The following is a 110,096-nucleotide window of genomic DNA, read 5'->3' as shown; positions in this document are numbered from 1 at the left end:
CCACACCCATTCACCCAAAGCAGGGCAGGGCATGAACGTGTCGATGCAAGACACCTTCAACCTAGGTTGGAAAATGGTGCATGTGCTGCAAGGCCGTGCCAGCCCCAGCCTGCTGCGCAGCTACACCAAAGAGCGATTGACCGAAGCCAAGCGTTTGGTAGAGACCGACCACAAATGGTCACGCGTCATGTCAGCCCCCACCTCGCAGGCCGAGCGCGATGGCACCCAAGAGCCGCGCATCATTCGCCAGTTCAAAGACAACTTAGAGTTCACAGGCGGCACAGCGGTGAAGTACGACACCTCAACGTTGTTTGCAGCCAGCGCACACCAAGCATTGGCCACAGGCGAAGAAATTGGTCGTCGTTTCCACTCAGCCCCCGTGGTGCGCGTGTCAGACGCCAAGCAAATGCAACTGGGCCATGTGGCACAGGCTGATGCACGCTGGCGCATTTATGCATTTGCTGGCAAGGCAGATACCTCTAGCTCAGGCTCAGCCATTCACAAGCTGTCTGACTGGTTAGAGACCAACGTCAATTCACCCATCGTCAAACACACACGCAAGGGCGAAGACATTGATGCGGTGATTGACTGCCGCGCTGTGTTCCAACAAACCTTTGACCAGCTCGCATACGAACACATGCCCTCGTTGCTCAAACCCAAAACAGGCAAGCTGGGTTTGCAAGACCACGCCAAAGTGTTTTGTGTGGACCACAAGGGTCTGGGCGATATTTTTGACATGCGCGGCATCAACCGCGACAAGGGCTGCATGGTGGTGGTGCGCCCAGACCAGTATGTGGCGCATGTGTTGCCACTGGATGGTTATGAGGAATTGACTGCTTATTTCGCTGGGGTGTTGCGCTAACTCATCTCATGGTGAAGCTGATCACCCTCTACCCTGACAAAGGCATGGTTTTGAACCTCGACATTTCGCGCGGGATAATGCGCCTATGACCTTGATTTCAATTCTTGTTGGCACCTTAGTCGCTGGCATGGGCAGTGTGTGGCTGGCGGCATTGTTGGCTTATGCACTGCTGTCGCGTTTCACTCAACATTTGCTGAGTCTTGCAGCCGGCGCTTTGCTAGCTACGGCGTTCACGCGGTTGTTGCCAGAGGCGTTTGAGTTGTCCGTCAGTGCAGGTGTTTCAGCGCAGGCCTTGTTTGGTGCATTGTTGGTCGGTTTGGTGTTTTTCTTTTTGCTCGACAAGGCTGAGCTTTGGCATCACGGGCATGAGCACGGGCATGACCATTCGCATGAAGCGCATAGCCACTCACATGCTCACGACCATCACGCGCACGCGGGGCATGCTCATCATGATCACCACCATCATGGCCACAACCACCACAGTGGTGGTTGGGCAGTGTTGCTGGGCGACAGCGTGCACGCCTTTGGCGATGGCATTTTGATTGCGGCCGCTTTTGTGGCAGACCCTCGTTTGGGTATTGCTGCAGCGTTGGCAGTGATGGCCCACGAAGTACCGCACCATGTGGGCGACTTGGTGGTGTTGCGCCAAACGCTCAGCAACCCACGCGCTGCTTTGTTCAAGCTCACGCTTGCAGGTGGCGTGACCGCGATTGGTGGTTTGGTGGGCTACTTGCTCGTCGGCGCACTGCACGAATACTTGCCGTTCTTTTTGGTGGTGGCAGCCAGCAGCTTTATCTATGTGGCGTTGGCTGATTTGATTCCGCAATTGCAAAAACGTCTCTCACCCAAAGAGACGGCGGCCCAAGTGGCTTGGTTGTTTGCAGGCATTGCCCTCGTCGCCGCTTTGGGCGAGTGGGCGCAGCACTAATCTACATTCAAGATTTTTCGCAGGGCAGGCCGGCCGTGTTGCACCACTCGCTCCAGCTGCCTGCATAGAGAGCTGTGCGGCCTAAGCCCGCCACTTCCATGGCCAACACATTGGGCACCGCGCTCACGCCACTGCCGCAGTGATGCACCACGCTCTCGGGTTTGGCGCTGCCTAGCAGAGCGGTAAATTCAGCACGCAGTTCATCTGCGCTTTTGAAGAAACCATCGGCGTTGAGGTTGGTGTTGAAAGGTCTGTTGAGTGCGCCAGGAATGTGGCCAGCCACTGGGTCGAGTGGTTCCACTTCCCCACGGTAACGGGGTGCACCGCGTGCGTCGACGATGGTTTGTGTGCCGTCGTTCAAATGCTTGGCCACATGGGTGGTGTCGATGAATGTGACCAACGACGCGCGCAAAGAAAAATTGCCACGCTCAGTAGTGCGTTGTTCACCGCTAGCAATCGCACCACCCGAAGTAGTCCAAGCTTGAAGCCCACCATCGAGCACGGCTACTGCTTCGTGTCCACACCACTTCAGCATCCACCACAAGCGGCCGCAGTAGTTCATGCCATTGCGGTCATACACCACCACTTGGGTGTTGTTGTTAAGACCCATGCTTTGCAACCAAGCCGCAAATACTTCGCGTTGTGGCAGGGGGTGGCGGCCGCCATTCACGGCTTTGCCAGCATCGTGTGTGGCGAGATGCTGGTCTAAGTCGGCGTGTTGTGCGCCTGCGATGTGTTGCTCTACAAATTGTGAGTGGCCTGCAGGTGGGTTCATCAAATCGAAGGTGCAATCGAACACAGCCAAAGGTGTACCACTGGTTTGCAAGGCTTTGAGTTGAGCAACAGAAATGAGGGTGGTGTACATAGCGGTTTCCTTTGAGATATCAAAGCTAAGCGGATGACATGTCGCGTCAGTGTTCTTCGGCGGGTGTTTGTGGCGCCGCACGGGCACGCAGCAAAGTCGCTGCCATGCCACTTGCGGTGATCAGGGTCATGCCAACCCAGCCAATCAGCGGGATGTCATCACCAAACAACAGCAAGCTGTATAAGGCTGCAAACACAATGCCTGAGTATTGCAAGTTGGCCACCACCAGTGTGGCTCCCTGGCTGTAGGCGCGGGTCATGCACAGCTGACCCAGTGAAGCAAAAATGCCCACGGGAATGAGCCACACAGCGTGCTCCCATTCCCAAGTGGAGATGCCCATGAAGGCCATGCCTGCCAGTCCTGCCAAGATCGTGCCGATAGCAAAGTAAAACACGGTGCGGGTTTCAGGCTCGCCCATGCGGCCTAGCGCCATGACTTGCATGTAGGCAAAGGCAGCGCAAAAACCAGACATGAGTCCAATAAGGCCAGCATAAATTTGGTCTTGTGCCATGGTGGGGCGCAGCACCATGATGACGCCTGCAAAGCCAGCCATGACCGTGAGTGCTAAGGGGCCTTGAGACCAAGGGCTTTGGTCTTCGCTGGGTTTCCAGTTGATGAGCGAGCCACCCACGATGAAGGCGGCAATCCATACGCTGCTCATGTAGTTGAGCGTCATAGCGGTTGCCAAGGGCAATTTAGCGATGGCGTAAAACCAAGCACTCAACGAGGTTACGCCAATGATGGAGCGCCACACGTGCATGCCCAAGTATTCGGTTCGCAGCGAAATATTTTTTTGTCGCGCAATGACGGCTAAAAAAACAAAACCCACCACACCTCGGTAGAACACCAGTTCAGCCGAGTTGAAGTGCTCCGAACCAAACTTGACGCAAACCCCCATGGTCGCAAAAAAGGCTGCACCCAGCAGCATCCACAGGGCTTGCATGGCGTTGGCTTAGCTTTGCGAAAAGTTGAGTTTGCCGCGGTACCACTCGTGGAAGTGCTGCATGCCGTCTTCCATGGGGCTTTGGTAAGGGCCGACTTCGTTGTCGCCACGGTCCATCAAAGCCTTGCGGCCTGCGTCCATGCGCTCGGCGATTTCGTCGTCCTCGATGCAGGTTTCCATGTAGGCCGCGCGCTGGGCTTCCACGAATTCGCGCTCGAAGGCGACGATTTCTTCTGGGTAATAGAACTCCACCATGTTGAGCGTTTTGGTGGGGCTGACAGGGTGCAGGGTGGACACGGTCAGCACATGTGGGTACCACTCCACCATGATGTGGGGGTAGTAGGTGAGCCATATTGCACCGCGCTCGGGCAGAGCGCCGCTGCGATAGTTCAGCAGCACGTCGTGCCATTTTTTGTACACGTCAGAGCCGGGCTTGCCAAAGGTGTTGGCCACGCCCACGGTTTGCACCGAGTACTCGGGTTTGAATTCCCATTGCAAGTCGTCACACGTCACGAAGTTGCCAAGGCCTGGATGGAAGGGGCCGACGTGGTAGTCCTCTAGGTAGACCTCGATGAAGGTCTTCCAGTTGTAATTGCACTCGTGCAGCTCGACGTGGTCGAGGGCGTAGCCATCAAAGTTCAGATCTTTGGCGGGGCCCATGCCGGCGAGGTCTGCCAAGATGTTGCGGCCGTTGTCTTCGAACAGCATGCCGTTCCACTCACGCAACTTGTAGTTGTTGAGGTTGAGGCAAGGGTCGTGCGAGAAGTGGGGCGCACCCAGCAATTCACCAGAGGGCGCATATGTCCACCGGTGCAAGGGACACACGATATTGCCGCCGGCAGAGCCAGGGGCTTGGTTGTTGAGAGAGCCACGGCCCTTGAGCATCACTGCTTGGCGGTGGCGGCACACGTTGGATACCAGTTCTACGCCGTTGGCCGAGCGCACAAGCGCACGCCCTTCGCCTTCGTGTGGCAAAGCGTAGTAGTCGCCCACATTGGGCACGGCAAGCTGGTGGCCCACATAACGGGGCCCTTGCTGAAAGATGGTCTCCAGTTCGCGCTGAAAAAGCGCCTCGTCGAAATAACTGGTAACTGGTAGTTGGCTATGCGCCTGCTGCAGTTGAAGACTTAAATCAGACATGGGTGACCTGACCTAAAGACTCCCCACAGGGAGAGAAGTGAAAAAAATAAATCGGCCCGAGGGTCGATTGAAGGATGCCCATTGTACCCAAGGGGGCTAACCATGCCCCGCATGAGGCCTAAAATGACGGGCTATTTGACCCATCTCAAACACGGATATCCGCACACCATGCCCAAGGCCAAAACTACCCCCAGCGGCGCAGATACTGCGCCTGCCAGCTATGAGGCTGCTTTGAAAGAGCTAGAGGCCTTGGTGCAACAAATGGAGTCGGGCCAATTGCCTTTGTCCGATTTGTTATCGGGTTATCAGCGTGGTGCCGAACTTTTGGGTTACTGCCGTGCGCAGTTGGACGCGGTGGAGCAGCAAATCAAGGTGCTCGACAACGGCGCATTGAAGACTTGGACACCGACGTGAGCGCTGCGATGACCCATGTCATGACGACGACTGAACTCGACCAATGGAGCAACCATTGGTTGACTGTCGTTGAAGACGCTTTGTCAAGCTGGATCAGTCCACAAGCCCCTGCAGGCTTGGGTGATGCCATGCGGTATGCAGTGCTCGATGGCGGCAAGCGTTTGCGCCCATTGTTGGTGTTGGCCGCGCGTGAGGCCGTGGCCCACGGCACAAAAGACCCTGCGCTGGATGAAGCCGCCTTGCGTGCTGCGTGTGCGGTGGAATTGATTCACGCCTACTCGCTGGTGCACGACGACATGCCGTGCATGGACAACGACGTATTGCGCCGTGGCAAGCCCACCGTGCATGTGCAGTTTGGCGAAGCCCAAGCTTTGTTGGCCGGCGATGCTTTGCAGGCCTTGGCTTTTGAATTTCTCACCCCAGACGCATCGGCCATTCCTGATGGCGTGCAAGCGCGTTTGTGCCGTTTGCTCGCCACCTCAGCAGGTCATGCAGGCATGGCCGGTGGTCAAGCGATTGATTTGGCCAGTGTGGGCGTGGCCCTGAACGAAGATCAACTGCGCCACATGCACCGCTTGAAAACGGGTGCTTTGCTGGAAGGCAGCGTCATGATGGGTGCAGTCTGTGGAGAGACCACACCACAAGCGCTGAATGGCTTGAAGCGCTATGGTCAAGCCTTAGGCTTGGCTTTCCAGGTGGTAGACGATATTTTGGATGTCATCGCCGATTCAGCCACGCTTGGTAAAACCGCAGGCAAAGACGCTGCGAACGACAAACCCACCTACGTGTCGTTACTGGGTTTGGAAGAAGCCAAGTCATATGCGCAGTCGTTGTTGCGCGAGGCCCTCGATGCCTTGCATAGCTCGGGCTTGACGCACACCCACACGCTGGCCGCTTTGGCTGAGCGCGTGGTGAACCGGAACACTTGAAGAAACATGCCTAATTTGTTGCAAACCATCAATTCACCCGCCGATCTGCGGGATCTGCCGCGCCACCAGTTGCCAGCGCTGGCCGATGAGTTGCGTTCGTTCGTGCTTAATAGCGTGGCGAAAACAGGCGGGCATCTCAGCTCTAACCTCGGCACGGTCGAGTTGACCGTGGCTTTGCACTATGTGTTCAACACGCCGCACGACCGCATCGTGTGGGACGTGGGTCATCAAACCTACCCACACAAAATTCTGACGGGCCGCCGCGACCAAATGGGCACGCTGCGCCAACGCCACGGCCTGAGCGGTTTTCCGCGCCGTGACGAAAGCGAGTACGACGCCTTTGGCACGGCTCACTCGTCCACCAGTATTTCGGCCGCTTTGGGTATGGCCATTGCCGCCCAGCAAAAAGGCGAACAACGCCACGCCATCGCCGTCATTGGTGACGGTGCGATGACCGCAGGCATGGCCTTTGAAGCTTTGAACAACGGCGGTGTGTCCACCTCGAAACTGCTGGTCATCTTGAATGACAACGACATGTCGATCAGCCCCCCCGTGGGCGCGCTCAACCGCTATTTGGCGCAGCTGATTAGCGGCAAGTTTTACGCGACTGCCAAAGAGGTGGGTAAGCAAGTGCTCAAAGGCGCGCCGCCTTTGTTCGAGTTAGCTAAACGTTTTGAAGAGCATGCCAAAGGCATGGTGGTGCCTGCCACCTTGTTTGAAAAATTTGGCTTTAACTACATTGGCCCGATCGATGGGCATGACCTTGAGTCACTCATTCCCACGCTGGAAAACATCAAGCACTTAGAAGGTCCACAGTTTTTACATGTGGTGACCAAAAAAGGCCAAGGCTACAAACTGGCTGAGGCCGACCCTGTGGCCTATCACGGACCGGGCAAGTTTGACCCCGCGGTGGGCTTGGTGCCTGCCACCAGTCCCTCTAAAACCACCTTTACCCAAGTGTTTGGCCAATGGCTGTGTGACATGGCCGAGCATGACCCCTTGTTGGTAGGCATCACGCCCGCCATGCGTGAGGGCTCGGGCATGGTGGAGTTCAACAAGCGCTTCCCCGAGCGTTATCACGATGTTGGTATTGCCGAGCAACACGCGGTGACGTTTGGCGCAGGTTTGGCCTGCGAAGGGCTTAAACCGGTGGTGGCGATTTACTCGACCTTCTTGCAGCGCGCGTATGACCAAGTGATTCACGATGTCGCGCTGCAAAAATTACCCATGGTGCTGGCGCTAGACCGCGCAGGCATCGTGGGTGCGGATGGTGCGACGCACGCGGGCTTGTACGACATCCCGTTCATGCGTTGTATTCCTAACGTGAGCATGGCGTGCCCTGCGGACGAAAACGAATGTCGTCAGTTGCTGACCACTGCCTACCAACAAGACCATTGCGTGGCCGTGCGCTACCCACGCGGCGCTGGCGCAGGTGTGCCTGTGCAGCCTGGCTTGAATGCTTTGCCGTTTGGCAAAGGCGAAGTGCGCCGCGAAGGCAAGCGCATTGCCATCCTTGCGTTTGGCACGTTGCTCTACCCTGCGTTGCAAGCGGGTGAAGCACTCAACGCCACCGTGGTGAACATGCGCTGGGCCAAGCCTCTGGACACTGAGTTGCTTTCCAAGATTGCAGCCACCCACGATGCCTTGGTCACGGTGGAAGAGGGCGCTGTAATGGGCGGTGCAGGCTCGGCGGTGCTCGAAGCTTTGCAAGACCTGCAACAACCCAAACCGGTGTTGGTGTTAGGTATCGGCGATGTGTTCACCGAGCATGGTGACCCGGTCAAACTCTTGGCCGAGTTGGGATTGGATGCCGAAGGCATTCAAGCATCCATCGAAAAGCGTTTTGCAACGCTTTTGAATTAACTTTTCATTGAAGTAATTTCACGCCCTCTGAAGTTTTTTGGAACATAAGAACTTCAGGGGAAAACCCGTGGATTGATTGGCTTTGGCAACTGCATACAATGCCCCATCGCTGGGGGTGAATGCTTAGAAAAGTACGCCCTACAGGATTTGTTTTAACAACTCATGGGAGTCTCATATGGACCGTCGTTCCGTCATTAAAAACGCAGGTATTGCAGGTATCTTGGCTGCCGGTGCAGCCCCCGCAGTGCATGCTCAAGCCGCTATTCGTTGGCGCTTGGCCTCGAGCTTTCCTAAGTCGCTCGACACCATCCACGGTGCAGCTGACACCTTCGCCAAGGCTGTCAAAGCCATGTCGGGTGGTAAGTTTGAAATTTCGGTGCATGCTGCTGGCGAAATCATGCCTGCATTCGGCGTGGTCGACGGCGTGCAACAAGGTTCTGTGGAGATGTGCCACACAGCCCCTTATTACTTCTTTGGTAAGGACGAAACATTCGCTTTGGGTTGCGCCATTCCTTTCGGCTTGAACAGCCGTCAAATGACAGCTTGGATGTACGAAGGCAATGGCTTGAAGCTGATGCGCGAGTTCTACGCCAAGTACAACATCGTGAGCTTCCCAGGCGGTAACACTGGCGCTCAAATGGGTGGCTGGTTCCGCAAAGAAATCAAATCGGTGGCTGACCTCAAAGGTTTGAAGTTCCGTATCGGTGGCTTCGGTGGCAAAGTGTTGGAGCGTTTGGGCGTTGTGCCACAAAACATTCCTGGTGGCGACATCTACCCAGCGTTGGAAAAAGGCACGATCGACTCAGCCGAGTGGATTGGCCCTTATGACGATTTGAAATTGGGCTTCAGCAAGGTTGCGCCTTTCTACTACTACCCAGGCTTCTGGGAAGGTGGCCCTCAGCTCGACTTCTTCATCAACGACAAAGCTTTTGCTGCCCTGTCGCCAGAGAATAAGGCCATTGTCGAAGCTGCTGCTGCCATGGCACACACCGACATGCAAGCCAAGTACGACGCTCGCAACCCAGCTGCACTGAAGCAGTTGGTGGGCTCTGGCACCAAGTTGCGCGAGTTCCCGAAAGACGTGATGGCCGCTGCTTTCAAAGAGTCGATGGCTTTCTATGAAGAACTCAACGCTAAGAACGCCAACTGGAAAAAGGTGTACACAGATTACGCCAAGTTCCGTGGTGACTCCAACTTGTGGTTCCAATTTACAGAAATGAAATTCGACCAATTCATGCAAAAGCAAAAGCTGTAATCCAGCTTTTTCTGAACCAACAAAAAACCGCGCCTCGGCGCGGTTTTTTATGGGTCATGCGTGTGAGTTTTAAAACTCGCGAAAGGCAGCCAACTCTTCACTCAGACGTCCGCATTCGGCTTGCACATGCGCGTTGCTGACATAAAACACAGCAAATTTACCCATCAAGGTTCGCACATAAAAGCGAGGGGCCATGAACCACTCCAAGCCACGGATGCGGATGAGCTTGGCATAGGCCAGCTCGTCGTAGCTCATGTGCTTGTCCCAAATCCAGGTTTGGTGAATGCCTGTGGCGTCTAAGCGAGCGCGGCTGTGCATGACATGCCAAGTCGTCCAAGCGAGCAGGGCCCAACCCAACACAAACCAACCTGCAGCACGCAAGCCATTCAAGCCAGTGTCGCCCCCAAACTTGCCCTGTTGCCATAGGCTGAACAGCCAGTAGCCAGAACCCACAAGGGTGGCCCAAGTAATGGCTTGAAACCAGCGTGAAAAAGCGGGCCCTTCAATGCCATCGTCAGCCGATGGGTGAAACACAAAAGGTGCTGGACCTATTGCGGGCGGGGTGAATTGTTTGGTTGTGGTCATGCAGATAAGTGTGTGAGACTGGCAAGAAAAAGCCCCTCTGGCGTACCGGAGGGGCTAGTCATTAGTGAGACTTTATTTTTTGAATAAGTCTTCCATGCGCTTTTGTTCTTCTGCAGCGCTTTCACCTGCAGAGGGCTTGGCGCCGTCGAGCTTGAGCTCGGCTTCGGGGACTTCTTGCTCGGTGGGCATTTCAATGACCACTTTGTCGAGATCGACCTTTTCTTCTTTGTCCAAGAACATGGTCACGGTCTCGGGCACAAAGATCACGATCACGACCAAGATCAGCTGCATGATTACCCAAGGAATGGCGCCCATGTAGATGTCGTTGGACTTGACGGGCTTTTCAATGCGGCCTTCTTTGAACAAGGTATCCGCAATGCCACGCAAATAGAACAGTGCAAAGCCGAAAGGTGGGTGCATGAAGCTGGTTTGCATGTTCACGCACAGCAGCACACCGAACCACACCATGTCGATGCCCATCTTGTCAGCGACGGGCCCGAGCATAGGCAAGATGATGAAGGCGATTTCAAAGAAGTCCAAGAAGAACGCCAAGAAGAAGATGAAGATGTTGACCACTACGAGGAAGCCGACTTGGCCGCCTGGCAAGCCAGTCAGCAAATGCTCGACCCACTTAGCACCGTCCACACCTTGGAACACCATCGAGAACACGCGTGAGCCGATCAAGATGAACACCACCATGGCTGTGAGGCGCATGGTGCTGTGCATGGCTTCCCAAATCAGGTCTTTGTCCAAACGGTTATGAATGGCAGCCAAGATCAAAGCGCCCACGCAACCCATGGCACCGGCTTCGGTAGGGGTGGCAATGGCGGTGTTGATGCCGGGCAAACCGCCCATCGAGCCCAACACAGCAAAAATCAAGAAGGCTGAGGGGATGATGCCGCGCAAGCATTTCATCCATAAGTGGAAACCGTCTGCGGTGCGGGCTTCTTTTGGAATGCCTGGCACATGGTCAGGTTTGATGAGACCGAGACCAAATGTGTAGAGCGCGAAGATGGCCACTTGCAGCATGGATGGGCCCCATGCGCCTTTGTACATGTCGCCCACAGAGCGGCCGAGCTGGTCAGCCATCACCACCAACACGAGTGAGGGTGGCACCAACTGGGTGATGGTGCCTGAGGCAGCCAGCACGCCGGTGGCGTAGCGCATGTTGTAGCCGTAGCGGATCATCACCGGCAATGAAATCAAAGCCATAGCAATCACTTGGCCAGCCACCGTGCCGGTGATCGCGCCCAAGATGAAGCCCACGATGATGACTGAGTAGCCCAAGCCACCGCGCACGGTGCCAAAGAGCTGGCCCATGGAGTCGAGCATGTCTTCGGCGAGGCCACACTTTTCAAGAATGGCACCCATGAAGGTGAAAAACGGAATGGCCAGCAGCAAGTCGTTGCTGAGAATGCCAAAGATGTTCAGCGGCAAGTTGGACATGAAGCTCACAGGGAACCAGTCCATGCTGATGGCGAAGAGGCCACAAGCCAAGCCCAAAAACGCCAGCGAGAACGCGACGGGGAAACCAATGAGCATCGTCAGCACAAGGCCGCCGAACATGATGGGTGCGAAGTTTTGCATTTCCATGGTGCGGGGTCCTTATTGCACTGGCTTTTCGTAGTGCGTGTCCATTTCGAACTTGCCTTGCAAGTACGCCACGCGCTTGATGATTTCGCTCAAACCTTGCAGGAACATCCAGCCAAAGCCCAAGGGGAGAAGCAGCATGGCGGGCCAACGGATCAGACCACCTGCATTGCTAGACATTTCGTTGGTCACCAACATTTTGACGAAGAGCGGAAAGCTCAACCAAGCCAACATGGCCATCACGGGTAACAAGAACAGCACCAAGCCAAACAAGTCCACATACACAGGGCCTTTGTCTTTGAGCTTGCCGTAGAACAAGTCCACGCGAACGTGTTCGTTCAGCTTAAGCACCAAGGGTGCGCCCAACATGACGGTGGCTGCGAACAGGTACCACTGGATTTCGAGCCAGCCGTTGGAGCTGACGTCAAAGCCGTAGCGAATGAACGCATTGCCAGCCGAGATCACGGCAGCAGCCAAAACGCCAAATGCCGCCACGTGGCCAAATTGCTCACTGATGCGGTCGACGCCTAATGCAAATTTAAGAAGTTTTGACACTGCGTGCCTCCGTTTTTTGCCAACGTGTGATGGTAACAAGACAAAGACTTGATCGATCTTGATCTAATTGAAGTTTTCAAACTGTCTTTGAAATTAGTTCAAGCTGAATACAGGGTATCAACTGGAGTTTTTCTTTGCCCGTTTGAAGGTCCACCAAGGTAGACGCTTGCTGAGGGACTGCACCTCCCCGCAGTTCTGGGTTTGGTAGCCCTTTAGCGCGTTCAAGGCGTCTGCCCATGCTTGGTCCTGTAAGAGGTGGCGGAGTGTCAATGTGGCTGGCGTATCTAGAGCAGATTTGAGGCAAACCAAATGGAATTCTTCTTGCACCAATGGCACAAAGCCAAGACCTCGCGCACGGGCAGTGCTTTCAATGCCTAAGCCCACATCGCAGCGGCCCGACGCAATGGCTTCTGACAAAGCGGTGTGCGAGGGTTCTTCATCGGGCCAGTTGTTGAGGTCTTGAGCGCTCAGCTGGGCTTGCGCCAATAAGTCGTCTAGCAGTACCCGTGTGCCCGTGCCGGGGCTGCGCTGCACAAAGCTGGCTTGACGCTTGGCCACATCTGCCAAATTGTGCAACTGCAGTGGGTTGCCAGCAGCGGTGATAAGGCCTTGGCTGCGCGTGGCAAAGCCAATGATTTTGTGCAGGCCCGGCTGTAGCAGATCTTTGTAGGCTCTGGCCGTGTGTGAATTGGCTGCAGGGTTGCTTTGGGTATGGAAGCCGGCCAAGGTGCAGCGCCCTTCATTGAGGGCGCGAATGGCGTCGACGCTGCCGCAAAAGCGGATGTCCAAATGCAGCCCAGCGCTGGCTGAATGTTCACGCAGGCGCGGCAGGGCGTCATCATGGCTGGCATAAAGAGTCAGCACATGGGCATCAGGGTCAAACGCCACAGCAAAGGTGCGCTCTAGGTCGGCGCGCAAAGCTTCGAGTTGCGGGGCTAAACGGGCCTGGGTTTGGCGTTCTGCCCACATGAGTTTGTCGCCAAATTCGGTGAGCTTGGCCGATTGGCCTTTTTCCCACACGATCAGTTCGTGGCCCAGCACTTCTTCCCAGCGTTTGAGTTCGCCCCACACATGGCGGTAGGACAAGTTGAGCTCGCGGGCAGCTGCAGAGATAGATCCTTTTTGTGCCACGGCTTGCAGCAAGTCCATCAAAGGATGGCGCAGCAATGCTGTGTCAGTGCCTGAGGCTGACTCGTTGTCATCTCGATGGCTGAGGGTGTAATGAAGGCTGACGCTATGCACGGACTTACATATGGTGGGGTATTGGGTAGCTCAGTACGATAACTGAAGTTTTGATAGATTTATGACGACTTTGACCGATACCGCCCTGACGGCTTTACAACTACTGACCCAGCTTGATCCTGTGCTTTGGTCCATTGTCGGCCGCTCTCTCTGGGTGAGCGTGCTGGCCACAGCCATGGCGTGTACCCTCGGCGTGGTGTTGGGCGCGTGGTTGGGCGTGGCGCGTTTTGCGGGGCGTGATGCGCTGTTGACGGTGCTCAACACCTTGTTGGCCCTGCCTTCGGTGGTGGTGGGCTTGTTGGTGTATTTAATGTTGTCACGTACGGGGCCGCTGGGATCTTTGGGCTGGTTGTTCAGCCTCAAGGCCATGGTGCTGGCACAAACTATTTTGGTGTTGCCCGTGGTCACGGCATTGACCCGCCAATGCGTGGAAGATTCCGAGCGCAACCATGGCGAGCAGTTGCAGTCTTTGGGCGCCAAGCCTTGGCTGCGCAGTGTGCTGCTGGCTTGGGACGAGCGCTATGCCTTGCTTACAGTGTTGATTGCAGCGTTTGGACGAGCTATTTCAGAGGTCGGCGCGGTGATGGTGGTGGGCGGCAACATCGAAGGTTTCACGCGCGTGATGACCACGGCCATTGCGCTGGAAACCAGCAAGGGTGATTTGCCTTTGGCGCTGGCCCTTGGTTTTGTACTCATGGGCGTGGTACTGCTGCTTAACGTATTGATTTCTGCGCTGCGTCGTTGGCGACAACGCATCGATGGCGCTGGCTCAGACCCTGTGCAGGGGGTGCTGGTATGAGTGCGGTGTTGACCATGCGCGATGTGTCGGTGCAGTTTGATACGCACAAGGCCTTGCAAGACGTGAACTTGCAGATGCAAGCGGGCGAACGCGTGGCATTGGTAGGCGCGAATGGTTGCGGCAAAAGCACTTTGTTGCGCGTGGCGCATGGGTTGCTCAACGTGTCTGCTGGGCGGGTTGAGGTGGTTTCTGAGGTGAACCAAGCCATGGTGTTTCAGCGGCCGCACATGTTGCGCACCTCGGTGCTGCGCTTTGTGGTGTGGGGTTTGTGGTTGCAAGGCACGCCTTGGCGTGAGGCACATGTGCGAGCCTTGCTGGCGCTTGAGCGTGTGGGCTTGCAAGACATGGCCGAGCGTTCGGCACGCACCTTGTCGGGTGGGCAGCAGCAGCGCTTAGCCTTGGCCCGTGCGTGGGCCTTGCAACCTAACTTTGTGTTGTTGGACGAGCCCACCTCAAGCCTTGATCCGCATGCCAAACGCGAGGTGGAGCGCTTGTTAGCCGATTGGGTGGCAGCGTCAAAGGTGAGCTTGCTGTTCAGCAGCCACAACTTGGGTCAAGTTAAACGATTGGCCACACGGGTGATTTATTTGGAGACAGGTCGCGTGTTGGCGGACTTGCCAGTGGATGAGTTTTTCAATCGGCCCTTGGGTGAGAGCCACCCCGAGGCACATTTATTTTTAAAGGGAGAGTTGGGATGACACGTCGTGCACATTTAGTTTCATTGGCCAGTTTCTTTGCTGTGGCATTGACATGGGGCAGCAGCGTCGTGCATGCGCAGGTGCCCAGCATCGTGATGGCGTCGACCACGTCTACTGAGCAGTCTGGTTTGTTTGCACACTTGTTGCCTGCATTCAAACAAGCCACTGGCATTGACGTCAAGGTGGTGGCGTTGGGCACGGGCCAAGCGCTGGACACCGGACGTCGAGGGGATGCCGATGTGTTGTTTGTGCACGACCAAGCAGCCGAAGAAAAGTTTGTGGCCGAAGGTTTCAGCTTGAAACGCTCGCCCGTGATGTACAACGACTTTGTGCTGGTTGGCCCTGCGAATGACTCAGCCAAAACACGCGGCAAAGATATCGTGTCTGCCTTGCAAAAAGTGGCCAATATGCAAGCTGGCTTTGTGTCACGCAGCGACAAAAGCGGCACACACGCGGCTGAATTACGTTTTTGGAAACAAGCGGGCTTAGACAACAAAGGCGCTGGCTACAAAGAGTGCGGTTGCGGTATGGGCCCCGCATTGAACATTGCGTCATCCACTGGCGCGTATGCATTGACGGATCGCGGCACATGGCTGAACTTCAAGAATCGCCAAGACTTACAAATTTTGGTTGAAGGTGATAAGAGCTTGTTTAACCAATACGGCGTCATGGTGGTCAATCCCGCCAAGCACCCCCATGTCAAAGCAGACTTGGCGCAAAAGTTTGTGGATTGGGTGGTTTCACCTGCGGGTCAGGCTTCGATCAACGGCTACAAAATTGGTGGCGAGCAATTGTTCTTCGCCAACGCCAACAAATAAGCATCCGTGATGCGGCTAGGATTCGTGCATGAGCATCGAATCTTTAGCCCGCATGCCTTTGAGCGATGGGCCTTGCGCATTGGCCTTTTTTGCAGAGGCACAAGCATATGCCGCGCAATGCGGTGTTGCGTTGCGTTTACCACCACCTGAACCCACCACCTGCTGCGGGCGTGGCTGCAATGGTTGTGTGTGGGAGGGTTTTTTCGCGGCCGCCATGTTCTGGCGCGAAGATGCGTTGCAAGCTTTGCGATTAGCTAAGGCTTTGTAGCAAACGTTTGACCGTTCACGGTCAATCCTTGTTCTGACAACTGCTGTGCTTTGTTTTGACGAATACCTGAAACACGTTGCATCAAGTCAGACCAGTCTTTGAAGGCTCCAAGCGAACGGGCCTTTAGTACCTTGGCGCTGAGTGCCGGACCCATACCTTTGATGCTGTCTAACTCCGCTTCATTGGCTTGGTTGATGTCAAGCGCCAATGCAGTGTGACAAAACATCAGCGCCACAACGCCACTCAATAAGCTGCGCAGTACATCGCGTCGAACGCATTGATTCATCGCATTGAACACCGAGCAAGAACATGAGTAGTTTTGCAGGGGGCTCATGTGCGAGATGCTTATTTGCTCAAAGTCGCCATGTATTGCGTGACACCGCTTTGCACATCGGCAAATGTGTGGTCGCAGCCGCTTGCGCGCAGGTTGGTGAGGTCGGCTTGTGTGTAGCACTGGTATTTGCCACGCAGTGCGTCGGGGAAGGGCACGTATTCAATCAAACCGGCTTTCGCAGCACCGGCTAAATCAAGTGCTGATTCCCCCTTCTTGGCACGCATGGCGTTGACCACAGACAAGGCCACATCGTTGAAGGGCTGTGCGCGGCCAGAGCCGAGGTTGAAGATGCCAGACTTGTCGGGGTTGTCTAAGAACCACAGGTTCACAGCAACCACGTCGTCAATGAAGACGAAGTCGCGCATTTGCGCGCCTTGGGCGTAGCCGCCGTACTCGCCAAACAATTTCACTTTGCCTTCAGCATTGAATTGGTTGAACTGGTGAAACGCTACGCTGGCCATGCGGCCTTTGTGTTGCTCGCGCGGGCCGTACACGTTGAAGTAACGAAAGCCGACCACTTGGCGCTTGAACTTCTTGAAGTTGTTGTTGCACTCCAAGCGCATGCGTTGGTCAAACAACAATTTGGAGTAGCCGTACACATTGAGAGGCAACTCGTATTCAGGCGCCTCAATGAACGTGTCGCTGCCGCCGTAGGTAGCGGCAGATGACGCGTAGAGCAAACGTGTGCCGCTTTGTTGGCAGGCATTGAACAGACCACACGAGAGTGTGTAGTTGTTGTCCATCATGTATTTGCCGTCGCTCTCCATGGTGTCGCTGCATGCGCCTTCGTGGAACACGGCTTCGACTTTGCCAAAGGCGTTTTCAGCAAAGAGTTCATAGAACACATCTTTGTCGAGGTAGTCGGCGATCTTGAGGTCGGCGATGTTGCGAAACTTATCGCCCTCAGTTAAGTCATCGACCGCGATGATGTTGCTGATGCCGCGAGCGTTCAAGCCCTTGATGATGTTGCTGCCGATAAAACCAGCTGCGCCTGTGACGACGATTTTCATAATTTCTCCAGTGGCACAAAGGCCTTTGTACTTGCCCTGTATTTAGGCCATCAATTCTTCGTAGCTGACGGTGGCTGTGCCAAACTTGCCCACCACCACACCACCGGCTTTGTTGGCCAAAGGCATGGCTTCGCGCAGGCTCAAACCCGCTGCAACCAACGTGGCCAAAGTGGCAATCACGGTGTCGCCAGCCCCTGTCACATCAAACACTTCACGAGCTTGTGCCGACACGCTCAATTCGCCTTGTGCATCAAACAAGGTCATGCCTTCTTCGCTGCGTGTTAGCAACAGGGCGTCGAGTTTGAGCTCTTGACGCAGGACGTGCGCTTTTTGCACCAGTTCAGCTTCGGTGCTCCATTTGCCAATGACTTGTTCTAGTTCTGCACGGTTAGGCGTGATACAGGTCGCACTCGCGTAGCGTGAGTAGTCGCTTCCTTTAGGGTCTATCAACACGGCTTTGCCTGCAGCGCGAGCTGCTGCAATCATTTGGGACACATGGGCCAACCCGCCTTTACCGTAATCAGAGAACAAGACCACATTGTGGTTGGGTAGTAAATGCATGAATTGGTCGGTTTGCGAGGCCAGCACTTCGTTTTGTGGCGTGTTCTCAAAGTCCACGCGAAGCAGCTGCTGCTGACGACCAATCACGCGCAGCTTGACCGTTGTTTTGAGTTGGCTGTCGCGACCTAAGTGAGGTGCAATGCCAGTCTTGGCGACCAAGTCTTCAAGCAGGTGGCTCGCTTCGTCGTCGCCCACCACAGATAAGAGCGATGCTTTGGCGCCCACGCTGACCACGTTGTAGGCCACGTTGGCGCAACCGCCCAAACGGTTTTCTTCACGCGTGATGCGCACCACGGGTACAGGGGCTTCTGGGCTGATGCGGTCGACCGCGCCATACCAATAGCGGTCGAGCATCACATCGCCCACGACCAAGACGTGGGCATGGCTGAGTTGTTGTTGGGTGATCGTCATAGTTCCTCCACGCGTCGTGCGGGGTAGCTGTCCCAAGCTTGGCAGCCTGGGCATTGCCAAAAGTGTTGACTCGCTTCAAAGCCACAAGCGGCGCAGCGGTAGCGTTGCAACGGTTTAGCTGCTCGTTCTAAGGCGCGTTGCACTTGCGGATGAAATTCTTCGTGCTCAAATTTTTCGTTAGCAATCCATTGCGTGGCGGCGACTAAAGAGGGTTCGCGCTCTAAGTGCTTCGCAAACAAGTCCCCCGTATGGGCCTCACCTTGTGCTTTGCGCAAAGTGACGATGGCATTGAGCACATCGAGTGATGCAGTTTTGGCGTAGCTGGTTTCTAGCAAAGTCAGCGCTTTGGGGGCGCAGCTTAAGGTCAGGGCGAGTGCAGCCAACTTAGGCGCGAGCAAAGGCAAAGAGGCGGGTACTTGAGAGGCTAAGTCTTCAAGCGTGGTGTAGGCCTCGCTGGCACGATTGGTTTGCTCATAGGTCTTGGCTAATGCAATACGTGCGCGCGCATTGTTGGGTGCGGCCTTTGTGGCTTGGTTCAGCAAGACCACGACTTGGGCGGCATGCTGTGCCACATCGAGACTTTCGGCTTCTTCGCATAGGTAATGTGCCAAGCGACCCTGGAAACTGCCTTGTTCACTGTTGCCTAGCTTTTGAGCGATGACAGAAGCCTTGGCCCAGTCGCGTGAGCGCTCGTAAATACTCAGCAAGGCCAAGTGCGCTTGCGCTTGGTGGGCCGTGCCTTCGAGTTTGCTGAGCGCTTCTTCGGCGCGGTCGAGTAAGCCAGCTTTGAGGTAATCCAAAGCGAGGGCGTGTTGCGCACGGTCGTGATCGGCTTGGCTCAAGTCGCCACGTGACAGCAGGTGCTGGTGCACACGCACCGCACGTTCGTATTCGCCACGACGGCGAAACAAGTTGCCCAGTGCAAAGTGCAGCTCAGACGTGTCGGGGTCGTGTTGCACGGCCTCGATGAAGGCATCAATGGCTTGGTCTTGCTGCTCGTTGAGCAAGTAGTTCAAACCTTTGAAATACGCTTTGGGGGTTTGGCGGTTTTCAAGACGCAGCTGGCGCAAATCCATGCGCGAGGCGACCCAGCCCAAGATGAAGGCAACGGGCAAGCCCAGCAAAATCCAGCTGAGGTCAAATTCCATGTGTGGGGTCCGCAGAAGAAGAGGCTGACGCTGTGGTTTCAGGCGTTGTTGGGGTCTTGGCTAGTTGGGCCAAGCGGCGATGTTTCCACCAGCGCGGCACCATGCCAATAACGCCTACCGCCACGCCCATGACGAAAACGGTTAGCAGCACCAATACCAACGGCGCGCTCCAAGTGGTGCCAAAAAAGAAATGGACCACGGCATCGTGTTGGTTGTTCAGCGCGAAAGCGAACAGGGTAAAAAAAATGGCTGCCTTCAGTAATAACTGAAGCAGCCACATGAGGTTTTTCAAGTTAGCTCCTCTGTGACGAGGGCCATTTTAGCCTTGCGGCAGCTTGAAAAAACCGTTTCTCAACCTTTGAGCTCAGACCCCGCCAACAATTCCTTGGTGCGCGTGTCCACCGCTTCGCGCAGGGCTTTGCCCGGCTTGAAATGGGGTACGCGCTTTTCAGGAATTGCCACGCTTTCGCCGGAACGCGGGTTGCGTCCCATGCGAGGCGGGCGACGGTTGATCGAAAAACTGCCAAAGCCCCGCAACTCAATGCGGTGCCCGCGCACCAGCGCGTCGCTCATCGCGTCAAGAAGCGTCTTGACAGCGAACTCGGCGTCGCGGTGCGTGAGCTGCCCAAAGCGGGCAGCCAGTTCTTCGACCAGGTCTGAACGGGTCATCAGTTGTTGTCGAGCTTAGCGCGCAACAGAGCGCCCAAGCTGGTCGTACCAGCGTTTTCGCTCTTCGACTGTTGTGACAAGGAAGCCATAGCTTCTTGTTGGTCCACAGCGTCTTTGGCTTTGATCGACAACTGGATGTTGCGGGTCTTGCGATCCACGTTCACCACCACAGCAGTCACTTCGTCGCCGACTTTCAACACGTGGCTTGCATCTTCCACGCGGTCGCGTGAAATTTCGCTGACGCGCAAATAGCCGATGATGTCTTCGCCGAGGTCGATTTCAGCGCCCTTAGCGTCCACAGTCTTGACCTTGCCGGTAACGGTTTGGCCTTTGTCGTTGATCGACACGAAAGTGGTGAATGGGTCTGAGTCGAGTTGTTTGATACCCAAGCTGATGCGCTCGCGGTCCACGTCCACAGCCAAGACCAAAGCCTCAACTTCTTGACCCTTCTTGAATTCGCGCACAGCGTTTTCGCCGGTTTCGTTCCAAGACAAGTCAGACAAGTGAACCAAACCGTCGATGCCGGCAGCCAAACCAACGAACACGCCGAAGTCGGTGATGGACTTGATTGGGCCCTTCACGCGGTCGCCGCGCTTGGTGTTTTGAGCGAAGTCTTGCCAAGGGTTAGCTTTGCATTGCTTCATGCCCAAGCTGATGCGGCGCTTGTCTTCGTCGATCTCGAGGACCATGACTTCGACTTCGTCGCCCAATGACACGATCTTGGAAGGAGCAACGTTCTTGTTGGTCCAGTCCATTTCAGACACGTGCACCAAGCCTTCGATGCCTGGTTCGAGTTCCACAAATGCGCCGTAGTCGGCGATGTTGGTGATCTTGCCGAACAAGCGAGTGCTTTGTGGGTAGCGGCGGTTGACGCCCATCCAAGGATCGTCGCCCATTTGCTTGAGGCCCAAAGACACGCGGTTTTTCTCGGTGTCGAACTTGAGGATCTTGGCAGTGATTTCTTGACCAGCTGTGACCACCTCAGATGGGTGACGCACACGACGCCATGCCATGTCGGTGATGTGCAACAGGCCGTCGATACCGCCCAAGTCCACGAATGCACCGTATTCGGTGATGTTCTTGACCACACCATTGACGATAGAGCCTTCTTTCAAAGTCTCCATCAACTTGGCGCGCTCTTCGCCCATCGAAGCTTCCACCACAGCGCGGCGAGACAACACAACGTTGTTGCGCTTGCGGTCGAGCTTGATGACTTTGAATTCCATGGTCTTGTTCTCATAAGGAGACAAGTCTTTGATCGGACGTGTGTCGATCAATGAACCAGGCAAGAAGGCGCGGATGCCGTTGACCAACACGGTCAAGCCACCCTTGACTTTGCCGCTGGTTGTACCAGTGACAAACTCGCCAGATTCCAGAGCTTTTTCCAAGCTCATCCACGATGCCAAACGCTTGGCAGTGTCGCGGCTCAAAATGGTGTCGCCGTAGCCGTTTTCAACGCTACCGATCGCAACTGACACGAAGTCACCCGCTTGGACTTCGAGCTCGCCCTTGTCGTTCTTGAATTCTTCGATTGGCACGTAGGCTTCAGACTTGAGGCCAGCATTCACCACAACGTGGTTGTGCTCGATGCGGATCACTTCAGCAGTGATCACTTCACCGGTGCGCATTTCGGAGCGCTTCAGAGATTCTTCAAATAGGGCGGCAAAAGATTCAGACATTTATTTCCTTTGTCTCATCACGGGAAAGAGGGCAACACAATTGCTGCACCACATGGGCCTGCGATAAGCGGTGGTTTTGTGGCGTGAGCCACAGGTTAAGTTTTAGATCCGTTGGGCCAGTGCGCCAATGCAGCGCGAGAGGAGCCAAACGGGCCAGGTTTTGCAGCCTATTTCAAAAAATTAAAAAGGCTGCTTTGCTTGCCACCACGTCAACACTTGATCTACCGAGGCTTCGATAGAGAGCGATGAGTTGTCGAGTTGGTAAGCATCTTGTGCCGCTTTCAAGGGCGCCACGCTGCGCGAAGAATCGCGTGCGTCGCGGGCCTCTAAATCGGCGCGAAGACTGTCGAGTGTAGTCGAAATTCCCTTTGAAATCAATTGCTTATGACGACGCTCGGCGCGCTGCGCGGCGCTCGCCGTCAAAAACACCTTCAAAGGCGCATTGGGGAAGATGACAGTACCCATGTCACGACCATCGGCCAAGAGGCCGGGCAGGCGTTGAAAACTGTGCTGTAGCGCTACCAAAGCGGTACGTACGGCAGGTAAAACAGACACTTTAGAAGCATTCATGCCCGCTTGTTCGGTGCGAATGGCGTCGCTGACGTCTTCGCTGCCAAGCCATACGGTGTCGCCTTCAAAGCGCACGGGCAGAGTGCGGGCGAGGTCGGCAATGCGTGCTTCGTCGTTGGCTTCTAGCGACAGGCCTGCTTTCAAAGCGGCATAGGCCGTCACGCGGTACAGCGCACCTGAGTCGAGGTAGTGGTAGCCCAAAGCCTGCGCCACGCGGCTGGCCAAGGTGCCTTTACCCGAGGCGGTGGGGCCATCGATGCAAATGACGGGTATGTCTTGGGTGTTGGCGTGCGCCACAGAGAACAAAGCCTCGAAGTAATCGGGGAATGTTTTGGCCACGCACTTGGGGTCTTCGATGCGAACGGTTACTTTGTCGGCATTGAAAGCTGCCAGCGAGAAACACATGGCCACGCGGTGATCGTCGTAGGTGTGGATGCTGGCGGCTTTCCAGCCATCTTTCGGTAGAGGGTGAACCGTGATCCAGTCTGGGCCTTCTTCAACACTTGCACCGAGCTTGCGGCATTCAGTAGCCATGGCCACGATGCGGTCGGTTTCTTTCACACGCCAGCTGGCGATGTTGCGCAGCGTGGTGGGGCCGTCGGCGTAGAGCGCCATCACGGCCAGGGTCATGGCGGCATCAGGGATGTGGTTGCAGTCGAGGGTGATGCCTTTGAGTGGCCAAGCGCCTTGGTTGATTTCGAGCCAGTTGGGACCGCTGGTGATCTTGGCACCCATTTGCGCAGCGGCATCCATGAAGCGAATGTCACCTTGGATGGAGTCTGCACCTACGCCTTGGATGCGGATGCCTTCGCCTTCAGCAATCGCACCCAGCGCGATGAAGTAGCTGGCAGAAGACGCATCGGCCTCCACGTGAATAGTGCCGGGCGACTGATAGCTGCAGCCCTGTGGAATGGTGAAGCGCTGCCAACCATCGCGCTTGACCGCAATGCCGTAACGCGCCAACAGATTGAGTGTGATGTCGATGTAGGGCTTGCTGATGAGTTCACCCACCACGTCAATCACGATGTCGTGTGTTTTGGCTGCCAAGGGCAAAGCCATCAACAGTGCTGTGAGGAATTGGCTCGATACATCGCCGCGCACTTGAATAGGCGCATCCACTTTGAGTGATGGTTGGCCAATGTGCAGCGGAGGGAAACCATCGTTGCCCAAGTAGTCAATTGAGCAGCCAAGCAAACGCAGTGCATCCACCAAGTCACCAATCGGGCGCTCGTGCATGCGTGGCACGCCCTTGAGCGTGAAATCGCCACCCAACACCGCAAGTGCAGCCGTGAGCGGGCGCATGGCCGTGCCCGCGTTGCCCATGAAGAACTCAATCGCGTCGTGGTGCTTGAGTTGGCCGCCTAAGCCAGTGATGGTGACCGTGGTGCCTTGAACGTCTACACCGCAGCCGAGTTGGCGCAGCGCAGCCAACATCACGCGGGTGTCGTCGGAGTCCAGCAAGTCGTGGACCACGGTGGTGCCTTGGCACAAGGCCGAGAGCAACAACACACGGTTGGAAATGCTTTTGGAGCCAGGTAGGGTAACAGTGCCGGATGCGCCTTGCAGCGGCGGGAGGTCTAGGAAGGCAGTGGAGAACATCTATTAATCTTCAGAAGCTTTGTTGCAAGCGTTGCCCGCTTGCAGTGTCCAAGCCGAGCGCACATCACTGGCTTGTTGAATCAGTTGTTGCAAGGCAGCGGCGTCGCCTTGCTTCAAGGCGGTTTCAAAGTGATCGAGTGCCGTGCGAAAGTGCGCGACTTGTTTAAGCACTTCAGCATGGTTTGCACTCAAGATGTCGCGCCACACCGATGAGTCACTCGCAGCAATGCGTGAGAAGTCTCTGAACCCAGGTCCGGCCATGTCCAAGAAAGCTGCCCCTTGCGGTTGAGCCATGAGCGCGTTGACGGCTGCAAAGGCCAGCATGTGAGGCAAGTGGCTCACGGCAGCAAATGTAGCGTCGTGAGCTTCGGGTGTCATGGTGCTCACATGGCTGCCTACGGCTGTCCAAACTTCGTGTGCCGCTTGTAGGCGGTGGATGCCTGTTTTAGGCAAGGGCGTGAGGATGGTGCGGCGCTCTTGGTAAAGCGAGGCTTCGGCATGTTCGATGCCAGCCACTTCTTTGCCCGCAATCGGGTGGGCGGGAACAAAGCAACTCAGGCGCTCACCCAAGGAAGCAACTGCAGCAGCAATCACATCGCATTTGGTGGAGCCCACATCCATCAGCAAGGTGTTGGGTTGCAACACATCGCGCATGGCAGCAAAGCTGCTGTGCATGGCGCCCACGGGGACAGCGAGCAATACCAAGTCCGCGCCTTGCACAGCTTCGGCCACGCTATTGCAAGCTTGGTTGATGACCTTGAGTTCAACCGCGCGTTGGCGGGTTTTTTCTGAAGCACTGAAGCCGACGATGGTTTGCACCAATCCTGCCTCGCGCAAGGCGAGCGCAAATGAGCCGCCCATCAGGCCACAGCCGATGAGGGCAAGCCGCTGAAATGTCATTCTGAAACTGGGTAAGAACCCAAGACCTTGTAAAAAGCGCACAAGCCTTGCAGCTCTTGCAGCGCTGCAGCCACATGGGGCTGGCTGACGTGGCCTGAGATGTCGATGTAGAAGTAGTACTCCCACTGACCAGATTTGGCAGGGCGCGACTCAAAGCGCGTCATCGACACACCGTTGTTTTTGAGCGGTACGAGCAAGTCGTGCACAGCGCCCGGACGGTTCGGGACTGATACCACCAAGCTGGTGCAGTCGTTACCCGACGCAGGTGGCGTTGCCAAAGTCTGTGGCAAAGCGATGACAGCAAAGCGTGTGCGGTTGTAGGCCTCGTCTTGGATGGCGTGGTGCACGATGTGCAGGCCAAACTGACTGGCTGCGCGTTCGCTGGCCAAGGCCGCCCACTTGGGGTTGGTGGCGGCGAGGCGTGCGCCTTCGGCATTGCTAGACACCGCACGGCGCTCGGCCAACGGCAGGTGTTGGCTGAGCCAACCTTGGCATTGAGCCAATGCTTGGGGGTGAGCCATCACGACTTCGATGTCGGCATCTGAGTTGATTTGACGCATCAAGTTGTGGCGGACTAGTAAGCTAACTTCGCCCACCACATGCACGGGCGAGCGCAAGAACAAATCGAGCGAGCGGGCCACGACACCTTCGGTGGAGTTTTCCATGCCTACCACGCCGTATTGGGCTGTGCCCGCAGCGGTGGCGTGGAAGACTTCGTCAAAGTTGGCGCAGTAAATCAGGTTGGCTGCGCTGCCAAAAAACTCAATTGCTGCTTGTTCGCAAAACGTGCCTTGGGGGCCGAGCACCGCCACGCGTTGTGGCGCTTCGAGTGCCAAACAAGCCGACATGATTTCGCGCCAGATGGAGGCGATGTGTTCGTTCTTGAGCGGACCTGGGTTGGCCTGCGTGATTTTGTCGATGACTTGCGCCACGCGGTCAGGGCGGAAGAACGGCGAGCCTTCGGCGCGTTTGATTTCGCCCACAAGCTCTGCCACTTTGGCACGGTCGTTGACCAGTTGCAGCAGTTGTTTGTCGAGCGCGTCGATTTGCACGCGCAAGGCGGCAAGGGCGTCGGATTGAACGGGTTGTTGGCTCATGGTGTTGTTGCTCGTTCAGATGCTCAATCAAGCCTGTGTTTTTTCAAACGCTTGCATGTAGTTCACCAACGCTTGCACACCTTCAATTGGCATGGCGTTGTAGATGCTGGCGCGCATGCCGCCGACCGATTTGTGGCCTTTGAGCTGCAACAGGCCTGCGGCTTTGGCGCCGGCTAAGAATGCGTCGTTACGTGACTCGTCAGCCAAGAAGAAGGGGACGTTCATGCGTGAACGGCAGTCGTGTGCCACCTTGTTACTGTAGAAACTGGAACTGTCTAAGAAGTCATACAACAGCTTGGCTTTGGCGATATTTTGTTGCTCCATCGCAGCCACACCACCTTGGCGTTTGAGCCATTGGAAAGTCAGCCCAGCCATGTAAATGCTGTACGTGGGCGGCGTGTTGTACATGGAGCCGTTATCGGCCACAGTTTTGTAGTTGAACGCGCTGGGGCAAGCTCTGAGTGCATGGCCCAGCAAGTCTTCGCGCACGATGACCAAGGTCACACCAGCGGGGCCAATGTTCTTTTGCGCACCACCAAATGCCACGCCCACCCGTGCCCAGTCCACACTACGGGAAAGCACATGTGAAGAGAAGTCAATCACCAATGGTGCGTCAGAGCCCAAGACTTTGAGGTCGGGCAGGGTGTGAAACTCCACGCCGTGGATGGTTTCGTTGGTGCAAATGTGTACGTATTGCGAACCAGCACTGAGCTGCCATTGCGCTGGTGTTGGCAAGGTTGTGAAGTTGCTTTCGGCACCCGTGGCTGCCAAATGTGGTGTGCAGAATTTGCTGGCTTCTTTGTACGACTTCTCGCTCCAGCTGCCCGTGACCACCACATCAATGATTTCGCCGCGTGAGAGGTTCAAGGGCACGATGGCGTTTTCTGCCAAACCGCCGCCTTGCATGAACAAGATTTTGAAGTTGGCGGGCACGGCCAAAAGTTCGCGCACATCGACTTCGGCCTGTTCGTAAATGCTGATGAACTCTTTGCCGCGGTGACTCATCTCCATGACGCCCATACCGCTGCCATGCCAATCGGTCATCTCAGCAGCGGCTTGCTGCAGCACCTCCAACGGCATGGCCGCTGGACCTGCAGAAAAGTTAAACGGGCGGGTCATGCTTAGATTAGCCTTCGCTTGGGGCGTCAGTGCCGCCTTCTGCGTTGTCGTCTTCTGCGCCTTCGCTGAAGTGAGCGTTGGCATCGTTTTCGACAATGCGTTGCAAACCGCTGAGCTTGGCGCCTTCGTCCAAACCAATCAAGGTCACGCCTTGTGTGGCGCGGCCCATTTCGCGGATTTCAGCAACGCGGGTACGCACCAATACGCCGGTGTCGGTGATGAGCATGATTTCGTCGTCCGCTTGCACCAAGGTGGCTGCCACAACTTTTCCGTTGCGCTCAGATTGCTGGATGGCAATCATGCCTTTGGTGCCACGGCCGTGGCGGGTGTATTCGCTGATGTTGGTGCGTTTGCCGTAACCGTTTTCGGTGGCCGTCAACACGCTGGCGCGAGCGACGGTTTCGTCGGCCACTGCACTTGGGTCTTCTTGTTCAGATACCAACATGGCGATGACGCTTTGGCCGTCTTCGATCATCATGCCGCGCACACCACGGGCACTACGACCCAAGGGGCGCACATCGTTTTCGTCAAAGCGCACGGCTTTGCCGCCGTCGCTGAACAACATCACGTCGTGCTTGCCGTCTGTGAGGGCTGCGCCGATCAGGAAGTCACCTTCGTCCAAGTTGACGGCGATGATGCCGCCCTTGCGTGGGTTGTTGAATTCGTCGAGCGAGGTCTTCTTGACCGTGCCCATGGACGTGGCCATGAACACAAATTGGTCTTCGGGGAAGGTGCGTGTTTCGCCGGTGAGGGCCAAGACCACATTAATTTTTTCGCCTTCTTGCAAGGGGAACATGTTGACGATGGGGCGACCGCGTGAACCGCGTGAACCCGCAGGCACTTCCCACACCTTGAGCCAGTACAAACGGCCGCGGTTGGAGAAGCACAGCAGATAGTCGTGTGTGTTGGCAATGAAGAGTTGGTCCACCCAATCGTCTTCTTTGGTCGCTGTGGCTTGTTTGCCGCGACCGCCGCGTTTTTGGGCGCGGTATTCAGACAGGGGTTGGCTCTTGATGTAGCCGCTGTGGCTGAGCGTGACCACCATGTCGGTGGGCGTGATCAGGTCTTCGGTGCCCAAGTCTTGAGCGTTGTGCTCAATCACGCTGCGGCGTGCGCCGAGCTTGCTTTGACCGAATTCGTTCTTCACAACGGTCAGCTCATCACCAATGATGGTGGACACGCGTTCGGGCTTGGCCAAGATGTCGAGCAAGTCGTCGATCTCGGCCATGACGTCTTTGTATTCGTTAACGATCTTGTCTTGCTCAAGACCCGTCAAGCGTTGCAGACGCATTTGCAGAATTTCTTGGGCTTGGGTTTCGCTCAAACGATACAGACCGTCGCTGCCCATGCCGAATTCTTTTTCCAAACCATCGGGGCGGTAGTCGTCAGCGTTAATCACGCCGCCGTCAGCACGGCTACGGGTGAGCATTTCGCGCACCAGTTGGCTGTCCCAAGACTTGGTCATCAGCTCGGCCTTGGCCACAGGGGGCGTAGGCGCATTACGGATGATGCGAATGAACTCGTCGATGTTGGCCAAAGCCACAGCCAAGCCTTCCAGCACATGGCCGCGTTCGCGGGCTTTGCGCAGGGTGAAGATGGTGCGGCGTGTCACCACTTCGCGGCGGTGGCCCAAGAACACAGCAATCAAGTCGCGCAAATTGCAGAGCTTGGGTTGGCCGTCAATCAAGGCCACCATGTTGATACCGAAGGTATCTTGCAGTTGGGTTTGTTTGTAGAGGTTGTTCAGCACCACCTCAGGCACGGCGCCGCGCTTGAGTTCAATGACCAAGCGCATGCCTGACTTGTCAGACTCGTCTTGGATGTGGCTGATGTCTTCAATCTTCTTCTCGTGAACCAACTCTGCCATGCGTTCTTGCAAGGTCTTTTTGTTTACTTGGTATGGCAATTCGTCCACGATGATGGACTGGCGCTGGCCTTTGTCGATGTCTTCAAAGTGGCACTTGGCGCGCATGACCACACGGCCACGACCGGTGCGGTAGCCGTCTTTGACGCCGCTGATGCCGTAAATAATGCCGGCCGTTGGGAAGTCTGGCGCTGGAATGATTTCCATCAACTCGTCGATGGTGGCTTCGGGGTGGCGCAACATGTGCAAACACGCGTCCACCACTTCATTCAAGTTGTGAGGTGGGATGTTGGTAGCCATACCCACCGCAATGCCGGAGGAGCCGTTGACCAGCAAGTTAGGAATGCGGCTTGGCAGTACCAAGGGTTCTTTTTCAGAGCCGTCGTAGTTCGGGCCGAAGTCGACGGTTTCTTTGTCAATGTCGCTCAACATTTCGTGCGCGATCTTGGATAAGCGGATTTCCGTGTAACGCATCGCCGCAGCGTTGTCGCCGTCGACCGAGCCGAAGTTACCTTGGCCGTCTACCAACATGTGGCGCAGAGAGAAGTCCTGGGCCATACGCACGATGGTGTCGTACACCGCGCTGTCGCCGTGCGGATGGTATTTACCAATCACGTCACCCACGATACGGGCTGACTTCTTATAGGGACGGTTCCAGTCGTTGTTGAGCTCGTGCATCGCGAACAAGACGCGGCGGTGCACAGGCTTTAAACCGTCACGCGCATCGGGAAGGGCGCGGCCCACAATCACGCTCATGGCGTAATCTAGGTAGCTGCGACGCATCTCCTCTTCTAGGCTGATGGGCAAGGTTTCTTTGGCGAACTGGGTCATGAAAGAGGCCGTAAAGCAGGAAATCGAACATTTTAGGCTCTAAAGTTGTGGTTGCTATGCAACAGCTGCCGTCTTAAATTGTTAAGCCTCGTTATAGGTGGAAGTAGCTCGTTTTGGTTATGGCACAATCATCGGGAGCGTCATAGGTTAATCACCTAGATTGCCCTGAATTCGCAGAGTGGTCTGCGGCTTATAAATCCCTCAGAGGTGAATCATGAAAAACTTGAAGAACTTGGCAGCTTTTGTTGCTACCGCTGCTTTGGCAACTGCTGCTATGGCTCAAAACATTGACAACTGGCGCAACTCATCAGGCGACGTGTGGAAAAACTCCACAGGCGATTGCTGGCGCGATGCCAACTGGACACCTGCTACTGCTGCTCCTGGTTGCGGTGGTGCTGCTCCTGTTGAAGCAAAAGCTGCTGCTCCTGTTGCTGCCGCTTCTAAAGTGACTTACGCTGCTGACGCATTCTTTGACTTCGACAAGTCAGTGGTCAAGCCAGCTGGCAAGGCCAAGTTGGACGACTTGGTGGCTAAAGTTAAAGGCATCAACTTGGAAGTCATCATCGCTGTGGGTCACACTGACTCTGTCGGCTCTGACGCTTACAACCAAAAATTGTCTGTGCGTCGCGCTGAAGCTGTGAAGGCTTACTTGGTGTCTAAAGGCATCGAGAAAAACCGCGTTTACACCGAAGGTAAAGGCGAGAAGCAACCCGTGGCTAGCAACAAGACCAAAGAAGGTCGCGCTAAGAACCGTCGCGTTGAGATCGAAGTTGTGGGCACCCGCAAGAACTGATCTGACCTGATCTAAAAAAGAAACCCCGCCTCGGCGGGGTTTCTTTTTGCTTGAACGACAATACAAATCATGGAAAACACTGCCACTCATACCAATGTCGACCAGGCCGAATTGGCCAAATTCTCAGACCTCGCCCACCGTTGGTGGGATCCAGAAAGCGAATTTCGTCCATTGCACCAAATCAATCCGCTGCGTTTGGATTGGATCAATGGCATTGCGCCCTTGCAGGGCAAAAAAGTGTTGGATGTGGGTTGCGGCGGCGGTATCTTGACCGACGCCATGGCGCGTTCTGGCGCGCATGCTTTGGGTATTGACTTGGCGACCAAGTCGCTCAAAGTGGCGCAGCTGCATGCCTTAGAGGCCCAAACACCTAACGTGCAATACCGTGAGGTGGCGGTGGAAGCGTTGGCTGCAGAGCAGCCCGCCAGCTTTGATGTGGTGACCTGCATGGAAATGCTCGAGCACGTGCCAGACCCGTCGTCCATCGTGCGAGCTTGTGCGCAGTTGGTCAAGCCGGGTGGCCATGTGTTTTTCTCGACGCTCAACCGCAACGCTAAGTCATTTTTGTTTGCCATCGTGGGCGCTGAATACGTATTGAACTTGTTGCCGCGTGGCACACACGAATACGCTAAGTTCATTCGCCCCAGCGAGCTGGCACGTGATTGCCGAGAAGCAGGCCTTGAGTGGCAACACACCCGAGGCATGGAATACAACCCACTTACGCGGCGCTACTGGCTGAGTGGCGACACCAGCGTCAACTACATGGTTGCCACGCAAAGGTCGTTGTGATGCTAAAAAATATTCGTGCAGTGCTGTTCGATTTGGATGGCACCTTGATTGACAGCGCCCCCGACCTTGGTGCTGCCGCCGACAAAATGCGCACCGACCGAGGCATGTCGTCGTTGCCCTATGAGCTGTACCGACCGTTGGCAGGTGCCGGAGCACGCGGCATGTTGAAGGTGGCGTTTGATATGACGCCTGAGCATCAAGACTTCATGACCATGCGCGAAGAGTTCTTTGCTAACTACGAAGCGGCGATGACCGTGCGCACCTATGTGTTTGATGGCGTGGAAGATTTGATTGAGCACCTTCAGTTGCGCCAAATGCCGTGGGGCGTGGTGACCAACAAAATGGCGCGGTTCACTGATCCGCTGACTGCTGCCATGCCCTTGTTTGCCAGCGCGCGTGCGATTGTGAGCGGCGATACAACTCCACACCCTAAACCGCATCCCGAACCCTTGTTTGAAGCGGCTCGCCGTTTGGCATTGCCCCCAGAGGTGTGTTTGTATGTGGGCGATGACGAGCGTGACATTGCAGCAGGTCGCGCAGCAGGCATGCCCACAGTGGCTGCTGGCTATGGTTACTTGGGTGAAAAGACTGACATCAGCGCCTGGGGCGCAGATTTATTCGTGGATTCTCCAAATAAGCTCTTGCAATTGCTGGCAGAGGCCTAAAATAGGAGACTTGGGGCTGCACTGGTTTCGACATGGGTTCGGACGCGTGGCAGGGCATGTCGAGGTTCTGATCCTCGTAAATCTTCGGAAAAAAAACTAACTGCAAACGACGAACGTTTCGCACTCGCCGCTTAATCCGGTGAGCCTTGCAACAGTTGGCCGATAGGCTGGGTTAGGGGGTCGCAAGACTTCCTAGCTGCAAGGGAAAACATATGGGCTGGCATCACCTCGGGTACCTTGAGGTGGTGTGAGAAAAAAGGGTACTGGCTGGGTGCGTAGCGTGTCGCTGCGCGACGCACACGGCGAGACTCAAATCAGACGACTACACATGTAGAACTGTACGAAAAAGGCTTGTGGACGCGGGTTCAAATCCCGCCAGCTCCACCATCTGCAACGACAAAGGCCGCTAGGTTTAACCACCTAGCGGCCTTTTTCCATATTTCTAGCAGACATTTTTGAAGTCAAGTTGGTTACATGAGTAAAGCACATAGCGTGCTGAAATCTGATGAGTCTTCTAAATGGAGTGATTCATGTCTCAGTATTTGTGCATGCGTTTTCATCTGATGTGGCAATCTCTCTGCTTCATCGTGCTTAGTTTTTCACTTACTGCTGCATGGGCTCAGACTTATCCTAATCACCCTATCAAGTTCATAGTTCCTTACTCAGCAGGTGGGTTACCCGACACGGTGGCCCGCAATTATGCGCAGCGTTTGGGTGAGCGCTTGGGTCAGCCTGTGGTGATTGACAACAAGCCGGGGGCGAACGGCGTAGTTGCTGCGCAAGCCATGGCGGCTGCGCCGAAAGATGGCTATACCTTCATGTTGACGGACGCATCGATGTTTTCCATCAACCCTGCTTTGTATAAATCAATCAGCTACGACTACAAACGCGACTTTGTGCCAGTTTCATTAGCGGCACGGGCGCCTTTGTATTTGGCGGTCAACGCCAAAATTCCTGCGAATAATTTGAAAGAATTGGTGGCATTGGCCAAGAATAAGCCTGGCACGTTGACTTATGGGTCTTCTGGCGTTGGCAGCACGCATCACTTAAGCATGGAAGCGTTGAAATCAGCCATGAATTTAGACATGACCCATGTGCCGTTCAAAGGTACTGCGCAGTCAGTCCCCGCTTTGATTGGTGGTCAAGTGGATATGTTGTTTTCAGCGTTGCCATCTCTGTCGGGCTTTGTGAAGTCAGGGCAAGTGCGTTTGATTGGCAGCAATGCGGCCAAGCGTTCTCCTCAAGAACCCAATGTACCGACAGTGTCAGAGTTAATTCCTGGTTTTGACTTTGCGCCGATCATTGGCGTGCTGGCTTCAACAGGTACATCGCAAGCAGCCATAGATCGCATCAGCAGTGAAATAGCCGTGGTCGCAAAGATGCCCGAGGTTGTTCAGTCTTTGAGTAATTCGGGCATTGAGGCTGTGGGCGTTGGGTCTACGGAGTATGCGCGTGCCATTAATGACGAAATTGAACGCTTTGGTAAGGCAATCCAAGCTGCAGGCATCAAACAACAGGAGTGATGGGTGAGTAAATTAAAACTGAGCTTTGCGTGCTGGAACTACGATCGAACGCGCGCGCTGATGGATGGAACGGTTCAAGTTGATGGGATTGATCTGAATTATCTGAACTTGCCCGTGGAAGAAACCTTCTTTCGTATGGCTAGGTTTCAAGAGTTTGATGTCGCAGAAATGTCGTTGTCTTCTTACTGTGTCACATTGAACAAGCCTGAGCGCCCCTTTGTAGCCTTGCCAATTTTTCCCTCGCGATTTTTTAGACACTCTTGCATTTACGTCAATGCAGAAAGTGGCATTCACGAGCCCAAAGATTTGATTGGCAAACGCATTGCGAGCCCCGAATACCAGATGACGGCACCTGTTTGGATTCGTGGCATCTTGGCCGATCACTATGGTGTTGCTGTAGATGCTCAGCCATATTTGTTTGGAGGCGAGGAAGAGCCAGGACGCATAGAAAAAATGAAGCTTCAATTGCCTTCAAATTTCCAAGTTAACCCCATTGGTCCAACGCAAACCTTGTCACAAATGCTGCATGACGGCGAGTTGGATGCGCTTTACACCGCACGTATGCCATCTTCGTTTTTAAAGGGTGACGGCAAGGTGCGTCGCTTGTTTGAGAATTATGTTGATGTAGAGCGTGCTTATTACCGAGATACGGGGATTTTCCCCATCATGCACACGGTCGTGATTCGTCGTGAGGTGTACGAAGCCAATCGCTGGATTGCACAGTCTTTGACCAAAGCTTTCATTGAGGCGCAACGTCACACCTACCGAGATTTGTATGAAACGGCCGCTTTGAAGGCGATGTTGCCATGGCTGACGGCTCACGTCGAAGATGCGCGTCGAGAGTTTGGCGATGACTGGTGGGCTTATGGTCTAGAGAAAAACTACAAGACGCTAGACACCTTTACACGCTATCACCACGAACAGGGCTTATCAGCGCACAAACTCAATGTCGCGGATTTGTTTGCACCTGAATCGCTCGAAGCATTCAAAATTTAACTTAACAAGAGAATTCAATGTCTGGTAATCCAACGCAACAACGACTGATCGAAGCGGGCCTCATCATTGACCATCACGGCTTGGGGGACTTGACGCGTGGACATGTGTCCATTCGCGTGCCCGGTGATTCAGATCACTTTTACATGAAACCACACAGTTTTGGTTTTGACGAAATCACACCAGAGAACATGGTGCTTTGCAACTTGGAAGGCGAGAAAGTAGGCGGCACAGGGCGACGCCACAGTGAGGTGTTCATTCATTCCGAAATTTACAAAGCTAGACCAGATGTCAACAGTGTGATTCACGCACATCCTACTTATGCTGTTGCATTTTCGGCTACAGGCAAAAAGCTGCAACCCATCAGTCAACCCAGCGTGGCGTTTGCTGATGGGTTACCTTACTTTGACGAATCCATTGATTTGATTCGCACCACTGAGCTTGGTATTGGTGTGGCAAAAGCATTAGGTTCATGCAAAGCGGTGCTGATGCGTAACCACGGCGTGTCTGTGGTCGGATCAACGGTGGAAGAAGCCACAATTTTGTTGATCATGCTTGAGAACGCTTGTCAAATTCAATTGGCGGCCATGTCAGCTGGCGTAGGGGAAACATTTGATGTTTCCCAAATTCAAAAGTTACACCATGACATCACACGCGATGAGCAGTACACCATCAACTTCAACTACTTGGTAAGAAAAATCAAACGACTTAGCAACACACATTAAGGGGCTCATCATGTCGCTTAGAAAATGTGTCTTGGCTTGTCTGGTGTACTGGTTGGGTGTGTGTGCATTTGCACAAGACTATCCACAAAAAACAGTGCGTTTGATTTCACCCATTCCTCCAGGCGGCGCACCTGATTTGATTGCCCGCGCCGTGGGCCATCGATTGGCAATGCTTTGGTCTCAACCTGTGGTGGTGGAGAACAAAATTGGTTCGAACGGTCAATTAGCGGCTGAGTATGCAGCGCATGCAACTGCTGATGGTTACACCTTGTTGGTCGGCATGGATAGTTTGTTTGTCATCAATCCATACCTTTACAAGCAATCGACGGTGGATGTGAATAAAGAGCTGATTCCTATTGCCACCTTGGGAGCCAATCAGTTTGTGTTGTCGATCAATGCCAATCTTCCTGTCAAAACTTTGCCAGAGTTTGTGGCATATGCAAAGAATGCCAAGCCAGCATTGGCCTACGCCTCAGGCGGTAATGGCAGCCAACACCACTTGACCATGGAGTTGCTCAAAGCCAAGGCTGACATTGATTTGTTGCACGTTCCATACAAAGGCGGCACTGCAGCAACCACCGCCACTATCGGGGGTGAAACGGTGGCGATGTTTTCTGGTACCTCGAACTCATCTTTAATCAAGGCTGGCAAGTTGCGCGCGATCGCGGTGAGCGGGTTAGCGCGATCTAAGTTGCTGCCCGATGTGCCTACTGTTTCAGAGTTTTACCCTGGCTTTGACAACACGATTTGGATTGGTTTGTTCGCGCCGCGTGGTACTCCTGATCTCATCGTGCAACGCTTGCGTAAAGATGTTGCACGCGTGTTGGCTTCTCATGAATTGGCAGAATCTTTTGCCAACGCGGGTGGGATTGAGCCATTCGTCACTTCACCTGATGAAATGCAAAAACTGATCAAACGTGATCAAGCCAAATACAGCAAGTTGATTTCTGAGCTTAAGCTCAAAATTGATTAGGCTTAAATACAGGCTAGATCAAAGGTCGCAACGTCTGCGCTGTCTGTTGCAGCAATGGCAACCAAAGCGATGCCAAATCCTGGGCATTACTGTCTATGCTCGAACGCACTAAATTTAGTGCAGCAACTGTCTTGCCACTTGTGTTTCTTAATGGCACTGCTATTGCATCAACCCCTAACTCATGCTCTTGATTGGCCACACAATAATCTTGTTTGGCGATGGCTTTGAGTTTTTGTTTCAATGAGCTGGCCTGTATGGCGGTGTTTGTAGTCAACCGACTGAGTGGTGTGTTTTTTAACCATGCCATCAACTCTGTGTTGGGTAAGTTAGCGAGGAGGACTTGGCCAGTAGACGTGGCATGAGCGGGTAGGCGAGTCCCCACATGGAGTCCGTAAGCCAATACGTTGTGGCTTGCCTTAGTTTGGGTATGGCTGCCTTGCCAGATGCCACGCGCGACGATGATCACTGAATCGTTTTGCAAAACGGCAACAGAGCATGACAGTTGTGTGGCTAAGCTCAATTGATGCAAGGTCGGTTGCACTGCACGAGGTAAACGTGCGCCTGACAAGTAGCTACCAGCAAAACCGAGTACTTTTGCCGACAGCCAGAAGTACTGACCATCGGACTCCAAGTAGCCTAAGTTCGCTAAGGTCAACAAATGCCGTCTTGCAGCAGCACGCGTGAGTCCCGTGCGTTCAGCTGTTAGCGTTGCATTTAAACGTTGCCGTTCGGTGTCAAAGCTCTCCAGCACGGTCATCCCACGGGCCATGCCCTCGATCCAGTCAGACTTATTCATACGTTTGCCGTCAATGTAGGTTGCGCGATCATCGCGCAAGTATTCTATTCACCGCGCAGGTTTGCATTTTGAACTTTGCGATAGATCAAATGTGCCATTAATCTCAAGGCACTTTTAAATACAAGGATGAGAGACATGCGAACACAAGTAGTGATTGTGGGTGCCGGCCCTTCGGGCTTGTTGTTGGGTCAACTGCTACACAAGGCAGGTGTGGATGCGGTGATCTTGGAGCGTCAAAGCCCGGACTATGTCTTGGGTCGCATTCGTGCAGGCGTGCTAGAACAAGTCACGCTCGATGTGTTGACCGAAGCAGGGGTAGACAAGCGGATGAACAAAGAAGGCTTAGTCCACACAGGCTTCGACTTGTTGTTCAAAGGCGCCCGTCACCGCATTGATTTGGCAGACCTGACCGGCGGTAAAAAAGTGATGGTCTATGGGCAGACCGAAGTCACCCGCGATTTGATGGATGCGCGACAAGCCGCAGGCCTGACCACCATTTATGAAGCCGACGATGTTCAGATTCAAGGCTTCGATAGCAACAAACCGAGCGTGAGCTTTAGCAAAGACGGTAAAAGCCACACCATTGAGTGCGACTTCATTGCGGGTTGCGACGGTTTTCATGGCGTGTGCCGGGCCAGCGTGCCTAAAAAGTCGATTCAAGAATTTGAAAAGGTGTATCCGTTTGGCTGGTTGGGTGTGTTGTCAGATACCCCACCGGTGCACGAAGAGCTGATTTACGCCAACAGCACACGTGGTTTTGCGCTGTGTTCGCAACGCAGCCTCACACGCAGTCGCTACTACCTGCAAGTCCCGTTGACGGACAAGGTCGAGCAATGGTCTGACGACGCTTTCTGGGCTGAGTTACGCAATCGCCTTGACCCTGAGGCACGCGAACACTTAGTGACAGGCCCTAGCATTGAAAAGAGCATTGCCCCGTTGCGCAGTTTTGTGACTGAACCCATGCGCTTTGGGACCTTGTTCTTGGCAGGTGACGCTGCTCATATCGTGCCACCCACAGGTGCCAAGGGTTTGAATTTGGCCGCGACTGACGTGAAGTATTTGTCGGACGCGCTGATCGAGGCATGCGTTGAGAAATCACATGCAGGCATTGACCACTACTCCACCCGTTGTTTGGCTCGTATTTGGCGTGCTGAGCGCTTCTCGTGGTGGTTCACCAGTTTGATGCACCGTTTTCCTGATCAAGGCGAGATTGGTCAAAAGTTCCAAGAGGCTGAGCTGGATTATCTGATCCACAGTGAGGCTGGTTCTCGCACGATGGCTGAAAACTACGTGGGCTTGCCACTGAACTTTGGCGAGTAACTTGGCTTCGAGGAGGGGGATGACTATCAAACGTGTCATCACCCTTTTTCTTTGCAAGTTATTTCTGTTCATCAGATATATCGAAATTGCATATCTGGTAGATTCCTAACGTTCAATTTGGGGTTAATTCAATCGAGAGAATTGACCCGACAAAACAAGACCTAAAAAGAGGAGCATTTATGAGTGAGCAACATACGCCGGCATCTGGCGTGGACCGCGTCTTACAGCGCTTGTGCGATGCCAGCGCCACTATTGGTGGCGCAGTGTTAGTCGCCATTGCCTCGGTGACGGTGGTGAGCGTGATTGGCCGCGCTTTCTTTTCACACCCCATCTTGGGCGATGTGGAGTTGGTCCAGCTGGGTTGTGCGGTGGTAGTGGCTTCCTTCTTGCCCTATACCCAGTTTCGTCAAGCCAACATCATTGTGGATTTCTTCACTACAGGCACTTCAGAAAAAACACAAAGCAGACTGGATGCTTTTGGCACGTTCCTCTACACGCTGGTGTTGGGTTTGGTCGCTTGGCGCGTGTCGGTAGGTTGCATTGACATCAAAGCCAACCAAGAAACTTCCATGCTGATGGCCTTACCACTGTGGATTCCCTATATGTTGATGGTGCCAGGCTTGGCGCTGTGCTCGGTGATTGGGTTTGTTCAAACCCTGCAACACCTTGGTTTGATTGCGAAGGAAGAAGTATGAGCACGATGAGTATTGGTTTAGCCATGTTTGGCGCCATGTTGGTGCTGATGGCCGTTCGCGTACCGATTGCCATTTCTATGTTTGTGCCAGGTGCTGTGGGTTACATGGCCTTGGCGGGCTGGTTGCCTTTGCTATCGCACCTCAAAGGCGCTGTTTATAGCCGAGTGTCGATTTATGACTTGTCTGTGATTCCGCTGTTCATGTTGATGGGCGCGTTTGCAGTGCACGGCGGTTTGTCTAAAGCACTGTTTGACTTTGCCAATGCTTTGTTGGGGCGCTTCAAAGGCGGCATGGCCATGGCGGGTGTGTTGGCATGTGCCGCGTTTGGTTCCATCTCTGGCTCTACCGTGGCAACGACCGCCACCATTGCGCAAGTGGCTTACCCCGAAATGCGTCGCATCAACTACTCGGGCAGACTGGCTACTGCAGTGCTCGCTACGGGGGGCACGATGGGTGTGCTGCTGCCGCCTTCAGTGACGTTGATGGTCTACGCCATCTTGACTGAGCAGAACATCACTAAGATGTTTTTGGCAGCCTATATCCCAGCTTTACTGGCTGCAGCAGGCTATCTTCTCGCCATTGCGGTGATTGTTCGCATTCACCCAGACCAGGCGCCTCAAGCCAAAGCGGCCTCTAGCAGTGAAGTGCTGACCAGCGCCTTGAATGTGTGGCCGATTGCTGCCATCTTTTTAGTGGTGTTCGGTGGCATCTATGGCGGTGTATTCACCGCAACCGAGGGTGCGGCCATTGGCAACGTGTTGACCTTTGCCATCACCTTGCTGCGTCGCGAGATGACGTTTGACAAGCTCGTGGCGTCTATTCGCACCACGGCGCAGACCAGCGGCATGATCTTCTTGATCTTTATTGGCGCAGACATGATCAACGCCTCATTGGCCCTCTCGCAGTTGCCTGCACAGTTGGCTGACATGGTGGGCCATTTGCAGATTTCACCGCTGGTGGTGATGGCCGGCATCATGATCTTCTACATCATCTTGGGTTGTGTGATGGATGAGATGTCCATGATTTTGCTCACCGTTCCCACCTTGTTCCCAGTCATTTTGGGCATGGATTTCTTCGGGTTAAACCCGTCTGATAAGTCGCTGTGGTTTGGTATTCTTATTCTGACAGTTTGCGAGATCGGCATGATCTTCCCGCCTGTGGGTCTTAACGTGTACATCATGAATGGTTTGGCCAAGGATGTGCCCATGGTTGAAACCTACAAAGGTGTGGTGCCTTTCCTTATTACAGACGGCATTCGCTTGTCGCTGTTGATTGCGTTCCCCGCCATCTCGTTGTGGCTTGTTCATGCATTGACTTAAATTTTTATAACCGGAGACCTCAATGAAAAATCGTTTTCTCAAAGTAGCTGCAGCTGCTGCATTGACCGTTGCGGCCATTGGCCAAACTGCATCGGCACAAGAAGTGACACTCAAAGTGCACCACTTCTTGCCAGCTTCTTCGTACGCACAAACCTTGTTCATTCAACCTTGGTGTGACCGCATTGCCAAAGAGTCGAACAACAAAATGAAGTGCCAGATTTATCCATCCATGCAGCTCGGTGGCTCGCCCCCTCAGTTGTTTGAACAGGCCCGTGACGGCGTGGCCGACGTGATTTGGACATTGCCTGGCTACACCGCTGGCCGCTTCCCATCCATCGAAGTGTTTGAATTGCCCTTCATGATGCAGAGCCCAGAAGCCACCAGCAAAGCGCTGTGGGACTATGTGGACCAATATGCCAAAGCTGAATTCAAAGACGTCAAGCCCTTGGCCTTCCACGTGCACGGCGACGGTGTGTTTCACATGACTAACAAACCCATCCGCACAGCGGCTGACTTAAAGGGTTTGAAACTCCGCGCCCCCACACGCACTACCAACAAGTTCATTGCTTTGTTGGGCGGCACACCCGTGAGCATGCCCGTGCCGCAAGTGGGTGACGCTTTGTCTAAAGGCGTGATCGACGGTGCTGTAGTGCCTTACGAAGTGGTGCCTGCAGTGAAAATTCAAGAGTTGGTGAAATTCCACTCTGAAACAGATCCCGCCGAACCCGCTTTCTACACTGCCACATTCGTGTTCGCGATGAACCAAGCCAAGTACGACTCTCTGTCGCCTGAGCTGAAGAAGGTGATTGATCAAAACAGTGGCCAAGCCTTGTCAGGCATGGCTGGTAAAGCTTTCTTGCAAGCAGACATTGAAGGCAAGAAAACCACTACCAAGAACACCGTCAACGTGATTCCAAAAGCCGAATTGGAAAACTGGAAAAAGATTGGTCAACCTTTGACCGACGACTGGGTGGCTGACATGAACAGCAAAGGCAAAAACGGCAAGCAAATGCTGGAAGGTGCCAAGGCACTGATTGCCAAGTACGCTGCAGGTAAGTAAAGCGTTTCTCGCTTGAAAAAAGGGTTCCCGTTCGGGAACCCTTTTTTCGTCTGTATACGTATGGTTTAGGACCGGCTGTAAACCAGGCCCGAAGCCACACCGCCAAACAAATCCCCTTCGACCAAAGGTACGCCTGCAAACTCAGCTTGCAGCGCTTCTTGGAACGTGCGCAATGCAGATGAACCCCCTGTGAGGTAAATAGCGTCTGGCTTGCCATTTGTCAGCCCAGCGCGTTGCACGCACTCGCGAGCGCAGGCGACAGTGTTGGCCAGCAGATGTGCCAAGTGTGTGTGTAAGTCGGTGCTACCCAATGTGGATGTCAAGTTAGTTTCTACATACGAGAGATCGATGTGCGTGTCACCGGCGGTTTGCGAGCAGCGAATCTTGGCTTGCTCCACATCGTGGGCCATGTGGTGGCCGTAGCGCGCGGTCAGCACACGCATCAATCGGTCATGCAAGCGTGTGTCGGTGTAGTTGGTTTGCAGTGCTTTGGCTTGCGCCATGGCTTTGGGTTGGTATTGCCAGTTGATCAAGTGCCAGGTGGACAATTCAAAGAACACGCGGTTGGGCACCTCGCGGCTGTCAGGGCCTAAGTGACCATAGCCCAGCAAAGGCATGACTTGGCCAAGGCTCAGCTTTTGATCAAAGTCTGTGCCACCAATGTGCACACCGGTGGTGGCCAGCACATCATCCGCACGGTGGGTCTTTTGCATGCGTTCAGGTCCTAGGCGTACGATGGTGAAGTCTGATGTGCCACCGCCAATATCTGCCACGAGGACGGTGGTTTCGCGTGTGAGACGTTGCTCGTAGTCCAGCGCCGCAGCGATGGGCTCGAATTGAAATGCGATGTCTGTGAAGCCCACAGCCTCTGCAGCTTGGCGCAACGAACTTTCAGCCTGCGCATCACGCTCGGCATCGTCGTCTACAAAGTGCACGGGGCGACCCATCACCACACGCGTGGGTGCTGTGCCCAGTTGTTGTGCGGCACGCTTGCGTAACTCAGTCAAGTAGGTGGTGATGATGTCTGAGAAGTTCACCAACTGGTTGTTGATGACAGTGGTCTCCATCAGCAACGGGCTACCTAGCAAGCTTTTGAGTGAGCGCATCAAGCGACCCTCGGTGCCTTCTAAGTAATGCGTGATGGCCTCACGGCCAAAGTGTGTGCTGTTTTCTTCGGCGTTGTAAAACACCGCCGTGGGCATGGCCAGTGCATCGCCTTCTAATGGAATCAGTTGAGATTTGCCTTGCGGTAAACCCCAAGCGATGGCGGAGTTAGACGTGCCGAAGTCAATGCCCAAAATGCCATCAGCACCTTGAGCGCTTTTGTTGGAAACGGTCATGTAGGAAGTTAGCTCACCAGCCCCACATAGACGTTTTGCACATCGTCGTTGTCGTCAATCGCAGACAGGAAAGCTTCGACTTCTTCCAAAGCTTCTGGGCTCAGGTTGGCTGGGTCCACAGGGTTCTTTGGCTTGTAGCCCAGCTTGGCAGACAGCACATTGAAGCCATGCGCGGGCAGGGCGCGGCTGACCAAGTCCAAATCTGTGGGTTCGGTGATGAACACGGAGGTGCCTTCGTCACCCGCTTCAAAGTCTTGGGCGCCTGCTTCGATAGCGGCCAACTCAGCGTCTGCATCAGGCGCTGTGGGTTCGGCTTCAATCAAACCAATGTGGTCAAAGTCCCACGACACCGAACCTGATGTACCGAGTTGGCCTTTGCGAAACAGCACGCGCATTTCGGGGGCGGTGCGGTTGACGTTGTCAGTCAAGCACTCGACCATCACCGCCACTTGGTGTGGCGCGTAGCCTTCGTAAATCACGCGTTCAAATTGCACGGTTTCGCCAGTGAGGCCCGCCCCTTTTTTGATGGCGCGGTCCAGCGTGTCTTTGGGCATGGACACCTTGCGGGCTTGTTCCATCACCATGCGCAGGCGTGCGTTGGCCGCAGGGTCTGCGCCGTTGCGCGCAGCGACCATGATGTCCTTGGCCAGTTTGCTAAAAACGCGGCCCTTGGCGTTGGCTGCTAAGTCTTTGCCTTTGGCTTTCCATTGAGCGCCCATGTGTGTGTTCCTTTATGTTTGATGTGTGTTGTTAGTTGTCGGCACTAGCGCTCCAGCGCTCGTCCCAAGCGTGTTCGATTTGTCGACGGTCGCGCTTGGTGGGGCGGCCGTGTTCAATGCTGTGAGCCGGCTCTGCGGCCATGCGGTTTTGTTCAGCCAGTTTGACGCGCAATGCGATGCTCTCTGGCGTTTCTTCGTACAACAGTTGTGCCACCGGCGCAGGGCCGCGTGCGGCGCTGATGCCTTTGACTTGAACAGTTTTGGTGATGTTGCCTTGGCGCACCGTGAGTATGTCGCCCACCTTCACTTCGCGTGCAGGCTTGACATCTTGGCCGTTGATTTGCACGCGGTGTTTGGTCACTTCATCACACGCGAGGCTGCGTGTTTTATAGAAGCGTGCGGCCCAGAGCCACTTGTCGATGCGCAGACTGTCCATCAGTGGTTGAACACGTCCAACACGCGTGTGAGGTCGTGGCCTGTATAGGTAGGCTTGGGGCCGATGGCTTCAAAAGGCAGTTGTTGGCGGTTTACCCACAGCGTGGTGAAACCAAACCATGTGGCACCCAGTGCATCCCAGCCGTTGCTGGACACAAACAAAATGTCTTGCTTTTCAGCTTGGATGGTTTGCTGCACCAAGCCGTAGGCTTCGGGTGATGTTTTGAACAGACGAATGGGGTCAACCGAGATGACGTGGTCAATCAAATCTGTCATGCCTGCACTCGACACCGCCGTGCTGAGCATGTCCATGCTGCCGTTGGACAGAATGGCGGTGGTGATGCCGCGCTCTTTCAGGCTTTGCAACACGCCTAAGTTTTCAGCGAAGGGCGTGAGCTTGGCGTATTGACCCATCAAGGCCTCAACATGTTCGGGCTTGGCATCTAGCTTGAAGCGTTCCAGCGTGTAGAGCAGGGCGCTGCGCGTGATGTCCCAAAACGATTGGTAGTAGCGGCTGCCTTCTGCGCGGTGCGGGTCAGACATGGTGATGAGCCGCGTGTAGTCAATCTGCTTGTCACGCCACAGCACTGAGATGGCTGCGCCTTGGCCCGGATACAACTGCTCCGCCAATGCGCCGATGGAATACACATCGAACAGCGTGCCATAGGCATCGAACACAACAGCTTGGATTGACATGGTTAGTCTTGGTTGGGCAACAAGCAGCAGGTGTCGCCACTGGCGGGACGCTCAATCTTGATGCGGTGGATATTGGGCAACGCACCTTTGAGGTCGTTGTAGATGAAGGCGCACAGGTTCTCTAACGTGGCTGGGCCAAGACCTGCCACTTCGTCAAGGAAATGGTGGTCGAGCTTCTCACGTACTTTTTCGACTTCTTGGCGCAAAAACGCGAGGTCCATCATCATCCCAGACTCAGGGTCTGGCTTGCCTGCAATGGTCACTTCGGCGTGATACGTGTGACCGTGGATGCGCAGGCTGCCTTCCGCATCAATTTTGCGGCGCAGGGTGTGGGCGGCTTCAAAGTAGAAGCGCTGGCTGAGTTCGTATGTCATCGGATGCCAATCAACTTATGGGTTTGCACGCTCAGTCGCCAGCGCGGGTGGGCTTGGCAATAGGCCACGGCCGCAGCGGTATTGGCCGCAGCGTTGGGCCCATCCATGGGCTGCAAGTAGAAATTTTCAAAATTCAAAGATTCATACAGTGCGGGCTCTGCGCCCACTTGCGGAAACACCAGTTTGAGTTCTTGGCCGGTTTCCACCACACGTTGGCTGCCGGCCTTTGGGCTCATGCAAAGCCAGTCAATGCCTTTGGGTGGTTGCACCGTGCCGTTGGTTTCCACCGCAATGGTGAAGCCTTGCGCGTGCAGTGCTTCGACCAAGGCCTCGTCCACTTGCAGCAGGGGCTCACCACCCGTTAGCACCACAAAGCGGTGCTGGGTGTCGCTGGCGGGCCAAAAGCTGGCAATGGCTGCGGCCAAGGCTTGGGGGCTGTCAAACTTGCCGCCATGCGTGCCATCGGTGCCCACAAAGTCGGTGTCGCAGAACTGGCAAATGGCCGTGCTGCGGTCCTCTTCGCGGCCGCTCCACAAGTTGCAGCCGGCGAAACGGCAAAACACGGCGGGTTGCCCTGCATTGGCGCCTTCACCTTGCAAGGTGTAGAACATTTCTTTCACGCTGTATGTCATGCCCGTATTTTCGCAGCAAGTTACGTGTCACCTTTTTGTGGGCCAATTGGGGCATGACAAACGCCATCCATCCCCTTGCCAACACCTTCGCACCCACCGGTGAACTGCGCGTCGCCATCAATGTGGGCAACCCCATCCTGGCTCGCCGCCACCCTGAGACGGGCGAACCCGAAGGCGTGTCGATCGATCTAGCCACCCAGCTGGCCCAGCGGCTAGGCGTGCCTTTGAAGCTGGTGGTGTTTGAGGCCGCCAGCAAATCGGTCGAGGCCGTGTCGGGTGAAGAGGCCGATGTGGGCTTTTTTGCCATCGACCCGCTGCGCGGTGCTGCCATCGCGTTTACTGCGCCCTACGTGCTGATTGAAGGCGCCTACATGGTCAAGCAAGACTCGCCCTTGCAAAGCAACGACGAAGTAGACCAAGCCCAACACACCGTGGTGGTGGGCAAGGGAAGTGCTTACGACCTGTACTTGAGTCGCGAAATCAAACATGCCCAGCTCGTGCGTAGCCCCACCTCGCCAGAGGTCGTGAGTTTCTTTTTAGAGCACCGCCACGATGTGGCGGCGGGGGTGAAGCCCCAGCTTGAAGCTGAGTTGCCACGCATTCCCGGCTTGCGCATGTTGCCTGGCCACTTCATGGTCATCTCACAAGCGATGGGTTTGCCTAAGAGCCGTGGCGATGAAGCTGCTGCGTATTTGCACCAGTTTGTTGAAGACATGAAGGCTACAGGTGTAGTGAAGCAGGCAATGGCGCGTCACCGCATTGAAGGTGCGACACTTGCACCTTTGGCGGGCTGAAAGGGGTTGAGCAGATGGACGTCTTGACGACGCAAACCCTGTCAGGGGTGCAGACCAGTATTGAAGTGGCGGGCACGGTGGCCTTTGCCCTGTCTGGCGTGATGGAAGCCGCCCGTAAAAAGCTCGATGCCGTGGGCGTGTGCGCCGTGGCCAGTGTGGCGGCTTTTGGTGGTGGGACATTGCGCGACGTGTTGCTGGACCGTCGCCCCTTGTTTTGGATTGAGCAGTCTTGGTATTTATGGACCGTGTTGGCTTTGTGTTTAGCCGCTATGTTTTTGATGCGCGCCAAGCACTTCAAACCCACAGAGAAATCAATGCAATGGCCTGATGCCTTGGGGTTGGGCCTGTTTGCGGCTAGTGGCACGCAAATCGCACTTGGTATGCAAATGCCCGCGCTTATTGCTGTATTGATGGGCGTCATCACCGCCACCTTTGGCGGCGTGTTGCGTGACATTGTGTGCAATGAAATTCCCACAGCATTTCATGATCACCATCCCTATGCTGTCTGCGCGTTTGCAGGTGGTTGGGTTGTGGTGGTGTTGCACTACTTGGGTTTTGATCCTAATGCAGTGGTTGCTATTGGTGCAGCCACTGTCACGCTGCTGCGCTTGGCAGCGCTTCAGTTTGAGTGGCGTTTGCCCACTTGGAAGATCGAAGATTGAATTGGCGTTTGAGTTAGTTAGATGGCCAAAAATAAACCCGCTTAGGCGGGTTTATTTTTTGAATGAAGCTTTGTTTATGACTTTGTTACTTCATGTCCCGCCATCAGCTCTAGCGACTTCACCAAGGCTGAGTGGTCTAGTTGGTCCCAACCATTCGATGCACAGGCTTGCATGAGCTGTGCGGCCGATGCCGTTTGTGGCAGTGAAACGCCAATGGCTTTGGCCCCATTGAGCGCCAAGGCCAAGTCTTTTTGGTGCAAGGCAATGCGAAAACCAGGGGCAAAGGTGCGCTTGATCATGCGTTCCCCATGCACTTCCAAAATACGGCTAGAGGCAAAACCGCCCATCAGCGCCGCACGCACTTTGGCTGGGTCAGCCCCCGCTTTGCTGGCAAACAGCAAGGCTTCGCCCACCGCAGCAATGTTCAAGGCCACGATGATTTGGTTCGCCACCTTGGTGGTTTGGCCATCACCGTTACCGCCCACGAGGGTGATGTTCTTGCCCATCAATTCAAACAAAGGCTTGACGGTGTTGAAGGTGGCTTCTGAGCCGCCCACCATGATGGTGAGGCTGGCTGCTTTGGCCCCCACCTCGCCGCCTGAGACGGGCGCATCCAGATACTCGCAGCCCAGTGCATTGATTTTTTGTGCAAAGGTTTTGGTGTCCATCGGCGAGATGGAACTCATGTCCACCACGATCTTGCCTTGACTCAAACCTTCGGCCACGCCGTCTTTGCCAAACAACACAGCTTCCACATCGGGTGTGTCAGGCAGCATCAAAAAGATGATGTCAGCAGCGCGAGCCACATCGGCATTGGTGGCGCAGACGTTTGCGCTGGAGAGTTCGGCGGGTACTTTGCTGCGCGTGCGAACGAACAAGTCGTACTTGGCTGCCAACAAATGTTGCGCCATGGGTGAGCCCATGATGCCTAAGCCGATGAAACCGATTTTCATGAAAACTTCCTTTGTGAAATTAGTAAGTGCCAGAAGACGTGGCTGTCTTCGAGGCGTGCATTTTTGAAATGATTTGCTGCGCACCTGCAGCCATCAAACGAGCATCTGAACTGACGGTGACGAATTGAAAGCCCTTGGCTATGCGTTTGAGCGCAGACTCTGGTGTGCCGTTGTGAATGCCTGCCACCACACCGTGTGCTTTGGCACGTGCCAAGATATGGTCCACCGCTTCGGCGGCTTTGGGGTCGAGGTCATCAAAGGTGGGGTTGCAGCCCAAGGCCAAAGACAAGTCAGATGGGCCGATGTAAATCGCATCTAAACCTTCGACGCTGAGGATGTCATCCAAGTTGTCTAAGGCCGCTGCGGTTTCAATCATGGCGAAGGTAACGATGGTGTCGTTCGCGTGTTTGGGGTAGTCGGCACCGCTGTAAAGCAAAGCTCGAACAGGGCCAAAGCTGCGTGTGCCACGAGGTGCGTAGTGGGTGTAGGCCACCAGTTTTTGAGCGTCTTCTTTGGTGTTGATCATGGGGCAGATCACGCCATAGGCGCCTGCATCCAAGCTCTTCATCAAGATGCCGGGTTCCAGCCATGGCACGCGCACCACAGGCACGGTGGCTGTGGTGGAGATGGCTTGCAGCATGGGGACCATCGCTTGGTAGTCGACCACGCCGTGTTGCAAATCGATGGTGAGGGAATCCCAGCCTTGGTGGGCCATGGTTTCTGCGGAAAAGCTGTTGGGAATGGCGAGCCAGCCGTTGACGACGGCTCCGCCTGATTGCCAAATTTCGCGAAGTTTGTTGGGGCGCATGATGTGTAGAAATTGAATAGAGTTATCGAACCATGCAAGGACGTTTGTGGTCAAACTTCCAGCCGGGGATGAGGTATTGCATGGCCACGGCGTCATCGCGTGCACCTAGGCCATGTTGCAGATAGAGCTGGTGTGCTTTCTCAACTTCCACCATGTCCAGCTCTACGCCGAGACCAGGCTTCTTGGGTACTTGCACATGACCGTTGATGATTTGCAAAGGTTCTTTCGTCAGACCATGACCGTCTTGCCAAATCCAATGGGTGTCGATAGCGGTGACCTTGCCTGGTGCGGCTGCTGCCACATGCGTGAACATGGCGAGCGATACATCAAAGTGGTTGTTAGAGTGTGAGCCCCAAGTGAGGCCCCAATCTCGGCAGGTTTGAGCTACGCGCACCGAACCGGCCATGGTCCAAAAATGAGGGTCAGCCAAGGGAATGTCCACGCTTTGCAGCGACAGCGAATGCACCATTTGCCGCCAGTCAGTGGCCACCATGTTGGTGGCGGTGGGTAGACCGGTTTCGCGGCGGAACTCGGCCATCACTTCACGACCACTGAAACCTTCTTCTGCACCGCAAGGGTCTTCTGCATAGGCCACCACGCCGCGCATGTCGCGCATCAAGCGCACAGCATCTTTGAGCAGCCAGCCGCCATTGGGGTCCAGCGTGATGCGCGCTTCGGGAAAGCGTTGGTGCAGAGCGGTGACGGCTTCGATTTCTGCTTCGCCCGCTAATACGCCGCCTTTGAGTTTGAAGTCGTTGAAACCATATTTCTCGCGCGCAGCTTCAGCCAAGCGCACCACGGATTCGGGTGTCATGGCTTTTTCGTTGCGCAAGCGAAACCACGTGTTGTCGGCTTCGGGCTCACTTCGGTAGTGCAGGTCGGTTTGGTTGCGGTCACCAATGAAGAATAAGTAGCCCAGCATCTCCACCGAACTGCGCTGCTGGCCTTCGCCTAAAAGTGCAGCCACAGGCACATCAAGGTGTTGGCCTAGCAAATCGAGCATGGCCGATTCCACTGCTGTGACGGCATGGATGGTGGTACGCAAATCGAAAGTTTGTAAGCCGCGCCCGCCCGCATCGCGGTCTGCAAAACGCGTGCGCATGGCGTTGAGTACAGCTTGTACATTGCCAATGGTTTGACCGACTACCAGTTCCGTGGCGTCTTGCAATGTGGCGCGGATTTTTTCACCACCTGGCACTTCGCCCACGCCGGTTCGGCCCGCGTTGTCGGTGAGGATGAGGATGTTGCGCGTGAAGTAGGGGCCGTGTGCGCCAGATAAATTCATCAACATGCTGTCTTGGCCCGCAACGGGGACGACACGCAATTGGGTGATGACGGGAGAGGTGTGAGGCATGAAGTCTTTGTGCGCCAACTTAGTCGGCTTTGATGTTGCGTGAATCGATCAATTTTTTCCAACGGGCAAACTCAGCGGCTTGATACGCAGTGAATTGCTCGGGCGTGTTGGCCACAATCTCAAAGCCCAAGTCCAGCAGCTTGGTTTTGACCTGTGGGTCATTCAAAGCCGCCACGATGGCCGCATGCAGCTTGGCTTTGATGTCTGCGGGCAAGCCCTTGGGCGCTGCTACGGCTTGCCATGAATACACATTGGCTTCTTTGATGCCTAACTCTTCGAGCGAGGGCACATTGGGCAACAGCGGCGAGCGCTTGGTGCTGGTGATGGAGAGCGCACGCAACTTGCCTGACAAGATTTGCGGCATGGCGGTGTTGATGTTCATGAACGATGAGTCCACTTGCGCGCCCAACAAATCGGTCATCACAGGACCGCCGCCTTTGTAGGGCACATGAATGCCGGTGGTGTTGGTTTGCAACCAGAACAGCTCAGCAGTGAGGTGATCGCTGCTGCCGTTGCCAGAGGAGGCAAAGGTCATCTTGTTGGGATTGGCTTTTTGGAAGGCAATCACATCGGCCATCGATTTATGCGGCGAGCTCGCAGGCACCACCAACACATTGGGCGCTTGCACGGCGATGCTGATGTAGTCGAAATCTTTCAGCGCGTCATAGGGCACTTTGGCCAACAAGTGCGGTGCAATCACATAAGGACCAAGGGACGACACCAACAATGTGTGGCCATCGGCAGGGGCGCGTGCCACAAAGCCTGCGCCAATCGTGCCCGTGGCACCTGCCTTGTTGTCGGTGATGAAGCTGCCGCCAAGTTTTTCTTGCAGCTTGGGTGCCAACGTGCGGGCAATCAAATCGGTGGCGCCACCTGGTGGGAAGGGCACAACCAAGGTGACAGGTTTGTCTGGCCAGGCGTGGGCAGAGGCAACCAGCAGCACGCTCGCAGTGAGTGCCAAGAATGAACGTCGAATTTTTAACATGCGGTGGCGCCTCGTGTGTTGGTGTAGATGGCATAGACCGAATGGCTGCTGGCCATGAAAAGGCGGTTGTGTTTGGCGCCGCCAAAGCACAGGTTGGCGCAACGCTCTGGCAAGTGGATATGGCCAATGGCCGTGCCATCAGGTGCAAACACACGCACACCATCGAGTTCTTCGGCTTTGGCACTTGTCGAACCATCACTGCCCCAGCCACACCAAATGTTGCCTTCGATGTCCACGGCGATGCCGTCTAGGGCGCCTGGCCCTTGTGCGTCGATCACCAAGCGTTTGTGGCTCAATGCACCGTTGGCGTCCACGTCATACGCCCACACTTTGCGGTGCGGTTTTGCTCGGCTTTCTACCAAGTACAACACCGACTCGTCGGAAGAGAAAGCCAATCCATTGGGGCCTTCAATGTCGGTCAGCACTTGTTGCAGTTCGCCATCGCTGGCGTCAATGCGATAAAGCGCATGGGGCAGTTCGGCAGGTGCTGCATCGCCTTCCCAATCGCCTGAAATACCAAAAGGGGGGTCGGTGAACCAAATTACACCATTGCGTTGGCAGACGATGTCGTTGGGGGAGTTCAAACGTTTGCCATCAAACGTATCGGCCAGCACGGTGATAGAGCCATCGTATTCGGTGCGGGTGATACGGCGTGTTTGGTGCTCACAGGTCAGCAAGCGGCCTTGTGCATCGCGTGTGAGGCCGTTGGCGTTGTGAGATGGCGACCGAAATTCACTCACGGACCCTGATGCATCGTCCCAACGCAAGATGCGGTTGTTGGGAATGTCAGATACCAGCAAATAGCGACCATCGCCAAACCACACAGGACCTTCAGCCCAACGCAAGCCAGAGGCCAGTTGCTCGACGCTGGCGCTGAACAAGCGCAGCTTGAGAAATCGGTCATCCAGTACTTGCACCCGAGGGTCTGGGTAGCGTGCGTTGGTGTCAAAGGCGATGGCAGGTCCTGTGGTCATGGTGTTATTTCAAAATCAAGTTGGGCAACCACATCGAGAACGCAGGCACATAGGTCACCAGCATCAAGGCTGCAATCAAGCCGCCATAGAACGGCCAAATGGTCTTCATCACGGTGCCCACAGATACTTCACCAATCGTGCAACCCACAAACTGTGTAGTGCCCACGGGTGGGGTGTTCAGTCCTAGGGCGCAATTGATGAGCATGACGATGCCGAATTGCTCTGTGCTCATGCCCATTTGTTGGCAGATGGGTAAGAAGATGGGGGTGCAAATCAAAATCGTCGCAGCCATGTCGAGGAAGGTGCCCAAGACGAACAAGATGATGTTGACGCACAAGAAGATGACCCAAGGTGTGGCGCTGATGCTCGACAACATTTGTCCTGTGAGTTCAGCCACACCATACAAACCAATCAAATAACCAAACATCGAACTGATGCCGATCAACAGCAACACAGCGCCCGTGCTTTTGACGGCTTTTGCCGCCGCTTTTAAAAACTGTTCGCGAGTGAGTTTCTTGTAGACCATCGTTGCCAAGAACAGAGCCCAAATCACGGCCACAGAGGCTGACTCAGTGGCCGTGAACGCGCCCGACAAAATGCCCACGATGATGATCACGACCACCAGCAAGCCTGGCAAAGATTGGGCAAACGAGTGCCCCACCACAGCCCAGCCAGGGAAGGTGCCTGATGGGTAGCCGCGCTTGACAGCTACTGCATACGCTGCGACCAAGTTACAAATGGTCAACACAATGGCGGGCACGATGCCGGCCAAGATCAAAGCCGCAATGCTCACCTTGCCACTGGCAGCCAGTGTGAAGATGATGAGGTTGTGGCTGGTGGGCATCAAAGCTCCGACCAATGAAGCATGGGTGGTCACGTTGACGGCATAGTCTGCGTCGTAACCTTCTTTTTTCATCTGCGGAATCAACACGGCACCCATGGCTGACACGTCTGCTACAGGTGATCCAGAGACGCCGCCAAACAAGGTGCATGCCAGCACATTGCTCATGCCCAAACCGCCGCGCACATGGCCGGCGAGTGACTTGGCGAAATCCACAATCTTGTCGGCGATGCCGCCATACATCATGATTTCACCGGCAAAGATGAAGAAGGGAATGGCTAAGAAAGAAAACGGGTTCATGCCCGAAATCATTTGTTGAAAGCCAACCGCGAGTGGCAAGCCTTCAAACAACAGTGTGGCCAAGGAGGATAAGCCGATTGAAAACGCAACGGGTACGCCAAGCAGCAGCAGAAGCGTGAAGCTCACGCACAAAATGGTCAGTGCCATGCGGGCTCCACCTCTTCACCGCGAATCAAAGCGATGATGTGTTCTATAGAAAACAAGGCAATCAAGACGCCGGCCATCGCAGGCGGTGCGTATTTGAATGCCTCAGACAAACCGAGGGTTGGGATTTTGTAATCCCACACGCTTTGTGCCAGCACGGCACAGTTGTAGGCCATCACCAAGCCAAAGCCTAAGACCAAGACGTGGATCAGTAACTCCATCTTCAAGCGCAACGCTTCCGGTGCGAGCACCAACAAAGATTCCAAGCCAATGTGTCCAGCATCGCGCACGCCCACGGCCATGCCCAGCATGGTCACGTACAGCACGAGCAGCACAGCACCACTCTCAGCCCAAGTGGGCGTGTCGTTGAGGATGTATCGACCAATGACTTGGTAGAGCACGGCGGCGATCAGCAGCACCAGGCCACCGACGCCTACCTTCAAACATAGCCGCGCGAGGGCGGCACAAAAGCGTGTGTACATGGCTTACTTGACAGCGTTGATGCGTTTGACCATGTCTTGAAGTTTTGGATCTTTCAAGAACTTGTCATACACGGGCTTCATCGCAGCTTGGAAAGCTGCTTTGTCGACTTCAATAATCTCTGCGCCGCCAGCTTTGACGATGGCGAGTGATTTGGTTTCACGCTCATCCCACAACTTGCGCATGTAAGTCACAGACTCTTTGGCAGCTGCGCGGATTTGTTTTTGTTCGTCAGCAGAGAGGGTGTCCCACACTTTTTTAGAGAACAGCAAGATTTCAGGTGCCATCGAGTGCTCTGTCTTGTTGTAGTACTTGGCGACTTCAAAGTGACGTGAGCTCTCATACGATGGGTAGTTGTTTTCCGCGGCATCGACCAAGCCGGTTTTCAGTGCGGTGTACACCTCGCCATATGGCATCGGTGTTGCGTTTGCGCCCATGGCTTCAAGCAGGGACACCCACAAATCGCTTTGCTGCACGCGCACCTTCAGGCCTTTGGCATCGGCCAAAGTTTTGATGGGTTTTTTAACGGTGTAGATCGAGCGTGCACCTGAGTCATAAAACGCCAAGCCCACAAATCCTTGGGCTTCACAGTCTTTCAAAATTTCTTCGCCGATTGGGCCGTCCAACACTTTGCGCATGTGTTCGGTGGAGCGGAACAAGAAGGGCATGGTGGGCACCATGGTGGCTGCGCAAATGTTGTTCATGGGCGCCACGTTCACACGTGCCATGGCAATGGCACCAAGTTTGGTTTGCTCAATGGTGTCTTTCTCATTGCCGAGGGCCGACTTTGAAAACACCTTGATGCTGTGTTTGCCTCCGGTGGCTTTGCTGAGCTCTTCACCCATGTGGCGCACGGCTTGAACGGTAGGATAGTCGTCAGGGTGAATGTCTGATGAGCGGAATTCAGTGGCGTTTGAAGCTAATGCAAACAGCGAAGCTGCTGCGGTAGCGACCAAGGTCTTGAGCAAGTTAGAACGAGGGGTCATGGGAGTCTCCTGTTGTGGTTAATAGTTAGAACGGACCAGTTTTGACAAAACCACCACCTTGGTAAATCACGGCAGGGTCATTCAAATCGAGGATGGGTTGCTTGGCTTCAGCAGCAGTTCGGAAGGGCTCAGAGTTGTCTTGAGGACGATAGCCAATGTGTTTAGCAGGGGTGTTGTCCCACCACACGTGGTGGTTGTCGGACATTCCGTAGATTACGCTGTAGCCAACGACGGGCGAACTCAAACTGGCGACGACCAAGCGCTCTAGATCGTCATAACTCATCCAGGTGGCGAGCATGCGGCGGTCTTTGGGTTCAGGGAACGACGAGCCAATGCGCATGCAGACGGTTTCAATGCCATAACGGTCAAAGTAGAAACGGGCGAGGTTTTCGCCAAAGGCTTTGCTAATTCCATAGTAGCCATCGGGGCGGACAGGCATGGTCGCGTCGATCACTTCGTCTTGGCGGTAAAACCCGGTGACGTGGTTGGAGCTGGCAAACACAATGCGGCGTGTGCCATGAATACGAGCGCCTTCGTACAGGTTGTAGGCGCCAATGATGTTGGCTTGCACGATGTCGTCAAACGGCTGTTCGGTGGAAATGCCACCCAAATGCACGACCGCATCCACACCTTCTAGCATCTTGAAGACAGCAGGACGGTCTTGCAAGGGTGCCGCCATGACTTCTTCGCCAGCAGCGGGCTCACCCAAATTGCCTAGGTCGCTCACCCTCAATACATCGCAGCGTGTTTTCAGACGTGGGCGCAAGACTTTGCCCAAACCACCAGCAGCGCCGGTCAGCAAGATGCGTGAGTACAAGTGGGTCGAGGTCGAAGCCATAAATATCTTTTCGTATGTTGAGAGGAAATTTCCTGTTCAATTTGGTAGCGCTACCAAATTAATTATGAGCATGTTAACGATGCCAAAACTGGCCGTCAATGCTTTTACCTCAGGGTTTTCGCTAGGGAGGTGCTGTCGCGCTCGATGATCGAAAAACCAACATCAACGATGCGTGACGGGACGTCGCGGCCTTCAGCACGGTCCATCAATTGGCGAGCTGCCAAGGTGCCGATGTGTTCACCGTTAATTCTTACTGTGGTGAGTGCTGGCACCATGTCGGCCACAAAGGGCACATCACCAAAGCCCATCACGGCGATGTCATCTGGGACCGACAAGCCTTGCGCTCGGGCCTGTGTCATCACGCCCAAGGCAAGCAAGTCTGAGCTGCAAAAAATAGCTTCGATTTCAGGGGCTTCAGTCAAGATGCGTGTCATGGCTTCGCGACCGCTTTTGAGCGACCGCGAGGCCCCAACGTTGACCACAAAAACGGGCGGTAAACCCATTTGTGCCAATGTGTCTTTAAAAGCAAGCGTGCGACGGTCAGCGCGCTCGTCTTCGGCGCGCACGATGGCAAATTTTTGGTAACCCTTGGCCGTTAAAAACTGCGCCACTTCTCGTCCGATGTCAGAGTGCGAAAAGCCAATCAACATGTCGATCGGTGTAGGCGTCAGATCCCAAGTTTCAACCACAGGAATACCCGAGGCCAACAGCCGTGTGCGTGCTTTGCCTGGCGGCAAGATCCCCGTCAAAAAGATGCCATCGGGCCGTCGACCAATGATGGCCTCGAGCAAGGTCTCTTCTCGGTCAGATGAATAGCCCGATTGCCCGAGCATGAGCTGGTAGCCCGCATCAAACAATGTGCTATTGAGTGACTCAATGGTTTCCATGAATACCGACACCACGGTGCTGGGTACCACAGCTGCAATGAGACGGCTGCGAGACGACGCCAACCCACCAGCCATGCGATTGGGCACATAGCCTGTGCGCTGCACGGCCTCTTGCACTTTGCGCAGCACATCGGGCGACACCTGGTTAGGGGTGTTGATGGCCCTTGATGCGGTGATAGGGGCCACACCCGCGAGCATGGCCACATCGCGCAGGGTGATGGCACCGCTGCTGCGGCGTGAACGTTTGGGTTGTTCTTTGTCGGACATGAAATTCGCTTGCTTAAGTTGCAATGGTACCGCTATCATTATGTCAATGGATGCCATCAGGCACAACAAATGATAGGAGACATCGATGACACCACTCACCATCCGCATGCATGCCCGCGACAACGTGGCCATTGTGGCGAATCAGGGCGGATTAGTTACTGGCACTGTGTTGAGCGATGGCATCACCTTGCGTGATCAAGTGCCGCAAGGTCACAAAGTTGCCTTGGTCGATATTGCGTCTGGCGCGCCGGTGTTGCGCTATGGCATTCCAATTGGCTTTGCCATGCAAGACATTGCTGCTGGCAGCTGGGTGCATGAGCGTTTGCTGCAAATGCCCTCGGCACGTGAGTTGGATAACTTGCCCATCGCCACCGTGAAGCCTGAACCCTTGCCAACGCTAGAGGGCTTCACCTTTGAGGGCTATCGCAATGCCGATGGTTCGGTGGGCACGCGCAACATTTTGGCCATCACCACCACAGTGCAGTGCGTCTCGGGGGTAGTTGAGTTTGCTGTGGAACGCATCAAAGCTGAGCTGTTACCCAAGTTTCCCCATGTGGACGATGTGGTGGGCCTTGAGCACACCTACGGCTGCGGTGTGGCCATTGATGCCGATGGTGCAGAGATTCCTATTCGAACCCTGCGCAACATTAGCTTGAACCCCAACTTTGGCGGTGAAGTGATGGTGGTGAGTTTGGGCTGCGAAAAACTGCAACCTGAGCGTTTGATGCCACCTGGCGCCATTCCCATCAACGACCAACGCGGCGAGGCACTTGATGTGGTGTGCCTACAAGATGACGCGCACGTGGGTTTCATGTCCATGATTGATTCGATCATGAAAACTGCGGAGCACCATTTGCAACGCTTGAATCAACGCCGTCGTGAGACCGTGCCTGCCAGCGAATTGGTGGTGGGTGTGCAGTGTGGCGGCAGCGATGCATTCTCGGGCGTGACAGCTAACCCCGCTGTGGGCTATTGCACCGATTTGTTGGTGCGAGCAGGTGCGAGTGTAATGTTCTCTGAAGTGACCGAAGTGCGCGACGGCATTGATCAACTCACCTCACGCGCGACCACGCCTGAAGTGGCAGAGGCCATGATTCGCGAGATGGCTTGGTACGACGCTTACCTGGCGCGCGGCCGCGCAGACCGCAGTGCCAACACCACGCCCGGCAACAAAAAAGGCGGCTTGTCCAACATCGTGGAAAAAGCCATGGGTTCGATCGTCAAGTCGGGCTCGGCACCCATCTCGGGCGTGCTGTCACCCGGCGAAAAGCTCAAGCAGAAGGGACTCATTTATGCGGCCACGCCTGCGAGTGATTTCATCTGCGGCACGCTGCAATTGGCTGCGGGTATGAACTTGCATGTGTTCACCACAGGGCGCGGCACGCCCTATGGTTTGGCTGAGTGCCCGGTCATCAAAGTAGCAACTCGCACAGATCTGGCGCGTCGCTGGCATGACCTGATGGATGTGAACGCGGGCACGATTGCCGACGGGTCCAAAACGATTGAAGAAGTCGGCACCGAGCTGTTTGAGCTGATGTTAGAAGTGGCCAGCGGCCGCAAGAAAACATGGGCCGAGCACTGGAAGTTGCACAACGCCTTGGTGTTGTTCAACCCAGCACCCGTGACCTGAGATTGCTTAAACGATTTTCACGCTGAGGTTGGGCAAACCGTCGATGTGCATTTCAATCACATCGCCGCGAACCACAGGCCCCACGTTTTCAGGAGTGCCTGCGTAGATGATGTCACCTGGAAACAGCTCAAACGCTTCTGAGAGTTTGCTGATTTGTTCAGCCACAGACCAAATCATTTGGTTCAAATCTGCTTTTTGTTTGACTTGTCCATTCACCTTGAGCCAAATGTCACCTTTGGTGAAGTGACCTGTTTGTGCCACTTTGTGAACCGCACCGATGGGGGCTGATTGGTCAAAGCTTTTGCCAATTTCCCAAGGCTTCTTTTGATCACCCATGCCCCGTTGCAAATCGCGGCGTGTCATGTCAAGACCTAGGGTGTAGCCATAGACCAAGTCGAGCGCCTTATCAACGGAGATGTTGCGGCCACCTTTGCCCAGCACCGCCACCAATTCGGCTTCGTAGTGGTAGTTTTTGGTGAGAGTGGGGTAGGAATGGTCAGCCACCGTGCCTGCGGCTACGTATTGAATGGCATCCGTGGGTTTTTGGAAGAAGAAGGGTGGTTCGCGTGTGGGGTCTGATCCCATTTCGCGGGCATGTGCAGCGTAGTTGCGGCCAATGCAATAGATGCGTCGAATCGGAAACATCTCGTCCGATCCGACAATGGGGATGTAGGTAGCTGGTACGGTGAAAGGTGTCTTTGGCGTATGGGCTGCCATACCCGGTGTGGCGCAACCCACAAGGGCTCCAGATGTGACGAGGGCAGAATTCTGAAAGAATTGACGGCGTTTCATGTGTTGTCTCCTTGTGCTTTTGTGTCGCATTCTTGCCCATCGCTGAACGTTGCGCCAGTGGTGTCTGACACGTTGGTTACTCGAATTTTTTCTCTTTCTTTATGCACGTTCTGTATTCATTTCGCCGCTGCCCTTATGCGATGCGAGCACGCTTGGCTTTACAAGTCAGCGGCGTGGCTTATGAACATCGTGAAGTCGCATTGAAGGCGAAGCCAGTCGACATGCTGGCTGTGTCACCCAAAGGCACAGTGCCTGTGTTGTGCTTGGATTCAGGGGAGGTGCTGGAGCAAAGCTTAGACATCATGTACTGGGCTTTGGCGCAGAAGGATCCCGATGGCTGGTTGCCTGCCTATCCGCAAGCCAAGGCGAATGCAGATGCGTTGATTGCTGCTAATGATGGCGAATTCAAAGCCAACTTAGATCGCTACAAATACCCGCAGCGCTTTGGCTTGAACGACGGCTTGAAACACCGTGATTTAGGTGCAGCTTGGCTCAGCGAACTCGATGTTCAGCTACATAAAACTGCTTATTTATCGGGCGCACACTGGGGTTTGAGCGATGCGTGTTTGGCGCCATTCGTGCGACAGTTTGCGCGCACCGACCGCGCTTGGTTTGATGCGCAGCCTTGGGTGCATTTGTCGCGATGGTTGCTGGCGTTTGAAGCCTCAGACGCGTTTGCCGCCGTGATGCACAAGCACCCGTTGTGGGTGCCGTAACAGGCCTAAGCCGCCGCCTTCAAGAAGTCCATCACCAGCTGCCATTGCGCGGGCTCGTTCAATGCGGGTGCATGGCCGCAGCCTGCGATCTCTTCAGTGCGTAGCAAACCCTTGGTGCCTGGTCCGCGGGTGTGCATGGTTTGGATGGTCTCGGGTGAAATCAAATCCGAATGCGTACCGCGCATCACCATGACGGGAATGTTGAGTGTGTCGTACTCGTTCCACATGGGGTACTCAGGCACTTCACGGAAAAACTGCTGCGTGATGTGAGGGTCGTAGTGCGGCGTCACGCGGCCGTCGGGCAGGCGGCGTGTGGAGGTCTCGGTCAAGTGTCGCCACTGCGCATCTGTCTGGTAGCCGAAGGGGGCATAGGCTGCACGGAAGAAGGCTTCTAACTCTGGCACGGTGTCAAACGCTGGGGGCTGGCCTGCGTAGGCTTTGATGCGCTCCACTGCCACAGAAGAAATTTCAGGTGCGATGTCATTGAGCAGCAAGCTGCGAATGCGCCCTTGCAAGGCCGGTACTTCTAACCCGGCAGAGCAGACCAAGCCCAAAGCGCCACCCATGGAGGTGCCAATCCAGTGGGTTTTTTCAATGTGCAGCGCATTCATCAAGTCCAAAGTGATGCGTGCGTAGGTGGCAAAGCTGTAGTCGTCTTTGGGGGCGGGGCTCCACTGGCTCAGTCCTCGGCCAATGGTGTCGGGGCAAATCACGCGGTAGTGTGCGCACAGCTGCTCGGCCAAGGCGTCAAAGTCGCGGCCTGTGCGGGCCAAACCGTGCCATGCAATCACCACGGGCAGCGAGGCATCGCCCCACGCGGTGTAGTGGATGTTGAAGCCGTGGCATTGCAAATAGTGTGAGCTGGGTTTCATGTGAGGCGCCTTTGTCAGATGTCATTTTGCTTGAGCGTTTACGATTGACCCATGCAATTGCAAGATATTTTGTATTCCCAAGGTTTTGGCACGCGACGTATTTGTGCGGGCTTGATTCAACAAGGTTACGTGCAGGTCGATCTGGGCGAGGGCTTGGTCACCTGTGACGATGCGCTTGAAGACGTAGACGTGCGTGAAGGTCTGTCGTACTCGGTGCAAGGCGTGCTGTGGCCGTATCACGCCAAAGCTTATGTGCTGCTGCACAAGCCCGCAGGCTACGAGTGTTCGCACAAGCCTTCGGCATGGCCCAGCATGTACACCTTGCTGCCACCGCCTTTGCGCTACCGACCTCAAAAAAGTGCGGTGCAAGGCGTCCAAGCAGTAGGGCGCTTGGACCAAGACACCACGGGTATGTTGGTTCTGACCGACGATGGCCCGTTGATTCACCGCATGAGTTCACCCCGTCACCATGTGCCCAAGGTGTATGAGGTGACGACCGATGACCCGCTGGACGACAAGCAAGTGCAACGTCTGCTCTACGGTGTGGTGTTGGATGATTCACCTAAGCCCGTCAAAGCCGCAGCCTGTGTGGCCGTAGCCGAGCACCACATGCGCCTGACGCTGACCGAAGGCAAGTACCACCAAGTCAAACGCATGTTGGCAGCGGTTGGCAACAAAGTGGTGGGTTTGCACCGCTCGCAAATTGGCGCCATGCCTTTGCCGGCCGATTTGGCGCCGGGTCAGTGGCGATGGATCAGCGAAGACGAATTGAAGCGACTAGCTACAAACGCTTAACTTTTTAGGTCTTTGGTCATTATTTGTTTTGGATCAAGCGGTTTTCGACCGATTTGAAGGCCTTCCTGCCCATGAGGTGGACCTCGCTCGTTACACTGGGTGCAGATTTTTCAAGGTATTTTCGTGTTTTTGATTCAACGTTTAACGCTGGCTATGGCGGGCGTGCTGCTTTTGGCAGTTCCGGCTGCGCAAGCGGCCAACCCTATTTTTGTGCTCAATTCTTTGGACGCCAATGTCAGCGTCATTGACCCTGTCACTTGGCAAGAAACCCGTCGTATTTCAACGGGCAAAGAACCGCATCACATCTACCTCACACCAGACGAAAAATCGGTCATCGTGGCTAATGCTGGTGGTGATTCGCTGACCTTCATCGATCCACGCACGGCCGAAGTGCAACGTGTGGTGCGCGGCACGATTGACCCTTACCAGCTGCGCTTTTCACCCGACATGAAGTGGTTTGTCACGGTGGCCAATCGCTTGAACCACATCGACATTTACCGCTGGGATGGCAAAGAGCTAACGCTGGCTAAACGCATTCCTTCCAGCAAAACGCCCAGCCACATTTGGATTGATACCAAAAGCACCACGGCTTACGCCACCATGCAAGACAGCAACGAGCTGGTCGCGGTGGACTTGGCCACACAAACTCTCAAGTGGCGCATCAAAACAGGCGAAATGCCTGCTGATGTGTTTGGTACGCCTAACGACAAATACCTTTTAGTAGGCTTGACTGGTGACAACCATGTGCAAGTGTTTGATGTGTCTGGCACACAGCCGAAGTTGTTTAAAACTATCCCCACAGGCGCAGGTGCACATGCATTTCGCGCAGCAGGCGATGGCCGCCATGTTTTTGTGGGCAACCGCGTAGCCAACACGGTCAACAAAATCGATTACCTCAACTTAGAGTCGGTCATGCAGTTCACCGCACCTGGCGGGCCTGATTGCATGGAAGTCACAGCCGATGGCAAGTTTTTGTTCGTATCATCGCGCTGGATTAAAAAAATGAGCGTGATTGACACAACAACAGGTCAATTGGTGCGGCAAGTGAAAGTTGGCAAATCGCCGCATGGCGTTTGGACTTTGGACCACGCGAAGCGGTATTGATGACTATGCGTTGCTTGGTACTTGGTTTTTTCGCCTCACTGAGCATCGCAGCACATGCAGCTGCGCCCTGCAGCAAGCCTCTTTACCTCACGTTTGACACAGGTCACATGGGCGTGGCACCGCTGATTGCAGAGGTGCTGAATCGTCAAAACGTCAAGGTCACCTTCTTCGCCGCCAATGAACCCACCAAGGTAGGTGATGGCTCACTGGGCGAGCACTGGGCACCCTGGTGGAAAGCGCGTGGGGCTGAAGGCCACGCGTTTGCCTCACACACGTTTGACCACGTTTATTGGCGCTCTGACCTGCCACGTGGCAGCTGGCAAATGCGCCCGACAGCCGGCCCGAACAAAGGGCAAACAGAGGTATGGACCAGCCAGCGTTACTGTGACCAACTTCAACTTTCCAACACGCGCCTAGAGCAAATTACGGGCGTGAAGCCTTTGCCCTTGTTTCGTGCGCCAGGTGGCAAAACATCACCATCGTTGCTCACGGCAGCTAAGCAATGCGGCTTTGCGCATGTGGGCTGGGCGGATGCGGGCTTTTTAGGGGATGAGTTGCCCAGCGATAAATTCCCCAACGCCATGCTGCAGCAACGTGCCTTGAGCAACATTCGCTCGGGCGACATTTTGATGGCGCACCTGGGCATTTGGTCGCGCCAAGATCCGTGGGCTCCGACCGTGCTCGAGCCTTTGATTGAAGGCCTCAAAGCCAAAGGGTTTTGTTTCGCCACGCTCAAAGAGCATCCAAAATACAAACCATGGATACGCTGATTGACTTGTTTGCCAACACGCAAGCCGCTTTGTATGAAAGCGTGATGCAGCCCATTGCCTTCGTTTTAGGCATGGGCAGCCGGTTGGAAGATGTGTTCAATGGCACGGGTTGGCTGCTGGTGGGATTGATACAAATTGCGGTCATGGTGGTTGTAATTGGCCCCTTGCAGCGCTGGCGCCCTGTGGAGTCATTGACCGATCAAAAAGCCATTCGCGCCGATGTGATTTACACGCTCATTCATCGTTTGGGTTTGTTTCGCGTGGTGTTGTTTTTGTTGGTGGATCCTGTGCTCGATACGCTTATGGGTGAGCTGCGGGTGCAAGGCGTGGGAACTTTCCATTTGGAAGACCTGTGGCCAGGTGTGACCGATGTCCCACTGACCAGCTTTTTGATCTACCTCGTAGTGTTTGACTTCGTCAACTACTGGTTGCACCGCGCACAGCATCATTGGAACTGGTGGTGGGCTTTGCACGCCTTGCACCACTCGCAACGCCAGATGACCCAATGGACCGACAACCGCAACCACTTGCTGGACGATTTGATCGGTGCGATTATTTGGGTGTTGATCGCTCAGTTCATCGGCATTGCCCCGACGCAGTTTGTTGCGGTTGTTGCGATTACCCAGTTGTTTGAAAACTTCCAGCACGCCAATTTGCGTGTGAGTTTTGGCCAATGGGGCGAGCGATTGTGGGTCAGCCCACGCTTTCACCGGTTGCACCATGCCATTGGTTTGGGGCATGAAACAGCCCAAGGCGCAAAGGTTGTTTTAGGTGGGCACAACTTTGGCGTGCTGCTACCGTGGTGGGACATCCTGTTTGGAACCGCTAACTTCGATTTGCGTTTCGAGGCCACCGGCATCCGTGATCAAGTTGAGCAGGGGGTTGATTACGGCGAAGGTTTCTGGTCGCAGCAGCGATTGGGTATCAAACGCCTCATGTGCGCTTTGGGTTTTTCATCTACGCGTTAAATACCTGCGGTATGCTTTTAGCATGCGTTTGTTCTTTGATTCTTTTTGGCGTGCGTTTGCTTATTGCTTGATGCCGCGCGTCATGGTCCTCTCACTGCTGCCACTGGCCATGTTGCTGGTGCTGTCGCTGAGCTGGGGTTATTTCTATTGGTCGCCCACCCAAGATTGGGTGCGCGACATGCTGGCATCTTGGCAAGTGTTGCAAGGCATGCTGGAGTGGTTACAAGACCAAGGCGCAGGTGAGTTGCAGGCGGTGGTGATACCGCTGGTGGTGATTTTTGCAATCACGCCCATCTTGGTGATCATCTCTTTGCTGGCGGTGTCTTTGATGATGACCCCAGCCTTGGTCGATTTAGTGGTGCAACGACGTTTCGCGCACTTGGCCCTGAAGCACGGCGGCACCACACTGACAAGCTTGGCTTGGACGGTGGGATCTACGGTCATTGCGATGGGCGCCATGGTCATTACTTTGCCGCTTTGGGCTGTGCCACCTTTGATGTTCATCGTGCCGCCGCTCATTTGGGGTTGGCTGAGCTACCGTGTGATGGTGTTTGATGCCTTAGTTACGCATGCCAGCCGTGAAGAGCGCTTGGCCATTGGCCGCCAGCACCGCATTTGGTTGTTGATGATTGGTGTGCTGACGGGGTATTTGGGCGCCTTGCCCAGCATTGTGTGGGCCTCAGGCGCTGTGTTTGCAGCGGCGTTTTTGGTGCTCATTCCATTGGCAATTTGGATATATGCCTTGGTGTTCGCCTTCACGTCGTTGTGGTTCACGCATTACAGCTTGGGCGCGCTGGAAGCCCTGCGTGCGGAGTCGGGCACTGTGGTGATGGGCGCCTCGGTGCCACTACCCACGTTAGCATCTGCAGATGACTCAAACACACCCACACCCCCAAGCCTCTAAAGCGCGGCCAGAGTTTGGCCTCATCATCGTTGGCGATGAAATCCTCTCGGGCAAACGTGCCGACAAGCACATGCCCAAACTCATTGAACTCTTAAGCGCGCGTGGGCTGTCCCTGGATTGGGCCGACTACGTGGGTGATTCGCCTGAGCGCATCACGCGCACCTTAGCCCGTGCGTTCGAAAGCAACAGCATTGTGTTTTCGTGCGGCGGCATTGGCGCCACGCCGGACGACCACACGCGTCAATGCGCAGGCAAAGCCTTGGGGGTGGACATCGTGTTGCACCCGCAAGCCGAGGCCTTGATTCGCGAGCGCATGCAAGACACAGCCAAAGAGCAGGGCGTGCCGTATGAGCCTGACCGTCACGACAACATCCACCGCCTCAACATGGGGGTGTTTCCGGTCGGCGCGCAGATCATCCCCAACCCATACAACAAGATTCCGGGCTTTACTTGTCACGGTGCTGGTGGCGGCGCTGTGCACTTTGTGCCGGGCTTTCCGGTGATGGCTTGGCCCATGATGGAATGGGTGCTTGACACGCATTACCCGCATCTGTTTCAACACGATGCTTGGATCGAGCAGTCCATCGTCATCTATGGCTCGATGGAAGCCACAATCACGCCGCTGATGGAAGCTTTAGAGCGCGATTTCGACGGCATCAAAATATTCAGCTTGCCCAGCGTGGATCACCCCGTGCATGGGCGCCACATTGAGTTGGGCGTGAAAGGTGCGCCAGAAAAGGTTGCACCTGCTTACGCCGCAATGCTGGCAGGGCTTCAACCATTTGGCTTTAAGTTAGGCCCAGAAATGGTGCGTAAATAATTGCGACTCGTTTTGGTGCAAAATAGCACCAAAACAGTGCTCATCAGTTTTTCGATTTTGCACACCAGAATGCGTTTTTGCGGCTGATTAGCGCGAATCTCGGTGCAAAATATGCGCCTTGACGTTGAAGCCGATAGCATGGCTTGTGCGGCGATTGCTGGCACAGAAACTGCATCCTTCATCCTCGAAACACTTTTTAATCCAACAACCCTAGCAGGAGAACTTGATGGCCAAGACCGTCGCAGACGTAATGAAAATGGTGAAAGAGAACGAAGTTAAATTCGTTGACTTCCGTTTCACCGATACCCGTGGCAAATGGCAGCACATCACTGCGCCCGTGTCGCAGTTTGACGAGAGCAAGTTCGAAGAAGGTCAAGCGTTTGACGGTTCTTCTATTGCTGGCTGGAAAGGCATTGAAGCCTCTGACATGTTGTTGATGCCTGATCCAAACAGCGCATTGATCGACCCCTTCTTCGAAGAAATCACCCTGGTTTTGGTGTGTGACGTGATCGAACCCACAGACGGAAAAGCCTATGAGCGTGACCCACGTTCGATCGCTAAGCGCGCTGAGTCTTTCCTCAAGCAGTCTGGCATTGGCGACACCGCTTACTTCGGTCCAGAGCCAGAGTTCTTCTTGTTTGACGAAGTGCGTTGGAGCACTGAGCCAAACAACACTTTCTATTCCATCAATGAATACGAAGGCCCATGGAACAGCGGCGAGAAAACCGAAGGCGGTAACCGCGGTCACCGTCCTCGCGTCAAAGGTGGCTACTTCCCAGTGCCTCCCGTCGACAGCACACACGACATGCGCAGCGAAATGTGCTTGTTGCTCGAGTCAGTTGGTATTCCAGTTGAAGTGCACCACCACGAAGTGGCGGGCGCTGGTCAATGCGAAATCGGCACCAAGTTCTCTACTTTGGTCGAGCGCGCTGACTGGACATTGCTGCAAAAGTACGTGATTCACAACGTGGCCAACGCTTACGGCAAAACTGCCACATTTATGCCTAAGCCATACGCTGGCGACAACGGTTCTGGCATGCACGTTCACCAGTCCATCTGGAAAGACGGCAAGAACTTGTTCGCAGGTACTGGCTACGCTGGTTTGTCTGACTTGGCTCTGTACTACATCGGCGGCATCATCAAGCACGCCCGTGCTTTGAACGCCATCACCAACCCAGGTACCAACAGCTACAAGCGTTTAGTGCCTCACTTCGAAGCGCCAGTGAAATTGGCTTACTCCGCCAAGAACCGCTCTGCTTCGATCCGTATTCCTAACGTGGCCAGCGACAAAGGTCGCCGCGTGGAAGCTCGTTTCCCAGATCCATTGTGCAACCCATACCTCGGCTTCGCAGCCTTGTTGATGGCTGGTTTGGACGGTATCGAGAACAAGATCCACCCAGGCGAAGCAGCTACCAAAGACTTGTACCACCTCCCTCCAGAGGAAGACAAGTTGGTCCCAACCGTGTGCTCTAGCTTAGACCAAGCTTTGGAAGCACTCGACAAAGACCGCGCCTTCTTGACCAAAGGCGGCGTGTTCACCGACTCATGGATCGACTCTTACATCGAATTGAAGATGCAAGAAGTGACCCGCAGCCGCGTGGAAGTGTCACCTGTCGAATACGACATGTACTACTCGCTGTAATTCGTTGCAACGAAGCGTGCAATAAAAGGACGGCGCAAGCCGTCCTTTTTTGTTTCAACTCCTATTTAGTGATGACCTCTTTGTTGCGCCACTCTTCTTCGATTGATCGCGTGTTACGTGAAGCCCTGTTGCTAGGGGTGTGTTTGGCTGCGTGGTCAGCCAATGCCACGTCAGAGCAGCAGCACATTTACCGCTGCGGTAACGCCTATACCAACCAGCCAGACCCTGCAGGCAACTGCAAGCCCTTGGTCGGCGGCAGCGTGACTGTGATTGAGGGCACGCGCGTGCAAGGTCCGCAAGCAGCGTCGTCTAGCGTGAACGCTGGTGGCGGCTCGAGCGTCGGTGCTGCAAGAGTTGACAGCGCAGACCAGCGTCAGCGCGATCTGCATGCACAAGTGGTTTTGCAAGCCGAGTTGCAACGTGCCAAACAGCAGCAAGCTGAGTTGCTGAGAGAGTGGAACAACGGTGAGCCAGAGCGCCGCGCCGATGAGCACCGACAACCCCAAAAATACCAAGAGCGTGTGGCGCAATTGCGCGTTGCGCTGCAGCGCATCGACGCGGATGTGGCTGGGCTGCAGCGTGAACTTGCGCGCTTGCCCGCGCCCGCATCAACCGGAGCCAAACCATGACAGCCCACTCTGGGACTCATACCTCACCCACCTATGCCCAAGCGTTTGACTTGCTGGCCACCTTGGTAGCCGTGGTGCGTATCGATGGTGTCGTGGTGTTTGCCAATGCGGCGCTAGAAGATGTAATGGGCGTCTCGCGTCGCACCATTGAAGGTTCGCCATTGGCCAGCTATTTCACTGAAACCTCGTCGTTTGTCAACGCTCTTCAAGGCGCGCAAACCAACGCCTTTGCCACCATGCGCTATGACGCGCTGATACGTCGTCCATTGCAAGAGCCCTTGCCCGTGCACGTCATCGTGGCCCCAACCGATGTGATGGGTGAGGTGTTGGTTGAACTGCTGCCCTTGGAGCAGCAAACCCGCCAAGACCGTGAAGAGCGCCTGATCGACCAAGCCCAGGCCAACAAAGAGCTGATTCGTAACTTGGCTCACGAAATCAAAAACCCTCTGGGTGGTATCCGTGGCGCGGCGCAGTTGTTGCAAATGGAGATTGAGAGCAAGGACTTGATCGAATACACCCAAGTCATCATTCACGAGGCCGACCGCTTGCAGCTGTTGGTCGATCGTCTGTTGGCGCCACATCGCCGTCCGCATGTGGTGGGCGATGTGAACATCCACGAGGTGTGTGAGCGTGTGCGCAGTCTCATCTTGGCCGAGTTCCCCAAGGGCCTGCGTGTGGTTCGTGACTATGACACGTCCATCCCCGAATTCCGTGGTGACCGCGAGCAGCTCATCCAAACCGTGCTCAATATCGTGCATAACGCAGCCCAAGCGTTGGCGGACCGCGTGCTCGAAGGGGACGCTGAGATCGTTTTACGCAGCCGCATCAGCCGTCAAGTAACTTTTGGCAAACAACGCTATCGGTTGGCACTGGAATTGCATGTGATAGACAACGGGCCCGGTATTCCACAAGATATCAAGGACAGGTTGTTTTTCCCCTTGGTATCTGGTCGAGATGGCGGTTCTGGTCTGGGGCTGAATTTGGCACAAACTTTTGTGCAACAGCACCATGGCTTGATTGAGTGTGACAGTGTGCCGGGACGCACGGATTTCAAAATTCTGATCCCGTTGCCTTGAAGCCTCAGGTGGCCCCTAACCTAGAAAAGAAAGAGCCGAGATGAAATCGATTTGGATTGTGGACGACGACCAGTCAATTCGCTTCGTGCTGGAAAAAGCGCTGTTGCGCGAGAACCTGCCCACCCGCAGCTTCACCAGCCCCCGCGAAGTGCTGCAAGCGCTCGACTCGGTGAGCGAGGAAGACGGCCCGCAAATTTTGGTCAGTGATATTCGCATGCCCGGTGGTTCGGGCTTGGATTTGCTCACCAAAGTGAAAGAGCGTTTGCCCGCACTGCCCGTCATCATCATGACGGCCTTTTCTGATTTGGACAGTGCGGTATCGGCCTTTCAAGGCGGCGCGTTTGAATACTTGCCCAAGCCCTTTGACTTGCCCAAAGCTGTCGAGTTGATTCGTCGTGCTTTGGATGAAAGTCAACGCGAACAACAGCAAAGCGAGCAACAAGACGCTACGCCTGAAATGCTTGGCCAAGCGCCTGCCATGCAAGATGTGTTTCGTGCGATTGGCAGGTTGAGCCAAAGCAATGTGACGGTGATGATCACGGGCGAGAGCGGCTCTGGTAAAGAGTTGGTGGCCCGCGCTTTGCACAAGCATTCACCTCGCGGCGATGCAGGCAACAAAGGCCCATTCGTCGCAATAAACACGGCGGCGATTCCGAAGGATTTACTGGAAAGTGAACTCTTTGGACATGAGCGTGGCGCCTTCACTGGTGCACAAACCACACGTCGAGGCCGCTTTGAACAAGCCGAAGGCGGCACGTTGTTCCTTGATGAAATTGGCGACATGCCGTTTGATTTACAAACCCGTTTGCTACGCGTGTTGAGCGATGGCAATTACTATCGCGTGGGTGGTCACAACGCCATCAAAGCGGATGTCCGCGTGATTGCAGCGACTCACCAAGACTTGGAAAAACGCGTCAAAGACGGCGTGTTCCGTGAAGACTTGTTTCACCGCTTGAACGTGATTCGGTTGCGCTTGCCCGCTTTGCGTGAACGTCGCGAAGACATTCCCACTTTGACGCGCCACTTTTTGCAGCAGAGTGCACAACAATTGGGCGTGGAATCCAAACGGATCTCAGATGGTGCACAAAACGTGCTTAACCAATTTGCATTTCCGGGCAACGTGCGTCAGCTCGAAAATATTTGTCACTGGCTGACCGTCATGGCGCCTTCGCAAGTGATTGAGCCGAAGGATTTGCCACCTGAAGTTACCCTCAGTGGCGAAGCCCTCACTGCGATGAGCCACACGGGCCAGGACACCTCTGGCTTTCATGCGGCGATTACACCTGAGACGGTTCATACGTCTTCTGCGCCCAGCGTAGTCAGCGAAAGCAGCATGCCGCCTGTGGTGCTCAACATGCCCGGTGCAGATTGGGAGCAGGGCTTAGAAGCAGAAGCCATGAGCTTGCTCGTGGCGGGCCGCACGGATGTGTGGGATGTGTTGGTCAATCGCGTGGAAGCGAAGTTAATTCAAACCGCCTTGGCCAACACGCGGGGCCGGCGCATTGAAGCCGCTCAAAAGTTGGGCATTGGACGCAATACCATCACCCGAAAAATTCAAGAATTGGGTTTGGATGATTGATCTGGCAGGCCCTTATGTGCAAGGGCTTGTGATTTGATCAAGCGAGCGTCACCACGACCGGCGTGTGGTCGCTGGGGCGCTCGTTCTTGCGTGGGGCTTTGTCGATTACGCACGTTTGAACTGTAGGCTTGAGCGCATCGCTCACCAAGATGTGGTCAATGCGCAGACCACGGTTGCGGCGGAATGCAAACTCTCGGTAGTCCCACCAGCTGTAGCTTTTTTCGGCTTGTTCAAACAAACGAAATGCGTCATGTGTGCCGAGGTCAATCAAAGCTTGAAAGTGATCGCGTTCTTCTAAGGTGCAGTGGATGGTGTCTTTCAAGGCCACAGGGTCCCACACATCGCGGTCATCCACGGTAATGTTGAAGTCACCCATCAACACCAGCTTGGGGTATTGTTTAAGTTCTTCGCGCAGCCAGTTTTGCAAGGCCTCTAGCCAACGCATTTTGTAAACAAACTTGTCGCTGCCGGGTGCTTGGCCATTGGGGAAATAGGCGCAAATTACACGCACGCCATCGACCGTGCCTGCAATCACTCGGGCCATGTCATTTTCAAAGCCGGGGATGTTTTTCACCACGTCAGTGGCTTGGCTGCGGGAGAGTAGGGCCACGCCGTTATAAGTTTTTTGCCCAAAGAAAGCCACCTTGTATCCCGCAGTTTCAATGGCTTCTTGCGGGAACTTGTCGTCGGTGCATTTGGTTTCTTGCAGCACCAAAGCATCGACGGGGTTGGCCGCCAACCAGTCCAGCACTTGAGGTAAGCGCACGGTGAGTGAGTTGACGTTCCAAGTGGCGAGTTGCATGTGTGTTCTTTAGAAGTGAAGTGCAGCCATGATGCCGACTGCAATGCCGAGCGCACCTGCGCCAAACATGGCGTATTCGACCCATGTTTTACGGGTGAGCAGGGCAATCGCAGCCAAGGCAATCGCCACTTGCAGCACCGTGGTGGCTTGTGCCCAGCGGTGGTGCTGGTGCATTTGAGCTTCAGACATTTCGTCGAACTCTTTGGATTGAGCTTCTAGCTTTTCTGCGCCGGCTTTGATGTCAGCTTTCTCGGTTTTGTAGCGTTCGATCTGGGCTTGATAGTGCTCTGCCTTACTGGCAGGTGCCAATTCCAACGCCAGCTCCGTCAAGTTTTGCTTGCTGCTTTTGGCTTGGTAGTAATTCCATTGGTTGGAGGCTTCGGTTTTTTTGATGGCTGCATCGTTTTTGTACAAGCCAGCTGCGGCTTGTGTTGCGCCACCCATATAGCCAAAGATCGCACCCACGGTGGCGATGATGGCAGTGAACATGGCGATCTTGTTGGTAAAGCTGTTGCCGTGACCACCGGCGGCATGTTCGAGTTCGTGGTCGTGTGGGCCATGGACGTGAAAACCGTGTTCAGACATTCAAAAAGCTCCTGCTTAAAGTGTGTGAGTGAGGGTGACGAGACTGTAAGTCAAACCATTCGCAGCGACGTGAGTGGATCGTGCGGTTTCTTGCCAGCTGCTGTCGAAGGTGGGGGCGAAGGCGTCGCCTTCAAAGTCGGCATCGATTTCGGTGACGACCGCGCGTGAAGCCAAAGGCATTGCTTGCGAATAGACCTCAGCGCCGCCAATCACCCACACCTGAGCATCAGCAGGGCAATGCTTTACAGCTTCTTCAATAGAGTGAGCAACGGTAGCACCTTCGGCTTGCCAATCAGCTTGGCGCGTCACAACGATATTGGTACGGCCGGGCAGGGGGCGAAATTTAGGTGGGAGCGATTCCCATGTTTTGCGGCCCATCACCACGGGCTGGCCAAGTGTGGTTTGTTTGAAGTGAGCGAGGTCTTCTGGTAGGTGCCAAGGCAAAGTGTTGTCTTTGCCAATCACGCCGTTGCGCGCGCGCGCAAAAATCAAATTCAAGGCCATGGCTTAGACCGCCACGGGGGCTTTGATGGCACCATGGCATTGATAGTCCAAAACCTCGAAGTCTTCAAACTGGTAGTCGAAGATAGAGTCGGGTTTGCGCTTAATGTTCAATGTTGGATAAGCAAACGGTTCGCGGCTGAGCTGCAGCGCCACTTGTTCGTGGTGGTTGCTGTAAATGTGGCAGTCGCCACCGGTCCAGATGAAGTCGCCAACATCGAGGTCGCACTGTTGGGCCACCATGTGGGTGAGTAGGGCGTAGCTGGCGATATTGAAAGGTACGCCCAAGAAGATGTCGGCGCTGCGCTGATACAGCTGGCAGCTGAGCTTGGCTTTTTCACCTGGGTTTTGTGCAGGGGCCACGTAAAACTGGAAGAACGCATGGCAAGGCATGAGTGCCATCTTGTCAAGCTCCGCCACGTTCCAAGCGCTCACGATGATGCGGCGGCTATCGGGGTTGCTTTTGAGCGTGTCGATGACTTGCTGAATTTGGTCGATGTGGCCGCCATCAGGGGTGGGCCAGCTGCGCCACTGAACGCCGTATACGGGCCCGAGGTCACCGTCTTCACGTGCCCATTCGTCCCAGATGGTGACGTTGCGTTCTTTGAGCCAATTGTTGTTGCTCGAACCGGTGAGGAACCACAGCAGCTCTTGGATGATGGAGCGCAGATGAACCTTCTTGGTGGTCACTAGCGGGAACCCTTCGTTCAGGTCAAAACGCATTTGATGACCAAACACGCTTTGGGTGCCCGTGCCGGTGCGGTCGGTCTTGGCAACGCCATGGCTGGCGACGTGCTGCATGAAGTCTTCGTATTGGCGGCGGATGGGGCGCATTAGGGTAATTCGGTAAAAAACTACTGAGAGTTTAAGCGCAGTGGCGTTTGTTCGACGTAATAATTAAGTTTTCTACGCCACGGGGTGTATTGACGACTATTGAGCACCCTGCGACATTAACTACTGAACTTTTTATCAAGCAGTGACGAATCTGTGCATATGCCATCTAACGAACATAGAGAACAAGACGCCACGCGTAGCGTCTACGACAGCTGTGACCCCGTTTACCTTCGAAAATTGCGCGAAGAGGCGGGAATAGATTTGGTCGCTTTGGCACGTACTGCATGTTTGTCTTTGGCACAAGTTCGCCAACTGGAAAGCAGCGACAGCGACAACTTGTTTTACTCAGATGCCATCAAACGTCAAGCTTATAAACGCCTGCTGATGATATTGGGCGCAGAACCTCCTACGGTTGAGGTTCCGCAAGCTTTGCGTGATGCACATCAAGTCGCAGAGGCGCACCTTAATACATTGGATCAAATTGTGGCGATGAGCCATCAGCCGATGCTTAATCGGACCGCATCGGATGTTGTTCGATCTTCTGCCAATAAAGTCATTGAGCATAAGCAGATGCTGGGCGCCTTTTTGCTCCTGGCTATTGCTGTGGCGCTATTGGTATTTCAAGTGCCACAAAAATTAGAAGTTCTGAATTCGCAAGTTGCAGCCACTGTCGTTGCACCAGCCTCAGAAGTTATTCAACCGATACATGTGCCTGAGCCTGTGGCTTCAGCCGCAGTGCAGCCTCTCTCTTTACCTGTTGCCTCTGCCCCCACTTTGTCGGCTTCGGCGCCATCGGTGGTGGCTTCTGTTGCAACTTTTACACCTGTCGTTACTCAGACCGCGGCCTCTGCTGCAAGTGGCTCAAGTAAAACTTGCGCCTTCACTACAGATGTCATACCGCAGCTCACCCCTCTGATCTCTCAAAAAGAAGGGCGTTATGTCTATTTGATGAGTTCGGCTAATGTGGAAATTTGTGTGGTCGATGGCAACAAGCAAGCCACGATTCTGCAGCTCAAGGCAGGTGAAAACCGCAGCGTCTACGGTGTTTCGCCTTGGCAGCTTTCTGGTTCAAACTTGCAAAAGGTTCAAATTTATTTCCAAGGCGGTCGCGTGTCCCTACCTGATAACGCTGCGACTCGTGTCAAGTTGGTGGAAGTGCCTGTTGCACATTAAATTATGTTTAAGAAGTTGAAATTAGGTCAGCCTTCAAAGGACCAGCAAATTGATAAAACGGTGATTGGCCAATCTGCTGTGGTCGTAGGCAATATTGTGTCGCAAGATTTGGTGCAACTGAAGGGGCATGTGGTCGGTAATATTGATGTCAATGGTAGCCCCAATGCGCAGTTGTCAGTTCTTTCGCAAGCTCATGTGGAGGGCGACATTAATGCACAACAGGCTGTTGTCAATGGCGTCGTGATGGGAAATATCGAATCCAATGGTCGTGTCGAATTGCATGCAGGTGCAGATGTCAAAGGTAATATTTCATATGCGACCATGGCCATTGAGCATGGCGCTAAGTTGTACGGAATGATGAGTAATAACAATGTCGAGCAACATTGAAAAAAAACACCCTTTAGGGCATGTGATCATCATTGATGACGATACATCGGTGCGCCGCAGTCTAAGTTCAATGCTTGAGCGTACAGGCTATCAGGTTACGTTGTACGAAAGTGCAGACGCTTTTCTCAGCAATCCTGTTGTGCCGCATCCGTCTGTCATTGTTTCGGATATGCGCATGCCTGGAACGACCGGCGTACATTTGCAAGAGCAACTCAAGACGCTTGCCCAATGCACGCCTGTTGTTTTTGTGAGCGGTGATAGCCGGCCTGAGGAAATCATCATGGCGATGAAACAAGGCGCAGTAGATTTTTTACTCAAGCCTTTTACTGCTCAGGCGATGCTGGATGTCATTGAGCGTGCAATGCACTTGGCTGAGCATGCAGTCCGCGTCAACGATAAAAACCTTCTCGTGTCTGAGCGTTTGCAACGCCTGACTCCGCGCGAGATGGAGGTCTGCCACTGGATGGTGCGCGGCTATACCAATCAGCAAATTGCAGCCATAGATGGTGGCGCGTCTGCAACGATCAAACTACACCGCGCACGCGTGATGGACAAAATGTCGGCAAGAACTCTCCCCGAGTTGATCGACATGTTGATCGGTATGGATATTCCTGCACCTAGGCGAACAGCGTCAGCGTAGGACGCGACCTGGGTTCAGCACGCCCTGTGGGTCGAGTGCTTGCTTAATTTGTTGCATCAGCTTCAAAGCAACAGGGTCTTTGAAGTGAGGCAGGTCATTGACCTTCATGCTCCCCACGCCATGTTCGGCGGAAATTGACCCATCAAAACGTTTGACAGATTGATAAACCAACTGATTCACGCGTTCTTCGTTGTCTCTTAAAAACGCTTTGCTATCGCCATGTTCTGGCGCTTGTACGTTGTAGTGCAAATTACCATCCCCGAGGTGACCAAAGTTGACCAAGCGCACACCTTCAATTTCGCGTTTCAGTTGTGCATCTGTTTCTTCCACAAAGCTCGGTATAGATGAGATTGGCACTGAGATGTCGTGTTTGATGTTTAAGCCTTCTTCGGCTTGCGCGAGCGTGATACTTTCTCGGATATGCCACAAGTTGCGCGCCTGAGCCAGGTTCTCAGCCATCACCGCATTCGTGATGCAACCGTTGCCAAACGCCACTTCTAACAAGTGTTCAAAGCGTTCGCGTGCATGGTCCTGCGATTCGCTGTCTGAGTTTTCAATCAACACACAGTAAGTCGCTTCTTGCCACAGAGGTACGCGCAAGTGTGGGAAGTGTTTGTCGACCAAGCTCAGCGCAAATTGGCCCATCATCTCAAAGCCTGTCAGTCCAGCACCCAAGTGTTGACGCGCCAGACCCAGCAACTTCACAGCATGCGTCACAGATGGCACAGCTGCCCACGCCGTTAGATTAGCTGCCGGCATCGGATAGAGCTTCATCGTGGCTGCCGTGATGATGCCTAAGGTTCCTTCGCTGCCAATCATGAGGTTGCGCAGGTCATAGCCAGTGTTGTCTTTGCGTAAACCACTTAGGCTGTGCATCACGTCACCTTGTGCGGTCACCACCTCCAAGCCTAAGCACAGCTCTCTGGCGTTGCCGTAGCGCAGAACCTGCGTTCCACCTGCATTGGTCGCTAAATTGCCACCAATCGTACAGCTGCCTTCTGCGCCCAAGCTCAGCGGGAATAAAAAGCCTGCTTGCGCTGCAATTTGTTGTAAATTTTGAAGAATGCAGCCCGCTTCTACTGTGATCGTCAGGTTGTCTGCATCAAGTGTCCTGACGGTTTTCATGCGTTGCAAGCTCAGCAGGACTTGTGTGCCAGATTGATCAGGGATTGAGCCGACCACCAAGCCCGTATTGCCTCCTTGTGGCACGATGCTCACGCCAGTCTGCGCGCACGCTTTAACCACCTCCGCTACTTGCCGTGTGTTGGCGGGGCGCACCACAGCCAATGCTTTGCCACGCGTGCGCTTGCGCCAATCTTGTTCGTAAATTGTCAAGTCACCTTCTGACAACACATAGGCCTCACCCAGCAGTGTGCGCAGTCTCTTCAACAGCTGGATTTGGTTTGTAGTGTGCATCTTGGCCTTAAGCGCTTGGCATTTCTACGAGTTCATTGTCTTTGGCGTATTTCAAGCGCAGACGCACATGCAGTGCACAGGCTGCGAACAATGTGACACATAAAAATATTTCCGCGAAGGCGAAGTAATTGCTTGGCGCTGAATCTCCCCAAGCGCGCACGACGCCTTCAGTGAAATACAGCCAAATCAACAAGCTCAGCCAGCGATAGGTGTACATGCGGTTTTTCAACAAACCGGTAAGTGGAAAACACAAAGGCAACACTTTGAGAGCTAGCAATGTGCCTCCAGGTCGCAGTGGCGCAAGCCACAGTTCCCACATCAAGCCAAGCACGATGAGCCCCATCAGGCAGCTCACTGCGATAAACCGAGTGAGTGTTACATGATGGAATGAAATTTCTTGAGGGTCGAGGGTAGAGTCGTGCATAGAAAGTGGGATGATTCAGGCCATGATTGTCCCGCAACTCCATGATTTTTTTGAACGGCTATCCCAATTCCCTTGGCGCAACACGGCGCGTACCTTGCGCCAGCGTTTTCGGGAAGACCGCCTAGGCCAAACCGCAGGCAGTTTGACCTTCACCACCACGATTGCGCTGGTGCCTATGCTGACTGTGGCGTTGGCTGTGTTGACAGCTTTCCCTCTGTTTGGCGACTTTCAAATGGTGTTGCAAAAGCGGTTGGTGGAGAGCTTGGTGCCCGATAACATCTCTCGCCAGGTGTTGGGTTACTTGACTCTGTTTGCAAGCAAAGCCAGCCGCTTAGGCGTCGCTGGCGTGATGGTCTTGTTGTTTTCAGCCTTGGCACTCGTATTCACGATTGATCGCACCCTCAATGCCATTTGGCGTGTACGCAAGCGCCGCCCCTTGGTACACAGCATGTTGTTGTACTGGACGGCCATCACATTGGGCCCTTTGTTGATGGGTTCAAGTTTGGTGATGATGTCTGAGTTTGTCGCAGCTTCTCGCGGTGTTGCACCCGAGGGGGCTGGGAACTTACGTTGGCTGTTCGGGACTTTGGAATTTTTATTGTTGGCTTGGGCGGTGAGTGCGCTTTATCGCTTTGTGCCTTACACGCAAGTGCGTTGGCGTCATGCCTTGGTCGGTGGTGTGTGGGTGGCTGCAGCAACCGAGCTGGCTCGTCGCGTGTTGGCCTATTACTTCGGTCAAATGCCCACCTATTCGGTCGTTTATGGTGCGTTTGCCACTGTGCCTATTTTGTTGGTTTGGATGTATCTGGCTTGGTCGATCGTGTTGATCGGGGCCGTGTTGGTGGCCAACTTGCCCAGTTTGTTGGGCGGTATTGCACGTGATGGTCGCAGCGTGGGGTGGCGTTTTCAGTTAGCCATTGAGGTGATGCAACGTTTGCAGTTGGCACGCAACACAGATGAGCACGGTGCGAGCATGACGACCTTGTGCGAAGACCTCGCACTTGACCCGTTGCAAATTGAAGACGTACTGGCTGCGTTGGTTGATCTTGACTGGATCGCACGTTTGAGCGAGTCGGTGGATGCACGGCAAACGCATGTCAAAGAAGCGCGCTACGTGATGCTGGCCGATCCGCATCGCACACCACTGACGCCCCTGATGGAACGATTGCTCTTGGTGCGCAGCCCAGAGGCTGAGGGCCTCTGGATGAAGTGGCAAGACTTGCGCTTGCGCGATGTGCTCTGAGTCGGTTCACTTGGCTGCGCTCAGAGCGATTCACATCAAACGGTCAATCCTAGAAAAGTTTTGAGCGCAGCCAAGGTTTCTTCTGGTGATTCACTCATCTGGTGATGCCCCATCGGAATCTTCGCAACTGTGAAAGTTTTGCCGTGTGCTTTGGCTTGATCGATCAAACTATTTGCTGCACGTGGTGGTGTCATCTGGTCAGATTGACCCAATACAAACAGCACAGGGCACGTGATAGCAGCCATAGCTTCTAAGCCATTGGCATAGCTATCACAAGCTAGAAAACCGCGGTGAAAAATATTTACTAGCGTGTTGCTGGCTAAAACACGTCTACCCAAGGCCATAGACGCGCCGTACACCCAAGTGCCTGGCCCCAGTGCTGAGGGCGGCGCAGACAAAGTGGCTCGTGAAAACACATTCACCATTTTCAGCGCCTTCATGGGCTCGTTCAAGGATGCCTCAATCAACGCGGGCGATACCTTCATGGGAAATGCCGTGCCCACCAACGCCAAATGCGTGATGCGGTCTTTCAAACGCGCTGCAGTTTCCAAGGCGATTAGCGACCCCCAGCTGTGACCGACTAAGCCTGCTTGTTTCACGTCTGCGGCATCTAGCAGCGCTTCGATGAACTGCGCAGCTTCTTCTACGCTGGAGGGAGCATCGCCACCACTTCGCCCGTGACCGGGTAAGTCGACGGCCAGCACATTGAAGCCGTGGTGTGCCAAGTAGCGCGTTTGCAAAATCCACACACTATGGTCGTTGAGCACACCGTGGATAAACACCAGCGTGGGCTTGGTGGCATCAAAGGCTTTACCGCCTGTGTATGCATAGGCTTCGTAGTTTTGGCCTGCAGCAGTTTTCAATGTGAACTTCATCACGCACCTGCCTTTTCTGCGGCTTTCAATGCCCGCTTCAAATCGTCAATTAAATCCGCAGAGTCTTCTAATCCAATGGACAAACGAATGGTGCCAAGGCCAATGCCAGCGCCTGCCAAGGCTTCGTCGCTCATGCGGAAATGGGTGGTGCTGGCAGGGTGAATCACCAAGCTGCGGCAGTCGCCAACGTTGGCGAGGTGGCTGAAAATTTGCAGTGCTTCGATGAAGGCCTTGCCTTGCTCACGCGAACCTTGGATGTCGAAGCTAAATACAGAGCCCGCACCTCGAGCGCCAAAACGCAAAAGCTTTTCAGCTAGCGCATGGCTGGGGTGGCTATCGATAAGTGGATGGCCCACACGGCTGACTAGAGGATGGCTGGCCAAGAATTGCACCACTTTTTCGGTGTTGGCCATGTGGCGGTCCATGCGTAGCGACAGGGTTTCAACGCCCTGCAAAATCAGCCATGCACTGTGTGGGCTTAGGCATGCGCCAAAGTCGCGCAGGCCTTCGCGACGGGCACGCAGCAAAAATGCACCAATGGTGCTTTCTTCACTGAACACCATGTTGTGAAAGCCTTCGTAGCTTTGTGTGAGCTCAGGAAACTTGCCACTCTTTTCCCAATCAAAACTGCCACCATCCACCACGATGCCGCCAATCACGGTGCCGTGACCACTGAGGAATTTGGTGGCCGAGTGGTACACCAAGTCTGCGCCTAGCTCGAAGGGTTTGATGAGGTAGGGTGTGGTGAGCGTGCTGTCCACCAACAGTGGCACACCCGCTTCGTGAGCGATGGCAGAGATGGTGGGAATGTCGAGTACATCTAGGCCAGGGTTGCCCACCGTCTCGCCAAAAAACAATTTGGTGTTGGGCCGCACGGCCGCACGCCATGCGTCGATGTCGTTGGGTTTGACAAAAGTGGTCTCAATGCCAAAGCGACTCAGCGTGTAGTGCAGCAGGTTGTGCGAACCGCCATAAAGGGCCGTGCTGGCCACGATGTGCGAGCCTGCACCCATGAGCGTGGCAATGGTCAAGTGCAAAGCGGCTTGACCGCTGGCGGTGGTGATGGCCCCAATGCCGCCTTCCAGTGCTGCCACGCGTTGCTCGAGCACCGCGTTGGTGGGGTTGCTGATGCGGCTGTACACATGGCCTGCACGTTCAAGATTGAAGAGCGAGGCGGCATGGTCGCTGGACTCAAACACAAACGAGGTGGTGAGGTGGATGGGCACTGCGCGTGCACCTGTGGCAGGGTCGGGGGAGGCCCCTGCATGAAGGGCGAGTGTGTCGAAACTGGGGTCGTTGTAGCCGGGCATGGTTTCCTCGGGTGTTTTGTCAGAATTTCGTTAGTCATTGTGGGCTATATTTCGACCATAACCGGAGGAGATAAACCATGAAAGTCAGCGATATCTTGCGCGTCAAAGGCCAAAGCGGCGGCACTTTGTTCACCATTGATCCCATGGATCCACTGGCTGACGCTGTCAAAGTCATGGCTGAAAAAGACATGGGCTCACTCTTGGTGATGGAGCACGGCGACTTGGTGGGTATGTTGACTTTCCGCGAAGTCATTCAAGCCCTCAACCGCAATGGCGGCACGATTGGCGACTACACCGTACGTAGCGCCATGGACGACCACCCGCTCACATGCACACCCGAAACCGATATTGACGATGTGCGCCGCATGATGCTCGAGAGCCACGCCCGCTACATGCCCGTCATTGGCAACCGTCAACTGCAGGGCGTGATCAGCTTTTACGATGTGGCCAAGTCGGTGGTGGACAGTCAAAACTTTGAAAACAAGATGCTCAAGGCCTACATCAAAGACTGGCCCAGCGGCACGCCAGACCCTGACGACAAGTAATCAGGGCAGGTCTCGTGGTGGTGGGATAATCTCACCCCATGAGCGGCAATACCTTCGGAACCCTTTTCACTGTCACCAACTTTGGTGAATCCCACGGCCCAGCCATTGGCTGCGTGATTGACGGCTGCCCCCCGGGTATGTCGCTTTGCGAGGCAGACATCCAGCATGACTTGGACCGTCGTCGCCCTGGCACCAGCCGCCACGTGACCCAACGCAATGAACCCGACCAAGTGCAAATCTTGTCTGGTGTGTACGAAGGTAAAACCACGGGTACCCCCATTGCACTGCTGATTCAAAACACCGACCAGCGCAGCAAAGACTACGGCAATATTTTGCAAACCTTCCGCCCGGGTCATGCGGACTACACCTATTTCCAAAAGTTCGGCATTCGCGACCCTCGCGGTGGTGGCCGTTCTTCGGCACGTTTGACCGCGCCCACCGTGGCGGCAGGTGCAGTGGCCAAGAAATGGCTCAAAGAAAAATACGGCACCACGTTTTACGGCTGCATGACGCAGTTGGGCGAAATGACCATTCCGTTTGAGAGCTGGGAGCATGTGGGGCACAACCCGTTTTATGCGCCTTGCTCGGATGTGCAAGCGTTTGAAGACTACATGGACAGCCTGCGCAAAGCGGGCGACTCGTGCGGCGCACGCATTCGCGTGGTGGCCAGCGGCATGCCCGTGGGCTTGGGCCAGCCGATTTACGACCGCTTAGATGCTGACATCGCCTACGCCATGATGGGCCTCAACGCCGTCAAGGGCGTAGAGATTGGCGCTGGTTTTGCCAGCGTGGCGCAGCGCGGTACCACGCACGGTGACTCACTCACCCCGCAAGGTTTCGCGACCAATAACTCAGGTGGCGTGTTGGGCGGCATCAGCACCGGCCAAAACTTGGATGTGAGTATTGCCATCAAGCCCACCAGCTCCATATTGAGCCCACGTGATTCGATTGACCAAAACAGCCAACCCACTGAAGTGGTGACCAAGGGGCGTCACGACCCGTGCGTGGGCATTCGTGCCACACCGATTGCTGAAGCTTTGTTGGCTTTGGTGGTGATGGACCATGCCTTGTTGCACCGCGCCCAGTGTGGTGATGTGCAAGTGGCGATGCCAGCCATTGCGGGCCACATAGGTGCCTAAGCAAGAGCCTCAATTGGCGTTTGGTTCAGGTCCGTTTTGAAACATTCATCTACAGAAGCGCGTTCGAGTAACGCGCTTTCTCGTTTTCAGCTCTTTCCTTTTGCGGCGCTGTCCGCCAGCTACTTTGCGCACATCGGGTTTTTCAACCCGTACTTGCCGTTGTGGCTCAAAGACCTAGGCTTCTCCATCACCATCATTGGCTTGCTCACCGCCGTGCAGGCGGCTACGCGCGTGCTGGCGCCTTATGGCTGGGGTTGGTTGAGTGACCACACCGGAGAACGTGTCAAGCTGCTGCGCTTTTGTGCAGGCGCTGCGCTCATCTGTTCGGCAGGCTTATTGGTCGAAGGCAGTGTGGTGTGGATTGCTGTGGTCTTGCTGTTGATGTTCATTCACACCAGCGCCATGATGCCTATGAGTGAAGCTGCTTTGGCGCACTTGGTGAGTACCGACCAAGGCTTTGATTCACGCCGCTATGGCCGCGTGCGCTTGTGGGGCTCGTTGGGGTTTTTGGTCACGGTGTTTGTGGCGGGTGCATGGTTTGAAGCGCAGGGTATGCAGAGTTTTCCTGCATGGGCGGTGGGCTCGTTGGTGTTGCTCAACCTGAGTGTGTGGTGGTTGCCCAACCGCAAAGAAGCGGTGCACCACGACGAAGTTCGTCCGTCAGTCATGCCGGTGTTGCGTCAACGCAGGGTGCAATGGTTTTTTGCCACCGTGTTTTTTCATGTGCTGTCGCACATTGGCATTTATGTTTTTTTCTCGCTTTACCTCGATGAACTGGGTTACAGCAAAACCATGATTGGTGTGTTGTGGGCGGTGTCGGTAGCTGCTGAGATTGTGTGGTTCTTCACCCAAAGCCGATGGCTGCCTAAGTTCAGTTTGTCGATGTGGATGTTCATTTGCGCTGCAGCGATGGTGCTGCGCATGGTACTCACCACATGGGCGGCTGAGTGGATATGGGCCTTGCTGTTTGCGCAGCTGTTGCATGCGCTGACGTTTGCCACGCAACACACGGCGTGCATTGCTTTGTTGTCCCATCACTTTCCAGGACGCCTGCGGGGCAGGGGGCAGGCGTTGTACGCCTCGATTGGCTATGGCGTGCCGGGTGTGTTGGGTGCTTTGGGTGGGGGCGCTTTGAGCGACGCGTTTGGTTTGTCGTCGGTTTATGCATGGTCCATCTTGACGGCTGTCATGGCCTGTGTGTGTGCTTGGCAGAGTGCACGACAGCACAAAAAAATCTAAGCTGTTTTTGCTCAGTGCGCGAGTCGCAAAAACAGTTGCTTCGATTTTTGTGACACCCAATGGTGAATGGGTACTTCAGCTTTCTCATGCATGAATAGACCTAAGCCCACACAGCACAACCAAGCAAATGCAGTCAAAGCAAAAGCCATTTGCGGGTCATAAAAGTGGCTCTTGTTCCACATGCTGCTGAACAACACGATCACGCCAAAGTGCGTTAAAAACAACACATAAGCGCTGTTGGACAACCGGTGCACCACGCGTTTCATCGGTGTCCAATGGACCATGCCTTTGGGTTTAATCACCAGCCAAGTTGCCGTGATCGCGGCCAAACACAAGCGCGAACGAAACTCCAGCCATAAAGCCCCAATAGCCAGAATAGCCGTGATGCAAAACACAGCGGTATCAAAAGTTGACCGCTTAGCCCAAGCGGCTAACACGCCCAAACCGTAAGCAGAAAAGAAATAGATGGCCCAGATGTCGAGTTCTTTCACACGGTTGAACTGCCACATGGATGCCACACATAACAGGGCCACACCGATAGTCAAACGCTTGGAATTGGTTGCTTGCAAACTGTGGCACAGGAGGATCAACAACGCATAGAGTTGAAAATCCACCGCCACATACCAAGCACCGCTACTGAGTGCTTCGAAACCAAATATGTCATGCACTAAAAGTGCGTGCGCCAGAAATTGCCAAGTGTTGACCTCTGTGGGCAACCAGTTCTCATGAATGTTGTTGCGCGACAAGTTGACGGCCAGTGTGATGAGCGCCAATGCCAACACATAAAACGGCACCAGTCGCAAATAACGTTTGGCAATTTGAACCCATGGCTTGTGCATGGGCTTATTCATCACCGATTGACCCGCCAAGTAACCGCCCAACACCAAGAAAACTTGCACAGCCAAACGTGCGTCTTCATAAAGCCAGTTCACCAAGTTCGGCCACATCAAGGTCATGGTGTCGGCCATCGGGCCGTAAGCAGAGAAGTGGTGCCAAACAATGAACTGTGCAGCCACAACTTTCAACACATCCACGGTGAAGGAACGCTCTAACAACCGAATTTTTCCTGTGTTGTTTTAGTCGTTTGGTTTGAACACCAACAACAAAGGCGAGTGCACGCGACCATCGGTGTCGCGCGGCAAGATTTCAGTCTTGTCGATGGCTTTGAGCACGGCGTTGTCCCACGCCGAGTTGCCGCTGGATTTGGTAAGTTTTTTGCTCACGATGGTGCCGTCGGGTGCGCAACGCACCTCCACCTCAGCGGCTGGGTTGCCAGACACGGAGCTGGGATCAAATGTGATGTTGGGTTTGACGCGTGCACGGATGCGACCACCATAGCTGTCTGATGGGCCCGAGGACTTCATGGCTGTGCCGGTGGCGTTCTCGCTGCCGCTCGCGCCTGCCAAGCCTGCGATGCGCTTCATGTTTTCTTTGCGAATGGCTTCGAGCTTCTTGGCTTCTTCAGCAGAAGCTTTGCTGTCTTTTTGCTCGGCTTGCTTCTTGGCTTCTTTTTCTTTGCGTTCCTTCTCGGCGCGCTCTTTCTCTTTTTCTTTCTCTTTACGCTCTTTGTCCTTGCGCTCTTCTTCTTTCTTCGCTTCTAGTTTGCGCTTGTCTTCTTCGAGCTTGGCCTTGGCTTTTTTCTCGGCTTCTTTCTTCAGCTCTTCTTTGCGGCGCTCTTCGGCCTTCAAAGCTTCTTGAATCTTTTTCTCTTCTTCAATCTTGCGTTTCTTAGCCAGTGCAATGTCTGCATCGCGGTTGGGAGCAGGAGGTTCGGGCGCTTTCACCACGGGCTTAAGCGCAGGTTCTGGTTTGGGGGCGGGAGGAGGCGGTGGTGTTTCGACCTCGACCAACTTCGGCGCAGCCGCCATGGGTACGGCGGACCACAACTCAGCCTCGACTGACAGGCTGTTGTCTTGCTTCCATTGAATACCTGCCGTCAACGCCACGATGAGCAAGGCATGTACCACCAAAGACGCGCCCACAGAGCGCGCCGTGCCTTTAGGCGCCGGCGGTGCAAATTCCAGATGCTTAGGCGATGCGCTCATGCTTCAAGAAATCAATCGACCAACTGAACCGCGAGGCCAACACGTTGCACCCCCGCGCGTTGTAGGGTGTCCATGGCTTTGACCACGGTTTCGTATTTGATGGTGCGGTCTGCGGTAATCACGACGGGGCCTTGCGAGCTTTCGCCTTGCAGTTCTTGCACGTCGCGCGCCAAGCCTTTGAGGGTCGAGCTGACCGACTTGTTCACAGTGCCTGTGCTCTTGACGGTGATGCGTTCTTCTTTGCTGATCTCCACATGAATCACTTGGTCAGGCACGCTAGAGGCTTTGCCCACGCTGGGCAAATCAATCACGGTGGGCGAGATGAGTGGGGCAGTCACCATGAAGATGATGAGCAAGACCAACATCACGTCGATGAACGGCACCATGTTGATGTCGTTCATGGCGCGGCGGCCACGACCAGAGCGAGGAGCAATAGAAGCCATGCTGCGTCTCCGGCTTAGTGGGTCATCGTGCTGGCGCTGTTGCGCTGCAAGATGTTGCTGAACTCTTCGATGAAGGTTTCCAGTTTGATCGACACGCGGTCGATGTCACGTGAGAAACGGTTGTAGGCCAACACTGCAGGAATCGCAGCAAACAAACCAATGGCGGTAGCCACCAAGGCTTCTGCAATACCTGGGGCCACTTTGGCCAAGGTCACTTGCTGCATACCCGCCAAGCCCGTGAAGGCGTGCATGATGCCCCACACCGTGCCAAACAAGCCCACGTAAGGTGACACAGAGCCGACGGAGGCCAGCATGGAGAGGTTGGATTCAATCGCGTCCATTTCACGTTGGTAGCTCGCACGCATGGCGCGGCGTGCACCGTCCATCAAAGCGCTGCTGTCGTTGATGCGGCGTTCACGCAGTTTTTGGTACTCGCGCATGCCGCTGGCGAAGATGCGCTCCATGGGGCCAGAGGTCTTGGCGTTTTGTGCGGCGGCAGCGAACAGTTCGTTCAGGCTGGTGCCCGACCAAAAGTCGCGCTCGAACTCGTCGTTGAGTTCTTTGATGCGTTTGATGGAGCCAATCTTGCGAAAGATGGCAGCCCAGCTCACGATCGAAACGGTCATGAGCATCAGCACCACAACTTGCACGACCCAACTCGCGTTGAGCAATAAATGAACGATGGAAAAGTCTTGTGTCATGTCAGGCGTTCCAATACAGAAGAGGGGATTCTCGCAGGCTTCATGGCGGCGGCATCGACCCAACCGATACGAATCGTGCCTTCGCAAAGTAAAGTTTCACCCAGCCATGCTTGTTGCGCAATGACGAGGCTGGCTCGCCCACCTTCGGCCAGAGTGGCGGTGACGCGTAGCTGGTCGTCCAGCTTGGCGGGGCGGTGGTATTTGACGGCGGTTTCACTCACCACAAACATGCCGCCGGTTTCTTCGCGCAAGGCGTGCTGACCAATACCAAGCGCGCGCAGCCACTCGGTGCGGGCGCGTTCAAAAAATTTCAGGTAATTGGCGTAGAACACGATGCCACCGGCATCTGTGTCTTCCCAATAAACCCGAATGGGGTGCTCAAAAACGGTGCTCATGAATTAGCCCAGCAAGGTTTGTAAACGTCCAATCGCTGCTTGCAACTCAGGCAGCGAGCGGGCGGTGGAAAAACGCACAAAGCGCGAGGTGTCGGCATGGCCAAAGTCGCGGCCTGGCGTGATGGCTAAATTCGCTTTGTTCATCACTTCAAACGCAAAGTCCCAGCTGCCTTTGATGCCAAGTTTGTCGGCTGCTGCCGAGCAATCGGCCCATGCATAAAAAGCGCCATCAGGCATGACGGGGACGTTCAGGCCCAACGCATTGAGCGCCGGCACAAAGTAGTCGCGGCGGACTTTGAATTCGGCACGGCGGCGTTCGTACTCGGCAATGCTCTCGGCTTCAAAGCAGGCGAGGGCTGCGTGTTGGGCCACCGTGCTGGCGCAGATGAACAGGTTTTGCGCCAAGCGCTCTATCACGGGCACGAGTGCATCGGGCACGACCAGCCAACCCAAACGCCAGCCCGTCATATTGAAGTATTTGCTGAAGCTGTTGATGCTGATGATTTGGTCGTCGATGCCGAGTGCCGATTGACCAAATTGTTGGTCGTGGCTCAGCCCTAAATAAATCTCGTCAATCAGCGTGGTGCCACCACGTTGCGACACCTCGTTGTGAATGGCGCGCAGCTCATCGGGGTGGATGGAAGTGCCAGTTGGGTTGGACGGAGACGCCAACAACACACCGCGTGTGTGTGCCGTCCAATTCGCACGCACTTGCTCAGCGCTGAGCTGAAAGCGTTCCGCTGCTGTGGTGGGTACCAACACAGCACGGCCCTCTGCGGCGCTCACAAAGTGGCGGTTGCAGGGGTAGCTTGGGTCGGGCATCAGCACTTCGTCGTCAGCTTCAATCAAAGCCAAGCATGCCAGCTGTAAAGCTGCGGATGCACCGGCTGTGATGACGATGCGGCGGGCTGGCACATTCACACCAAAACGTGTGCTGTACCAAGCGCTGATGCGCTCGCGCAATTCTGAAATGCCAAGAGCAGGTGTGTATTGCGTCACGCCATCGTGCACAGCGCGTGCGGCTGCTTCTTGCACCAAGGGCGGCGCGGTGAAATCGGGCTCACCGATGTTGAGAAAAATCATGGGCGCATCGGTGTGCGCTACCAACGCGGCACGCTCGGCGGCGGCCTTAGCCACCTCCATCACATAGAAGGGATCTATGCGTTGTGCGCGCTGGGCAATTTTCATCATTAGTCGCGCAGCTTACCTTTGGCGCGGTCAGACTCAACTTCGAGTGCGCGCAGTTTGGGGGCTAAGCCGTTGAGCACGCCGTTGACGTATTTGTGGCCGTCTGTGCCGCCGAAGGATTTGGCAAGCTCGATGTATTCGTTCAGCACCACGCGCCATGGCACGTCGATGCAGTGTTGAAACTCATACGCGCCCATCCACATCACCGCGTGTTCGATGGGGGAGATTTCATCGAGCTTGCGGTCGAGCAAGGGCTCAATCAAAGAGTCCAAAATTTCGCGTTGTTCGATGCAACCGTACAACAGCGCGTCGTAATGCACAGAGTCTGATTTGTGAAAACCGCTCAAGTCGCGGGTGAACATATCAATGTCAGCGGCTTGGTTGTTGCCAACCAAAAACTGGTAGAGGCCTTGCAAGGCAAATTCACGTGCGCGGCTGCGGCCAGATTTGGCAGCGCTTTTAGTGGCGCCGGTGCTGGTTGTTTTGCGCGGTGCTTTGTCTTCGGTATTCAGATGTTCGCTCATGCCAAGCTCTCCAATAACAAAGCCATTTCCACAGCCACGCGTGCTGCATCGCGGCCTTTGTCAGTTTGACGCGCCACGGCTTGTGGCAAGTCTTCAGTGGTGAGGATGGCGTTGGCAATCGGCACGTGGTAGTCCATGCCCACGCGTGTCACGCCTGCGCCAGATTCGTTGGCAACCAACTCGAAGTGGTAGGTCTCGCCACGGATGATGCAGCCCAACGCGATGAGGGCACTGAACGGTTCAGGGTCTTCAATTTGTGCAAGCGCAGCCAAGGCCAATGGCACTTCGAGTGCGCCCGGCACATGCACGTGAGTGATGCGGTCATCCGCCACGCCCATGGCTTTGAGTTCGGCGATGCAAGCAGCAGCCAATGCGTTGGTGATGTCGTCGTTGAAGCGCGCTTGGACGATGCCAATTTTCAAAGCACTGCCATCGAGCGTGGTGGTGGAAGCGAGGTTAGAGACAAACATGGTTTTTATTCTTCGTGGTTTTATTCTTTAGACAGGTAGCCCGTGATTTCAAGTCCGTAGCCCGTCATGCTGGGCATGCGGCGAGGGTTGCCCATGAGGCGCATTTTTTGTATGCCGCAGTCGCGCAAGATTTGGGCGCCTACGCCGTAGCTGCGCAAGTCCATGCGACCGCGTTCTGGGCCGTGGGCTGAGCGAGCAGTGCCGTCAAATTGATTCAGCAGTTGCTCACCGCTTTCGCCGCAGTTGAGCAAGACCACCACGCCAGTGCCCTCAAGGCAGATGCGTGCCAAAGCTGCATCCAAACCCCATGAGTGCATGACACGGTTGGGTTCCAACGCATCGAGGACAGAGAGCGGCTCGTGCACACGGGCCAACACTTCCGCGTCAGCGCCCCACGTGCCTTTGACTAGAGCCATGTGCACAGCGCCGCTGGTCATGTCTTTGTAGGCGTTGGCCGTGAATTCGCCGTGCGCGGTGTGCATGGGACGTGAGCTGACTTTGTGCACCAACGATTCGGTGCGGCTGCGGTAAGCAATGAGGTCGGCGATGGTGCCAATCTTCAAACCGTGTTCGGCTGCGAAGATTTGCAAATCAGGCAGGCGTGCCATCGTGCCATCGTCCTTCATGATTTCGCAAATCACGGAAGAGGGCGAGCAGCCAGCCATGGCGGCCAAGTCGCAACCCGCTTCGGTGTGGCCTGCGCGCATGAGTACGCCGCCATCTACCGCTTGCAGCGGGAACACGTGGCCGGGTTGCACCAAATCAGTTGGCTTAGTGGCTTTGGCCACGGCCACTTCGATGGTGCGCGAGCGGTCAGCGGCAGAGATGCCGGTGGTCACGCCCTCAGCCGCTTCAATGGACACGGTGAACGCGGTGCTGTACACCGTGCCATTGTGTGCGGCCATCGGTGGCAGCTTCAAATACTCGCAGCGCTCGCGCGTGAGCGTGAGGCAAATCAAGCCACGGCCAAAGCGGGCCATGAAGTTGATGGCTTCGGGCGTGACGTGGTCAGAAGCCAGAACTAAGTCACCTTCGTTCTCGCGGTCTTCTTCATCAACCAAGATCACGATACGACCGGCCTTCATGTCGGCCACGATGTCTTCGACGGGAGAGATAGAAACGGGGGAGGCGACGGGCTTTAAGCCTTGGGGGGCGCTCATGGATAGGCTTTCAATGCGGCAGCGTCACCCAGCGTGGCGTCAACACGCAACATGCGTTCAACGTAGCGGGCGACGGTGTCAATTTCGAGGTTCACTGTGCTGCCGGTTTTGAGCGAGCCCAAAGCGGTGTTGTCCACGGTGTGAGGAATGAGGTTGATGCTTACTTCAGAGCCGCGCAAGCCCAATGGGCCGTCCGCATTTAAGAAATCTTGCACGCTATTGACCGTCAGGCTCACGCCATTGATGGTGATGGAGCCTTTGTAGGCCAAGTACTTTGCAAGGTCTGTCGGGGCCATGATGCGCAGTTCCCAGCTTTCGCCGATTTGCGCAAAGTGGCTCACGTGACCAATGCCGTCCACATGGCCCGACACGATGTGGCCACCCAATCGGTCATGGGCGCGCAAAGCTTTTTCAAGGTTGACGCGGCCAAGCTCGGTTAAACCACTGGTGCGAGCCAGTGATTCAGCAGAGATGTCGATGGTGAAGTTTTGAGTGTCGAGGTCGAAGCTGGTGACTGTCATGCAAGCGCCGTTGAGCGCGATGCTGTCCCCCAGTGCGACGTCGTCGAGATACCCAGCAGGCGCTTCGATGGTGAGACGCTTGCCGTGGCTTAAAGAGCTACCCAGGTCGTGGACAGCGGTGATGCGCCCCACGCCGGTGATGATTCCGGTGAACATGGGCGATATTTTCGCAGGTTTACAGCCTGCTTACCGGCTGAGGCGGGCCAATATCCTTAAATCAGGACCGATTTGTGTCACTTCGTGAAACGACAGGGCTTTTGCATCGTCCAAAGTCGTGAACGGCCCCAAATTTGTCATGCCACGTCCTTGTCCCATCAGTTTGGGGGCTAGGTAGGTGAGCAGTTCGTCCACCAAGCCTTCGCGTAGCAATGAGCCATTGAGTTTGTGGCCCGCTTCCACGTGCACTTCGTTGATTTGCTTTTGGCCTAGGTCTTTGAGCATGGCCGCAAGGTCGACCTTGCCAGATGAATTCGGTAGGCAAATGACTTGTGCGCCTTTGGTCTCAAGCGCTTGGCGGCGTTCGACGTTGTCGACTGCGCAGTAGATCCATACAGGGCGTTGTGGGATGAACAGTTTGGCTGTGAGCGGGGTTTCGAGTTGGCTGTCCATCACCACCAGTGTCGGCTGGCGTGGGGTCTGCATTGCACGCACATCAAGTTGCGGGTCATCTTCCAACACAGTGCCAATGCCGGTCAGCACGGCACAAGCGCGTGCACGCCATGCATGGCCATCGTCACGTGCGGGGGCTGAGGTGATCCACTGGCTCACACCGTTCTCCAGCGCGGTTTGGCCATCAAGCGATGCGGCCACCTTCATACGCACCCAAGGTGTGCCGTGCGTCATGCGTTTGAAAAAGCCGATGTTGAGTTCGTGTGCTTCTTCGCCGAGTAAGCCTAAGTCCACTTGTACACCTGCTGCTCGTAAGCGAGAGATGCCTTGGCCGGCCACTTGTGGGTTGGGGTCACCCTCGGCCACGACCACGCGTGCCACACCTGCAGTTGCGAGTGCGTCGCAGCAAGGCCCGGTTCGGCCTTGGTGGCTGCAGGGTTCTAACGTCACATACGCTGTGGCGCCTTTGATATCGTTGTTCTTAGCTTGCGCATCACGCAAGGCCATGACTTCGGCGTGCGCTTGGCCTGCACGTTGCGTGTGACCGCTGCCCAGCACTGCGCCGTCAGCACCCACGATGACGCAGCCCACGCGTGGGTTCGGCGATGTCAAAAACAAAGCCTCGCGCGCCAGGGCCAAGGCGTTTGTCATATGGAGGCTGTCTTGCGCTGAGAAAGTCATGGCGCAATTATGAACGGCCGAGCTCAGTAGATGAAGTGGCTTATCGACTCCAGCACTGCGCTGCAGTTTGGCTAGCCCCTAGCACGCTGCGCACGCCAAGGTGGTCGACCGTCAAAGTGCCGCAGGTATCGGCTGTTTGTGTGCCTAGCGGTGTGGCGCTGAGCGTGTAGCTTTGTGCGGTGCTGGTGACGGTCATTTTGTAGCGTTGCCCGTCAATTTGCAGCACGCTGGCGGGTACATCGGCTGTCAACGGGTAGCTTCCGTTGGCGCTTGCTGCTCGCTCTAACCAGTGGGCCGCTTGCAGCAATGAGGCGCGCGCTTGGGCGCGTTGGCTTTTGAGAATCAGGTTCTGGTAGCTGGGCCATGCAAAACTGGCCAGCAGGGCGACGCAGGCGAGGGCAATGAACAGCTCGATGAGGGTGAAGCCGTGTTCGGCATGTGTGTGTTTCATGGGAGTTCAGTCGTGCAGCACATGCCAGCTGCGCCATTGACCGGTATTGGTTGTTGGCGTGTTGCGAACCCAAATGGCTTGCAGCACGGTGGTGCTGCCAGGCATGACACCGTTGGCCAGAGCTGTGATCCGATAAATGAATGTGGTGTTGGATGCATTACCCGATGGGAGCACCTCCACCCAATACCAAGCAGTGTTGTTGCCGTAGGGCGTATCAGACGCGTTCACTGGCATGGCCGTGGCGGTAATGGCTTTCCAGAGGCTGGCTTTGGTGACATTGGCGTCGAGTGTGTTGGGCGCACAAATACCTGCGCTGCATGCACCGCTGTTGAGGCGTTGGCGCAGCAAGTCGTACTCAGCCATCGAGGCAGGAAAAAACGCATGGCTTTGCGTGTTGTTGCCAGCGGTGTGACGCAGGTTAGTGGTGCCATCGGTGTTGATCGCTGCGCCCAAGATGTCGGCTAAAGCCACTGGCAGCACCGCTTCAGTTTTGTGTTCGGTGCGAAGCTGGTCGGTTTGTGTGTTGAGCAACTGCTCGTTCACCCATAAGTTGCGCAAGCCAAGCAGTGCGGCGATGCTGGCCAGTGTGAGCATGAGCATCATGGTGGGGAGTGCAAAACCTTTGCAGTGTGCTGGATGTCTCATGGCATGACTTCATTGCGATTGCGCAAGGTCACTACGCGTTTGAAGGTGCGGCGCACGCGGCCATCGGAGGGCAAGCTTTCATCTTGGCAGCCTTTGAGATTGGCATTGGGCTTTGTGTTGTGAATGGTGTTGATGCTGGCCACACGTAGGCACACCTCGATGGCCAAAACCTGTGTCATGTCGTTCACTTGGTTGGCGGTTTTCCATTGAATAGTTTGGGCGCTGGCGTTGGCTTCGGCATAACGCAGCTGAAAGTCTTCCAGGCCTTCAGCCAAGGCTTGATAGGTGCTGTTGGTTAGATTGAGGTCTTTGCAGCTCAGCTCTTTGTTGGCGTTGAGCTTATAGTCGTTGCGCACGCTGGTGTGAGCACTGCCGGTGTTGCCTTGGCAGTCGATGGCATCGAGTGCATGCCAATGTCCGAGGGTGAGGCTTTCGACATATTTTGTACCGTTGACGCCAGCGAGTGCCGCTTGACCAACCTCTTCGCTCAGTGAAATTTCAACTGTGAATTTGCCATCGCTATTGTTGCTGGGCTTGAGGTATGCACCACCTGCCATTTGCGCTTGTTCGCGTATGTTGCGCATGGCGACGCGTGCGTTGGCGTGCACGGCATCCGCAGCGGCCATGGCATTCCATGTTTGCTTGCTGGTGCCATAGGCTGCAGTGGCTGTAGCGATGACCAGTAAGCTCAGCGCCATGCCAATCAGTAGCTCGTGCAAGGTGTAGCCACCTTGCGATGGGGTGATGCATTTGCATTGGCTCATCGGTCAGCCCTGAAAAACAACCGCCAGCAGCTCATTTGTGCAGGGCAGGGCGGTGTGCCCGAGGTGTTATCGGTTCGGTAAGTTTCGTTGGCATCGCGCCATGCGATGACGATGCCCCACCATTGTGGAGCGTCTGCCAATGTAAATACAGCCGCATCACCTGCTGGTAATTGAGTTTGCAGGGTTTGTTGCAACTGTAATTTGTCCCATGCCGCTAACGCTTGGCGTGTACAAGGCGTGTTTGTGCAATCCGCTGCAGAGACTGTTGGGTTGCCCCAAGTTTTGGTGTACATGGAAATTTGTGGCGCGTTTAAGCGCATGCGTTCCGCCAAATCGTCGGCGATGCCTGTGGCAACTGCGCGCATGAGTTGTTGACGTTGTTGCGCTAAAGCTTGTTGATGCATCCACAGCAGGCCGAGCAAGCCAAAGGCCAAAACGACCAATGCCACGAGAGCTTCGAGCACTGCAATGCCCAGTTGTCGGTTCAGTTGCTGCATGACTCACCTGATTGCCAGCGCAAGCGGCTGGCGCTGCTGAGGCACAACACGTTCGCGATGTTGAGTGCCGTTTGCCTAGATTTGATGACCCATCGGTCACCCACGGTACCCAAGTCTCCGCGTTGGCTGATGTCGAGCGGGTCTGTTTTGGCAAACGTGACTTGCAATGGTGTTTGTACCTGAGAGGTTTGTAGCACGGTCTGATTGGTTTTAACCACCAGTTGCCAGCCACAACTCCAATCGTTATCCGTGGAGGTGCCCCATGTGCAATCGCGCAGACGAGCAAGCTGCAAAGTTTCGCCACGTTGCAAGGCGCGTACGCGAGCAGCTTGTAAATCGTTTATCAGTTGGTCGCGTGTGGCTTCGACACGGCTGCGTTCTTGCAGGCGTTGCCAGCTTGGCATGGCAAACGAAGCCATGATGCCTAGCACGCTGAGGCACACCAGTAATTCAACGAGCGTGAAACCCTGCGTCGTGATAAGCGTCCTAAGTCTATGGGGCGTAAAAAAACCTGGCGATTGCATGTAGCAAATGCTAGGTTTTGATTGGAATTCAGCACATGGCTGAGACTCGAAAACTACTTGCGAACTTCGTCCACCAAGCTCTTGAAGTCATCGATGTCTTCAAAGCTGCGATACACGCTGGCAAAACGGATGTAGGCAACTTTGTCGAGCTTTTTGAGTTCGCGCATGACGAGTTCGCCAATGCGGGTGGAGGGCACTTCGCGTTGGCCAAGTGCTAGAAGTTTTTCTTCGATGCGCTCAATCGCGTTGTCGACCTGCTCGGTGCTTACGGGGCGTTTGCGCAGGGCGAGGCCCATAGATTCAAGAAGTTTTTCGCGTTTGTATTCGATGCGGCGACCGTCTTTTTTGACGATGTTAGGGAAGCTGACGTCGGGGCGTTCGTAGGTGGTGTAGCGCTTTTCACAGGCGCCGCATTGGCGACGACGGCGAATGGAGTCGCCGTCTTCGGACATGCGGGTCTCGACGACTTGGGTTTCTAGGTGGCCGCAGAAGGGACATTTCATGTGTTGTTCTCTCTTTTGCTTTTGGTTTGCTGTGCTTTTGTGCGCTTCTTTTTGTACTGGGCTCGCTGAGGGCATTTGGTATTGGCCGCTTCCTCATGCTGGAGTACCAGAAATCGTCAGCGGCCAATACCAAACACCCTCAGTCTGCGACGTGCTTTGCTTCGCTCGCATATTTCACTCGAACCATTAGTGCATCAATAAAGAGGAAACGCTCGAGAGAAACATTTCAAACCAAAACAGCGCGGGTTGTAGGTGCGGCGGGCGATGATTTCTGGTACCCCAGCATGAAGAGCCCGCCGTACCTGCAATCTGTGCCGTTTCCGGCGCGAACCCCTGACGAACGAAAACTCTTAACGAACAACCGAACAAAACAACGCAGACAAACAAAAACCCCCGACACAAAGGACGGGGGTTAAGGAAAAGTTACTTGTACACAGGAAACTTAGAAGTCAGCGCATGCACCTTGGCACGAACTGCCGCAATGTTTGCCTCGTCGTGTGGGTTGTCCAACACGTCAGCAATCAAGTTTGCGGTGATGCGAGCTTCTTCGTCTTTGAAACCGCGAGTGGTCATAGCTGGCGTGCCAATGCGCACACCGCTGGTGACGAATGGTTTTTCTGGGTCGTTCGGGATGGCATTCTTGTTGATCGTCATGTGGGCAGCACCCAAAGCAGCTTCGGCTTCTTTGCCGGTGATCTTCTTAGAGCGCAGGTCCACCAACATCACGTGGCTTTGTGTGCCGCCGCTGACGATGCGTAAGCCGCGTGCCGTCAAAGTCTCGGCCACGATCTTGGCGTTTTTCACGACTTGAGCTTGGTAGTCTTTGAACTCGGGTTGCATGGCTTCTTTGAACGCCACAGCTTTGGCTGCGATAACGTGCATCAAAGGGCCGCCTTGCAGGCCAGGGAAGATGGCGCTGTTGATGGCTTTTTCGTGCTCGGCCTTCATCAGGATGATGCCGCCGCGTGGGCCGCGCAAGCTCTTGTGGGTGGTGGAAGTCACCACGTCTGCGTGAGGCACAGGGTTGGGGTATTGGCCTGCAGCAATCAAGCCGGAGTAATGGGCCATGTCGACCATGAAGATCGCGCCAACTTCCTTGGCGATCTTGGCAAAACGTGCCCAATCGATGTGCAAGCTGTAGGCAGAAGCGCCCGCAATGATGAGTTTGGGTTTGTGCTCGCGGGCCTTGGCTTCCATCGCTTCGTAGTCAATGGCTTCATTGGCATCCAGGCCATAAGAAATGGCGTTGAACCACTTGCCTGACATGTTCAATGCCATACCGTGGGTCAAGTGACCGCCTTCGGCCAAGCTCATGCCCAAGATGGTGTCTCCGGGCTTTAAGAAAGCGAGGAACACAGCTTCGTTGGCAGATGCGCCGCAATGCGGTTGCACGTTGGCGGCTTCAGCGCCGTAAATTTGTTTCAGGCGGTCAATGGCCAATTGTTCGGCAACGTCCACGTGCTCGCAGCCACCGTAGTAGCGCTTACCTGGGTAGCCTTCAGCGTATTTGTTTGTGAGTTGTGAGCCTTGGGCTTGCATGACGGCTGGAGACGCATAGTTCTCGCTGGCGATCAATTCAATATGGTGCTCTTGGCGCGCGTTTTCGGCCTGAATAGCGGCCCAAACTTCGGGGTCTGTTTGTTCGATCAAGATGTTGCGGTTGTACATACTGGCAGTCCTAGAAAAAGGTGGAGTAATGGCTGCCCAGGCGAACGGCAAAACACCTCTGTGAACAGAGGCTGCGCGCTTCCCAGTGGTCATACATCCACGTCAGCGGTATCGGGCAAGCCAGATACGCCTATCGCCAGTTGCGCGCGAGATAGAGTTTACCGCGCTTCAGGAAGCCCTTTATTCGCCGTCATCCTTGCCGAAAGGCGTCAAGCGCTGGGCTTTCTCCCACAAGCTCTCCAAGCGGGCTGTAGCAGCCTCGGCGGCGGTGGAGGGCGGTGGGGTAATTGGAACTTTCAAACCCTTGGCAACTTGTTGAAGGCGCGCGTTTTCGGCCATGACCTTGCCGGCGTAGCCCTGGTCGTCCTTCATGTTGCCTGCGCCCACATAGAGTTTGAGGCCGCCTTCTAGGCTGCCAGCGCGAGAAATGCACTCTTTGAGCACGTTAACGCCTACGCGCACGTTGGCCACGGGGTCAAATGCCGCTAAGGCGCCGCCAAAGCCTTGGTACTTCTGTTCGTGGACCTTGGTCATCACTTGCATCAGTCCTTGGGCGCCCACATTGCTTTGGGCAAAGGGGTTAAAACCCGACTCAACAGCCATCACGGCCAAGATGAGGGTGGGTTCGATTTGGTTGGCTGGGCCCACGTCGTAGGCTTCGGACACCAAAGCGCTCAAAGGCTCGGGCGCCACGCGGTATTTTTTGCTCAACCAATAGGCAAGGTTGGCTTGTTGCTTGGGCAGGTCGCGGGGGTCGGTGGCGGTGGCGCGGTCAACGGCGTCTGCATCGGTGGCAATGCCCAGTTCGTCGTATTGGCGCTCTTGCAGCCAGCTGATTACCTTGGCTTCGGTCACCACGCGCAGATCGGGGCGCACGGTCAGCGCCACAACAAAGAAGAAGATAGTTAATCCCACCACGGCCAAGCCGTTGTGGGAAATAGCAAAAAAGCCTTGCGCCACGTCAGCTGCAAAGGTACGTAGACCTAGCTGTAATCGGGCGATGAGGGGAATAGACATAAATTTATTAAATAGGAAGTAGCTGAAATTTTAAAGCCTCGGCGACAATCACCCCTAATTTACTGTGAGCCCTACTTGTGACTGATTCTTCTAACAAACCCCTCGACCTCGCCGCCTTAGACAAATTGACTGGTGGGGCTTTTACTGTTTCGACCTCCGCAGACCGCACTGCGCGACTGCGCGACTGGCTTGCTAACCACCCAACTTTGGAGCAAGTGCAAGCCGTTTTTGACGAAATGAGCCACCGCGATAAGGGCGCTGCCAAAGTGTTGCGCGAAAAGTTGGACGAGCTGCGCCGCAGCAAAGACCAAGACGCTCTGATTGTGGAGTGGGCCTCCAAGGGCGAAGCCCTGCGCGATGCGCCGCACATCAATTTGAGCGATGCCATGGGCTGGCAGCGCGATGCCGCCAAAGCTGGTGCGCCTTTGTCACGCGAGCCCTTGGCCGGTCTGAAAACCGCCTTGGCCGAGCGCGTAAAGGCCATTGAAGACCTCCAACACCAAACTCAAGTGCAGCGCGAAGCCGCTGTGCTGCTGGCTCAGCGAATTGAAGTGCTGTCGACCAAGCCTTGGCAAGACGCCTTGGCTCAACGCGATGCGCTGCAAGTGGACCTCGACCGTTGGGTCGCCCAAGCCCAAGCCTTGGCAGCTGACGCCCAATGGTCCAGCGTGGATGCCAAATTTGCACCCGCTTTACAAACCAGCACCCAACAAGTGCAAGCCGTGTGGACTGCTTTTGGCGAGGCCTTGACCTTGACCGAGGCCGCTGCGGCAGATGCAGCCGCACCTTTGCCTGCTGTGCCTGCTTGGTCTGACCAAATTCGTGTGGCTCGTGGTGAAGTGTTGCCCCAAGCTGCTGCGCCTGTCAAAGCCGCCAAACCAGCCGCCGCTGGAGTGGACGCGACTCGCAAGGTCAAACCCACCGCTGACAAAGCTGTGGTGGACCAAAAGCGTTTAGAACTGGCCATGCAAGCCGAGGCTTTGTTCAAGCCTGCACCCGTGGCCAAGCCTGCTAAGGCCATAGTGCCTAAAGCTGAAGAAGCGGCGCCTGCTCAAGACGCTGCTGTGGTCGAACAAGTGGCTGTTGAAGCCACACAGGCAGCAGTTGTTGATGCGCCTGCTGTGATTGAAGTTACTGCACCTGAAACAGCGGCAGCCGAAGTCGTCACGCCAGTTGCGGCTGACGTGCCTGAAGCCGTTGCTGAAGTTGCTGTCCAAGAGAGCGCCTCAGAAGCTGCCCCAGCTCAAAAAACAGCAGCAGCCAAAGCCGACGACGTGGCCCGCGTGCCAGCCGTTGGCGGCCGCAAGATGCAAGAGACTTTGCGCAACTTGCGTGAGCAATGGAAAAAAATCGACAAAGAAGCTGCACCCAACCCTGCGTTGTGGAAGCGCTTTGACAGTGCTTGTAACCGTGCCCACGAAGTGGTCGACGCATGGCTCAAGGAAGCCCGCGCTCAAACCACAGCCCACAAAGCCCAGCGCTTGGCATTGATTGAAGAAGTCAAAGCATGGACGGTTGAGCATGCCAACGGCCCCGACTGGAAGGGTGTGGCCCGCCAGTTGCACCAGTTCGCCCAACGCTGGCGCGAAAGCGGCCACCTGAGCGAGAAAATGTTTGCTGAATTGCAGCCTGTTTGGAAGGCAGCAATTCATGCAGCCCACGAACCGTTGGAAGTGATGCAAAAGGCCAGCCTGGCGCGTCGCCATGCCTTGATTGCCGAAGCGCAAGCCTTGGGCGCTGCGCCCACCTTGCGTGTGGATGCTGTCAAAGCCCTGCAACAACGCTGGCAAGAAGAAGCCCATGCTGTGGTGCTGGACCGTAAGCAAGAACAAAAACTATGGGATGCTTTCCGTCAACCGATTGACGAAGCGTTTGCTCGCAAGTCATCGGTGCGCGAACAATCCCAAGCTGCGCTGACACCTCACGACAAAGCCGTGCTGGATGCTGCCAAGGCTTTGGACTCAGCGACCGCCAAAGGCGATGCATCTGCCATTCGCGCTGCCATGCAGTTGTTGGAGCAAATCGCACGCGGTGAAGTTGTGGCGCCAGTGGCAGCCCCTGCGCCCGTTGCCTCCACTGAAGCTTCAGTTGAAACGGTCGCCGCCAGCGACGCTGCTGAACCCGCTTCAGAAATGACGACTGACGCATCAGCCGAAGCTGCATCAAGCGATGCAGCCCACAGCTCGGACGAAGCAAGTGTTGAAGCAAACGCAGAGCAATCAGCTGACAACTCTGCCGAAGCCGCAGAGCCCGTAGCCGAGGTTGCCCCCGTCAAACCCAAAGCTGCACCCCGCCCTGTGGTTGCAGTGCGCGGTGATGACCGCCCTGGACAGAAACGCACCGAAGCTGCGCCCGCAGGCCGTGGTCGCGATGGCAAGCCCGGCGGCAAGTTTGGCGATAAGCCAGCATTTGGCCGTGACGGCAAACCTGGCCGCGATGGCGGACGTGACGGTGGTCGTGAAGGCTTTGCGCCGCGCGGTCCACGATTGGGTGATGCCGCTTTCCGTGCCCAACGCTTTGCTTTGGAATCAGCCCAAGACGCGCTGCGTCGCTTGGCTGCACAAGCACATGGCGAAGTTTTGACCCAACTCATGCACGCTTGGGAAAAGCGCGATGCAGCTCAGCTGCCAGCCGCGCAAGCCATTGGTAGCAAGCTCAGCCCTGCGCAACGCACTCAGTGGTCACAGGCTTTGTCGGCTCAGCCGCAAGGTGAGGCCGTGACGCCTTTGTTGCGTTTGGAAGTAGCTGCTGACTTACCCACACCCGCTGCGCACATGGATGCACGCCGCGCCTTGCAGTTGCAAATGCTCACGCGTCGCAATGACCCATCGCCGCAAATGACATGGGCTGCAGATGCTGCTCAGGTTTTGGGTGGTGTTTACGACGAAGGCGCTGCACGTCGTTTGCAGGCTGCTCTTAAGGTGTTGCTCAAGCGTTAATCAACACTTAGTGGCAATCTACAAAGCCCCTTCGTGGGGCTTTGTGCTTTTTGGCGAAGCCAGCTCAGGACTTCCAAGCGCGGTGGTTGGCTGTCCGCATGCCAATCACTCAATACCCAGCGACTCAAGTCGTTGCCTAAGTCATGAGTTGCAGGTTTGTGGGTGTGTCCGTGCAGTAGTACATGTGCATCCGAGGTCTTGAGCCACGCAATGGCCGCTTGAGTATCGACATCAGCGTAATCTGTGTGGCTACGTTTGAGAGCCTCACTTTGGTTACGCACACTACGTGCATAAGCTTGACGCTCGGCCAAGGGTTTTGATAAGAAGGCGGCTTGCCACTCAGGTTGGCGCACTTGGGCTCGAAACGCCAGGTAGTCGTGGTCGTCTAAACACAAGGCGTCGCCGTGGCTGAGCAGGATGCGCGTTGGGGTTGCACCGTTAGTGGGTCCAAGGTCGAGCACCGTGGGGTCGCTCAGGGCCTTTATGCCTGTGCTGTTGAGTAGGTCAGCGCCGACCAAAAAGTCGCGATTGCCGCACATGAAGTACAGGGGGATGCGCTGCGCTGTGGCTTTGAGCACAGTTCTGCATTGCAGAGCAAACGTGTCTTGGGTATCGTCGCCCACCCACACTTCAAACAAATCGCCCAAGATGAACAGCGCGTCTGCTGGTGTGTGCGCCATGTGCTGAGCCCATGCATCAAACGTAGCGGGCTCGTGAGCGTCTAGATGCAGGTCGGAGATGAAATCAACACGTTGCCAGCTTTGCGGCGCTTGCACGCTGGGCACAGGCTGGGGCAGCAGAGGGGGCGTTGACATGGGTAAGTGGCCTGAAGTCAGCGCAGGGTAGTGGGCCGATTAACTTCAGGCAATTGGGAGCAAAGTAGCAGTGGCTTACAGGGCAACAGCTTTTTCGATGACCACGTCTTCTTTTGGCACGTCGTCATGGAAGCCTTTACGGCCTGTTTTGACGGCGGCGATTTTGTCGACCACGTCATTACCGCTGACTACTTTGCCGAACACGGCATAGCCCCAGCCTTGCATGCTCGGAGCTTTGTGGTTCAAAAATTCGTTGTCAGCCACGTTGATGAAGAACTGGGCTGTGGCCGAGTGCGGATCGGACGTACGGGCCATGGCCAGTGTGTAGTGGTTGTTTTTGAGGCCGTTGTTGGCTTCGTTTTCGATTGGCTCGTCACATTCTTTTTGTGTCATGCCTGGCTCAAAGCCGCCACCTTGAACCATGAAGCCTGGGATCACGCGGTGAAAAATGGTTTTGTCGTAGTGACCTTTGTTCACGTAGTGAAGAAAATTCTCGGTGCATTTGGGGGCTTTTTCAGCATCCAACTCGATGGTGATGACGCCGAGATCCAAGATGTGCAGTTCGACTTGTGGGTTGCTCATGATGTTTTTCCTTAATTGAATTGAGATGTTGCGAATGCTTAGAGCACATTCGCCGATTGAATGATGATGGGTGTGCGTGGGACGTCCGATGGGAACGGACCACCAAAACCCGTTTGCACAGTTTTAATTTTGTTGATGGTCTCCATGCCCGACACAACTTTGCCAAACACGGTGTAGCCGGGTTGTTGTGGGGTGGGATCAAGGAAGCCGTTGTCCATCACGTTGATGAAAAACTGTGACGTGGCTGAGTTGGGAACATTGGTGCGCGCCATGGCAATGGTGCCCACTGTATTGCGCGGACCGCCTTTGGCCAAGGCTTCGCGGCCTTCGTGTTCAACGGGTGGGCGTGTGCGGCGTTCGATGTAGCGTTGGTCGTAACCACCACCTTGCACCATGAAGTTACCAATCACGCGATGAAATATCGTGCCGTCGTAGTGTTTGTCGCGCACGTATTGCAAGAAGTTGTCGACAGTCTTGGGCGCTTTGTCTGGGTAGACCTCAACCACGAACTCACCGGCGTTGGTGACAAACTTCACGCGAGGCGCGTCTTGGGCTATAGCGGTTTGGGTAAAAGCCGCAAAGGCGAGTGCGCAAAAACTTGCTTTGTAAAGCGCACGGCGGGTCATCGATGTAAATGTCATGGTTTGCCTTGGGTGATTTCTAGGACGGGTTTGAGCCGCTCAATTTTTTGTGTCGGCCCAGATTGTTTGGGGGTGATGACCAATGATCGCTCGTAGGCGAGGCGTGCCATGTTCACTAGCAAGTCACCCATGTTTTCATGGGCAGTCGCGTAGTTTGGGTTGGCACGTAAAGCGGCTTCTAGGGAAGCTTTGGCACTTGGGTAATCGCCCTTGGCTGCATAGAGCACCCCAAGGTTATTGTGAGGTTCAGCCAGCTCAGGGTACTCTTGCGTCAATGCCAAATAGGTTTGAAACGCCATGTCAGGCTGGCCCAACTGTTCAAAGATGAAACCTTGCCAAAATCTCATTTGTGGATCACGAGGGTTGTTTGCCAACGCTTTGTTCACCAGTAAAAGTGCCTGTGAATATTTGGCTTGGCGCAACATTTTTCGCACATCGTTGTGCGGTGTGCTGATGATGGTGGGGGTGTAAGTTTGCCCTGGTTGCCAGTCTAAATCTGAGATGTTTTGGGCGTTTGCAGCACCAATCGTTACGCCAAAAGCCAAGCCCAGTGACAAGGCGGCCGCCCATCCACATTGAGTCAGTGCGAAGGCTTGGCGTGTTTGGGGCAGGGCCCAAGACCTGGCGAAAGTGAGTGGTGCAGGGTTTGTCATGTGCTTTGTATACTTGAAGCATTGTAAAACAGAGGGTCTGGACGACTCTTTGGCTTTCGCCTCATTACCGACCCATCATTGCGGTCTTCTCTCGATTCACTCATGACGCTTCGCATTCACAACACGCTCACGCGTGCGCTGGAGAACTTTTCGCCGTTAGAACCTGGCCATGTGCGCATGTACGTGTGCGGCATGACCGTGTACGACCTGTGCCATTTGGGCCATGCTCGCTCGATGGTAGCGTTTGATGTGGTGCAACGTTGGCTCAAAGCCAGCGGCTTCCGCGTGACCTATGTACGCAACATCACCGACATTGACGACAAGATCATCAAGCGTTCGCTGGAAAACGGTGAAACCGTGCGCGGCTTGACTGATCGCATGATTGATGCATTGCACCAAGATGCTGATGCTTTGGGCATCGAGCGCCCCACGCACGAGCCCCGTGCGATGGACTATGTGCCGCAAATGTTGTCGATGATTGGCACATTGCAGGACAAAGGCTTGGCTTATCAAGCCAGCAATGGCGATGTGAATTACGCCGTGCGCAAGTTTCCAGGCTACGGCAAGTTATCGGGTAAATCGTTGGACGAGTTGCAAGCTGGTGAGCGTGTGGCTGTTGATGACGGTAAGCAAGATCCATTGGACTTTGTGCTTTGGAAATCAGCCAAAGAGAGCGAGCCAGAAGAGGTGAAATGGGCCAGCCCCTTTGGCGCAGGCCGTCCCGGCTGGCACATCGAGTGCTCGGCCATGAGCTGCGAGATGTTGGGCCAAAGCTTTGACATTCATGGCGGTGGCGCTGACTTGCAGTTCCCTCACCACGAGAACGAAATTGCCCAAAGCGAAGGCGCGAACGGTCAAAAGATGGCCAGCGTCTGGATGCACAACGGCTTCATCAACGTGGACAACGAAAAAATGTCCAAGAGTTTGGGTAACTTCTTCACCATCCGTGATGTGCTCAAAGAGTTTGATGCCGAGACAGTGCGTTTCTTCGTGGTGCGCAGCCACTACCGCAGCCAGCTCAATTACAGCGATGTGCATCTGAATGATGCCCGTGGCGCTTTGAAGCGCCTCTACACCGCGCTGGGCACTGTGACGCCTGATGAGGTGACGATCAATTGGACTGAGCCCCATGCCGCGCGCTTCAAAGCCGCGATGGACGAAGACTTTGGCACGCCTGAAGCTGTGGCTGTGTTGTTTGAACTTGCCAGTGAGGTTAACCGCACGCAGTCGGCACAAACGGCGAGCTTACTTAAAGCCTTGGGCGGTGTGTTGGGCTTGTTGCAAGACGACCCAAAGGCTTTTGCCCAAGCTGGCGCTGGTGTGGACGAAGATGCCATTCAAGCGCAGATTGCTGCACGTGCCGCTGCCAAAGCCGCCAAGAATTTTGCTGAGGCCGACCGTATTCGCCAAGCCTTGGCAGCCGAAGGCATAGTGCTCAAAGATTCGCCCACGGGCACGACATGGGAGCGTGGCTAAATATGGCCACCACCGAAAAAGTCATCATCGCCACGCCTGAGTATTGGTCGGAGGCTTGCAAACATCTGATGAAAAAAGATCGGGTGATGAAGCGCCTCATTCCTCAGTTTGGTGAGGCCTCGCTTCAGTCCCGCGGCGACGCGTTTGTCACGCTGGCACGAAGCATTGTGGGCCAGCAGGTGTCGGTCAAAGCGGCTCAAACCGTATGGGACCGATTTGCGTTGTTGCCTCGCAAAATCACGCCCGCCAATGTGCTCAAGCTCAAGGTGGACGACATGCGTGCAGCAGGTTTGTCGGCCCGCAAGGTCGAATACATCGTCGACTTGGCGCTGCACTTTGACAATGGCGCTTTGCATGTGAAGAAATGGTCCGAGATGACGGATGACGCCATCATCGACGAGTTGGTAGCCATTCGCGGCATTGGCCGCTGGACGGCTGAGATGTTTTTGATGTTCCACCTCATGCGGCCCAATGTGTTGCCGCTTGACGATGTGGGCTTGATCAACGGGATTAGCCGCAACTACTTTTCGGGCGAGGCGGTCAGCCGCAGCGAAGCCCGTGAGGTGGCTGCAGCGTGGGCGCCATACTGCAGTGTGGCGACTTGGTATATTTGGCGATCGCTAGATCCGGTGCCTGTTTCTTATTGAGCGCCCAAGGAGTAATGAATTTTGGCTAAACGAACTTTCCTCGACTTTGAACAACCGATTGCTGAACTAGAAGGCAAGATCGACGAGCTGCGCTATGTGCAAAGCGAGTCTGCGGTGGACATTTCGGACGAAATTGACCAGCTCAGCAAGAAAAGCATGCAGCTGACCAAGGACATTTATAGCGACCTCACACCTTGGCAAATCACCAAGATCGCCCGTCATGCCGAGCGTCCCTACACGCTGGACTACATCAACGACATCTTTACCGATTTCGTAGAAATGCATGGTGACCGCCACTTCGCGGATGACATGAGCATCGTGGGTGGTTTGGCCCGCTTCAACGGCAACGCTTGCATGGTCTTGGGCCAGCAAAAGGGCCGCGATACCAAAGAGCGCGCCTTGCGCAACTTCGGTATGAGCAAGCCCGAGGGCTATCGCAAAGCTTTGCGTTTGATGAAGACGGCTGAGAAGTTCAAGTTGCCTGTGTTCACCTTTGTGGACACTCCAGGAGCTTACCCAGGCATTGACGCGGAAGAGCGTAGCCAATCTGAAGCAATTGGTCGCAATATTTTTGAAATGGCGCAACTCGAAGTGCCGATCATCACCACCATCATTGGTGAAGGTGGCTCGGGCGGCGCATTGGCCATCAGCGTGGCTGACCAAGTGTTGATGTTGCAATACTCGGTTTACTCTGTCATCAGCCCTGAAGGCTGTGCCTCGATTTTGTGGAAAACCTCTGACCGTGCCGAAGACGCTGCCGAGCAATTGGGCATCACTGCTCATCGCCTGAAAGCATTGGGTTTGGTCGACAAAATTGTGAACGAGCCCGTGGGTGGCGCACACCGCGACCCTAAGCAAATGTCGGCTCAACTCAAGCGCGGTTTGAATGACGCGTGGCGCCAAGTGACGGACATGAAGGTCAAAGAGTTGCTCGATAAGCGTTACGAGCGTCTGCAAAGCTATGGCCGCTTCACCGACACCAAAGCTGAACGCTAATTTCCCCTCGCTGGACGCGCTCCAGCACTTAGGTCCATTCGCCGTTGCGCTCAGCGGCGGGGCCGATTCCACAGCCTTACTTGTTGCCTGTGCCACACGCTGGCCGGGCAGGGCGCATGCTGTGCACGTGCATCACGGCTTGCAAGCGGCTGCCGATGGTTTTGAAGCACATTGCGTGGCGCTGTGTGAACGCATGAAAGTGCCACTGGTGGTGCAACGGGTTAATGCAGCTCACGCAGTTGGTGAAAGCCCAGAAGATGCTGCTCGTCAAGCCCGTTACCGAGCTCTGGGTGAGGCGTTACAAAACAACTGGGGTGGACAAATCAAAGACATGGCCTTGGCTCAGCATGCTGATGACCAAGTGGAGACCTTGCTGCTGGCGCTTTCACGTGGTGCCGGCTTGCCTGGTCTGGCTTGCATGCCAGCAGTGGCTGAGCGTCATGGCGTGACTTATCACCGCCCTTGGTTGGATGTGCCTGGTGCAGCCTTGCGTGAGGCCCTTAGCTCTGCAGGGCAAGTCTGGGTGGAGGATCCCACCAACACAGATACGCGCTTCACACGTAACCGTATCCGTGCTGAGTTGCTACCTGTGATTGAGCAGGCGTTCCCATCTTTTAGGCAAACCTTTGCGCGAAGTGCTTCACATGCTGCTCAAGCTCAAACCCTGCTTCAAGAGGTGGCTGAACAAGATTTGCAAATCGTGGGCAATCCACCTGCCATCAAAGCTTTGCAGCAACTCAGTGAGGCTCGGCAATCGAACGTTTTGCGCCATTGGCTGGCGCTAGAACACTCACAAGCCAGCGCTGCACAACTACAGGCATTGCTGGTGCAGGTGAAAGCTTGCACCACACGCGGCCACCACATCGACATCAAGGTGGGGCGTGGCTTTGTGCGTCGAGATGGGGTGGTGTTGCGTTGCTACAATCTGTAGGTTTTTTGCCCATAACACAACAGTTTTAAAGAAATATGGCATTGATTGTTCATAAATACGGCGGCACGTCGATGGGCTCGACAGAGCGCATTCGCAACGTCGCCAAGCGCGTGGCCAAGTGGGCCCGTGCGGGTCACCAAATGGTGGTGGTTCCCTCCGCTATGAGCGGCGAGACCAACCGTTTGCTAGGCCTCGCCAAAGAATTGGCTCCTTCCAAAGCCGACTCGGCCTACAACCGCGAACTCGACATGCTGGCCTCAACGGGCGAGCAGGCGTCTTCTGCGTTGTTGGCTATTGCTTTGCAAGCCGAAGGTCAGCCCTCAGTTAGCTACGCTGGCTGGCAAGTGCCGATTCGCACCAACAATGCCTACACAAAGGCCCGGATTGAGTCGATTGACGACAAGCGTGTGCGCGCCGATTTGGATGCTGGCAAAGTGGTCATCATCACGGGCTTCCAAGGCAAAGACGAACACGACAACATCACCACCTTAGGGCGTGGCGGCTCTGACACCTCGGCTGTTGCCGTGGCAGCAGCCCTCAAAGCCAAAGAGTGTTTGATTTATACCGACGTGGATGGTGTGTACACCACAGACCCACGTGTGGTGCCTGAAGCCCGTCGCTTAGAAACGCTGTGTTTCGAAGAGATGCTGGAGATGGCATCTTTGGGTAGCAAAGTTTTGCAAATTCGCTCAGTTGAGTTTGCAGGTAAATACAAGGTGCCGCTGCGCGTGTTGTCCAGCTTCACCTCGTGGGACATTGACATCAACGAAGAAGCCAAATCAGGCACGTTGATCACCTTTGAGGAAGACGAAAAAATGGAACAAGCAATCGTATCGGGCATCGCATTCAACCGTGACGAAGCCAAAATCTCTGTGGTCGGCGTGCCAGACAAGCCAGGTATCGCTTACCAAATCTTGGGTGCTGTGGCTGAAGCCAACATTGAAGTAGACATGATCATCCAAAACATCAGCAAGGATGGCAAAACCGACTTTAGTTTCACCGTGCACCGCAACGACTACGCTCGCACAACCGACTTGTTGAAAGACAAAGTGTTGCCAGCCTTGTGCGCAACCGATGTGCAAGGCGATACCAAGATTTGCAAAGTCTCGATCGTGGGTATCGGCATGCGCAGCCACGTTGGTGTGGCTAGCAAGATGTTCCGCTCACTGAGCGAAGAGGGCATCAACATCCAAATGATCTCGACGTCAGAGATCAAGACATCTGTGGTGATCGATGAGAAATACATGGAACTCGCTGTGCGCGCGTTGCATAAAGCTTTCGATTTGGATCAGCCAGCAGCCTAAGTTAGGGCATAATACGCACCTGCTGGAAACGTGACCGAGTGGCCGAAGGTGCTCCCCTGCTAAGGGAGTATGGGGTGTAGAGCCTCATCGAGGGTTCGAATCCCTCCGTTTCCGCCAGCAACCTCTAAAAAGCCGTTGTCAATCAACGGCTTTTTTCATTTCCATCCGAGTAACAGGTGCAGGTTACCACCGTATTTACCACTCGGCCTAGGCCAAGTTCCACGTTTTAG

General features: G+C 54.9%; 117 protein-coding genes, 1 tRNA gene, 1 other RNA gene and 1 riboswitch (1 of these 120 running past the window's edge). Of the genes, 50 read left to right on the top strand and 69 right to left on the bottom strand.

The window, feature by feature from the left end:
- Positions 1-862, top strand: the 3' portion of a protein-coding gene (locus B9Z35_RS06800; protein WP_108282956.1) for an FAD-dependent monooxygenase. The gene continues 1,049 nt to the left of window position 1, outside the view; the window shows 862 of its 1,911 coding nt (coding positions 1,050-1,911); its start codon lies beyond the left edge, outside the window; it ends in the stop codon at positions 860-862.
- Between the two features lie 85 nt (positions 863-947).
- Positions 948-1,790, top strand: a complete 843-nt coding sequence (locus B9Z35_RS06795) for a ZIP family metal transporter (RefSeq protein WP_108282955.1) — start codon at positions 948-950, stop codon at positions 1,788-1,790.
- A 7-nt stretch (positions 1,791-1,797) separates the two neighbouring features.
- Here B9Z35_RS06795 and B9Z35_RS06790 read toward each other — a convergent pair whose 3' ends face one another.
- The 3 genes from B9Z35_RS06790 to B9Z35_RS06780 are packed head-to-tail and all read right to left on the bottom strand — an operon-like array spanning position 1,798 to position 4,738.
- Positions 1,798-2,655 (bottom strand): sulfurtransferase, encoded by an 858-nt coding sequence (locus tag B9Z35_RS06790; RefSeq protein ID WP_108282954.1) that lies wholly within the window; start codon positions 2,653-2,655, stop codon positions 1,798-1,800.
- A 46-nt stretch (positions 2,656-2,701) separates the two neighbouring features.
- Entirely contained in the window at positions 2,702-3,598 is an 897-nt protein-coding gene (locus tag B9Z35_RS06785) for a DMT family transporter (RefSeq protein WP_108282953.1), read from the bottom strand.
- A 9-nt stretch (positions 3,599-3,607) separates the two neighbouring features.
- On the bottom strand, positions 3,608-4,738 hold the full coding sequence (locus tag B9Z35_RS06780; RefSeq protein ID WP_108282952.1) for an aromatic ring-hydroxylating dioxygenase subunit alpha: 1,131 nt from the start codon (positions 4,736-4,738) through the stop codon (positions 3,608-3,610).
- Between the two features lie 168 nt (positions 4,739-4,906).
- On the opposite strand from B9Z35_RS06780, the gene B9Z35_RS06775 reads away from it, so the two are divergent.
- From B9Z35_RS06775 to B9Z35_RS06760, 4 genes are all read left to right on the top strand, one after another.
- The gene (locus B9Z35_RS06775; protein ID WP_108282951.1) at positions 4,907-5,152 is read left to right on the top strand and encodes an exodeoxyribonuclease VII small subunit; all 246 of its coding nucleotides are present in this window, start codon (positions 4,907-4,909) and stop codon (positions 5,150-5,152) included.
- 8 nt (positions 5,153-5,160) lie between these two features.
- Positions 5,161-6,081, top strand: a complete 921-nt coding sequence (locus tag B9Z35_RS06770) for a polyprenyl synthetase family protein (RefSeq protein ID WP_108283490.1) — start codon at positions 5,161-5,163, stop codon at positions 6,079-6,081.
- 6 nt (positions 6,082-6,087) lie between these two features.
- Complete coding sequence (gene dxs / locus B9Z35_RS06765) at positions 6,088-7,944, top strand: 1-deoxy-D-xylulose-5-phosphate synthase (protein ID WP_108282950.1); 1,857 nt, start codon at positions 6,088-6,090, stop codon at positions 7,942-7,944.
- 175 nt (positions 7,945-8,119) lie between these two features.
- Positions 8,120-9,199: a TRAP transporter substrate-binding protein gene (locus tag B9Z35_RS06760; RefSeq protein WP_108282949.1), complete on the top strand. Its 1,080-nt coding sequence runs from the start codon at positions 8,120-8,122 to the stop codon at positions 9,197-9,199.
- A 69-nt stretch (positions 9,200-9,268) separates the two neighbouring features.
- On the opposite strand, the gene B9Z35_RS06755 is transcribed toward B9Z35_RS06760, so the two are convergent.
- The 4 genes from B9Z35_RS06755 to B9Z35_RS06740 form a co-directional block, all read right to left on the bottom strand.
- A complete protein-coding gene (locus tag B9Z35_RS06755) occupies positions 9,269-9,784 on the bottom strand; it encodes a hypothetical protein (RefSeq protein WP_108282948.1) in 516 nt (171 codons plus the stop codon).
- A 72-nt stretch (positions 9,785-9,856) separates the two neighbouring features.
- Complete coding sequence (locus B9Z35_RS06750; RefSeq protein ID WP_108282947.1) at positions 9,857-11,377, bottom strand: TRAP transporter large permease subunit; 1,521 nt, start codon at positions 11,375-11,377, stop codon at positions 9,857-9,859.
- A 12-nt stretch (positions 11,378-11,389) separates the two neighbouring features.
- Positions 11,390-11,929, bottom strand: coding sequence for a TRAP transporter small permease subunit (locus B9Z35_RS06745; RefSeq protein ID WP_108282946.1), 540 nt, complete (start codon positions 11,927-11,929; stop codon positions 11,390-11,392).
- 117 nt (positions 11,930-12,046) lie between these two features.
- A complete protein-coding gene (locus tag B9Z35_RS06740; RefSeq protein WP_108282945.1) occupies positions 12,047-13,171 on the bottom strand; it encodes a substrate-binding domain-containing protein in 1,125 nt (374 codons plus the stop codon).
- A gap of 61 nt (positions 13,172-13,232) precedes the next feature.
- Between B9Z35_RS06740 and B9Z35_RS06735 the strand changes: the two genes are divergently transcribed.
- Genes B9Z35_RS06735 through B9Z35_RS06720 form a run of 4 tightly spaced genes read left to right on the top strand, consistent with a single transcriptional unit; the run spans position 13,233 to position 15,754 of the window.
- Positions 13,233-13,970 (top strand): ABC transporter permease, encoded by a 738-nt coding sequence (locus B9Z35_RS06735; protein WP_108282944.1) that lies wholly within the window; start codon positions 13,233-13,235, stop codon positions 13,968-13,970.
- The gene (locus tag B9Z35_RS06730) at positions 13,967-14,668 is read left to right on the top strand and encodes an ATP-binding cassette domain-containing protein (protein ID WP_108282943.1); all 702 of its coding nucleotides are present in this window, start codon (positions 13,967-13,969) and stop codon (positions 14,666-14,668) included. Before B9Z35_RS06735 ends, B9Z35_RS06730 begins: the two co-directional genes overlap by 4 nt.
- Positions 14,665-15,486 (top strand): substrate-binding domain-containing protein, encoded by an 822-nt coding sequence (locus tag B9Z35_RS06725; RefSeq protein ID WP_108282942.1) that lies wholly within the window; start codon positions 14,665-14,667, stop codon positions 15,484-15,486. The genes B9Z35_RS06730 and B9Z35_RS06725 overlap by 4 nt, the downstream gene beginning before the upstream one ends.
- A 28-nt stretch (positions 15,487-15,514) precedes the next feature.
- Complete coding sequence (locus tag B9Z35_RS06720) at positions 15,515-15,754, top strand: oxidoreductase-like domain-containing protein (protein ID WP_108282941.1); 240 nt, start codon at positions 15,515-15,517, stop codon at positions 15,752-15,754.
- Here B9Z35_RS06720 and B9Z35_RS06715 read toward each other — a convergent pair.
- The 12 genes from B9Z35_RS06715 to gyrA all read right to left on the bottom strand — a co-directional run bounded on the left by B9Z35_RS06715 (position 15,741) and on the right by gyrA (position 29,546).
- Complete coding sequence (locus B9Z35_RS06715; RefSeq protein ID WP_233246502.1) at positions 15,741-16,088, bottom strand: helix-hairpin-helix domain-containing protein; 348 nt, start codon at positions 16,086-16,088, stop codon at positions 15,741-15,743. The two genes, B9Z35_RS06720 and B9Z35_RS06715, sit on opposite strands and share 14 nt — an antisense overlap.
- Positions 16,089-16,099: 11 nt before the next feature.
- Entirely contained in the window at positions 16,100-17,098 is a 999-nt protein-coding gene (rfaD, locus tag B9Z35_RS06710; protein WP_108282940.1) for an ADP-glyceromanno-heptose 6-epimerase, read from the bottom strand.
- Positions 17,099-17,140: 42 nt separating this feature from the next.
- Positions 17,141-18,070 (bottom strand): D-glycero-beta-D-manno-heptose-7-phosphate kinase, encoded by a 930-nt coding sequence (gene rfaE1 / locus B9Z35_RS06705; protein ID WP_108282939.1) that lies wholly within the window; start codon positions 18,068-18,070, stop codon positions 17,141-17,143.
- Positions 18,067-19,218, bottom strand: a complete 1,152-nt coding sequence (lapB, locus tag B9Z35_RS06700) for a lipopolysaccharide assembly protein LapB (protein ID WP_108282938.1) — start codon at positions 19,216-19,218, stop codon at positions 18,067-18,069. Before lapB ends, rfaE1 begins: the two co-directional genes overlap by 4 nt.
- Positions 19,208-19,510 (bottom strand): lipopolysaccharide assembly protein LapA domain-containing protein, encoded by a 303-nt coding sequence (locus B9Z35_RS06695; protein ID WP_199219782.1) that lies wholly within the window; start codon positions 19,508-19,510, stop codon positions 19,208-19,210. The genes lapB and B9Z35_RS06695 overlap by 11 nt, the downstream gene beginning before the upstream one ends.
- 59 nt (positions 19,511-19,569) lie before the next feature.
- The gene (locus B9Z35_RS06690; RefSeq protein WP_108282937.1) at positions 19,570-19,887 is read right to left on the bottom strand and encodes an integration host factor subunit beta; all 318 of its coding nucleotides are present in this window, start codon (positions 19,885-19,887) and stop codon (positions 19,570-19,572) included.
- Positions 19,887-21,566 carry a 30S ribosomal protein S1 gene (gene rpsA, locus B9Z35_RS06685; protein ID WP_108282936.1) on the bottom strand — a complete coding sequence of 560 codons (1,680 nt, stop codon included), beginning with the start codon at positions 21,564-21,566 and terminating at the stop codon, positions 19,887-19,889. The genes B9Z35_RS06690 and rpsA overlap by 1 nt, the downstream gene beginning before the upstream one ends.
- 180 nt (positions 21,567-21,746) lie before the next feature.
- Positions 21,747-23,735: a bifunctional 3-phosphoshikimate 1-carboxyvinyltransferase/cytidylate kinase gene (locus tag B9Z35_RS06680; protein WP_108282935.1), complete on the bottom strand. Its 1,989-nt coding sequence runs from the start codon at positions 23,733-23,735 to the stop codon at positions 21,747-21,749.
- Positions 23,736-23,738: 3 nt separating this feature from the next.
- Entirely contained in the window at positions 23,739-24,635 is an 897-nt protein-coding gene (locus B9Z35_RS06675) for a prephenate dehydrogenase/arogenate dehydrogenase family protein (protein ID WP_108282934.1), read from the bottom strand.
- Complete coding sequence (pheA, locus tag B9Z35_RS06670; RefSeq protein WP_108282933.1) at positions 24,632-25,732, bottom strand: prephenate dehydratase; 1,101 nt, start codon at positions 25,730-25,732, stop codon at positions 24,632-24,634. Before pheA ends, B9Z35_RS06675 begins: the two co-directional genes overlap by 4 nt.
- A gap of 27 nt (positions 25,733-25,759) precedes the next feature.
- Positions 25,760-26,851 (bottom strand): 3-phosphoserine/phosphohydroxythreonine transaminase, encoded by a 1,092-nt coding sequence (gene serC / locus B9Z35_RS06665; protein WP_108282932.1) that lies wholly within the window; start codon positions 26,849-26,851, stop codon positions 25,760-25,762.
- Between the two features lie 7 nt (positions 26,852-26,858).
- Entirely contained in the window at positions 26,859-29,546 is a 2,688-nt protein-coding gene (gyrA, locus tag B9Z35_RS06660) for a DNA gyrase subunit A (RefSeq protein ID WP_108282931.1), read from the bottom strand.
- A gap of 214 nt (positions 29,547-29,760) precedes the next feature.
- Here gyrA and ompA point away from each other — a divergent pair, with 214 nt between their 5' ends.
- The 8 genes from ompA (at position 29,761) to B9Z35_RS06620 (ending at position 36,007) form a co-directional block, all read left to right on the top strand.
- A complete protein-coding gene (gene ompA, locus B9Z35_RS06655) occupies positions 29,761-30,339 on the top strand; it encodes an outer membrane protein OmpA (RefSeq protein WP_108282930.1) in 579 nt (192 codons plus the stop codon).
- 69 nt (positions 30,340-30,408) lie between these two features.
- Complete coding sequence (gene ubiG, locus B9Z35_RS06650; protein ID WP_108282929.1) at positions 30,409-31,128, top strand: bifunctional 2-polyprenyl-6-hydroxyphenol methylase/3-demethylubiquinol 3-O-methyltransferase UbiG; 720 nt, start codon at positions 30,409-30,411, stop codon at positions 31,126-31,128.
- Complete coding sequence (locus B9Z35_RS06645; RefSeq protein ID WP_108282928.1) at positions 31,128-31,793, top strand: HAD-IA family hydrolase; 666 nt, start codon at positions 31,128-31,130, stop codon at positions 31,791-31,793. Before ubiG ends, B9Z35_RS06645 begins: the two co-directional genes overlap by 1 nt.
- A gap of 12 nt (positions 31,794-31,805) precedes the next feature.
- Positions 31,806-32,180: a transfer-messenger RNA gene (ssrA, locus tag B9Z35_RS06640) on the top strand.
- A gap of 143 nt (positions 32,181-32,323) precedes the next feature.
- Entirely contained in the window at positions 32,324-33,316 is a 993-nt protein-coding gene (locus tag B9Z35_RS06635) for a tripartite tricarboxylate transporter substrate binding protein (RefSeq protein ID WP_233246501.1), read from the top strand.
- Between the two features lie 3 nt (positions 33,317-33,319).
- A complete protein-coding gene (locus B9Z35_RS06630; RefSeq protein WP_108282926.1) occupies positions 33,320-34,312 on the top strand; it encodes a 4,5-dihydroxyphthalate decarboxylase in 993 nt (330 codons plus the stop codon).
- 17 nt (positions 34,313-34,329) lie between these two features.
- Positions 34,330-35,034, top strand: a complete 705-nt coding sequence (locus B9Z35_RS06625) for a class II aldolase/adducin family protein (RefSeq protein WP_108282925.1) — start codon at positions 34,330-34,332, stop codon at positions 35,032-35,034.
- 10 nt (positions 35,035-35,044) lie between these two features.
- Positions 35,045-36,007, top strand: coding sequence for a tripartite tricarboxylate transporter substrate binding protein (locus B9Z35_RS06620; RefSeq protein ID WP_108282924.1), 963 nt, complete (start codon positions 35,045-35,047; stop codon positions 36,005-36,007).
- Positions 36,008-36,020: 13 nt separating this feature from the next.
- Here B9Z35_RS06620 and B9Z35_RS06615 read toward each other — a convergent pair whose 3' ends face one another.
- Positions 36,021-36,803 carry an IclR family transcriptional regulator C-terminal domain-containing protein gene (locus B9Z35_RS06615; RefSeq protein ID WP_108282923.1) on the bottom strand — a complete coding sequence of 261 codons (783 nt, stop codon included), beginning with the start codon at positions 36,801-36,803 and terminating at the stop codon, positions 36,021-36,023.
- A 135-nt stretch (positions 36,804-36,938) separates the two neighbouring features.
- Between B9Z35_RS06615 and pobA the strand changes: the two genes are divergently transcribed.
- From pobA to B9Z35_RS06595, 4 genes are all read left to right on the top strand, one after another.
- Complete coding sequence (gene pobA / locus B9Z35_RS06610; RefSeq protein ID WP_108282922.1) at positions 36,939-38,123, top strand: 4-hydroxybenzoate 3-monooxygenase; 1,185 nt, start codon at positions 36,939-36,941, stop codon at positions 38,121-38,123.
- A 179-nt stretch (positions 38,124-38,302) separates the two neighbouring features.
- Positions 38,303-38,818 carry a TRAP transporter small permease gene (locus tag B9Z35_RS06605; RefSeq protein WP_108282921.1) on the top strand — a complete coding sequence of 172 codons (516 nt, stop codon included), beginning with the start codon at positions 38,303-38,305 and terminating at the stop codon, positions 38,816-38,818.
- Positions 38,815-40,137, top strand: a complete 1,323-nt coding sequence (locus tag B9Z35_RS06600; protein WP_108282920.1) for a TRAP transporter large permease — start codon at positions 38,815-38,817, stop codon at positions 40,135-40,137. The genes B9Z35_RS06605 and B9Z35_RS06600 overlap by 4 nt, the downstream gene beginning before the upstream one ends.
- Positions 40,138-40,159: 22 nt before the next feature.
- Positions 40,160-41,197: a TRAP transporter substrate-binding protein gene (locus B9Z35_RS06595; RefSeq protein WP_108282919.1), complete on the top strand. Its 1,038-nt coding sequence runs from the start codon at positions 40,160-40,162 to the stop codon at positions 41,195-41,197.
- Positions 41,198-41,262: 65 nt separating this feature from the next.
- Here B9Z35_RS06595 and B9Z35_RS06590 read toward each other — a convergent pair whose 3' ends face one another.
- Genes B9Z35_RS06590 through queE form a run of 6 tightly spaced genes read right to left on the bottom strand, consistent with a single transcriptional unit; the run spans position 41,263 to position 45,393 of the window.
- Positions 41,263-42,537, bottom strand: coding sequence for an Hsp70 family protein (locus tag B9Z35_RS06590; RefSeq protein WP_108282918.1), 1,275 nt, complete (start codon positions 42,535-42,537; stop codon positions 41,263-41,265).
- A gap of 8 nt (positions 42,538-42,545) precedes the next feature.
- Complete coding sequence (locus B9Z35_RS06585; protein WP_108282917.1) at positions 42,546-43,256, bottom strand: YebC/PmpR family DNA-binding transcriptional regulator; 711 nt, start codon at positions 43,254-43,256, stop codon at positions 42,546-42,548.
- 31 nt (positions 43,257-43,287) lie between these two features.
- Positions 43,288-43,692: an RNA-binding S4 domain-containing protein gene (locus B9Z35_RS06580; RefSeq protein WP_108282916.1), complete on the bottom strand. Its 405-nt coding sequence runs from the start codon at positions 43,690-43,692 to the stop codon at positions 43,288-43,290.
- A complete protein-coding gene (locus B9Z35_RS06575) occupies positions 43,692-44,387 on the bottom strand; it encodes a haloacid dehalogenase type II (protein WP_108282915.1) in 696 nt (231 codons plus the stop codon). Before B9Z35_RS06575 ends, B9Z35_RS06580 begins: the two co-directional genes overlap by 1 nt.
- Before the next feature lie 2 nt (positions 44,388-44,389).
- On the bottom strand, positions 44,390-44,761 hold the full coding sequence (locus B9Z35_RS06570; protein ID WP_108282914.1) for a 6-carboxytetrahydropterin synthase: 372 nt from the start codon (positions 44,759-44,761) through the stop codon (positions 44,390-44,392).
- Positions 44,758-45,393: a 7-carboxy-7-deazaguanine synthase gene (queE, locus tag B9Z35_RS06565; protein WP_108282913.1), complete on the bottom strand. Its 636-nt coding sequence runs from the start codon at positions 45,391-45,393 to the stop codon at positions 44,758-44,760. The genes B9Z35_RS06570 and queE overlap by 4 nt, the downstream gene beginning before the upstream one ends.
- Positions 45,394-45,446: 53 nt before the next feature.
- Here queE and B9Z35_RS06560 point away from each other — a divergent pair, with 53 nt between their 5' ends.
- Both B9Z35_RS06560 and B9Z35_RS06555 read left to right on the top strand, forming a co-directional pair.
- The gene (locus tag B9Z35_RS06560) at positions 45,447-46,187 is read left to right on the top strand and encodes an ABC transporter substrate-binding protein (protein ID WP_108282912.1); all 741 of its coding nucleotides are present in this window, start codon (positions 45,447-45,449) and stop codon (positions 46,185-46,187) included.
- 14 nt (positions 46,188-46,201) lie between these two features.
- Positions 46,202-46,849, top strand: coding sequence for a trimeric intracellular cation channel family protein (locus tag B9Z35_RS06555; protein WP_108282911.1), 648 nt, complete (start codon positions 46,202-46,204; stop codon positions 46,847-46,849).
- A 74-nt stretch (positions 46,850-46,923) separates the two neighbouring features.
- Here B9Z35_RS06555 and B9Z35_RS06550 read toward each other — a convergent pair whose 3' ends face one another.
- The 10 genes from B9Z35_RS06550 to B9Z35_RS06505 form a co-directional block, all read right to left on the bottom strand.
- Positions 46,924-47,802 carry a 2-hydroxy-3-oxopropionate reductase gene (locus B9Z35_RS06550; protein ID WP_108282910.1) on the bottom strand — a complete coding sequence of 293 codons (879 nt, stop codon included), beginning with the start codon at positions 47,800-47,802 and terminating at the stop codon, positions 46,924-46,926.
- Between the two features lie 19 nt (positions 47,803-47,821).
- Positions 47,822-48,610 (bottom strand): HpcH/HpaI aldolase/citrate lyase family protein, encoded by a 789-nt coding sequence (locus tag B9Z35_RS06545; RefSeq protein WP_108282909.1) that lies wholly within the window; start codon positions 48,608-48,610, stop codon positions 47,822-47,824.
- Positions 48,611-48,632: 22 nt separating this feature from the next.
- Complete coding sequence (gudD, locus tag B9Z35_RS06540) at positions 48,633-49,964, bottom strand: glucarate dehydratase (protein WP_108283487.1); 1,332 nt, start codon at positions 49,962-49,964, stop codon at positions 48,633-48,635.
- A gap of 19 nt (positions 49,965-49,983) precedes the next feature.
- Positions 49,984-50,949, bottom strand: a complete 966-nt coding sequence (locus tag B9Z35_RS06535; RefSeq protein ID WP_108282908.1) for a tripartite tricarboxylate transporter substrate binding protein — start codon at positions 50,947-50,949, stop codon at positions 49,984-49,986.
- Complete coding sequence (locus B9Z35_RS06530; protein ID WP_108282907.1) at positions 50,943-51,923, bottom strand: SMP-30/gluconolactonase/LRE family protein; 981 nt, start codon at positions 51,921-51,923, stop codon at positions 50,943-50,945. Before B9Z35_RS06530 ends, B9Z35_RS06535 begins: the two co-directional genes overlap by 7 nt.
- Before the next feature lie 4 nt (positions 51,924-51,927).
- A complete protein-coding gene (locus B9Z35_RS06525; RefSeq protein WP_108282906.1) occupies positions 51,928-53,211 on the bottom strand; it encodes a TRAP transporter large permease in 1,284 nt (427 codons plus the stop codon).
- A complete protein-coding gene (locus tag B9Z35_RS06520) occupies positions 53,202-53,690 on the bottom strand; it encodes a TRAP transporter small permease (RefSeq protein WP_108282905.1) in 489 nt (162 codons plus the stop codon). The genes B9Z35_RS06525 and B9Z35_RS06520 overlap by 10 nt, the downstream gene beginning before the upstream one ends.
- Before the next feature lie 3 nt (positions 53,691-53,693).
- A complete protein-coding gene (locus tag B9Z35_RS06515) occupies positions 53,694-54,674 on the bottom strand; it encodes a TRAP transporter substrate-binding protein (RefSeq protein WP_108282904.1) in 981 nt (326 codons plus the stop codon).
- Positions 54,675-54,699: 25 nt separating this feature from the next.
- Positions 54,700-55,512: an NAD(P)-dependent oxidoreductase gene (locus B9Z35_RS06510; protein WP_108282903.1), complete on the bottom strand. Its 813-nt coding sequence runs from the start codon at positions 55,510-55,512 to the stop codon at positions 54,700-54,702.
- 104 nt (positions 55,513-55,616) lie between these two features.
- Positions 55,617-56,666 carry a LacI family DNA-binding transcriptional regulator gene (locus B9Z35_RS06505; RefSeq protein WP_108282902.1) on the bottom strand — a complete coding sequence of 350 codons (1,050 nt, stop codon included), beginning with the start codon at positions 56,664-56,666 and terminating at the stop codon, positions 55,617-55,619.
- A gap of 85 nt (positions 56,667-56,751) precedes the next feature.
- On the opposite strand from B9Z35_RS06505, the gene garD reads away from it, so the two are divergent.
- Positions 56,752-58,296, top strand: a complete 1,545-nt coding sequence (garD, locus tag B9Z35_RS06500; RefSeq protein WP_108282901.1) for a galactarate dehydratase — start codon at positions 56,752-56,754, stop codon at positions 58,294-58,296.
- A gap of 6 nt (positions 58,297-58,302) precedes the next feature.
- On the opposite strand, the gene B9Z35_RS06495 is transcribed toward garD, so the two are convergent.
- Entirely contained in the window at positions 58,303-59,088 is a 786-nt protein-coding gene (locus tag B9Z35_RS06495) for a fumarylacetoacetate hydrolase family protein (RefSeq protein WP_108282900.1), read from the bottom strand.
- Positions 59,089-59,189: 101 nt separating this feature from the next.
- Between B9Z35_RS06495 and B9Z35_RS06490 the strand changes: the two genes are divergently transcribed.
- Positions 59,190-59,804, top strand: a complete 615-nt coding sequence (locus B9Z35_RS06490) for a glutathione S-transferase (RefSeq protein WP_108282899.1) — start codon at positions 59,190-59,192, stop codon at positions 59,802-59,804.
- Positions 59,805-59,809: 5 nt separating this feature from the next.
- On the opposite strand, the gene B9Z35_RS06485 is transcribed toward B9Z35_RS06490, so the two are convergent.
- Positions 59,810-60,676, bottom strand: coding sequence for an alpha/beta fold hydrolase (locus tag B9Z35_RS06485; RefSeq protein WP_108282898.1), 867 nt, complete (start codon positions 60,674-60,676; stop codon positions 59,810-59,812).
- Positions 60,677-60,727: 51 nt separating this feature from the next.
- Here B9Z35_RS06485 and B9Z35_RS06480 point away from each other — a divergent pair, with 51 nt between their 5' ends.
- From B9Z35_RS06480 to ntrC, 10 genes are all read left to right on the top strand, one after another.
- On the top strand, positions 60,728-61,471 hold the full coding sequence (locus B9Z35_RS06480; RefSeq protein WP_108282897.1) for a pseudouridine synthase: 744 nt from the start codon (positions 60,728-60,730) through the stop codon (positions 61,469-61,471).
- A gap of 153 nt (positions 61,472-61,624) precedes the next feature.
- On the top strand, positions 61,625-62,575 hold the full coding sequence (locus tag B9Z35_RS06475) for a YncE family protein (RefSeq protein ID WP_108283486.1): 951 nt from the start codon (positions 61,625-61,627) through the stop codon (positions 62,573-62,575).
- Positions 62,575-63,345, top strand: a complete 771-nt coding sequence (locus tag B9Z35_RS06470) for a polysaccharide deacetylase family protein (RefSeq protein WP_108282896.1) — start codon at positions 62,575-62,577, stop codon at positions 63,343-63,345. Before B9Z35_RS06475 ends, B9Z35_RS06470 begins: the two co-directional genes overlap by 1 nt.
- Positions 63,333-64,313, top strand: a complete 981-nt coding sequence (locus tag B9Z35_RS06465) for a sterol desaturase family protein (protein WP_108282895.1) — start codon at positions 63,333-63,335, stop codon at positions 64,311-64,313. Before B9Z35_RS06470 ends, B9Z35_RS06465 begins: the two co-directional genes overlap by 13 nt.
- A 22-nt stretch (positions 64,314-64,335) precedes the next feature.
- The gene (locus B9Z35_RS06460; protein WP_108282894.1) at positions 64,336-65,217 is read left to right on the top strand and encodes an EI24 domain-containing protein; all 882 of its coding nucleotides are present in this window, start codon (positions 64,336-64,338) and stop codon (positions 65,215-65,217) included.
- On the top strand, positions 65,183-66,037 hold the full coding sequence (locus B9Z35_RS06455; RefSeq protein WP_108282893.1) for a molybdopterin-binding protein: 855 nt from the start codon (positions 65,183-65,185) through the stop codon (positions 66,035-66,037). The genes B9Z35_RS06460 and B9Z35_RS06455 overlap by 35 nt, the downstream gene beginning before the upstream one ends.
- A 226-nt stretch (positions 66,038-66,263) precedes the next feature.
- Positions 66,264-67,679 (top strand): type I glutamate--ammonia ligase, encoded by a 1,416-nt coding sequence (gene glnA / locus B9Z35_RS06450; RefSeq protein WP_108282892.1) that lies wholly within the window; start codon positions 66,264-66,266, stop codon positions 67,677-67,679.
- Between the two features lie 71 nt (positions 67,680-67,750).
- Positions 67,751-68,308 carry a hypothetical protein gene (locus tag B9Z35_RS06445; protein ID WP_108282891.1) on the top strand — a complete coding sequence of 186 codons (558 nt, stop codon included), beginning with the start codon at positions 67,751-67,753 and terminating at the stop codon, positions 68,306-68,308.
- Positions 68,305-69,384: a nitrogen regulation protein NR(II) gene (glnL, locus tag B9Z35_RS06440; protein WP_108282890.1), complete on the top strand. Its 1,080-nt coding sequence runs from the start codon at positions 68,305-68,307 to the stop codon at positions 69,382-69,384. Before B9Z35_RS06445 ends, glnL begins: the two co-directional genes overlap by 4 nt.
- Positions 69,385-69,424: 40 nt before the next feature.
- Positions 69,425-70,963 (top strand): nitrogen regulation protein NR(I), encoded by a 1,539-nt coding sequence (gene ntrC / locus B9Z35_RS06435; protein ID WP_108282889.1) that lies wholly within the window; start codon positions 69,425-69,427, stop codon positions 70,961-70,963.
- Positions 70,964-71,000: 37 nt separating this feature from the next.
- Here ntrC and xth read toward each other — a convergent pair whose 3' ends face one another.
- The 4 genes from xth to B9Z35_RS06415 are packed head-to-tail and all read right to left on the bottom strand — an operon-like array spanning position 71,001 to position 73,685.
- Positions 71,001-71,765: an exodeoxyribonuclease III gene (gene xth / locus B9Z35_RS06430; RefSeq protein ID WP_108282888.1), complete on the bottom strand. Its 765-nt coding sequence runs from the start codon at positions 71,763-71,765 to the stop codon at positions 71,001-71,003.
- A 9-nt stretch (positions 71,766-71,774) separates the two neighbouring features.
- A complete protein-coding gene (locus tag B9Z35_RS06425) occupies positions 71,775-72,350 on the bottom strand; it encodes a DUF4337 domain-containing protein (RefSeq protein WP_108282887.1) in 576 nt (191 codons plus the stop codon).
- Between the two features lie 15 nt (positions 72,351-72,365).
- Entirely contained in the window at positions 72,366-72,854 is a 489-nt protein-coding gene (locus tag B9Z35_RS06420) for a dihydrofolate reductase (RefSeq protein ID WP_108282886.1), read from the bottom strand.
- Positions 72,855-72,857: 3 nt separating this feature from the next.
- Entirely contained in the window at positions 72,858-73,685 is an 828-nt protein-coding gene (locus tag B9Z35_RS06415; RefSeq protein ID WP_108282885.1) for a thymidylate synthase, read from the bottom strand.
- Positions 73,686-73,979: 294 nt separating this feature from the next.
- Between B9Z35_RS06415 and B9Z35_RS06410 the strand changes: the two genes are divergently transcribed.
- Genes B9Z35_RS06410 through B9Z35_RS06400 form a run of 3 tightly spaced genes read left to right on the top strand, consistent with a single transcriptional unit; the run spans position 73,980 to position 75,885 of the window.
- A complete protein-coding gene (locus B9Z35_RS06410) occupies positions 73,980-74,858 on the top strand; it encodes a hypothetical protein (RefSeq protein WP_146178963.1) in 879 nt (292 codons plus the stop codon).
- A 3-nt stretch (positions 74,859-74,861) separates the two neighbouring features.
- Positions 74,862-75,245 (top strand): polymer-forming cytoskeletal protein, encoded by a 384-nt coding sequence (locus B9Z35_RS06405; RefSeq protein ID WP_108282883.1) that lies wholly within the window; start codon positions 74,862-74,864, stop codon positions 75,243-75,245.
- Positions 75,229-75,885 carry a response regulator transcription factor gene (locus tag B9Z35_RS06400; RefSeq protein WP_108282882.1) on the top strand — a complete coding sequence of 219 codons (657 nt, stop codon included), beginning with the start codon at positions 75,229-75,231 and terminating at the stop codon, positions 75,883-75,885. The genes B9Z35_RS06405 and B9Z35_RS06400 overlap by 17 nt, the downstream gene beginning before the upstream one ends.
- Here the strand turns inward: B9Z35_RS06400 and B9Z35_RS06395 are convergent.
- Both B9Z35_RS06395 and B9Z35_RS06390 read right to left on the bottom strand, forming a co-directional pair.
- Positions 75,877-77,301, bottom strand: coding sequence for an FAD-binding oxidoreductase (locus B9Z35_RS06395; protein ID WP_108282881.1), 1,425 nt, complete (start codon positions 77,299-77,301; stop codon positions 75,877-75,879). The genes B9Z35_RS06400 and B9Z35_RS06395 overlap by 9 nt on opposite strands.
- Positions 77,302-77,308: 7 nt before the next feature.
- Positions 77,309-77,725, bottom strand: coding sequence for a DUF2069 domain-containing protein (locus B9Z35_RS06390; protein WP_108282880.1), 417 nt, complete (start codon positions 77,723-77,725; stop codon positions 77,309-77,311).
- Between the two features lie 94 nt (positions 77,726-77,819).
- Between B9Z35_RS06390 and B9Z35_RS06385 the strand changes: the two genes are divergently transcribed.
- Positions 77,820-78,968 carry a YihY family inner membrane protein gene (locus B9Z35_RS06385; RefSeq protein ID WP_233246498.1) on the top strand — a complete coding sequence of 383 codons (1,149 nt, stop codon included), beginning with the start codon at positions 77,820-77,822 and terminating at the stop codon, positions 78,966-78,968.
- Between the two features lie 35 nt (positions 78,969-79,003).
- Here B9Z35_RS06385 and B9Z35_RS06380 read toward each other — a convergent pair whose 3' ends face one another.
- Positions 79,004-79,843, bottom strand: a complete 840-nt coding sequence (locus B9Z35_RS06380; protein ID WP_108282879.1) for an alpha/beta fold hydrolase — start codon at positions 79,841-79,843, stop codon at positions 79,004-79,006.
- Complete coding sequence (locus tag B9Z35_RS06375) at positions 79,843-81,153, bottom strand: O-acetylhomoserine aminocarboxypropyltransferase (RefSeq protein ID WP_108282878.1); 1,311 nt, start codon at positions 81,151-81,153, stop codon at positions 79,843-79,845. The genes B9Z35_RS06380 and B9Z35_RS06375 overlap by 1 nt, the downstream gene beginning before the upstream one ends.
- 77 nt (positions 81,154-81,230) lie before the next feature.
- Between B9Z35_RS06375 and B9Z35_RS06370 the strand changes: the two genes are divergently transcribed.
- Genes B9Z35_RS06370 through B9Z35_RS06360 form a run of 3 tightly spaced genes read left to right on the top strand, consistent with a single transcriptional unit; the run spans position 81,231 to position 84,076 of the window.
- Entirely contained in the window at positions 81,231-81,698 is a 468-nt protein-coding gene (locus tag B9Z35_RS06370; RefSeq protein ID WP_108282877.1) for a CBS domain-containing protein, read from the top strand.
- Between the two features lie 38 nt (positions 81,699-81,736).
- Complete coding sequence (gene aroC, locus B9Z35_RS06365) at positions 81,737-82,837, top strand: chorismate synthase (RefSeq protein ID WP_108282876.1); 1,101 nt, start codon at positions 81,737-81,739, stop codon at positions 82,835-82,837.
- Between the two features lie 36 nt (positions 82,838-82,873).
- Complete coding sequence (locus B9Z35_RS06360; RefSeq protein WP_108282875.1) at positions 82,874-84,076, top strand: MFS transporter; 1,203 nt, start codon at positions 82,874-82,876, stop codon at positions 84,074-84,076.
- 11 nt (positions 84,077-84,087) lie between these two features.
- Here B9Z35_RS06360 and B9Z35_RS06355 read toward each other — a convergent pair whose 3' ends face one another.
- From B9Z35_RS06355 to B9Z35_RS06265, 19 genes are all read right to left on the bottom strand, one after another.
- Positions 84,088-85,131: an acyltransferase gene (locus B9Z35_RS06355; protein WP_158268124.1), complete on the bottom strand. Its 1,044-nt coding sequence runs from the start codon at positions 85,129-85,131 to the stop codon at positions 84,088-84,090.
- Between the two features lie 21 nt (positions 85,132-85,152).
- Entirely contained in the window at positions 85,153-86,121 is a 969-nt protein-coding gene (gene tolA, locus B9Z35_RS06350) for a cell envelope integrity protein TolA (protein ID WP_108282873.1), read from the bottom strand.
- Between the two features lie 11 nt (positions 86,122-86,132).
- Positions 86,133-86,564, bottom strand: coding sequence for a biopolymer transporter ExbD (locus B9Z35_RS06345; protein ID WP_108282872.1), 432 nt, complete (start codon positions 86,562-86,564; stop codon positions 86,133-86,135).
- A gap of 14 nt (positions 86,565-86,578) precedes the next feature.
- Positions 86,579-87,265, bottom strand: a complete 687-nt coding sequence (gene tolQ, locus B9Z35_RS06340) for a protein TolQ (protein ID WP_108282871.1) — start codon at positions 87,263-87,265, stop codon at positions 86,579-86,581.
- A complete protein-coding gene (gene ybgC, locus B9Z35_RS06335) occupies positions 87,262-87,660 on the bottom strand; it encodes a tol-pal system-associated acyl-CoA thioesterase (protein ID WP_108282870.1) in 399 nt (132 codons plus the stop codon). Before ybgC ends, tolQ begins: the two co-directional genes overlap by 4 nt.
- Before the next feature lie 3 nt (positions 87,661-87,663).
- The gene (locus tag B9Z35_RS06330) at positions 87,664-88,848 is read right to left on the bottom strand and encodes a pyridoxal phosphate-dependent aminotransferase (RefSeq protein ID WP_108283484.1); all 1,185 of its coding nucleotides are present in this window, start codon (positions 88,846-88,848) and stop codon (positions 87,664-87,666) included.
- A 2-nt stretch (positions 88,849-88,850) separates the two neighbouring features.
- Positions 88,851-89,372, bottom strand: a complete 522-nt coding sequence (gene nusB / locus B9Z35_RS06325; RefSeq protein ID WP_108282869.1) for a transcription antitermination factor NusB — start codon at positions 89,370-89,372, stop codon at positions 88,851-88,853.
- Complete coding sequence (ribH, locus tag B9Z35_RS06320; RefSeq protein ID WP_108282868.1) at positions 89,369-89,842, bottom strand: 6,7-dimethyl-8-ribityllumazine synthase; 474 nt, start codon at positions 89,840-89,842, stop codon at positions 89,369-89,371. Before ribH ends, nusB begins: the two co-directional genes overlap by 4 nt.
- Positions 89,843-89,862: 20 nt before the next feature.
- The gene (gene ribBA, locus B9Z35_RS06315; protein ID WP_108282867.1) at positions 89,863-91,002 is read right to left on the bottom strand and encodes a bifunctional 3,4-dihydroxy-2-butanone-4-phosphate synthase/GTP cyclohydrolase II; all 1,140 of its coding nucleotides are present in this window, start codon (positions 91,000-91,002) and stop codon (positions 89,863-89,865) included.
- On the bottom strand, positions 90,999-91,679 hold the full coding sequence (locus B9Z35_RS06310; RefSeq protein ID WP_108282866.1) for a riboflavin synthase: 681 nt from the start codon (positions 91,677-91,679) through the stop codon (positions 90,999-91,001). The genes ribBA and B9Z35_RS06310 overlap by 4 nt, the downstream gene beginning before the upstream one ends.
- 30 nt (positions 91,680-91,709) lie before the next feature.
- Positions 91,710-92,813, bottom strand: a complete 1,104-nt coding sequence (ribD, locus tag B9Z35_RS06305) for a bifunctional diaminohydroxyphosphoribosylaminopyrimidine deaminase/5-amino-6-(5-phosphoribosylamino)uracil reductase RibD (RefSeq protein ID WP_108282865.1) — start codon at positions 92,811-92,813, stop codon at positions 91,710-91,712.
- A gap of 40 nt (positions 92,814-92,853) precedes the next feature.
- A complete protein-coding gene (locus B9Z35_RS06300; protein WP_108282864.1) occupies positions 92,854-93,264 on the bottom strand; it encodes a type IV pilin protein in 411 nt (136 codons plus the stop codon).
- A 6-nt stretch (positions 93,265-93,270) separates the two neighbouring features.
- Positions 93,271-93,909, bottom strand: coding sequence for a pilus assembly protein (locus B9Z35_RS06295; protein ID WP_108282863.1), 639 nt, complete (start codon positions 93,907-93,909; stop codon positions 93,271-93,273).
- Positions 93,906-94,673: a PilW family protein gene (locus B9Z35_RS06290; RefSeq protein ID WP_108282862.1), complete on the bottom strand. Its 768-nt coding sequence runs from the start codon at positions 94,671-94,673 to the stop codon at positions 93,906-93,908. Before B9Z35_RS06290 ends, B9Z35_RS06295 begins: the two co-directional genes overlap by 4 nt.
- A complete protein-coding gene (gene pilV, locus B9Z35_RS06285) occupies positions 94,670-95,170 on the bottom strand; it encodes a type IV pilus modification protein PilV (protein WP_108282861.1) in 501 nt (166 codons plus the stop codon). Before pilV ends, B9Z35_RS06290 begins: the two co-directional genes overlap by 4 nt.
- On the bottom strand, positions 95,158-95,694 hold the full coding sequence (locus B9Z35_RS06280; protein ID WP_108282860.1) for a GspH/FimT family pseudopilin: 537 nt from the start codon (positions 95,692-95,694) through the stop codon (positions 95,158-95,160). The genes pilV and B9Z35_RS06280 overlap by 13 nt, the downstream gene beginning before the upstream one ends.
- 53 nt (positions 95,695-95,747) lie before the next feature.
- Positions 95,748-96,197, bottom strand: coding sequence for a transcriptional regulator NrdR (gene nrdR / locus B9Z35_RS06275; protein WP_108283483.1), 450 nt, complete (start codon positions 96,195-96,197; stop codon positions 95,748-95,750).
- Positions 96,198-96,620: 423 nt separating this feature from the next.
- Positions 96,621-97,865, bottom strand: a complete 1,245-nt coding sequence (gene glyA / locus B9Z35_RS06270; RefSeq protein WP_108282859.1) for a serine hydroxymethyltransferase — start codon at positions 97,863-97,865, stop codon at positions 96,621-96,623.
- 27 nt (positions 97,866-97,892) lie between these two features.
- A riboswitch (ZMP/ZTP riboswitch) is annotated at positions 97,893-98,019 on the bottom strand.
- Between the two features lie 26 nt (positions 98,020-98,045).
- Positions 98,046-98,882, bottom strand: a complete 837-nt coding sequence (locus tag B9Z35_RS06265; protein WP_108282858.1) for a lytic transglycosylase domain-containing protein — start codon at positions 98,880-98,882, stop codon at positions 98,046-98,048.
- 77 nt (positions 98,883-98,959) lie between these two features.
- Here B9Z35_RS06265 and B9Z35_RS06260 point away from each other — a divergent pair, with 77 nt between their 5' ends.
- Complete coding sequence (locus tag B9Z35_RS06260; RefSeq protein WP_108282857.1) at positions 98,960-101,821, top strand: DUF349 domain-containing protein; 2,862 nt, start codon at positions 98,960-98,962, stop codon at positions 101,819-101,821.
- Here B9Z35_RS06260 and B9Z35_RS06255 read toward each other — a convergent pair.
- The 4 genes from B9Z35_RS06255 to B9Z35_RS06240 all read right to left on the bottom strand — a co-directional run bounded on the left by B9Z35_RS06255 (position 101,818) and on the right by B9Z35_RS06240 (position 104,512).
- The gene (locus B9Z35_RS06255) at positions 101,818-102,636 is read right to left on the bottom strand and encodes a UDP-2,3-diacylglucosamine diphosphatase (protein ID WP_108282856.1); all 819 of its coding nucleotides are present in this window, start codon (positions 102,634-102,636) and stop codon (positions 101,818-101,820) included. The two genes, B9Z35_RS06260 and B9Z35_RS06255, sit on opposite strands and share 4 nt — an antisense overlap.
- 75 nt (positions 102,637-102,711) lie before the next feature.
- Positions 102,712-103,218, bottom strand: coding sequence for a peptidylprolyl isomerase (locus tag B9Z35_RS06250; protein WP_108282855.1), 507 nt, complete (start codon positions 103,216-103,218; stop codon positions 102,712-102,714).
- 38 nt (positions 103,219-103,256) lie between these two features.
- Entirely contained in the window at positions 103,257-103,859 is a 603-nt protein-coding gene (locus B9Z35_RS06245; RefSeq protein WP_233246496.1) for a peptidylprolyl isomerase, read from the bottom strand.
- Positions 103,856-104,512 (bottom strand): tetratricopeptide repeat protein, encoded by a 657-nt coding sequence (locus B9Z35_RS06240; RefSeq protein ID WP_108282853.1) that lies wholly within the window; start codon positions 104,510-104,512, stop codon positions 103,856-103,858. The genes B9Z35_RS06245 and B9Z35_RS06240 overlap by 4 nt, the downstream gene beginning before the upstream one ends.
- A 102-nt stretch (positions 104,513-104,614) precedes the next feature.
- On the opposite strand from B9Z35_RS06240, the gene cysS reads away from it, so the two are divergent.
- The 6 genes from cysS (at position 104,615) to B9Z35_RS06210 (ending at position 109,983) form a co-directional block, all read left to right on the top strand.
- The gene (cysS, locus tag B9Z35_RS06235; RefSeq protein ID WP_108282852.1) at positions 104,615-105,988 is read left to right on the top strand and encodes a cysteine--tRNA ligase; all 1,374 of its coding nucleotides are present in this window, start codon (positions 104,615-104,617) and stop codon (positions 105,986-105,988) included.
- A gap of 2 nt (positions 105,989-105,990) precedes the next feature.
- Positions 105,991-106,635: a DNA-3-methyladenine glycosylase gene (locus B9Z35_RS06230; protein ID WP_108282851.1), complete on the top strand. Its 645-nt coding sequence runs from the start codon at positions 105,991-105,993 to the stop codon at positions 106,633-106,635.
- Positions 106,636-106,656: 21 nt separating this feature from the next.
- Complete coding sequence (locus B9Z35_RS06225) at positions 106,657-107,631, top strand: acetyl-CoA carboxylase carboxyltransferase subunit alpha (protein WP_108282850.1); 975 nt, start codon at positions 106,657-106,659, stop codon at positions 107,629-107,631.
- On the top strand, positions 107,597-108,562 hold the full coding sequence (tilS, locus tag B9Z35_RS06220; RefSeq protein WP_108282849.1) for a tRNA lysidine(34) synthetase TilS: 966 nt from the start codon (positions 107,597-107,599) through the stop codon (positions 108,560-108,562). Before B9Z35_RS06225 ends, tilS begins: the two co-directional genes overlap by 35 nt.
- Positions 108,563-108,597: 35 nt before the next feature.
- Positions 108,598-109,866, top strand: coding sequence for an aspartate kinase (locus tag B9Z35_RS06215; RefSeq protein ID WP_108282848.1), 1,269 nt, complete (start codon positions 108,598-108,600; stop codon positions 109,864-109,866).
- A gap of 24 nt (positions 109,867-109,890) precedes the next feature.
- Positions 109,891-109,983, top strand: a tRNA-Ser gene (locus B9Z35_RS06210).
- The last annotated feature ends 113 nt before the right edge of the window (positions 109,984-110,096 follow it).

It is taken from the genome of Limnohabitans sp. Jir61, assembly GCF_003063545.1.
Lineage (GTDB): Bacteria > Pseudomonadota > Gammaproteobacteria > Burkholderiales > Burkholderiaceae_C > Limnohabitans.
This window is presented reverse-complemented; position numbering and strand designations above follow the sequence as displayed.

Bases quoted from the DNA above. Each gene is read 5' to 3' on its own strand.
- ompA (WP_108282930.1), top strand. From the start codon at position 29,761: ATGAAAAACTTGAAGAACTTGGCAGCTTTTGTTGCTACCGCTGCTTTG.
- B9Z35_RS06370 (WP_108282877.1), top strand. From the start codon at position 81,231: ATGAAAGTCAGCGATATCTTGCGCGTCAAAGGCCAAAGCGGCGGCACT.
- B9Z35_RS06535 (WP_108282908.1), bottom strand. From the start codon at position 50,949: ATGTTAAAAATTCGACGTTCATTCTTGGCACTCACTGCGAGCGTGCTG.
- B9Z35_RS06505 (WP_108282902.1), bottom strand. From the start codon at position 56,666: ATGTCCGACAAAGAACAACCCAAACGTTCACGCCGCAGCAGCGGTGCC.
- B9Z35_RS06415 (WP_108282885.1), bottom strand. From the start codon at position 73,685: ATGCGCCCCATCCGCCGCCAATACGAAGACTTCATGCAGCACGTCGCC.
- B9Z35_RS06470 (WP_108282896.1), top strand. From the start codon at position 62,575: ATGACTATGCGTTGCTTGGTACTTGGTTTTTTCGCCTCACTGAGCATC.
- aroC (WP_108282876.1), top strand. From the start codon at position 81,737: ATGAGCGGCAATACCTTCGGAACCCTTTTCACTGTCACCAACTTTGGT.
- B9Z35_RS06725 (WP_108282942.1), top strand. From the start codon at position 14,665: ATGACACGTCGTGCACATTTAGTTTCATTGGCCAGTTTCTTTGCTGTG.
- glnA (WP_108282892.1), top strand. From the start codon at position 66,264: ATGGCCAAGACCGTCGCAGACGTAATGAAAATGGTGAAAGAGAACGAA.
- B9Z35_RS06600 (WP_108282920.1), top strand. From the start codon at position 38,815: ATGAGCACGATGAGTATTGGTTTAGCCATGTTTGGCGCCATGTTGGTG.
- B9Z35_RS06405 (WP_108282883.1), top strand. From the start codon at position 74,862: ATGTTTAAGAAGTTGAAATTAGGTCAGCCTTCAAAGGACCAGCAAATT.
- tolA (WP_108282873.1), bottom strand. From the start codon at position 86,121: ATGAGCGCATCGCCTAAGCATCTGGAATTTGCACCGCCGGCGCCTAAA.
- glyA (WP_108282859.1), bottom strand. From the start codon at position 97,865: ATGTACAACCGCAACATCTTGATCGAACAAACAGACCCCGAAGTTTGG.
- B9Z35_RS06635 (WP_233246501.1), top strand. From the start codon at position 32,324: ATGTCTCAGTATTTGTGCATGCGTTTTCATCTGATGTGGCAATCTCTC.
- B9Z35_RS06530 (WP_108282907.1), bottom strand. From the start codon at position 51,923: ATGACCACAGGACCTGCCATCGCCTTTGACACCAACGCACGCTACCCA.
- glnL (WP_108282890.1), top strand. From the start codon at position 68,305: ATGACAGCCCACTCTGGGACTCATACCTCACCCACCTATGCCCAAGCG.
- tolQ (WP_108282871.1), bottom strand. From the start codon at position 87,265: ATGACACAAGACTTTTCCATCGTTCATTTATTGCTCAACGCGAGTTGG.
- pheA (WP_108282933.1), bottom strand. From the start codon at position 25,732: ATGAGCCAACAACCCGTTCAATCCGACGCCCTTGCCGCCTTGCGCGTG.
- pobA (WP_108282922.1), top strand. From the start codon at position 36,939: ATGCGAACACAAGTAGTGATTGTGGGTGCCGGCCCTTCGGGCTTGTTG.
- ybgC (WP_108282870.1), bottom strand. From the start codon at position 87,660: ATGAGCACCGTTTTTGAGCACCCCATTCGGGTTTATTGGGAAGACACA.
- nusB (WP_108282869.1), bottom strand. From the start codon at position 89,372: ATGAGCGAACATCTGAATACCGAAGACAAAGCACCGCGCAAAACAACC.
- B9Z35_RS06250 (WP_108282855.1), bottom strand. From the start codon at position 103,218: ATGAGCAACCCACAAGTCGAACTGCACATCTTGGATCTCGGCGTCATC.
- B9Z35_RS06330 (WP_108283484.1), bottom strand. From the start codon at position 88,848: ATGAAAATTGCCCAGCGCGCACAACGCATAGATCCCTTCTATGTGATG.
- B9Z35_RS06590 (WP_108282918.1), bottom strand. From the start codon at position 42,537: ATGACCGTTTCCAACAAAAGCGCTCAAGGTGCTGATGGCATTTTGGGC.
- B9Z35_RS06510 (WP_108282903.1), bottom strand. From the start codon at position 55,512: ATGGCTTCGACCTCGACCCACTTGTACTCACGCATCTTGCTGACCGGC.
- B9Z35_RS06515 (WP_108282904.1), bottom strand. From the start codon at position 54,674: ATGACCCCTCGTTCTAACTTGCTCAAGACCTTGGTCGCTACCGCAGCA.
- B9Z35_RS06475 (WP_108283486.1), top strand. From the start codon at position 61,625: ATGGCGGGCGTGCTGCTTTTGGCAGTTCCGGCTGCGCAAGCGGCCAAC.
- ribD (WP_108282865.1), bottom strand. From the start codon at position 92,813: ATGACTTTCTCAGCGCAAGACAGCCTCCATATGACAAACGCCTTGGCC.
- gudD (WP_108283487.1), bottom strand. From the start codon at position 49,964: ATGCCTCACACCTCTCCCGTCATCACCCAATTGCGTGTCGTCCCCGTT.
- B9Z35_RS06615 (WP_108282923.1), bottom strand. From the start codon at position 36,803: ATGAATAAGTCTGACTGGATCGAGGGCATGGCCCGTGGGATGACCGTG.
- B9Z35_RS06760 (WP_108282949.1), top strand. From the start codon at position 8,120: ATGGACCGTCGTTCCGTCATTAAAAACGCAGGTATTGCAGGTATCTTG.
- dxs (WP_108282950.1), top strand. From the start codon at position 6,088: ATGCCTAATTTGTTGCAAACCATCAATTCACCCGCCGATCTGCGGGAT.
- ubiG (WP_108282929.1), top strand. From the start codon at position 30,409: ATGGAAAACACTGCCACTCATACCAATGTCGACCAGGCCGAATTGGCC.
- ribH (WP_108282868.1), bottom strand. From the start codon at position 89,842: ATGTTTGTCTCTAACCTCGCTTCCACCACCACGCTCGATGGCAGTGCT.
- pilV (WP_108282861.1), bottom strand. From the start codon at position 95,170: ATGCAGCAACTGAACCGACAACTGGGCATTGCAGTGCTCGAAGCTCTC.
- B9Z35_RS06490 (WP_108282899.1), top strand. From the start codon at position 59,190: ATGCACGTTCTGTATTCATTTCGCCGCTGCCCTTATGCGATGCGAGCA.
- B9Z35_RS06400 (WP_108282882.1), top strand. From the start codon at position 75,229: ATGTCGAGCAACATTGAAAAAAAACACCCTTTAGGGCATGTGATCATC.
- B9Z35_RS06245 (WP_233246496.1), bottom strand. From the start codon at position 103,859: ATGACATTTACATCGATGACCCGCCGTGCGCTTTACAAAGCAAGTTTT.
- B9Z35_RS06750 (WP_108282947.1), bottom strand. From the start codon at position 11,377: ATGGAAATGCAAAACTTCGCACCCATCATGTTCGGCGGCCTTGTGCTG.
- rfaE1 (WP_108282939.1), bottom strand. From the start codon at position 18,070: ATGACGATCACCCAACAACAACTCAGCCATGCCCACGTCTTGGTCGTG.
- B9Z35_RS06605 (WP_108282921.1), top strand. From the start codon at position 38,303: ATGAGTGAGCAACATACGCCGGCATCTGGCGTGGACCGCGTCTTACAG.
- B9Z35_RS06495 (WP_108282900.1), bottom strand. From the start codon at position 59,088: ATGAAACGCCGTCAATTCTTTCAGAATTCTGCCCTCGTCACATCTGGA.
- B9Z35_RS06585 (WP_108282917.1), bottom strand. From the start codon at position 43,256: ATGGGCGCTCAATGGAAAGCCAAAGGCAAAGACTTAGCAGCCAACGCC.
- B9Z35_RS06480 (WP_108282897.1), top strand. From the start codon at position 60,728: ATGCAATTGCAAGATATTTTGTATTCCCAAGGTTTTGGCACGCGACGT.
- B9Z35_RS06240 (WP_108282853.1), bottom strand. From the start codon at position 104,512: ATGACAAACCCTGCACCACTCACTTTCGCCAGGTCTTGGGCCCTGCCC.
- B9Z35_RS06425 (WP_108282887.1), bottom strand. From the start codon at position 72,350: ATGTCTGAACACGGTTTTCACGTCCATGGCCCACACGACCACGAACTC.
- B9Z35_RS06580 (WP_108282916.1), bottom strand. From the start codon at position 43,692: ATGGACAGTCTGCGCATCGACAAGTGGCTCTGGGCCGCACGCTTCTAT.
- B9Z35_RS06690 (WP_108282937.1), bottom strand. From the start codon at position 19,887: ATGACCCGTTCAGACCTGGTCGAAGAACTGGCTGCCCGCTTTGGGCAG.
- B9Z35_RS06445 (WP_108282891.1), top strand. From the start codon at position 67,751: ATGACCTCTTTGTTGCGCCACTCTTCTTCGATTGATCGCGTGTTACGT.
- B9Z35_RS06730 (WP_108282943.1), top strand. From the start codon at position 13,967: ATGAGTGCGGTGTTGACCATGCGCGATGTGTCGGTGCAGTTTGATACG.
- nrdR (WP_108283483.1), bottom strand. From the start codon at position 96,197: ATGAAATGTCCCTTCTGCGGCCACCTAGAAACCCAAGTCGTCGAGACC.
- B9Z35_RS06795 (WP_108282955.1), top strand. From the start codon at position 948: ATGACCTTGATTTCAATTCTTGTTGGCACCTTAGTCGCTGGCATGGGC.
- B9Z35_RS06485 (WP_108282898.1), bottom strand. From the start codon at position 60,676: ATGAAACCCAGCTCACACTATTTGCAATGCCACGGCTTCAACATCCAC.
- serC (WP_108282932.1), bottom strand. From the start codon at position 26,851: ATGACCCGCCCGTTTAACTTTTCTGCAGGTCCAGCGGCCATGCCGTTG.
- B9Z35_RS06265 (WP_108282858.1), bottom strand. From the start codon at position 98,882: ATGTCTATTCCCCTCATCGCCCGATTACAGCTAGGTCTACGTACCTTT.
- B9Z35_RS06300 (WP_108282864.1), bottom strand. From the start codon at position 93,264: ATGAAACACACACATGCCGAACACGGCTTCACCCTCATCGAGCTGTTC.
- ribBA (WP_108282867.1), bottom strand. From the start codon at position 91,002: ATGAGCGCCCCCCAAGGCTTAAAGCCCGTCGCCTCCCCCGTTTCTATC.
- B9Z35_RS06715 (WP_233246502.1), bottom strand. From the start codon at position 16,088: ATGAGCCCCCTGCAAAACTACTCATGTTCTTGCTCGGTGTTCAATGCG.
- B9Z35_RS06465 (WP_108282895.1), top strand. From the start codon at position 63,333: ATGGATACGCTGATTGACTTGTTTGCCAACACGCAAGCCGCTTTGTAT.
- B9Z35_RS06570 (WP_108282914.1), bottom strand. From the start codon at position 44,761: ATGACATACGAACTCAGCCAGCGCTTCTACTTTGAAGCCGCCCACACC.
- B9Z35_RS06780 (WP_108282952.1), bottom strand. From the start codon at position 4,738: ATGTCTGATTTAAGTCTTCAACTGCAGCAGGCGCATAGCCAACTACCA.
- B9Z35_RS06215 (WP_108282848.1), top strand. From the start codon at position 108,598: ATGGCATTGATTGTTCATAAATACGGCGGCACGTCGATGGGCTCGACA.
- lapB (WP_108282938.1), bottom strand. From the start codon at position 19,218: ATGGAATTTGACCTCAGCTGGATTTTGCTGGGCTTGCCCGTTGCCTTC.
- B9Z35_RS06525 (WP_108282906.1), bottom strand. From the start codon at position 53,211: ATGGCACTGACCATTTTGTGCGTGAGCTTCACGCTTCTGCTGCTGCTT.
- tilS (WP_108282849.1), top strand. From the start codon at position 107,597: ATGGCCGCTTCACCGACACCAAAGCTGAACGCTAATTTCCCCTCGCTG.
- B9Z35_RS06560 (WP_108282912.1), top strand. From the start codon at position 45,447: ATGACAAACGCCATCCATCCCCTTGCCAACACCTTCGCACCCACCGGT.
- B9Z35_RS06645 (WP_108282928.1), top strand. From the start codon at position 31,128: ATGCTAAAAAATATTCGTGCAGTGCTGTTCGATTTGGATGGCACCTTG.
- cysS (WP_108282852.1), top strand. From the start codon at position 104,615: ATGACGCTTCGCATTCACAACACGCTCACGCGTGCGCTGGAGAACTTT.
- B9Z35_RS06755 (WP_108282948.1), bottom strand. From the start codon at position 9,784: ATGACCACAACCAAACAATTCACCCCGCCCGCAATAGGTCCAGCACCT.
- B9Z35_RS06680 (WP_108282935.1), bottom strand. From the start codon at position 23,735: ATGTTCTCCACTGCCTTCCTAGACCTCCCGCCGCTGCAAGGCGCATCC.
- garD (WP_108282901.1), top strand. From the start codon at position 56,752: ATGACACCACTCACCATCCGCATGCATGCCCGCGACAACGTGGCCATT.
- B9Z35_RS06595 (WP_108282919.1), top strand. From the start codon at position 40,160: ATGAAAAATCGTTTTCTCAAAGTAGCTGCAGCTGCTGCATTGACCGTT.
- B9Z35_RS06460 (WP_108282894.1), top strand. From the start codon at position 64,336: ATGCGTTTGTTCTTTGATTCTTTTTGGCGTGCGTTTGCTTATTGCTTG.
- B9Z35_RS06575 (WP_108282915.1), bottom strand. From the start codon at position 44,387: ATGTCAATCCAAGCTGTTGTGTTCGATGCCTATGGCACGCTGTTCGAT.
- xth (WP_108282888.1), bottom strand. From the start codon at position 71,765: ATGCAACTCGCCACTTGGAACGTCAACTCACTCACCGTGCGCTTACCT.
- ntrC (WP_108282889.1), top strand. From the start codon at position 69,425: ATGAAATCGATTTGGATTGTGGACGACGACCAGTCAATTCGCTTCGTG.
- B9Z35_RS06455 (WP_108282893.1), top strand. From the start codon at position 65,183: ATGACTCAAACACACCCACACCCCCAAGCCTCTAAAGCGCGGCCAGAG.
- B9Z35_RS06790 (WP_108282954.1), bottom strand. From the start codon at position 2,655: ATGTACACCACCCTCATTTCTGTTGCTCAACTCAAAGCCTTGCAAACC.
- B9Z35_RS06785 (WP_108282953.1), bottom strand. From the start codon at position 3,598: ATGCAAGCCCTGTGGATGCTGCTGGGTGCAGCCTTTTTTGCGACCATG.
- B9Z35_RS06625 (WP_108282925.1), top strand. From the start codon at position 34,330: ATGTCTGGTAATCCAACGCAACAACGACTGATCGAAGCGGGCCTCATC.
- B9Z35_RS06380 (WP_108282879.1), bottom strand. From the start codon at position 79,843: ATGAAGTTCACATTGAAAACTGCTGCAGGCCAAAACTACGAAGCCTAT.
- B9Z35_RS06310 (WP_108282866.1), bottom strand. From the start codon at position 91,679: ATGTTCACCGGAATCATCACCGGCGTGGGGCGCATCACCGCTGTCCAC.
- B9Z35_RS06375 (WP_108282878.1), bottom strand. From the start codon at position 81,153: ATGCCCGGCTACAACGACCCCAGTTTCGACACACTCGCCCTTCATGCA.
- B9Z35_RS06520 (WP_108282905.1), bottom strand. From the start codon at position 53,690: ATGTACACACGCTTTTGTGCCGCCCTCGCGCGGCTATGTTTGAAGGTA.
- B9Z35_RS06290 (WP_108282862.1), bottom strand. From the start codon at position 94,673: ATGAGCCAATGCAAATGCATCACCCCATCGCAAGGTGGCTACACCTTG.
- B9Z35_RS06770 (WP_108283490.1), top strand. From the start codon at position 5,161: ATGACCCATGTCATGACGACGACTGAACTCGACCAATGGAGCAACCAT.
- rpsA (WP_108282936.1), bottom strand. From the start codon at position 21,566: ATGTCTGAATCTTTTGCCGCCCTATTTGAAGAATCTCTGAAGCGCTCC.
- B9Z35_RS06775 (WP_108282951.1), top strand. From the start codon at position 4,907: ATGCCCAAGGCCAAAACTACCCCCAGCGGCGCAGATACTGCGCCTGCC.
- B9Z35_RS06295 (WP_108282863.1), bottom strand. From the start codon at position 93,909: ATGAGACATCCAGCACACTGCAAAGGTTTTGCACTCCCCACCATGATG.
- B9Z35_RS06395 (WP_108282881.1), bottom strand. From the start codon at position 77,301: ATGCACACTACAAACCAAATCCAGCTGTTGAAGAGACTGCGCACACTG.
- B9Z35_RS06735 (WP_108282944.1), top strand. From the start codon at position 13,233: ATGACGACTTTGACCGATACCGCCCTGACGGCTTTACAACTACTGACC.
- B9Z35_RS06390 (WP_108282880.1), bottom strand. From the start codon at position 77,725: ATGCACGACTCTACCCTCGACCCTCAAGAAATTTCATTCCATCATGTA.
- queE (WP_108282913.1), bottom strand. From the start codon at position 45,393: ATGACATACAGCGTGAAAGAAATGTTCTACACCTTGCAAGGTGAAGGC.
- gyrA (WP_108282931.1), bottom strand. From the start codon at position 29,546: ATGACCCAGTTCGCCAAAGAAACCTTGCCCATCAGCCTAGAAGAGGAG.
- B9Z35_RS06555 (WP_108282911.1), top strand. From the start codon at position 46,202: ATGGACGTCTTGACGACGCAAACCCTGTCAGGGGTGCAGACCAGTATT.
- B9Z35_RS06620 (WP_108282924.1), top strand. From the start codon at position 35,045: ATGTCGCTTAGAAAATGTGTCTTGGCTTGTCTGGTGTACTGGTTGGGT.
- B9Z35_RS06280 (WP_108282860.1), bottom strand. From the start codon at position 95,694: ATGCAATCGCCAGGTTTTTTTACGCCCCATAGACTTAGGACGCTTATC.
- B9Z35_RS06420 (WP_108282886.1), bottom strand. From the start codon at position 72,854: ATGGCCTTGAATTTGATTTTTGCGCGCGCGCGCAACGGCGTGATTGGC.
- B9Z35_RS06545 (WP_108282909.1), bottom strand. From the start codon at position 48,610: ATGCGCCCCAACAAACTTCGCGAAATTTGGCAATCAGGCGGAGCCGTC.
- B9Z35_RS06550 (WP_108282910.1), bottom strand. From the start codon at position 47,802: ATGAAAATCGGTTTCATCGGCTTAGGCATCATGGGCTCACCCATGGCG.
- rfaD (WP_108282940.1), bottom strand. From the start codon at position 17,098: ATGAAAATCGTCGTCACAGGCGCAGCTGGTTTTATCGGCAGCAACATC.
- B9Z35_RS06345 (WP_108282872.1), bottom strand. From the start codon at position 86,564: ATGGCTTCTATTGCTCCTCGCTCTGGTCGTGGCCGCCGCGCCATGAAC.
- B9Z35_RS06720 (WP_108282941.1), top strand. From the start codon at position 15,515: ATGAGCATCGAATCTTTAGCCCGCATGCCTTTGAGCGATGGGCCTTGC.
- B9Z35_RS06255 (WP_108282856.1), bottom strand. From the start codon at position 102,636: ATGTCAACGCCCCCTCTGCTGCCCCAGCCTGTGCCCAGCGTGCAAGCG.
- B9Z35_RS06675 (WP_108282934.1), bottom strand. From the start codon at position 24,635: ATGACATTTCAGCGGCTTGCCCTCATCGGCTGTGGCCTGATGGGCGGC.
- B9Z35_RS06230 (WP_108282851.1), top strand. From the start codon at position 105,991: ATGGCCACCACCGAAAAAGTCATCATCGCCACGCCTGAGTATTGGTCG.